Here is a 115,343-nt window from a genome sequence, read left to right as displayed (position 1 = left end):
CAACGAAATCAAGGCACAGATCATCCGTGCCGGAATGACTATGCAGGAAGTAGTTGACCTGCTCTCGGACGAGTACGGTTGGAGCGACAGCGTTTCCAACCTGTCCGCAAAATTACAGCGGGAAAGCATCCGATACAAGGAAGTATTGGAGCTTGCCGATGTGCTGGGATACGACATCGTATGGCAGCAAAGACGGGAGAAGTGATGCCCCGGCAACATCCCCTCGTAGTTCCCGTCCCCATAGGCACACCGCAGTGCTGTCTATGGATGGCAGTGAAAGATACGCTTTTCGCTGCCGCCGTCTGCAAAGAGAAGTTCACCGGAACAGCTTCATGCAGACGGGCTGACCATGGGAAAAGTTGCAGACATTTTCGCATTGGTCAGCAGAGGTTGCCGCAGCAACCGCACTCCCCCTCGGGAGAGCCCTCGGAGAGCCCACGGCACTTTGCAGCCAGTATGGATGAAAGTGTTATAGTGGGTTATTACACTTTGAAAAAGTGCCTCTCCGCAGCTCCCCGCTGTCTGCAAATTTTAAGGAAAGGACAAAAAATCTATGGCAAGAAATGATGGAATAGACCGCACCGTAGCCCGGAATCAGGACTTACCGACACCGGACGATGTGGCAAAAATACAGGAACACAATGAGCGAGAAAAGGACAGTTACAGCAATCAAGACATTGTGCCGGAACGCACTCCGCTGAATGTTCACTTCAAGACTCCCACCGATGATTATGTGAAAATGTTTGAGCAAATGGAACAGGATGGCGTGATCTCCACCAGAGGTCTGAAACCGGATGCCATCAAATACGGCGAGTTGGTTTTTGATGTGAACTCCGCTTATTTCTACAACCACGGCGGCTATGAATTTGCAAAACAGTTTTATGCTGATGCCTATAAAGCCGCGTGGAGATCGTAGGCGGTGAGCAGTATATCCTCTCTGCTGTGATGCACGCCGATGAGCACAACCGGGCAATGTCCGAAGCTCTTGGCGAGGATGTGTACCACTATCACCTCCATGTGGTTTATATTCCGGTAGTGGAAAAGCAGATCCTTTGGTCGAAGCGATGTAAGGATGAAGCTCTCCGGGGAACGGTAAAGGAAACGATCACACAAGTCAGCCGAAGTAAGAAATGGGACTCCAAACCGGTGCTTGACGAGGACGGAAATCCCAAGCTCAATGAAAAAGGAAAAAAGATTTTAAGGTCATCCTACAGCGTGTTGCAGGATGACTTTTTTAATTTCATGCGTGCTGCCGGATATACCGATGTGGAGCGTGGAGAGCGTGGCAGCACCGAGGAACATCTGACGGTGACACAGTTTAAGGTGCAGGCGGAACAGCAGCGTTTGGAAGCTGTGACAGGACAGGTGGCACAGGCAGAACAGAGTTTGGAGGATGCTAAAGCTGCTACGGAAAAGCAGAAAAAGAAACTGGAAGCTCTGCAAAAGGAAACCAAGGCAGCAAAGGCCATTGCACTTACGGTGCAGGATATTGAAGCGATGGGCAAGAAAGCCACGTTCGGAAACAATATCACGCTGACACCGGATGAATGCGACACGTTGAAACGCTATGCCACCAACGGCATTCTCTTTCATGCAGAGAATGAGCGATTGAAAGGGAAACTGGAATCTGCTCAAAAGTCTGCATCCATTTGGAAGCAGCGATGTGAAGAAGCGAATAAAAAATATCAAGAGTTGAAGCAAAAAGCCCAGCCTTTCCTGGATGCACTGGAAATTGCATCCGAAAAGGTTCGGGCTTTTATCAATTCCATCCTCGCCAGAGGAAAGGAAACACAGGAACACAAAGCACCTGCCCGTAAGCGTGGACAGGACATGGAAATTTGATGGAGGTAACTGCCTATTGAAGAAATATTATGAGGATGCAAAATATAATGCGGCATTTGTCCGCTGTGTGGATGTTATGAGCCAGATGCTCCAGAAATATGGACATCAGGTTTTGGATAAATTGGAACAGGATGCCCCTCAGAAAGTGGAGCATTCCAAGGAAAGTAATCAAGCACAGCCTTTGACGAATAAGGCTGCGTAAAAATTTACAATTTACACGTTGCGTATTCACTGCGGCTATGCTATAATGATTACGCAACGTGTATTTTTGTTTTTTATGGAGAAAAGACAGATGGATTGTAAGAACAGAATTATCAAGTTGCGGGAAAGCACAGGACTGAACCGGAAAGATTTTTGCAAGCTCGTCCATATCCCTTACCGGACTATGACCGAGTGGGAATTGGACAACCGCCATGCACCGGATTATGTGCTGTGGCTTTTGGAGTATTATATCCGCAACGAGGGACTTATGGTAAAGGAAATGAATGAGGGAGGTGGAGATTCTGAAAAAGAAACAACTTAAATGCTATATTTATACAAGAGTGTCCACCTCTATGCAGGTTGACGGGTACAGCTTGGATGCCCAGCGTGACAAGCTGAGGAAGTATGCGGCATACGAAGATATGGTTATTGCCGGGGAGTATTCTGACGAGGGATTTTCCGGAAAGAATATCCAAGGGCGGCAGGACTTCCAACGGATGCTGAATGACATCCAGGACTGCAAGGACGGCGTTTCCTATGTGCTGGTCTTTAAGCTGTCCCGATTCGGCAGAAATGCGGCGGATGTTCTGAACTCTTTGCAGCTCATGCAGGATTTCGGTGTCAATCTGATCTGCGTGGAGGATGGCATCGACAGTTCAAAGGATGCCGGAAAGCTGATGATTTCCGTGCTGTCTGCGGTGGCAGAAATAGAGCGAGAGAATATCCGCACCCAGACAATGGCAGGACGTGAGCAAAAGGCTCGTGAGGGCAAGTGGAACGGTGGTTTCGCTCCTTATGGCTACAAACTGGAAAACGGAGATTTGGTCATTGCGGAGGATGAAGTGGAAGTAATCCGTGTCATTTATGACCGCTACATTCACACCAACGAGGGCGTTGCCGGGGTTGCTAAATATCTGAACCGCAACGGCTTTATCAAGAAACTGCGGCAGAACAATACCATTCCCGGATTTTCAAGGAACTTCGTGCAGGATGTATTGGACAATCCCGTTTACATGGGAAAGATCGCCTATGGCAGACGCAGGACGGAAAAGAAGCAAGGCACAAGAAATGAGATGCACGTAGTTGAGCAGTCGGAGTTCCCGATTTATGAGGGACAGCACGAAGCCATCATTTCGGAAGAAGATTGGTATCTGGCACAGGAAAAGCGTAAGATCAATTCCTTTAAGCGGGAAAAGGTCAACAATCCAGATCATGCACACATCCTGTCCGGCATTCTGAAATGCCCATGCTGCGGAAAGAGTATGTACGGCAATATCGCCAGGGCTCACAGCAAGGACAAGAAAACGAGGTATTATTACTACTGCAAAAACACGGTAACACCTACCGGACATGAGTGCAGCTTCCGACTGAATATCGAGCAGACGGAGATCAACAAGTTTGTGGCTAAGATTATATCCGCTATGGTCAACAATCCCCGGTTTGTAGAAGCGATTCAGGCGAAAATCGGCTCGGCTGTTGATACAGAGGATATGGAAAAGCAGATCGCCGTCCTGCAAGGACAGTTGAAGCAAGCCTTTGGAACGAAAAGCCGCTTGGAGCGTCAGATGGACACCTTGGACATCAACGATGCCCACTATGACAGAAAGATTTTGGACTTGCAGCGCCGCTATGATGAGCAGTATGATACAATAGAGGATATCGAAGTTCAGATTGGCGAATTGCAAGGTCAAATCCGCAGCATTCAGCAGGAGAAAATCTCCGGTAACAATATCTATCGGCTCTTACTGGCATTTGATGAAGTCTACCATTCCGCAACAGAAGCGGAACAGAAAGAGTTTATGAAAGCCTTTATCGAGCGAATTGAGATGTTCCCGGAGAAAAGGAAAGACGGAAGCTGGATAAGAAAGATTGTGTTCAACTTCCCTGTGCCTGTTGATGGCGAGGAAGTGAAAGAACTTCCCTTGGAAACTGAAACAACTGTCGAGACGGTAGTACTGCTTTCCCACAAAAAGCCAGACGGACATATCAACGTAAATGTTGAGTTTGGTGATGGTGAGGGAAAAGTTCCACTTGATAATATTGCTAAAAGAGCGGAAAGCTATAAGCCCAAAGAACGAGTGACCTACAAAATGATAAAGGAGTACATAGAAGCTAAATACGGCTTCAAGGTACATACCGCATATATCGCAGAGGTAAAGAGAGATTTAGGCTTGCCGATGTATGATGCTCCTAATGCGGTAGAAGAATTGAAACAGCCAAGGAAGCATCCGACAGCAGAGAAAGTGGAAGCGATAAAGGATGCGTTGAAGCATTTTGAAGTGATTTAATAATGGTGAGCGTATCATTAAAAATAGTGGTACGCTTTTCTTTAAAATATTTGGGAAGTAATATATAAGTGCTGAATATGCTTGAAAGGAGGAAAATGGAGTGAACCGTATTACAGAAATAACAAAGCGAGATATTTTAGATTTATTTCAGAATGGATTAGAGATAGACGAATTTTTTCGAACCCGAACCGTTACTTATAATTATTATGGTCGCCTTGAAGAAATAGATTTTCTTAAAAGATTATATGATTTGGAGAGAATGCCAAGTTTTGATTCAAGATTTGCAAATGCAGAACAGGATATTTGGCAACATACAGTGAATAATGATGATTATCCATACTGCTGGGTTTTTGAAGAAAAAAGATTCAATTTACAAGATGGTAGCGATGAAGTATATTTAAAATTTCTTTGCGAAGTATTTCACCCTGCTGTTCGATATGATAAGGGATATTGGAAAGAATTTTTAGTGGCAACTAACAAGCTATTACAAAATGACGGTTATGAGATTTACCCTGCTGAGAAAATATCCAATCGTGATGTTTATGGATGGAGAATATATCGGCAAGAAGATAATACGTTGTTTATTCCATATTCTCAACGAAATGCAAAGGACATAAAAGCAAAAAAGATAGTATTGTCCATAAAGCGGAAAGCGAGAAATCAAATTTATCAGTTTCTGGAGCGATATAATATCGTATATCAAGCGACTGACGAAACGGGATGGAATTATAATACAACAGTAGCTGAGGATGTTTTCAATGAAATAAGGCAATTTTATGTGCCAAAGTGTTATAATGATAAAAAAGAATATGTTGAAACTGCTGATTTGCAAGCATTCATACTTTCTAATTCTCCATTTTGCGTGTTGGACGCAATAGAGTTTTTTGCGAAACATAGTATCTCAGATGACTTTGAACCACAGATTAATGCTATATTAAAACTGAATGAGATACCGTTTCAGCTTTCCAAGGGGAAGCTAATGAATACATTTGATACCCAGATAAATAAAAATTCATTAGTGTCTGTTCAAGAAGTAGGACTGAAAGAGTTATTACAAGAGGCTTCAAAATATTATGATGAAAACAATTTGCAAATTGCAGTGGAGAAACTTTGGGATGCATTTGAGAGACTAAAGACATATTACTGCTCATCGACTGTAGATAAGAAGAAATCGGTTAATAAGATTATAATGGATATGGGTAATAATCAACAGCCGTTTTTAGAATTATTTGAAAAGGAATTTCATGAGCTTACCATACTTGGCAATAATTTTAGAATTCGACACCATGAAACAACAAAAACGGATATTCAGGATAAAAGGCATTATGAATATTTTTATAAACGTTGCCTGTCTTTAATTTCAACCGCAATCCAGTATTTAGATGGAAGAAATTTATGATAGGAATGAGTTTTTATCAAAATCTCCCAGTTATAGATTTGTATATTATTTTTCCGAAACTTATAATGAAGCTAAAGAAGTGGAGGTGTGCTTATGAGAGAGAAATTTAATCATCTATATTTGGATAGCCACGAAAGAAAACTTTTGATACATAGCCTTGTATGTGGGGATAAAGGAAAAAGCGGAACAGGGATATTACTCTGATGAAAACTCTGTCACAGAATATGCTGCGGACAGGATTTCTTTTGCGGCAGACCGTGTAAAGGACGAAGGTATCCACCAGTTCAATAAGCAGGGGCAAAAGGCAGTCAATACAACGCAGGAGAATATCGGTAAGACAAAAGATAAAATAACCGATTTCAAGCAAAGTCGGGCTGTCAAAGCCGCAGAACAGAAAGCAGTACAGAATATGTCAGAACAACACGGCTTGCAGATCCGTCACGGGGCTGCAAGCCGTTCCGCTGCCCCCGATGTTTCCCAGACAGCAAAATCGCAGTTGATAAAGACCCGACAGCAGGGGCAAAAAATGATTAAGAGCACAGCACGAAATGCAGAAAAAGCGGTGAAAACAACTGCTAAGGGAACAGTCAAGACTACCGAAAAGGGAATTAAAACCGCACAGGCAACTTCTAAGGCGGCAATCAAAACGACGGAACCTCGGTAAAAACGGCACAGGCGGCAAAAGCTTCTGCGAAAACTGCCCAAAAGGCATCACAGGCGGCAAAAGCCACCGCAAAGGCAACCGCCGAAGCCACCAAAGCGACAGTCAGAGCAACCATAGCTGCGGTCAAGGCGATTATTGCAGGAACAAAAGCTCTGATTTCTGCTATAATTGCAGGCGGTTGGATTGCAGTTGTGATTATTCTCATTGTTGTTCTGCTCGGCTGTGCTGTTTCCCTGTTTGGCGGCGGAAGCGGGAGCAACGCTTATACCCCTGTCAGTGCGGAGGTGGAAGCCTATGAGCCTTTGATACAGAAATATGCCAAACAATACGGTATTCCTGAATATGTGGAGCTTATCAAGGCGGTTATGATGCAGGAGTCTGGCGGGCGTGGACTTGACCCCATGCAGGCGGCTGAAGGCAGCTTTAACACAAGGTATCCCCACGAGCCGAATGGGATTAAAGACCCAGAATATTCGATTGAGTGCGGTGTGCAGGAATTAAAGGCAGCCCTTATCTCTGCTGAGGTAGAAAAACCGATTGATATGGAGCATATCAAACTTGCCTTGCAGGGTGATAACTTCGGCAACTTATGAAGCTGACACTTGAGGAGCGAATTGCCCACGGTGGGCATAAGGTTCTCCGGTGGATGATGGATAATGTGTATGTCAGACAAGACCCTGCCGGAAATATCAAAATGGATAAGGAAAAATCTACGGAGAAAATCTACGGAGAAAATCGATGCAGCAGTAGCAACCGTTATGGCACTTGACCGTGCAATTCGTAATCAGGGCAGCGAGGGAAGTGTATATGATGGCAGGGGAATTCTTGTTTTTTAAGAAAGAAAACCTCTCCGGCAGATGGAGAGGTTTGAATGATCATGGTTTTGTTTATGTATCGGAATAAGAACTGCATTTTTCTTCCAGCATTTTAAAATTACAGCATCTTGCAGCAAGGGAAGAATCCGGCTTGGCAATGCACTTCTGGTATAATTTCAGGGCTTTGTTTTGCAGAGTGTCCTGAACATTGTCAATCAGGGCTTTTTCTTTCTGGAGAAGGTAAACATAGTCGGTTTTTTCCTTTTCGTTGCTGAAAGAACGGAAACTTTCTACCTGATTATATTTTAACTGAGTAAGGTAGTTATCAGGAACCGGAATCATATTATTGATATTCAATACAGCATAAAGATATCCGGTGGATTCATCCTGGAGTTTGTGGAAATCCAGACTGTTGGACATCTTCTGATGTTTCGGTTTTGCAGAGGAAATAGGAACATAGTAGTGGAAATCTCCGATAGTAAGAAGAATTCCCACATGGAGTTTCAAACGTTCCCCATACTCCACATATCCGACATGGGAATCAAACTGTGTCAGGTAATTTATATATTTTTTATCGACAACGTACCAATCCATAGAGCCTCCTGAAAAGTAAAAAAGCGGGTGGATTACTCCACCCACTGCTGTTAACCGATTGTTTTAATTGGACAATCTAACCGCTTTTAAACGAGCATTTTAACTGGACGCTCTAACCGCTGCACAGATATTTCTATCTGTGTTTTTATTATATGCAATTTACAGCAAAAAATCAATGCCTTTAATTGCTAAAATTTTATGAACTTTTTTCGATATCTATGGAATCAATTTTATCACAGACAGGAACAAAAAGAAAGAGAGGGATAGCAGATGGGTATAAAAAGTTTGCTTGGTTTCGGTCAGGCGAGGGATAAGCCTGTACGGAATTACAGTAATGGTGAGTATTTGTTCAATTTCGGACGAAGCACCAGCGGAAAGAGCGTCAATGAAATGACAGCCATGCAGACTACTGCAGTTTATGCATGTGTGAGGATTTTGTCAGAAGCAATTGCATCACTTCCGATTCATGTATATCGATACAAAGATGGTGGGAAGGAAAGGGTCTGTGACCACCCGCTTTATACGCTCATTTCAAAGCGGATATGGGAATGTGTACAGCTTGAAATAAAACGCAGGAAAAAGTATCTGGAGGAGCATGGGACAAACGCCTATTCCCACCGGCCGGAAAGCAATCCATTTGCATCCAAGATAATTTGCGGAGACTGTAATAAGGTATTTGCACGGAAAGGCTGGCGGAGCAGCACGGGCGTTGATCGTAAGGTATGGCAATGCAGTGAACGCTACAAGGTCAAAGGAGTTATGGGATGTGCCAACCGTCACGAAGAGGAAGAAACGCTGACAAAGGCTTATCTGATGACTTGGAACGCACTGGTGGAGAATAGAGAGGATTTCATGGATCAGTGGACGGAGCAGCTTCAGAGCGAGAACCTATTGGAAGGTTATCGAGCAGAGAAGTTCATAGAATACACCGATGGGGCAGAACCTTTGACGGAGATGGATACGGACTTCATGCTGAAAACGCTGGACCACATCAAGGTCTTTGAGGACGGAACATTGTTGGTAGTGTTCCTGGACGGAACGGAGATTGAATGTAAAAATGAAGAGAAGTAAGAAAAGATGCCGATTGGGAGTTGCGATTCCTGATCAGCTTTTTTGTTGCAGATTTATGTATTGGTTACTTGTAATAATCTATAATTAGTGATATAATCTGAATTAGCACTCAACAAACAAGAGTGCTAACAATAATAAGAGAGGATAGAACAATATGAGTAAACAAGTATATATAAGTGCAGATTATGCAGAATACGATGGTGATCGTGATGTTGTTGAAGAATTGAACAAATGGGGAAGCGATAATCTTCATAAGGTTGATTTTATCGATATGTCTAAAGTAGCATCAGGGAGCGTTTCAAAAGATCCTGATTGCCGCATATGTGATTTGAAACAAGAGTTTAACAGACAAATCAATGCTTCATCTGCAGTTATCTTTGTTGTTGGAGATAAGACTGCATTGCGTACAGCAGGGAGTGCTTGTAAGCGTTCAGGTAATGACCAAGGTTCTTGTAATTGTACACCTTATAAACAAAATACAAATGGTACGAAACCATGTAAGGTATTTTTTACTTCTACTCCTGGTGAAAACGATGATGTAGGATGCATTAATTCATATTCGTATCTGAAACATGAATTTAAACAGGCTGAGAAGAAAAATAAAACAATTATTGTGGTTTATAATTCTCTTCGAAAAGAATCAGGTTGGCTTCCTTCTTATATGAAGAATTACGAAGATAGTGCAAGACCTTTTTGGACAACAAATTGTCGAGGTGATAAAGTAGGAGATTATGCATACATAAAAGAGGTGCTTGGATTTTGATTGATTTATTAAAGAAAAGTGCGACATGTGCTTTTGCTATCATTTCAGCAGTTTTTACTTTCGTTCCGGAAGCTATATTTGGAAAGGTTATATTGATATCAGAAGATGTTCTTAAACAATTCACTTTAGAGGGCTATACTTTAGAAATCAATATTATCGTGAATCGCATACTTACTTTTGTAATTGTATGGTTTATCGCAGCGTTTGGATATAAAGCATATTTACTTTTGCGAAATAAAGTTAGTATAAAAGGGAACAATTATAAAATTACAGTGGAATATGGCGATTTGCTCAAAATAAAGAATTGTAAAAGAGTAATTAATTTTGATGAATGTTTTTCAACACATGTTGGCACTGCTCCTGCTGATATAAAATCGACTTCGATTTGTGGACAGTATTTAACTGCAAATCCTAATCTAAATATTCAATCACTGTTATCAAACTCACAGCTAAAGCCGCTTAAGACTAAATCGAAATATCAGAGCAAAGAACGGTATGAATCAGGGAGAATAGTACCGAATGGGGATGACCTGTTGCTGGCATTTGCTAAACTGGATAAAAATGGATTGGGTAGATTTTTTACACGTGATGAATATTTGGAGTGCTTATCGGTATTATGGGAAGAAATAGATAAGTATTATGGGCAGCAAGATGTATGTATACCGATTTTAGGAGCTGGATTAACTCGCTTTGACGGAGGCTCAGGTGCATCTATTCCTCAGCAAGAATTGCTTGATATGATAATTTGGTCTTATAAATTAAGCTCTCATAAAATAAAATTACCTCGTAAGTTGCGCATTATATGTAGAAGAGATGAAGATTTTTCATTGGATAAAATCGATTCACAAGTATGATGCAAGTTAAAAAAATGCCGATTGGGAGTTGCAGTATATCCGAATCGGCTTTTCATCGGCTTTTTCTTGCTCTTTGGCAGATGGTAAAATAACAGGTGATATGGTAAAATAAATAGTATATTTGAGAAGTTTATTTAATACATAGAGATAGAAAAGAGGGCGATTGGTAGTGATCGAACGAGAATTATATATAAAAGTCTTGGATTGTTTGCATGATGAACAGTATTTGGCAAAAAAAGTGCAGATGATTCAAGAAAGGGATTTTCAAGTAATTGGTGATGTTATAATAAATATGCTTCTGGAAGAAATTGCAGAAGTTGATATTACTCAGATAAAACAAATTATTTGCATATATTTATGCTATAGTCAGGAGCAATATTCAAGACTCACTTATGAAGAATTGTGTGTATTAGTTTGTGAGCATGTTATACGGTTTAAGACATATCCAGCAGACGAATATCAGAAGATTGAAAAAAACTATGATGGAATAAAAAATAAATATGATTCTATTATTGCGGAAATAGATAGTAAGATGCAGTGCATCGATGATCTGATAAAAATAGACAAGGAGCATCCTCAATGTTGTGGTAGCTTAATAAAAAAGCAAAATCAGTTACAAGCAAGGAATAATGGAAATAAAAGTATTCTAAAGGATTTGAAAAAAATAGAAAATGAATATAATGCTCTATTTGATTCAATTCAGGAGAACTATGTTTATCGAGAAATGCTTAAGTATGCAAAAGAAAAAATAGAAACATATTTTGAAGGAACTATTTTCTTAGATACTGAAGATCCATATTTTTCATTGAGAAAAATAGCAATCGAAGTGGCACAAGAAGATAATGGGGAATTGAAGAACTATAAAAGTAATTTTGAAAATTATGACACATGTTTGGAATCTTGGAAAAATGCGGTGCAATCAATAAATAAGCCTTTCTATATGATTAAGATGCGAAAGGTTATAGATGATATAGAAGAGTTTTATTTTCAGAATGGTAATGGTGCATATAGGAATAGATTAGAAGAATTGATTGAACTCTGTAAAGAAAAAAGAGCAAAGGTTTTAGATAGTGATCAATGGATAGACCTGAGAACACATGATTTGAATAAGTATGTACAGGAATTAAAACAACATGTTTCAGAATATCAAGTGTTAGAGTATTTGAGGCAGAAAATAGATAGTTTGTACTGTTTGCAGGACCGGAAAAACGTCTTAAATACGGTTATCGATTCATTTGAAAACCAAAATTATGTTGTTTTTATGAATTTGGTCGTCATCCAAATTGAAGGTTTGTTTTATGATATGTTTGTGGATGCCAATATTCAGAATCGTTTGGACGGACAATTTGATTTGTTTGAAAAAGATGATCTGAAAAGCAAAATGGAAAAGAATGATACAAGTATGGGATTAGAAGAGGCAGCACTATACTTTAAGTTTTACTTTAACAGCATGATTCGTAATAAAGTGGCCCATGGAAGAAATTGTTTTAATGAAGAAGAGTACGAAAGAATTTCTTTTGAGTTGTTATTGGACCTTCAGTATGTAATACATTTGTTGGAAAAACACTCAGACACAAATGAAGCGGTTGAGTATATTAAAAATACTGTACGCTGGCTCGAATTTTCCTTTAGTGGTCAATGTACAGAGAAACAAATTTATGAAAAATTATTAAATTCATTAAATGGTAATGTCCTAAAACGCAGGAATAATTTTATTGGGTATGTCGATTCTCATCAGGAGTTGTATTGGATATTCAATCCTTATTATGAAGCAGCATACGAATATGCCGGGGTAATTGAATTGCGTGACAAATTGAGAGAGTACTTGACGAATGAGAATTTTTGGGATTATGTTCTGAAATATATTCAATCGTATGATGAGCAGGAAATTCCGCATATTAAGATTAAGCAGGAGTTTAAATCCAGAGTAAAAGCAATGCAGGAATATATCGCAAAGAATAAAAGACAAACATTACCATTGGTAAGTGAAGTGAGCAAAACGATGGAGGCTATGCAACTACATGATGCGGGTTAATATATTGTTTGAAAAGGGGGAAAATCTATCCCCCTAAGTGGGGGATAAACCTTTTCGCAAAAGGCAACAGTTTTGCTATTTAGTATAAGAAATAACTTTCACCGCATGTCGAGACGGTAGTTCTTTTGTCCCAACAGAAGCCGGATGACACGATAGAGATCGACTTAGACTTGGACGAGTTGGATGCTACCAGTGCCGAGTTGAAAGCAACCTATCAGGAAATCAAAGATTATGTGCTGAAAGAATTTGGCTTGAAGGTTTCAAGTTTATATATTTCTCAGGTAAAACGCAAATGTGGAATTGAAGTGGGAGAAAACTATAATCTTCCAAAATCAGAAAATGCAAGAGTTCCACAATGCCCGAAAGAGAAAGAAGATGCTATCAAGGCTGCCCTGAAATATTTTGCGATGATCTAAGGACATCACTGATTTCAAGGAGGAATAACACATGAAAAGCACATTTGAAAAAATGGGTGGAACCTACACACTTGGCACAGACGGAATTTACTATCCGAATCTTGTCAGTACAGATGAAGAACTGCATTATGGGAAATATGGAATGATGCGGAAAACATATCTGAAAGAGCATCGTCCGGCAATGTATTCACTGTATATATTGGAAGACAGATTGACAGAACATCTGAATGCGGTGGACGATGAAGCGCAGGAGCGGATGGATATTCTGATGCGTCAGATGATGGAGAAGCAGGGCATTGCGGAAGAATTGAAAGCTCGTGATCAGATGGCATGGGTTGGAGCTGTAAATAACATCCGGAATGCAGCGGAAGAGATTGTGTTAAAAGAATTAGTGTATATTTAAGGTAATGGAAAGCTCCTTCGGGAGCTTTTCGCTGTTTGGAAGAGATTATATAGAAAATGGGTTAAGAAGATGGTATTATTAAAGCAACGGGATTTTTTTATTATAGTATCTAAAATGTTTTATTCATTACAAGGAAATGGAATTGATGAATGCCATTAAACTTCCTAATAGAAATAGAATCTTTCGATATTCTGAATTGGAAAATTTGATAAGTACAGATTAGAGCACGTGTAGATGTAATAAGAGAACGAAAGGAAAAATATGGGAAAAAGCACAAAGAAGAAAAACAAAAAGGTTACAGCTCCAAAAGCAAATATTCAGGAATTAAGTATTTCTAGGGATGGCGGACAAATTGCACTCAGGGGGTATTCATATCAATTTTTGTATTCGTGTTATTTAATTCTTTCGTCATCAAATCCAAGCAATTTTTTCCAGATTGAGGGGATTGAAGATATTGATTGTATCATGCAGAAAAATGGTAGTAATGATATTACTCATATACAGTTGAAATATTCTGTCAACAAACAGGATGCCAGCTTTTTAACTGATGTGCTCAAAAATTTTCTTGAAGCATATTTGCTGGATCAAAATAGATTTTTTAAGCTTGTTTACGATTTCCCTGTTGCAAAAGGCCATCTAAGTAAGATATTTGTATCTAAGTTAGACGAAAAATCACGCACCCATTGGGCTGGCGTGATTTCAAATATCAAGAAAAACAATCCTTCTTGGAATTGGTCCGTTTATGATTTCGATAAATTTATTTCACATCTGTCATTTGAGAAGATTGAAAAATCTATACTTGCTACTGAAATTGAAAAAACCTTAATTAGAATTTATGAGATTAACACAGACAATGTTTCATTATTTGCAAATAGCATAAAAATTCTTTGCTTTGAAAAAATGGAGCAGCGGGCCTATGTGACCAAAGCAGAATTAGATTCCAAAATCCAATCTGTCAAAATAGATATCAGTAAGGGTCCTCAAAATCCAGCTCATAGTTGGATTCGTAAACTGGACTACTCTAAGCCTAGCATTGATGAAGGGTGTAGTTTTTACGAAGGGAAAAAAGCAACACCAGCAGATATAGTAAGTGGGTTTCCAATCAAACGACCGAGTTTAGAAAAAGATGTTATTAATTCTATTTGCGAAAACATGGTTACTGTAATTAAAGCTTCTAGTGGGCAAGGAAAAACCACGCTGGCTTTGCGGGCAGCTTATATTCTCCAAAATGAATATATACCATATCAGTTACTATGGTGTGATGAGATAAAAGAAATTGGGAATATTGTCCAATATTTCAAAGCAAGAATTCAGCTTGGTGAAAAGATTCTTATCTTAATTGACAATCTGGATAACCATCTCAGCAAATGGAATTATCTTGTTCAGCTCTTACAATCCGAATTGCATTGTCATTATAAGTTGCTCATCACATCGCGAGAGATGGATTGGTATAATTATAGTGGTGACTTGAGCAATATCCAGTCTTTGAAAGTAATTAAGCCGGTTTTAGAAGAAAAGGAAGCAATAGAGATATTCAATCTATTCAGAGAGGCTAAGCAGCTTCACCCAAGCATAACAAGCTGGCAAAGAGCATGGAATAAGATTGCAGAAAGGCAACTACTTATAGAGTATGTCTACTTGCTTACTCATGGTGAGATGTTATCAGAAAGAATAGCCTCACAAATATCCGAAATAGGACAATCATCTTCTGGCAAAGCAAAATGTGAAATCTTACGCAAAGTATGTTTTGCAGATCTTTGCGGAGTCAGGCTTTCTGCTATCAAACTTTCTGCAAGTCAATCAGAAGACTCTGGCTCGGATTTTGGGGAGCTTTTAAAAGGTATGGAATCGGAGTTCCTTGTGCATGTAAATGAAGAGAGCGGGTATATTGAGGGGCTACATCCCATTCGGTCAAAGCACGTTGTTAAGAGGCTGCATGAATTCCTGCCAATTGACAATACCGCCATTTCAGTTATGAAAATGGCGGACAAAGCGGACCTATCGATACTGTTTTCTCATCTGCCGGAGTTTACCCTGAACAAAGAAACGTTTTTCCGCGATGCGGTCGAGAGTCTATGGGATGAAAAAGACCTTTCAAACTATACTTCTGCAATACAGGGGCTTTTTTCAGGGAGTGTGATGCAGTATTTCCTTTCTAACCGGGCTGCGTTTGACGATGCAGATGCCCACGGCGGTCTTTTTCTTCTATCGACCGAAATGTGCCCCTTTGCTGTATTCGAGGATTTCGGTGTGTCGATGGATACGCTGGACAAAATGCGGGAAACATTTCCGGATAATAAGAATATAGAATATCTTTGCCGATTACGGGAGCGTATTCCCACCTGCTGTTTGCAGGAAACGTATGTCTATGTTTTCTGCGATTGTTTATATAGGAAAATGCGCACCTTTCGTTTTGACGGAATAAAGGACATCACGTCCTATACCTCCATTTCTGAGTGGATCTATAACATCAATCCAGAGTGGAATGTATCGGCCGGATTTTCTCTGGACGATCTTTGGAGCAAGCCAGAAAAATTGACGCTGGAGTGCGTTTCTACGCTGATGTATCTCTCCTACTGCGGAAACAGAGAGAAATATATGGAATTTGTGGAACGAAATCTTAAGAGTATTCTTACGTACCTTAAACAGTGGACCAGATCACATAGGGTATTTATTGATTCCGAAAAAAAAGCGATTCACATTAAATATATCCTTCGATTGCACAATATTAAAACGGGAAATGAGCAGAGCGTCTCAAGGCTGAAATTCCTTTGTAAAGCCTTGCCTATTTTTGATTTGTATTGCGCGGATGCTCTCAAGCCGACAGTTGATTTGCTATCGGCTTATCCTGTTCCCGACGATGCACATAAAGAAATGCCCATTAAAAACATTGTAATCATGTTCCATCAGAATCTTACGTCGCTATGGAACAAGACCATTATGAGCAATTACGAATTTGATACCGCGACAGAATGGTTAAATTACTGGTTTGATGTGAGAGAACATATATGTTTGCTTGCAGATAAGTGCTGTGCCTGTATTTACAAACTCCTTGGCGGAAAACCATTAGGGAGTTTGGCCGGGGAGGTAGATCAACTTCGTGAAGAATTTGCCCTAATTACTACTGGTGAAAAGCGATATCCTAAAGAAGATCGTCCTTTTGAAGAAAAAGCTACAGTGCCCGAGAGGTTAGGAAAAATAAAGAGTAAATACTTTCAAAGCATACAAAACTTTATGAATCAATTTGCAGGGTTCCTCATTAAGAATGAACAAAAACAAAGATTGGCTATGGTTAACCTCACAATAGCCAAAAGTGCTCTTGTGACAATGCAGAATTACTTTGCAGAAATTGCAATTGATTTTAGCTTTCAGGAAAGACAGTTGACTCTTTGTGTTATGGAAACACAAAACATAGAGCGACTAATAATGTGCTGTAGCTACTACCAGACACATTCGCCAAATAAGTATTTTAATAAATATCAAATTAGCAATTGGTATGACGGGCATTGTCGGGATGAGAGAAAGATAGTAGAAGACGGATTGTCGGAATTAGAATCAAAGTATTCGATTCATTTTCCTGATCAGATTTACACCATTGACATGTTGAGCTATTATCCCATCATAGTTGGTAATTTTGATATGGCATCGGAAAGCAATTTAACCGAATGTCTTCTGGGCTGTATCGCATTTGCTGATGCTCCCTTTGATTACCTAGTCATATTATCTGCAAACGAGTCCGAAGAAATAGATTCTACTGCTTTACAGTTCCCTCGACGGATGCTCGTTGACGTCAAGAAGGCAATCGAATCAGAAAATCATTCATTGCTTGATAAACTGGTGCCTCCATATCCTGTGAATGTGACAGCACAAATGCTTGACTGCTTTAGTGAAAAATATGATTTGCCTGAAAAAAAAGTCACCGATGTCGATGAACTTCCAATAGGATATATTGCAGAAGAACTATGGATATATTCTAAATCTGTGGAGTTGTTGACGGAACCAGAAGATGCGTGTTATCTTGCAGCTCAAACGCAAGATATTCAGCTCAACATTACGGAAATGCTTTGTTTATTGAAGAACAAGCTTCCGTTCAAAGATGTCGATTGGTTAATAGAAATTTGTGATAACGTATTTTCAGGAGAAAAATTTGATGACATTATGTTCAATAATGTTATTGAACATTTCATACAGAAAAAGATTGAACAGTAAAATCGTTGTAGCTTGATTGTTTTAGCAGACAGTGTCTATTTAATCGAAGAAAAAGAATGTTGATAGTATAGGTATTGAAAATGCTAGACTATCGGTCATAATGATGTTGAATACAATTCAGTAGACCAGTTGATAACTTATATTCCTAATCCGAAAGATAGAACAAAAAAGAAAACAGAATATTTGCTTGAATTTGAAAATGAGGCAATGCGTATGTTTCAAGCTATATTGGGAGTCTCTGAATATTTGTATCGTCTGAGGGAACTTGAACTTATGCATGATGGAAAAATTCCTATTATGGTTCAGGAAAGAGCAAATTGGCCGAAGAAGATAGGCCGCAATGAATTGTGTCCATGTGGAAGTGGAAAGAAGTATAAGCGTTGTCATGGGCGATGAGAGTATACAGAAATTCGTTCATTGTTTATTATAGAGTGCTTTATCGAAGAAGGAGGCCGCTTATTTGAAAAAGAAAAAAGATGAAATAACCATCCGTTCCAGTGCAGCAGAATACTTAACCTATGTTGCCTCTGTGGGTGATCAGCAGGACAGCATTGAGATGCGCTATGAGGATGAGAATATATGGCTGACACAGAAGATGATGGCCACATTGTACGATGTCGGCACTAACACTATAAATTATCATATTAAGAAAATCTTTGAGGACAGTGAGTTACAAGAGGATTCAGTTATTCGAAAATTTCGAATAACTGCCGCCGACGGAAAAAGCTACAGCACAAATCACTATTCCTTAGAGATGATCATTGCAGTAGGATTTAAGGTAAATTCTGAGTGTGCGGTGCAGTTCCGTAAATGGGTCAATCAAATTGTAAAGGACTATACCATCAAAGGCTGGGTTATGGATGACGAGCGTCTCAAACGCGGAACTTATCTGACAGAAAAGTATTTTGATGAGCAGTTAGAACGAATTCGTGAAATTCGAGCAAGTGAAAGAAAGTTTTATCAGAAAATAACTGACCTGTATGCCACAGCCATTGATTACGATAAGAATTCTGTAACTACCAGGAGATTCTACGCAACAGTTCAGAATAAAATGCATTACGCAGTTCATGGTCATACGGCGGCTGAACTGATTGTAGAAAGAGCTGACCATACAAGAGAGCATATGGGATTAACTACTTGGGCAGATACTCCTGAAGGCAAAATTAAGAAGAGTGATGTTACGGTTGCCAAGAATTATTTGAGTCAGGATGAAATGAAACAGCTGAATCGTATGGTTACTGCATACTTGGATTTTGCTGAGAATATGACATTACGGCATATTCCACTCACGATGCAGGACTGGGAAAAACGGCTTAATAGCTTTATTGAAATGTTTGATTATGGTATTTTACAGGATGCAGGGAAAGTGTCAGCTGAAATTGCAAAGCTTCATGCTGAGACTGAATTTGAAAAATATCGTGTTATCCAGGACAGATTGTTTATGTCTGACTTTGATAAATACATGCTGGAATTGGAAGAGAATGCGAAGAAATAACAGGATTGTTTCTCCCTTTCAATGCCGGATTTTCAGAAATGCTAAGGTTGAGTGCATGGAAAACTGGCTATCAATTAGAACGAAAAATAGCCGTTGACCCGTTTTTGTAGGAAGAACGGACAAGGTTGAGACAATGGCAGTTCCTCGGAAGATTTGACTTTTATGTTGGAATCACTATAATAGTAGAAACGAATAAAAAAGTTGAACTTTTTCCGTGGACAAACAAGGTTCAGGCTGCGATATGGATAGCGGAATGTATCAAGATTTTCTTGCTACAGAATTTGTAGATATGTTTCCGCAAACAAACGGAGATATTTTGGTACAAACAATATTAGCCGGGACAGGTTCCAGATGCCTGACATCAATCCGGACCTATCGAGCCATGTTGAGACGGTAGTTCTTTTGTCCCAATTGAAACAGAAGCCGGATGATTATATTAATGTCACGATTGAACTTGATAATGTGGATATAACATCTGCAGAGACTAAGGCAACATATGATGAGATAAAGAAGTATGTGGCTGAACATAATGCCGGCATGAAGGTTTCCAATCTGTATATCTCACAGGTAAAGAGAAAATGCGGAATTGAGGTTGGAAAGAATTTGCGCGTTGCAACGAGGAGAATGGACTGCTTGCAGGGCAATTCGACGACTGCCGCGACAGACTTGGAACTTGTTCCAAGTCCTAATTTACCTAAAAATGAAGATAGCAGGCAACCGCAGTGTCCAGAAGATAAAGAGAGTGCAATTGTGGAGGCATTGAAGCATTTTAAGATGAATAGTTAATAAAGAGAGGTGCAGATGCTATGCCAGGTATACTCGTGGTTGAAGATGATGAAAATTTAAATCGTGGAATTACATTTTCACTGAAAAAATCCGGATATGAGGTTTTTTCAGCAGAATCAGTGAAAAAAGCGAAAAGAATTGCAAGTGATCATAATGTGGATGTTACCATTTGTGATGTGAATCTTCCGGATGGGAATGGACTGGAATTTGTAAGGTGGATGAGATGCAATTATAATACATACATTATTTGTCTTACAGCACTAGATCAGGAGATGGATCAGGTCATGGGATATGAAGCAGGGCAGATGATTATATTACAAAGCCGTTTAGTCTTTCGGTACTTCTTTTGAAAATAGAAGCACATTTCCGCCGCAGACAGGAGAAAACGGAAGCCGGAAAGATGATTTCGGGAGATATCGTATTTATCGCAGGAGAAATGAAAGTCCTGATAAAGAGTCGTGAAATCAGTCTGACAAAAACGGAGTTGAAAATGCTGACTTTTTTTCTTCAGAATCCGAAACAGATTCTTTCAAAAACACAAATATTGGAAAATGTGTTTGATCTGGAAGGGGATTTTGTGGATGAAAATACAATCGCTGTCAATATCAGAAGACTCCGTGAGAAAATCGAAGACAATCCGGCTGCACCGGTCTATATCAAGAATATCAGAGGTCTTGGGTATATATGGAATCAGGAGGTAAGGCAGTGACAAAGAGATATCGCAAGAAGATTACAGTAGTGTTCTCCTTGGTATTACCTGTCATATTATTGTTTGCAATATTAAATTGCTTTACCACGTATGTGTTTTATGAAGATTACAAATATAAAATGAATCTTATGACAGAGATTGCTGCAAAGGAAGAATTTTCCGGGCTGGATGCTGTTTCGGAATTGCTTAAGGATAAGGATATTGAAACCAACGAACAGGGAAAGCAATTATTGGAGCAATATGGATACTGGGGAAATAAAGGGAATGCATTTTATTCGCAATTCCAGCATCAGGTTATGGTGATCGGTGCTGTAAGCACTGTGATATGCGTGTTTTTTTTGACTTTTTTACTTTATTGGAAGAAAAAAGAAGATGCGTGTCATCAGAAAATATTAGACCAGTTGGAAGAAATTCTGATCAGATTCCGTGAAAATAAATTTGATGATTTACTGAAAACGGAAAATTACGCAGAACTGGAAAAATTGAATGACCAGCTTGAAGCAATCGGACATCATATTCAGTTGCTAAAGGAAGAAGCACGGACAGAAAAAGAGAGCACGAAAGAAATGGTTTCTGACATTTCACACCAGTTAAAGACACCGGTTGCAGCTTTGGATATATGTTTTAGTGTGCTGATGCAGAATGACTTAAGTGCCACAGAACAGGAGGAGTTTCGTATCCGTTGTCGGAGTGCTCTGGATGGACTGGAGACATTATTGCAGTCGCTTCTTGAAATATCCAAGATGGAAACTGGACTGATTCAGATGAATAAGAAAAAACTTCCACTTATAGATACTGTCATATCTGCTGTGAATCGTACATATCCAAAAGCGGATGAGAAAGAAATTGAATTCGTTTTTGACTATGAAAAAGAGCTGGAAACATGCACGATTATGCAGGATAAAAGGTGGCTTGGCGAAGCTGTGATCAACGTTCTGGATAATGCGGTCAAGTACAGTCCGGGTGGTTCAAAAATATTTATCCGGTTACAAAAAAGAAACGATCTTGTAAGAATGGAAATTGAGGATCAGGGAATTGGTATTCCGCAGAATGAGTATCACAAAATTTTTCAACGATTTTACAGAGGAAGTTCCAGGGAGGTCATGGAAAAGAGTGGTACAGGAATCGGACTTTTTCTATCGAGAGAAATTATCGAAAAGCACGCAGGTATGATTACGGTAACCTCCGGTAAAAAGAAAAAAGGAAGCACGTTTGTGATTCAATTACCATATGTTAGTTAAATTTTAAATGAGCAGAAATCTTACAATTCTGTAAGACTTCTGCTCGTTTTTGAAAGTGAAATGAAAGATTATCCTGATACAATTTGGATGTAGGTTGAAAAATGACCAAATATATAAACAGGCAAAGAAAGCGTGCTGAAAAGGTACGTTTTATAGAATTGAAAAGGAGGTAGCACATTGAGTGTGATATTAGAAACCAAGCAGCTTTGTAAGTTTTATGGCGCAGGTGAGAATCAGGTCAAAGCGGTCAATCAGGTGGACATTCAGATTGAGCAGGGAGAATTTGTCGCAATTGTTGGAAAGTCAGGTTCCGGTAAAAGTACATTACTTCATATGCTTGGAGGGCTAGACACCCCGACAAAAGGCAGTGTTACTTTAGCAGGGAAAGATTTATACAGGATGAAGGAAGATGCCCTTGCTGTTTTCCGCAGAAGAAAAATCGGATTTGTTTTTCAGGCATTTAATCTGGTTTCATCTGTTAATGTCTGGGAAAATATTGTACTGCCACTGGGGCTGGATGGAAGAAAAGTGGATGAAGCGTATGTAAATGATATTATTGCAACTCTGGGGATTGAAAAGAGGATTTACAATTTGCCAAATCAGTTATCCGGAGGACAGCAGCAGAGAGTAGCAATTGCAAGAGCACTGGTGAATCGTCCGGAAATTATATTTGCAGATGAGCCGACAGGAAATCTTGATTCCAAGACCAGTGATGAGGTGATCGCCCTACTTAAGATGACAGCAAAAAAATATGGACAGACAATTGTAATGATTACCCATGATGACGAAATTGCACAGGTCGCTGACCGTATTCTGGTGATTGAGGACGGACAGGTGGTGGATTTCAGATGAAGACAATAAGCAGGATTGCATATAGCAATGACAAAAAGAACAAGACAAGAAGTATACTGATTATGATGTCCATATGTCTGACTACGATGCTGCTTGTGATTATCAGTACTGTGGGAAATGGAATGATACGTTTGCAGAAAAGTCAGGCGGCAGGCTCATACGGAAGCAACTACGGCCTGTTTATCGTCGCAGATGGTACGCAATTAAAAGAAGTGGAACGCAGAGCTGAGATATCTGATATCGGCATCATGTGTACGGAGGGCATCCTGAAAGGAAATGAAAATGGCGGCTTTGTCAGTGCGGATGAAACGGTCAGGAAAATGCTTCCCTATAATCAGGAATATGTGTTGAAGGAAGGTACCTATCCGGAAAAGGCGCAGGAAATTGCCGCAGGACGCGCTTTCTTTGATGCAGTGGGATACCATGATGTAAAGGTCGGAGACACCGTAACATTGGAGTACCGTTCCGGCATGCAGTCGGAATACGCACCGGTGGAATTTACTGTCAGCGGGATTTTATATGACCGGGATGAATATACCATCAAGGCTTCCTATGTTGTATTCGGTTCGCAGGATTTTTATAATGAGCGTGTTGCGGAGGGTGACAGGCAATATAATATCTATTTTACCTTGAGCGATTCTGCAAATGTATCTATGAATAATGTTGCGCCTGTTATAAAAGAAATCGCGGATTCCTGCGGCATTGACCAGAAAAACGTGATCATCAATGACCTCTACCTGCAGTGGGTATTGCAGCCGAGCTATGAAATGATTGTGGTTTGTGGAACCCTGATCCTCGGAATCGTGCTGTTTTCCGTTGTGGTCATTTATAATATCTTCCAGGTCGGGATCGCCCAGAAGGTTCAGGAGTACGGAAAAATCAAGGCGCTGGGTGCAACCAGAAAGCAGATGAAGCAGTTGATTTTTCGTGAGGGCATTCTTCTGGCGGTTCCTTCGATACCGCTGGGGCTGCTGTTTGGTTTCCTGATTGCAAAAGTCAGCTTCAACTGGCTGGTGGAGCAGGGAAATCTGGTATCGTCCGGAATCAAGAACCATCAGGTGCCTCTGTTTTCACTGACAATTATGCTCATCTGCATTTTTGTATCGTTTCTTACGGTCGTTTTGGCTCTGCGCAAACCCATGAAAATTGTTTCCCGGATTTCACCCATCGAAGCGACACGGTATCTTGACGGCTCCAAAACGCAAAAACAGGGCAGACGAAAAGGCAGAAAAGATGTCACCGTTTTCTCCATGGCAATGGCAAATGTGACAGGCAATCCGAAAAGAACCATTGCTACGATTCTTACCATGGGGCTTTCCTGTGTATTGTTTGTAATTATCTCTAATTATGTTGGAAATATTGACACGGAGCACGAGGCGCGGATTGCAATCAACCATGGACAATTTGAGTTGCAGCTGGATTATTCCCAGAATTATGATGAAGCCTATTCGGAGAATAATCTGGACACAATCCTACAGAACAACCCACTGGATGATTCAATGATTGAAGAAATCAAAAGCATTCCAGGAGTGACAGATGTCATGACGAGAGAGATTGTCTCTGTAAATCTGAACGGAACAAGATTTCCGGCTGATATTGTGAGTAAAAATGATTTTGATTTTATGCGCCAAGACGGGGATATTGGCTCTATGGACTATGATCAGGCGGTAAAGAATGGTGATATTTTCTTTGGCTGGTCAACGTGGATGGAACAAGATGGATATGCTCCGGGTGAATCCATTGCATTTGACTTTGAGAATGGAAGTGGAACCTATACCTATCAGGGAAAGATTGCAGGCTCTTTTGTAAGTGCGGACACTTATCTTGTCATTCCGGAAGGTGTATACCGTTCCATGAATCCGAGAGGAACAGCCTATGGCTATCTGTGGGTGGACTGTGATAAAAAAGATGTGGCATCTGTAGAACAAAGTCTGAATACTTTGATTTCTAATACTTCGCATATAAAAATGGATACTTATCATGCGCAGTTACAATCTGCCGAATTTGCAAGCAGCATGATGAAGCTTGGCTGTTATCTGTTTATGGCTATTGTAGGACTCATCGGGTTTATGAATATGGCGAATACCATGATCATGAATATTACGACAAAAAAGCAGGAATATGGTATATTACAGGCTGTGGGTATGACAAATAAACAATTAAATTTATGCCTGCAGTTACAGGGACTGATGTTTACGGTGGGTACCATATGCGTAGCTTTGATCATTGGTCTGCCGCTCGGCTATGCACTTTTTTCCTATGCAAAACATAATGGAATATTTGGAATGAATATCTATCATGTTCCAATCGTACCAATTTTTATTATGATTTTTTTGGTCGGTCTGTTGCAGATTGTACTTTCCTGCGTTTTAAGCAGTAATCTGAAAAAGGAAACGCTGGTAGAAAGAATAAGATATCAGGGATAGCAAGTAATATGTAATGAATTAGGTCTTAATGAAGAGGAGAAATAGATAACTTCCATTTTGTATGTATGATAAATCTAAACAGTATTTTAGCAACATTTCCTGAGTGGGGACAGAAAGTGCCCCCACTTTCACGATTTGGGGGCGAAAAGCACCACCATATATCATAAATGATGGGTTCAAGGGAAAAATCCCTTATAAGTTTTTTGAAAACTGTCGTTTGGTAAAATCTATTCCATTTTTAAAAGCCTTGCGATAAAATATGTTCTGTGAGACGGTAGTTCTTTTGTCCCAACAAAAGCCAGATGACACGATAGAGATCGACTTAGATTTAGAAGTTGGATGCAACCAGTGCTGAGTTGAAAGCTCGTGATCAGATGGAATGGGTCAGATTGGTAAATGGTATTCGTAATATGGCAGAAGAACTTGTGTTAAAAGAATTGGTGTAGATCTAAAGCGTGGAAAACTCCTTCGGGAGCTTTTGGCTGTTTATAAGATAAATTCTGTCGGAGATTTATTATAAAACATTACTTTACAAGAAGAATAAAAAAGCATATAATTCTTTTATAATATATTTAATAAAAGAGGGTAAGAAAACGGAAAATAAAGATAAAAAAAATACAACAAGAAAAAAAATAAATTAATTATGTGCTAAACAAGCATGTTACATCCAAGGCGGAAATCGCAAAAGAGTTAAACTTGAGTATGCCGACTGTGTTAGCAAATGTGAATGACTTATTAGAAAAAATGGTGTTGGAAGAAACTGGGGAATATGCTTCGACCGGTGGACGAAAGGCAAAAAGTATAGGGATTAATAAGTCATACTGTCATGCAATGGGAATTTTGATTACAGCGAATCATATAGAAATGGTATTAGTAAATCTTGGAGATGAGATTATAAAAAAAGATCGCATCCGTTTAAAATTTACGGCAGAATTATTCTATTGTACAGAGGTGGCACAAAAGGTCAGAACTTTTCTTGAAGGCGAATTAGCGAAGGACACGCTACTTGGGATTGGAGTGGCGATTCCAGGAATTATTGATCAGAAAGAACGGATCGTTTTAAAATCCCATGCTTTAGGTATAGAGAATTATAGTCTGCGCTTTTTAGAGCAGGCTTTGGACATTCCAGTATATTTTGAAAACGATGCTAATGCTGCAATGCTTGCAGAAAAAAAGCAAAAGTATCCAAATGCGATATATCTGTCTTTGAACCACACCTTAGGAGGTGCATTCTGCATAGATGGAAAGCTGTTTCGAGGGCAGAACCAGAAAGCAGGGGAGTTTGGTCACATGATACTCGTTCCCGGTGGAAGAAAGTGTTATTGTGGTAAATCAGGATGTGCAGATGCATATTGTGCAGCAAGTGTACTGACACAAGATAACAGGCAGTCACTGGATGCATTTATGGAAAAAATTGAAAGTGGTGATGAAAAAAATTTGCAGACATGGAATGAGTATTTGGATCATCTTGCTGTTTTGATATCAAATCTGCGGATGGCATATGATATGGACATCATACTAGGAGGTGATGTGGGAGGCGTATTGTCAGATTATATGATACCACTGGGCGAAAAAGTGATGGCATATAATGGCTTTGAGCATGATGTTTCATACTTGAAAAATTGTTCGTATAAGAAAGAAGCGTCGGCTGTTGGAGCCGCGAAATACTTTTTTACAAAACATATGGTAGAATTGTAATTTTTCTGAACGCAGATAAGCAGTCCACCGCATCTGGTGCGTAGGGAATTAAGCGTTGGGTAAGGGGATGTTTAGTCTGTTGGAGTTAAAAACTCCCACTGACAAGTTGCAAAGCGAATGCGATGTCCGATTTATATGTGTGAAAAACGAGAAGTTGTGTAAAATTAGAAAAAGATATTATAGTAAAAAAACGGAAAGAAAACAGTAACTACGGTTTCCTTTCCGTTTTTTTGCATATTAATTGTGAAAAATATACAAAAAATATATTTTGAAATTATGAAATATATAAAAATATGAAAAAACATATTGACAAATTGTGTTTATAGGACAATAATGAAAAAACATATTGACAAATTGTGTTTATAGGACAATAATATAATTACTTTAATAAAACGTTTTATAAAACGTATAACAATATAAAAAAGGAGGAAACAACTATGTTACAGCAGGTAATGACAAATCCAGGAGAAATTATTTTCAGAGAGATTCCGGTTCCGGAGGTAAAGGAAAATCAGGTGTTGGTAAAGATTATGAATATTGGTGTTTGTGGATCAGATATTCATGTTTATCATGGAAAACATCCGTTTACAAAATATCCGGTAACACAGGGACATGAGGTTTCTGGTGAGATTACAGAACTTGGAAAAAATATCACCGAGTTTCATGTGGGACAGAAGGTGACGATAGAGCCGCAGGTATATTGTGGACATTGCTATCCATGTCGTCATGGAAAGTATAATCTCTGTGAGGAATTAAAAGTAATGGGATTTCAGACGACAGGAACAGCATCTGAGTATTTTGCAGTGGATGCATCTAAAGTAACACCTATTCCGGAAGATATGTCCTATGAAGAAGGAGCTATGATCGAACCTCTTGCTGTGGCAGTTCATGGTGTAAAACAGATGGGTGATGTGGCTGGCATGAATATTGCAGTCCTTGGAGCAGGACCGATCGGAAATCTCGTGGCACAGACAGCAAAAGGAATGGGAGCAGCGAAAGTGATGATCACAGATATCAGTGATCTTAGATTGGCGAAGGCAAAAGAATGTGGAATTGATGTGTGTGTGAATACCAAAAATAAAGACTTCGGTGAGGCGATGATCGAAGCATTTGGACCGGATAAGGCAGATGTGATCTACGACTGTGCCGGAAACAATATCACAATGGGACAGGCAATTAAATATGCAAGAAAAGGAAGCACGATCGTACTGGTGGCTGTTTTTGCAGGAATGGCAGAAGTAGATCTTGCAGTGGCAAATGACCACGAACTTGACATTAAGAGCACGATGATGTACCGCCATGATGATTACATAGATGGAATCAGACTGGTAAATGAGGGCAAAGTTCATTTGAAACCGCTCATCTCAAAGACATTTGCTTTTAAAGATTATCTGAAGGCATACCAGTATATTGATGATAACCGCGAGACAACGATGAAAGTAATTATCAACGTCAGTGAAAAGTAAGGAGTTCGTATGGAAAATAAATATGGAATTGTCGGAATTGCCCATGTCGGGCTTCCGACAAACGATTTACAGAAAACAGTTGAGTTTTATAAGAGTCTTGGATTTGAAGTAATTATGCAGTCTTATAATGAAAAAGCAGGGGAAAAAGTGGCATTTTTACAGATAAAAAATTACTGCATAGAGACTTTTGAAAATGGGAAGGCGGAAATGTCAGACGGTGCATACCAACATGTTGCACTTGATGTGGAAGACATTGAAAGTATGTATCAGAAAATCTGCAATGAAAAATACACAGTTATTACAGACGGAATCGAAGAACTGCCATTTTGGGAAAATGGTGTGAAGTTTTTTATGATTAAGGGACCAAATGAGGAAAAAATAGAGTTCTGTCAGAAACTCTGATAAAAATAGGAGGGACATATGGGAGGCGAAAGCAAAAATGGAAAAGTACCGCTGATCAGTAAGATTGCATATGGGTTTGGTGATGTTGGATGTAATTTCAGCTGGATGTTCGTCAGTAATTTTCTGATGATATTTTATACAGACGTGTTCGGAATCAGTATGGCGGCTGTTTCAGCACTTATGCTTTTTTCAAGATTCTGGGATGCAATCAATGATCCAATCGTCGGGGGACTTACGGATAAAACAAAATCGAGATGGGGACGGTACCGTCCATGGCTGTTAGTAGCGGCACCAATTACAGCAATTCTTCTTGTCATGACATTCTGGGCAAGACCCGACTGGCCGCAGAATGGAAAGATCATTTATATGGTAATTACATATTGTCTGCTGGTTTTGGGGTATACCTGTGTGAATATTCCATATGGAACCTTGTGTGGTGCTATGACACAGGATATTGATGAACGTGCAAAAATAAATACATCCCGTTCGGTTGCAGCGATGATTGCAATTGGTGTGTTAAATATTATCACAGTTCCGCTGCTCAGCAAATTCGGCAGTCACAGTGCAAAGACAGGATATCTGACGGTTGCGGTCATATATGGATGTATTTTTACAGCCTGTCATTTCTTCTGCTTTGCGAAGACGAAAGAGGCAGTGATTACTCCGGAAAAAGAAAAAATTTCTGTAAAGATACAGTTGAAAGCAGTTATGCAGAACAGACCATATCTTCTTGCATTGGCAGGACAGATATTATTTGGATTTACATTGTATGGTAGAAACGCAGATATTCTGTACTACTTTACATATGTGGAAGGAAATGCCTCCTACTACACAACTTATTCGATGTGCATCATTATTCCTTCTATCATCGGGGCAGCCTGTTTTCAACCATTATTCCGCAAGCTGAATAATAAAGGAAGAACAGCATCTCTCTTTGCTTTGTTTACAGGAATTTCCATGTTGTCTATGTTTTTCTTCAATGCCAAAGAATCATCAGCTATTTTTTATGCATTATCTGGTCTCACACAGTTTTTTTTTCTCTGGATTTAATACCGCAATCTATGCAATTATTCCAGACTGTGTGGAATATGGGGAGTGGAAAACCGGACTTAGAAATGACGGTTTTCAGTATGCATTTATTTCACTTGGAAATAAAATCGGAATGGCAGTTGGAACAGCACTTTTAGCAGGATTACTTGGAAAATATGGTTACATTGCAAATCAGACACAAAATGCAACTGTACTTTCAATTATGAAACATGCATTTACGACGATTCCAGGTGCACTTTGGATTGTGACTGCGGTTGTATTATTTTTCTACCGGTTAAATAAAAAACGTTATAACGAGATTGTGGAGGAACTGAAAAATGGAAGAAAAAGTTAACATCGTGGCATTGGAAGAATTGCTGATTGATTTTACGGAAGCAGGACACAGCCAGGATGGGAGGAAATTAAAATACCGATACCAATAGAAATTTTAAAATCGGATACAATCTGAATGGCGTTTGCTTTTCTTCCGCCGGTGGATGCAAAAAGCCGTTTTTTTCTATCAGACCTTCCTGCTCCAGAAGGTTGAGGTTCTGGCTGACTGTGGATAAACCCATCTGCAGTTCCTGAACGATCTGCTGCTTGGAGGTCTTTTTCTTTCTGTAAATATATTGGTAAACCTTTGATTTATTTATTTTTTTGAGACTAATGTTGGTCAATCCCTTTTCGCTCATGTTGTTCTCCTGATTACGTTGCAAGATAATGTTAAGTTTATTGTAGCATAGAACGAAAAAAAGCAATAAAAAGGATATGTATTACAGAAAGCTGACGGAAAAGCAACAACGATACACAAATATGTTGGAATGATTCCCGGAAAGGGTTTACATATCTTCAAAATGCCATTAATATAAGGAAGGGATCTTCCCATCCATAAAAAATAAGATACGGAGAATTAACATGAAAAAACAACTGAAGGATACTCAGATTCTGTTGGAAATCCTGATCCTGACAGCAGCTGTTGCTATTATTGCAGCGGCAGTCTATTTTTTTCTGGTACCAAGCCATACTTCTGTCAGCAGTATTTCGGGTCTTGGTATCGTACTTTCCAACTTTGTACCGTTGCCCCTTTCCGTCATCACCATGATTCTGAACGTAGTACTTCTGATCATCGGCTTTTTTACCTGCGGAAGAGAATTTGGTGTAAAAACCGTCTACACCAGTATCATGCTTCCTGTTTTTCTTGGACTTTTTGAAAAATCTTCCCGGATTTTGGTTCGATGACAAACAGTCAGGAGCTGGATGTTCTGTGCTATACACTTGTAGTCAGTGTAGGACTCAGTATTCTTTTTAACAGAAATGCTTCTTCCGGCGGACTTGATATTGTAGCAAAGATCATGAATAAATATCTTCATATGGAGCTTGGAAAAGCCATGTCTCTGTCTGGTATGTGTGTTGCTCTGTCTGCAGCACTCGTTTACGACAAGAAAACGGTAGTTTTGAGTATTCTTGGAACGTATTTTAACGGAATTGTTCTGGATCATTTTATTTTTGATCATAATATCAAACGCCGGGTATGTATCATCACTCCAAAGGAAGAAGAACTTCGGGAATTTATTCTTCATGAGCTGCACAGCGGTGCTACGATCTATGAAGCCTATGGTGCCTATAACATGCAGAAGCGCAAAGAAATCATCACGATCGTAGACAAGACCGAATACCAGAAGCTGATGAATTTTATCAACAAACTTGATCCGAAAGCGTTTATCACAGTTTATAATGTATCCAACATGAGATATCAGCCTAAAATGTAAAAAAGTTCCGCAGCACCTCAATCACAGAAGTGCTGCGGAATTTTTTTACCGTAATTTCCTGTGAAAACGTTTTTTGAATTATTCCATGGAGCAAAAACTCCGGCGCGGCGGAAGGAGAAGAAGAGCGGACGGATGCAGATGGATACGATCAATGACATTGCTATAGTGCAAATAAGGACACTTTTTTAGACAAAGCGTGTTCTTTTTTTACCACATAAAGTTATCTATAATTAGAGACAGAAAATGGAGGAAGGGTATGAAAAGATATTATTTAGCAATTGATATAGGAGCATCCAGCGGAAGACATATTCTCGGCCATATGGAAGATGGGAAAATGGTTCTTGAGGAAATTTACCGTTTCCCGAATGGAATGCAGAAACGGGACGGTGAGAAGGTATGGGATATCGAGGCGCTCTTCGAAGCTGTGCTGGCCGGAATGAAAAAATGCAGAGAACTTGGAAAAATCCCGGTGAGTGTCGGAATTGATACATGGGCGGTTGATTTTGTCCTTTTGGACAAAGATGATCAGCGGATCGGAAATGCCGTTGCCTATCGCGATGACCGCACGAAAGGGATGGACAAGGAGGTTTACCGTACGGTGCCGGAGGAAGAACTCTATGCATCGACCGGTATTCAGAAACAAATTTTTAACAGTATTTATCAGCTCATGGCGTGGAAGAAGAAAAAGCCGGAACAGCTGGAAAAAGCAGAGACTCTTCTGATGATTCCGGATTACCTGAATTTCCTGCTTTCCGGCGTGAAAGCGCAGGAATATACCAATGCAACAACGACCCAGCTTGTCAATCCGGAAACCGGGGACTGGAACAGGGAGATGATTCAAAAACTGGGATACCCGGAGAAAATCTTCCTGCCGATCCGTGAACCGGGGACTGTGATCGGTCGTCTGAAAAAAGAAATTCAGGAGCAGGTCGGCTTCGACTGTGAGATTGTTCTTCCCGCAACACACGACACAGGCTCCGCAGTAGTCGCTGTGCCAAGCAATGGGGAACATGTACTCTACATCAGCTCTGGAACCTGGTCTCTGATGGGAACAGAATTAAAAGAGGCCGATTGCGGGACAGAAGCCATGCAGCACAATTTTACCAATGAAGGCGGCTACAACAGAAGATACCGTTTTCTGAAAAACATTATGGGGCTGTGGATGATTCAGTCTGTACGAAAAGAAATCGCAGAGGAGGTAAGTTTTGGAACCATTTGCGAAATGGCATCGAAATGCAGGATTTCATCCATCGTGGATGCAAATGACGATCGTTTTCTGGCACCGGAACATATGACAGTAGAAGTGCAGAAGGCGTGTGAAGAAAGTGGCCAGCAGATACCGCAGGGAATTACAGAGATCGCAGCAGTGATCTATAACAGTCTGGCAGTATGCTATGCAAAGACATTAAAAGAACTGGAAGAACAAACGGGCTGTCAGTACCGGAAGATTCATGTCGTAGGCGGCGGCGCCAACGCCGATTATCTGAACCGGCTGACAGCAGAAAAGACCGGAAGGACCGTACTGGCGGGACCGACAGAGGCAACTGCCATCGGCAATCTGGCGGTGCAGATGATCACCGGAAAGGAATGCAGCAATTTGAAGGATGCGAGAAACTGTATTTTCCATTCCTTCGAAATCAAACAATATGAGCCATAAAAAATGAGATGAAAGGTTAAAATGGGCAAAGAACATGTTAGTTGAAACAAAAGCAAAAGTAGGTGTATTTGCAATCGCACTGGGTGCATATCTGCCGCAATTTCCGACGCTGGTTCCGGAATTTGAGGCACAGTATGATGCATTCAAAAAGACGATTCCGGATACCGTTGAAATGATCGATGGTGGAATCGTTACAACGAAAGAATTATCGATGGAAGCAGGAGATAAGTTTCGTGCAGCGGATGTAGATCTTGTTATTTTACAGCTTCTGACCTACGCGACCAGCTACAATATGCTCCCGGCAGTCCGTGACCTGAATGTGCCGGTTGTGCTTGTGAATGTACAGAAACGGAAAGCACCGGATTATGCGAATACCGATACGCCAAAATGGCTGGGTGAGCTGTATGCCTGTGGAGCAGTCGGTGAGATGGTAGCCGATCTGGAGCGTGCAGGAAAACGTCATGCCGTTATCACCGGTGTTGTAGAAGGCGGAGATGCTTACGTAGCTAAGGAAATCGACGAGTGGTGTCGGGCAGCCCAGGTACGCAGAAGATTCCGCTACACCAATATTGCCCAGATCGGAAGACCATATCCGGGAATGATGGACCTGTATATCGATGAAACAAACCTTTACAACCGGATGGGACTTTATACGAAACAGTTCGACTGGGAGAAAATATGGGCAATCGCGGATCCTGTTACAGATGAGGCCGCAATCCGCGCCAAGGCAGAGGAGATTCTGGATACCTTTGACATCGAGGGCGGTGCAACGGTAGAGACCGTATGGGATATGGCAAAATATGTCGTTGCATTTGAAGAGTGGGTGAAAAAAGAAGAGCTTGGCATGGTGGCATCCCATTATGACGGCTTTGCAAAAGGGGTTGCCGGAAAACTGGACAGCATGCTGATCCCGGCATTTTCCATGCTGATCAAACAGGGTACAGCCTGTGCCGTAGAGGGTGATATGAAAGTTGCAATGGCAATGAGCATTCTGAAAACAATCGCCGGAACCGGTCAGCTTTCTGAGATGTATTCGATCGATTTCAATGAGGATATCTGTATTATCGGCCACTCCGGATCGGGAGATGCTGATATTTCGCAGGCGAAAAAACCGTCCATGAAAATCGTTGATGTTTTTCATGGCAAGACGGGCGGCGGATATCTGACGCAGTTTTATCCGCCAGTTGGAGATGTTACATATCTTGGAATTACGCAGGATAAAGACGGTCACTTTAAATTTGTTGCTGCAGAGGGTGTCAATGAGGATGGTCCGATCTTTACCTTTGGCGATACAAACATGAGAACACGTTTCTCCATTGGGGCAAGAGAGTTCTGCAACAGATGGAGTGAGGCGGGACCAACACATCATATGGCAGCAGCTGTCGGACATCATATTGATACGATTCTGAAAGTGGCAAAAATCCTGGATGTGCCGGTAGAGGTTGTGTGCCGGTAAATATCGATAAAAGAAGAGGAAAAGAGAGAAAGAAGAGGGAAAAAACATGAAATTTTTAGACGCAGAATTTGTAAAAGGCTTTATCCGTATGGCAAATGACGGCTGGGAGCAGGGATGGCATGAGAGAAACGGCGGAAACCTTTCTTACCGTGTGAAACCGGAAGAGGTTGAAGAGGTAAAAGAAAATTTTGAGGCCAGAGAGTGGAATCCGATCGGAACCACCGTTCCAAATCTTGCGGGAGAGTATTTCCTGGTAACCGGAAGCGGAAAATATTTCCGAAATGTCACAATCAAACCGGAAGACAGCATCTGTATGATTGAGCTGGATGAAAAAGGTGAAAATTACCGCATCGTCTGGGGTCTCGTCAACGGAGGACGTCCGACCTCAGAGCTTCCGAGCCATCTGATGAACCTGGAGGTAAAAAAACTTCAGGACGAAAGATACCGCGTTGTGTACCATGCACATACCACCAACGTGATCGCGCTTACCTTTGTTCTGCCGCTGGAAGATAAAGTATTTACCCGCGAACTCTGGGAGATGGCAACCGAGTGCCCTGTTGTATTCCCGTCCGGAATCGGTGTCGTTCCGTGGATGGTTCCGGGAGGCAGAGAGATTGCGGTTGCCACGAGCGAGCTGATGAAAAAATATGATCTTGCTATCTGGGCACACCATGGTATGTTCGCCGCCGGATTTGATTTTGATCTGACCTTTGGGCTGATGCATACCGCAGAAAAATCTGCAGAAATTCTGGTAAAAACACTTTCCATGCAACCAACGAAACGCCAGACGATCACACCGGATGAATTCCGCCATCTGGCAAAGGATTTTGGTGTAACACTGCCGGAAGAATTTTTGTATGAGAAATAAAACTGGAAACTGATAGTGAAAAATGGCCGTCTGATCCTTGCACTGAGGAATGGGACGGCCATTTTTTTGCTGTGCAGAAGAAAAAGTCTATTAATTTCTTTTGGAATTTGATAAACTATAAGATAAGATTATCGATTAGAAAACAGTGGAACATTTCATTATCAGACAGAAAATGCTGGTGTGTCTGCGCTCAGAAAGGAAAGATGAAATATGACTTCAGCGATTAGTATAGGAAAGCAGGATTTTGCTTCCCTTCGAGAAAATCATTATTTTTATGTTGATAAAACCGATTTTATCAGACAATGGTGGGAAAGTGGAGATGACATTACGCTGATCACACGTCCGAGAAGATTTGGCAAAACATTGAATATGAGCATGCTGAATTGTTTCTTTTCCAGACAGTATGCAGAAAAAGGTACCATCTTTGAAGGGCTTTCCATCTGGAAACAGGAAAAATACCGCAGACTGCAGGGAACTTATCCGGTGATTTTTCTGAGCTTTGCGGACGTAAAACAGAATAACTATCAAGATGCAGTGCAGAAGATAAAAAATATTATTGTAGATGCTTATCGCCAACATCGGTATTTGGAGCAGGAAGAATGCTTTACGCAAAATGAGAAACAGCAGATGCTGGAAATTACAGAAAAAATGAGTGATGTGACAGCACAGGATGCATTAAAAAATCTTTCCAGTTATTTGAATCTTTTATATGGAAAAAAAGTTTTGATCTTTCTGGATGAATATGACACGCCCATGCAGGAAGCCTATATTCATGGATACTGGGATGAATTTGTAGGATTTATGAGAAGCCTTTTCAATGCGACATTCAAAACAAATCCATATCTGGAACGCGCTGTGATGACTGGAATTACCCGTATTTCCAAAGAATCTGTCTTTTCAGACCTCAATAATCTGACAGTTATTACAACAACATCGGATGCCTATGCAGACTGTTTTGGTTTTACAGAAGAAGAGGTATTTCAATCATTAGATCAATTTGGAATGCCGGAAAAGAAAGATCTGGTAAAGCAATGGTATGACGGATTTTGCTTTGGCACGCATCGTGATGTTTACAATCCGTGGTCTATTACAAATTATCTGAAAGAGAAAAAACTGCGGCCCTACTGGGCAGCTACAAGTTCCAATGGATTGATCAGCAAACTCCTGCAGTCAGCATCGGTAAATATGAAGGAAGAACTGGAAAAACTGATCAACAGACAACAAATTGTAGTTAATTTTGATGAGCAGATTATATTTGGACAATTAGAACAGGATGAAAGTGCGGTATGGAGTCTGTTGGTGGCAAGCGGTTATCTGAAAGTGGAGGAGATTGAATACAGAGGACTGACGCTGGAGCCGTGGTATTCTCTTTCCATCACAAATCTGGAGACTGTGAGCATGTTTTCGAATATGTTCAAAAGCTGGTTTGCAGCGGCATCTGCCAATTATAATGAATTTATCAAAGCATTGCTGAATGGGGATGTAAAAGCGATGAACCTCTATATGAATGATATTGCACTTGCTACATTTAGTAATTTTGATGCTGGAAAACATGCGTCCGAGCGGAGCCAGCCAGAGCGGTTTTATCATGGATTTGTACTTGGGCTGCTGGTGGAAGTGCGAGATCTTTATGAGGTGCGTTCCAATCGGGAAAGTGGGTATGGAAGATACGATGTGATTCTAATTCCCAGAAATTTGGATCGAGATGCTATGATTCTGGAATTTAAAGTAAAAGAAACGGAAGAAAAAACGCTGCAGGAAACGGTACAAAAAGCACTGGCGCAGATTGAAATAAAGAAATACGACGCGGAACTGAAAGAACGGGGAATCCCAAAAGAAAGAATCCGGCATTATGGATTTGCGTTTGAAGGGAAAAAGGTACTAATTGGGTAATAGAAAACGCTGTCAATGCTTCTCTGGAAGGGGAAGCGGGACAGCGTTTTTCTGTTAATTGTGATTAGAGTACCATCTGAAGCAGCATTACCATAAGCGGCATCGTCACAATAGAAGCCAGCGTAGTAACAACATTGATGGCACTGGCATAGCGTGAATCGTTTCCGTATACCTGACACATCTGTGTAACTGTAGAGGCAGATGGCGTGATGACGGCGAGAAAAACAATCAGAATCAGCGTCGGTCCGTCTGCAGAAAGATCGGCAAGATGGCTGATTTTCAGAAGAACAAGCGCCATCAGCGGAACGGCGATCAGGCGGAGAAAGGTCACGAAGTAAATCCGTTTATTCGCAAAAATCTGCCGGAAGTCCATGCCGGCAAAAAGCATACCCGTAACAATCATACTGGCAGGGCCAACCATGCTTCCGACAGAATGAAGCGTATTGTTGACCAGCGCAGGAAGCCGGATGCCCGTGAAAAAAAGAAGAATTCCGACGAAAATAGAAATAATATTGAGGTTCAGAACAATCTTCTTCCAGTCATAGGAAGCCTCACGGCTGATCACCTTTTTGCAGTGCGTCCAGAAAAAGACAAGCTGTACGCTCATATAAACACAGCTGTAAAGCACCCATTCCGCTCCTAAAACAGCCGTCACAAGCGGCACAATCAGATTGCCGGAATTGGAGTAGTAAACAGAAGTTATCTCAACCGCATCCAAATGAAACACCCGTCCAAGAGCTGAAACCGCAAAAAGAAGCACAACCTGCATCAGAAACGAAGCCGCAAACGCAACCAGCAGCCCCCGCACCGTTTCCGGCGTGTAATCGACCTGAAACGCATTCAGAATCACGCAGGGAATGATCAGGTACAGCACAATTTTCGACAGAACTTTGCTGTCCTCATCCTTTAAAAGTCCGGCTTTTACGATTAAAAAGCCCATAAAAATCATAAGAAAAAGCTGCGCGATCTGCTGCGCAAGAAGAATACTGATCGTCATAAAAATCTCCCCATATGTGTGCCTTATAGAAAATATTATAAGGTGGAGGAGAGGGGATTTCAATTTCTTTTTGAGAAATTTTGGACGAAGTTTCGGAAGGGGAGGGAAAGAGATCTGATCAGCTAAAAAGCGAGCGTTGACAAAGCGAAACCCTTGTAATATAATACACTTAACAAGAGAACCGTTGGTCAGTGCACACCTGACCGCCGGATAAAGCTTTTAACTAAAAATAGCGCCTAACTTTACCAGAGCAGGGGCGCTATTTTTTGTGCATAATATTGATAACAAGAGTTATAACAGCACAAAGCATAATTATGAAAGTAAATAAATCACTATATGTAACCATCAGCACCAGCCTCCTTTCAAAAAATGTCCGGCGGCTGACATAACACCCCAACGGTTCCCTGGATAAATGTATTAAATTGACAAAAAGAAAAAGAAATGCGCGTCATAAGCTCCATTTCTTGATGCTAATTATAACAAAAAAGAAAAATAAGTCAAGAATCATTTTCAGAGAAGAAGCCAGTGTTGACAAAATTATACGATTGCCATATAATATACTTAACAAGACAGCCGGAAGGTGAGTGCGATCACCCGATCTGGCGAAAATGTTGAATAGCTATAAGAAATAGCCGTCCTACCTTTACCAGAGAACAGGACGGCTATTTCTTATTTGCATAAGTCAAAATTGCAACAATAAGTAAAGCAACGCTGATTATAATCTGCAATTCTTCGTATGTACTCATAATAATCATCCTTTCTGCAAGACTCAGATCAGATGAAAGCACGTCCCCCGGCTGCCCGGTTAAATATATTAGATTGTCTAAGATTCCCAATAAAAAACGAACAAGGAAAACTCATTTCTTGAAATGTATTATAACAGAAAAGAGAAGTAAAAGAAAGTAATAAAAAATAGTCAGAAAATTTGAAGTTCCTGTAAATGTGCAGTGTATTGAATTTGAATATAATACAAAATAGAACAAAAGTTTGAAATTTACAAAGGTATATGAGATAATAAAGAAAAATGGAAGAAACGTCAGGAAAGGGGAGAAGCCTATGTCGCATATTTCAGAATACGAAGTCGAAAACATATTGATCGACCGCTTAGAGAGTATTGGATACAGCTTTATCAAATTGAATACCTATGAGGATGTCCTTGCCAATTTCCGCGCACAGCTTGCAGAATTCAACGCGAAAAAGCTGGAAGAAAAAGGCCATGCGGCATCCTTTTCTGATGCAGAATTTAATCGTATTATGATTCACATGGATAACCATTCCGTATATGAATCTGCGAAAATTTTGAGGGACAAATATATCCTGCAGCTTGACAATGGAGAGAACGTATATCTTGATTTCTTTTCCAACGATACAGACAGAAACATTTATCAGGTAACACATCAGGTCACTATGGATAAAGCACATAAAGAGGATGTTGTATATAAAAATCGATACGACGTAACCGTACTGATCAACGGACTTCCGATGATACAGATTGAGTTAAAGCGTCCTGGTGTGGAAATCAACGAAGCGATCAATCAGATCAATCGCTATAGAAAGTTTAGTTTTAAAGGTTTGTTCCGATATTTACAGCTGTTTGTAGTCAGCAACTCTGTGCAGACAAAATATTTCTGCAATGAAAATGAAATGGTAGATGGTCGCTATAACCCGATTTTGAAATCACTCGTATTTTTCTGGACCGATGATAAAAATACAAGAATCAACGATCTGAATACCTTTACCAGTGAATTTTTCTGCAAGCCGGCAATCACAGAAATGATAGACAAATACATGATCATCAAAACGACAGAACCAGTGCTGATGGTCATGCGGCCTTATCAGATTTATGCAGTAAAAGCAGCAAAGAAGCGGGTACTGGAAGTGAACCAGAATGGCTATGTATTTGCCTGCACTGGTTCCGGAAAAACACTGACATCTTTTAAATTGGCTCAGATTCTGAGGGACGAGGCAAGAGTAGATCTTGTGGTATTTCTGATTGACCGGAAAGATCTGGATGATCAGACCGTGGAAGAATATAATTCATTTGAAAAAGACTGCGTTGACAATACAGACAGCACCCGTGTGCTCATTCAGATGCTGAAATCATCTGAGAAAAAGATGATTGTTACGACCATTCAGAAAATGGCAAATGCTGTGAAAAATCCAAAATACGAAGAGGTTATGGATGGTTACCGAGATAAAAAAGTAGTATTTATCATTGATGAATGTCATCGTTCCCAATTCGGCAGTATGCATGCGCAGATTCAGAAACACTTTGAAAAAGCCAATTATATAGGATTTACAGGAACGCCTATTTTTGAGAAGAATAAAGGTGCTGACGGACGTACAACGGCAGATGTGTTCCATGCTGGGGATAAACTGGATGCATGTCTGCACCGATATATGATCAAAGATGCAATTGCAGACGGCAATGTGCTCCGATTTTCTGTAGAATATCAGCGGACAATTTTTGCAAAAATATTGCAGTAAAAGGAATTGACCCAGAACAGTTGGATGATTCAGAATACTGCAAACGCCATAATATCGACATGACACCGCTTTATCATGATGAGGAACGAATCACCAGAGTTGCAAAACACATTATGGAACATCATGAACAGCATGTGCATCCGCAGGGAAAGGATACGTACACAGCACTTTTTGCAGTAGATTCTATTCCAATACTTGGAAAATACTATGATGCATTTCAGAAACTGAATAAAACAGTTCCGGAGGAGAAACGGCTGAAAATTGCAGCTATTTTTTCCTATCAGGCAAATGAAGATATGGATGATGGAGCAGATGAACATTCGCAGGAACTGCTGGAGCGCTGTATAAAGGACTATAATGCTATGTACGGTACAGCGTTTGGCATTGATACGTTTGATCCGTACAGAAAAGATATTGCGAAGCGGTTAAAACAGAAAGTTCTTCCACAGGTGGATATCCTGATCGTAGTCAATATGTTTTTAACCGGATTCGACGCAAAACCATTGAATACACTGTATCTGGACAAAAATCTGGTCTGGCATTCACTTGTTCAGGCATACAGTCGTACGAACCGTATTGACAAAGTAACAAAACAGTTTGGACAGATTGTAACGTATCGAAATATCAAGCAGTGGCAGGATGATGCATTGACTCTGTTTTCGGGTGATGGAGATCCGAACGAATATCTGCTGGAAGACTATGCGTATTATTTGAACCAATGGATGAATCAGACTGTTATTTTAAGAAAAGTAACGCCTGATGTAGAAGCAGCGGGACAGTTACAATCAGAAGATGAAATCCGTATGTTTATTATGGCATTCCGTGCGCTTGCAAAGACGCTTGCTACGCTGAAAACATTTTTAAAATTTGACTGGTCAGATCTTGGAGCAGTTATGGATGAAAATGAATATGAAGGTTTCAAAAGCTGGTATCTGTACTATAAAGACCAGACCGTCAATCCAAATCCGAAAGTTCCGGTTCCAGTGGATGTGGATTTTGACATTGAGCTTGTCAGAACAGACCGAATCAACGTTGTGTATATTTTAAACTTATTAAAAAATGCAAAAACACATACCAAGACAGAGGAAGAAAAGCAGCAGGATGTCGATCTGATTCTGCGGGAAATCGAGCGTTCCGATAATGAATCCTTACGTTTGAAAAAAGAAGTGATGCGGCAATTTATCTTAACGAGATTTTACGATCTGCCGGAAAATGCAGATGTCATGGAGGCATTCAATCAATTTGAAAAAGAACAGATGCAGGCAGACATGGAAGAATTTGCATTTGACAACCAGATTGATTACAAGATAGTATCAGATCTGGTCTCGGCATATACATTCAGTGGTAATGTCTCGGAGGATAATATTCGCGAAAGATTGATGGCATATCCGCTGGGACTGCTGAAAATGACAAAATTGACTAAGAATGTGAAAAGATTTATACAGGATACTTATAAAAAATACAAGGCTGAAGGAGAAACAGAATGACAGATACAAATACATATCAGGCACAGGCGAATGAACTTTCACAGAAATTATGGGCAATCGCGAACGATCTGCGCGGTCAGATGGATGCAAGCGAGTTCAAAAATTATATCTTAGGAGTAATTTTCTATCGCTATCTTTCTGAACGAACGGAAATGTATATGATCGATCTTCTCAAAAATGACGATGGGATCACATATGAAGAAGCCTTTGCGGATGAAGAATACAGACCGGTTGTAGAAGAATGGTCGCTGTCAAAACTGGGCTATGTGATTAAGCCGGAAAATCTGTTTCGAAACCTGATTCGCAAGATTACAAAGTTTGAAAATGATGCGGATAAATTCAGCGTGGAAGATTTCGAAAAAGCGATCAATGATCTGGTAGGCTCTACTATGGGACACGAATCCAATAAGGCATTTGACGGGTTGTTTAATGATATGCGTCTGCAGGATTCACGGCTTGGCGAGACAGTGGCAGACCGTACGGAAATGATCGGGCGAGTTATGGTACGTGTATCGGATATTGATTTCGATTTACAGGATTCCCAGTTTGACGTACTTGGCACAGCGTATATGATTTTGATTGGTTTATTCGCATCGGATGCGGGAAAGAAAGGCGGAGAGTTCTTTACTCCGGCAGGTCCGTCGAAGCTCTGCGCAACACTTGCGGCACTGGGACTGGATGAGGCAAAGACGGTTGGTGACTGCACCTGCGGTTCTGCTTCTATGCTTCTGGAAGTACAGAAACATCTGACAACAGGAAAAGTCGGTCATTTCTATGGACAGGAGCTGAATGCGACAACGTACAACCTGAGTCGTATGAACATGATTATGCACGGCATTGACTGGCAAAACTTTGATATTTACAAGGGCGATACACTGAAAGACGATAAATACGGCGATATCAAAATGACAGTACAGGTTTGCAATCCGCCGTATTCTTTAAAATGGTCTGCGGATAAACAGTTTGAAGATGACCCGCGTTATTCCGGAGCAGGAAAACTGGCACCGAAAGGACAGGCGGATCTTGCATTCGTGGAACACATGATTTATCACATGGATGAAGACGACGGACGCGTTGCAGTGTTACTGCCGCACGGCGTACTGTTCCGTGGTGGAGCGGAGGAAACCATTCGAAAATACATCATCAAAGATCTGAATCGTCTGGATGCAGTCATTGGATTGCCAGCAAACTTGTTCCACGGAACAGGAATTCCGGTTTGTGTGCTGGTGCTGAAGTGCAAGAGAAATGGAAATGCGGGAAATATCTTGTTTATTGACGCATCAAAAGAATTTAAGGCAGGAAAGAACCAGAATGTGCTGGAGCAGAAGCATATTGATAAGATTGTCGAAGCGTATGAGAAGCGTGTAGATGTTGATAAGTTTGCTCATGTGGCGGAGATGAGTGAAATTGTTGAGAATGGATACAACTTGAATATTCCGAGATATGTTGATACGTTTGAAGAAGAAGAGCCAGTGGATTTAGAGGCTGCGAGAGCGGAAATTAAGAGACTGGACGATGAAACTAGGATTGCTATTGATAAAGTAAATAGTATATTAAAAGAATTAAAAATATAATAGGGAGAGGCGTATGAAGAAGCCAAAAATAAGATTTCCAGAGTTTACAGAAACTTATATAGAATATAGATTAGGAGATATTTATCAAGAGAGAAAAGAAGGAGGAAATATAGATCTTCCCATGTTATCAGTGTCAATTCATTCAGGAATATCGAATGGAGAATTAGATGAAAATGAGTTGGGTAAGCGAGTGAAAAGAAGTGAAGATAAATCGCTGTATAAGAGAGTTTGCCAAGGAGATCTGGTGTTTAATATGATGCGTGCATGGCAAGGAGCTATTGGAACTGCAAAAATAGATGGAATGGTAAGTCCTGCTTATATAGTAGCAAAGTCCGATGATAAGATAGACCCTTTATATATGAATTATTATATGAGAACGAATCATATGCTCAGAAAGATAAACAATCAATCTTATGGCGTTATGGAATTTAGAAAAAGATTGTATTGGAATTCTTTTAGTAATATTAGATGTAGTGTTCCTTCACTATCAGAACAAAAAAGAGTTGCAGAATTACTTAATATGGTTGAGACAGTGATTGAAAAGCAAAAAAAAACCATAACCGCATGGGAAGAACGTAAAAAAGGTGTCATGCAAAAAATTTTTAGCCAGAAAGTAAGATTCAAGGATGAGGATGGAAATGAGTTTCCTGAGTGGAAGAAAAAGAAGATAGACGATTTGTTTTACAAAGTAAATGAACGAAATAATGGTCAGTTTGGTAAGAATAAATGGATTTCTGTTGCAAGAATGTATTATCAAGATGAAGATAAAGTTACATCAAATAATATTGATACGCGTACATATGTTATGCGAATTGGTGACATGGCATTTGAAGGACATCCTAATAAAGAATTTAAATATGGTCGATTTGTGGTTAATGATATTGGTGATGGAGTGATTTCAGAATTATTTCCAATTTATCGACATAAAGAAAAATATATTTTAAAATATTGGAAGTATGCTATTCAGGTTGATGCTATTATGCAGAAAATTTATAGAAAAGCAATTATTTCGTCTGGAGCATCATCTAATAAGTTGGATGATAGTGATTTTAAAAAGCAAAGCATTTTAGTTCCTTGTCTTGCAGAACAGCAGAGAATAGCTGATTGTTTGTCAGCGATAGATGATGTCATTAATAATTATAAGGAAACATTAACAGCATGGAAAGAACTGAAAAAAGGACTGTTACAGCAGATGTTTGTATAATGCGTATGATTTAAAAATTTGAATGAGCAGGTGTTGTGTATGCATCTGTTCATTGTATTATAGAAATGAAATAGATGAGAGTGAGCATAGGTATATGAGGTGATAAAATGGGGTATTCAGAATATAAAGATTTAACGCCAATAAATAATATAAACAATGGGGAAGAATATTTAAATGCCTTGGAGTGGGCGTTGAACAATCCAAAGGTAAAGAATATTGCGCTTGCGGGTCCGTATGGAGCGGGTAAAAGCAGTATTATCGAAACATATTTGAATAGGGAAAAAGATAAGAAGAATATATATGAACAGCATAAATTTGCAAAAAAGTATTTAAAAATTTCTATGGCTACATTTATTGAAGCGCATAATAATGAAGGAAATGAAACGAAAATAGAGATAGATGCAGATGAAGTCGAAGAGGGAATTTTGAAACAGCTATTTTATAAAGTGGAGCATAAAAAAATCCCACAAAGTCGATATAGAAAACTTCAGCCAATTCATTCTATAAATGTATTGCTGGGAGTTATTGCATTTTCAGTGATTTTGATTATGTTTGGCGGAATTTTTGCTCCAGATATTTGTAAAAATATTTGGAACAAAATAGATGCATTTGCAATGAAATATAGTTGTTTGTCTGGGAAAACCGTGGGTGTTGCCATAGGTTTGGGAATTGTTGGAATAGGAATTACAAGCTATCTGGCGAAAATAATAATGTCTAGGTTTCATGTAAAAGAATTAAAATTGCCAGCAGATACAACGTTACAAGCGTCAGAGGATGCAGAAGAATCTGTTTTTAATAAAAATTTGGATGAGATCATGTATTTTTTCGAAGAGACACAGTATCAGTTAATCTTTTTTGAGGATTTAGATCGGTTAGAAAATAGAAAGATTTTTGTCCATTTGAGAGAATTAAATAATCTCTTAAATAATGACGATGTAATCAAGCATAAACCGATAGTGTTTGTGTATGCTGTGAGAGATGACATTTTTACTAGGGAAGATCGAACAAAATTTTTTGATTTTATTATCCCAGTCGTTCCGGTTGTGAATGCGACGAATTCTGGTGAGATATTGCTGGAAAAATTAGATGATGCAAGGCGGCATGGGATTTATCATGATATTTCGCAGGGGTTTGTATTGGATGTGGCACCGTTTATTTCTGATATGAGAGTGTTGCAAAATATATACAATGAATTCGTTGTATATAAGAAAACATTGCAGACAGAACAGCACTTGAAGTTGTCAGATGAACAAATGATGGCAATTATTGTATTTAAAAATTTATATCCAAGAGATTTTGCGGATATCCAAGGGGAAGAGGGAATAATTAAGAAAGCATTTCAAGATAAAAATTCCTATATTATAGAAAAACGGGAAAAATGGCAAGAAAAAATAGAATATAACAAAGAACTGATAGAAAAAGTATCAGAGGATACGTTGAAATCCATAAAAGAACTAAAATATGCTATGCTTATAGCAATTACAGAGGGGAAAGGAGTTACTAGGAATTTTACAGATAGTTCATACTTAAGAAGAGATCGTGGAACATTTGCAGTTAATGTACTTTCTGATGATTTTGATTTACGACGGTTGCAGGAAAAAGAATACCAATATACAGTATATATTTCTTTTTCTGGGAGTATAAATGATATGGAAACAGATGAAAAAGAATTGGAAAAATATATTGAACGATGGGAAAAACTAAAAGAATACAATGAAAAAAGTTTAGAAGTTTTGCAAGAAGAGATTGAACAAATAAAATATGAACAGAAAAAACTTTCAAGTCGTTCTCTTCGATGGTTAATAGAAAATGATTCATCTGAAAATGTATTATCAAAAGAAGTAAAAGATAACAAATTTCTTGTATTCCTTTTACGTCGAGGATATCTGGATGAAAAGTATGCGAACTATATTAATTATTTCAAGGGAAACAGCATTACGACTAATGACATGAATTTTATTCTTGCTGTAAAAAATCAAGAGTCACAGCCATTTGATTACCAGTTGACAAAAATAAAACAAGTTATTCAAAGATTGCAAGATTATGAGTTTGAACAAAAAGCAATTTATAATTTTCAAATTATAGAAGAACTTTTAGGAGAAGAGAAGATTTCTAAAAAGCTGGAAGTCTTTGTGCAACAATTAGCAGATGGAGAGGAAACAAGCTGGCAGTTTATTGATGAGTTTGTTGATAAGACAAAATATCAGGCAAAGTTTATACAGATACTTTCCACGAAATGGAATTCAATGTGGGAATATATTTCGCGGCAAAATACTATGACATATGGACGGCAAGCGCACTATTTAAAACTGATTATAGAATATGTAGATGAAAAGGAACTGTCACTTCTTAATGTGGAAAATTGTATTACAAGCTATTTCGAGAAGCATGAAGATATATTGCAGCAATTGAATGATGTGAGCAGTAATAAAATAATTGTAGCGATAAGTAATTGTGATGTATGCTTTGAAAAGCTGAATATTGCTAATGTCTCAGCTGATATTGTAGAATACATATTTGATAATTGCTGTTTTAAATTGAATGATTGTATGGTCCGAAATGTTATCTCGTACAAAAAGAAGAATCTATTAAATATGTTTGAAAATCAGCCATATAGTACGATTATCAAATTGGAATATCAACCCTTAACTGAGTATGTGCATGAAAATATGAAGGAGTATATTGAAGCAGTAGTTTTGAAAAAAACAATAATTGAAGATGAGAAAGAGGATATTATTGATCTGCTTCGAAGAAATTTAGAAGAGAGTGATCTGTGTGCTAGTGTAATTCGCTTGGAAAATTTTGAAATAGAAAAATTAGCGGATTGTCTGGAACAAGAGATACAGAACAAAAGAGATAAAGTGAAAGTGGTCTGGAATACACTCTTAGAGCAAAATAAGATAGGTATTAGCTGGGAAAATACGATGCTGTACTGGAAATATTATAGTATCAGCAATTATCTTAAAAAGTTTATTGAGGTAAATGTTGATAAGCTAAGCGTGGAAAAAAATAATTATGTTACGGATAATTTTGCAAAGGATATTATAAATGCTAAATTTGAAGATAGTGTATTAAAGAAACTTTTGCCTGTATTGCCTATGAAAACTTTTGATCTTGATGTCGAACAGCTTCCGGAAAATATTCTTGCGATAATGGTAGAGTGTAATTATTTTGGATATACAATAGAATATTATCAAAGTATTGCAGAACGGAATGAGGATATTGCTGTAGAGTATATTGTTAAAAATCAGGCAGAATTTTATAACAGCTTAGAGGATTTTCCAATGACAAAGAACGTATTGGAAAGATTGCTTTTTGAACAAAAAATTCCGATGGATAACAGGGAAGAACTATTTGAAAAATATGCTAAGACGTATATGACGGAAAGAATTGCTCTGAATATGAATGCTGAAGGGTTCAAAGTTACAAAAACATTATTTGATATTGCTTGGGAAATTTTATCGGAAAATCAGAAGGAAAGATTAATGATTGCTAATCTTGAACTGCTGAATGTAGATGATATGGAAAAATGTTTTGGAGAACTGAGTGGTCAATATTCAGTATTAAGCGAGCGAACAAAACGATGCAAAGTCAAATTAGATAACACAGAGAACAATAGAAAGCTGGTAAATTATTTGGAGAAAATTGGCTATATAACAAGTTCTTGGGAAGAAAAAACAGATTCGAATGGACAGGTGATAATCATTGGATGTAGAATTAAACAAAAAAGATAGAGAAGAGGAAGTAATGTAGATGGGAATAAAATTGTACAGATATAGGACGTTTAAAAAGAACTGGAAGGAAGAAGCCTTTGATGGAATAGTAGAACCTTCGTCTCCACTCTATTTTAATGATCCGTATGATTGCGATTTTTGTTTTCAAGAAGATATTTCAGACGAAATTCATGAAAGAAAAGATTACGTTGAAATGGTAAAAAAATATATTCCTTTGAGAAAAGAGGAACAAGACAGAATTCTTTATGCAGATGATCTTGAACGTGCACTGCGGATGGTATTTTGGGCGCATGGCAAAAGTATTCAAGGCTCAGTCAAGGCGTTTTTAAGAAATGATATGAGTGAAATGACAAATGAATTAAGAGATGCAGTGAGAGTTGTTTGCCTTTCAGAAACGTATGATTCTATGCTTATGTGGGGTCATTATGCAATGAATCATACAGGATATTGCATAGAATATGAATTTGAGAAAGATGATATATGTTATTCAAATTTGCATCCGGTTGAATATACGAAAGATCGGTATACTATTTCGAAAAACGATATTATAGACGGAAAAAGTGACATGGTTTATAAAATTACATGCAGAAAAGCAGAAGCTTGGTCGTATGAGAAGGAATGGCGTATTGTGACTGAAAATTATAGCAGAACAAGATCCTTAGAAGTAGATCCGAAGACGAGATATGTTTTGGATTTGAAGGAGAATATTAAAGCATTCTACTTGGGAGCAAAGATTAATGAAAAAGAAAAATCGGAAATAATACAATTTGCAAAGAAAAATAATAGAATTGTTTATCAGATGATTTTGTCTGCTAATACATATGAATTAAGAGCTGAACGAATTGATAATGTGTAATAGCGGTGAAAGAATAGTTTGAAGCGGGTATAGATGGAAAAAGAATAAAAAAGAAACGAGCAACCCGATTGAGCCCTAAGGCTGTACACGACAAAAAACCCATTTCTTAATTTCTATAATAAAGGAAGGCTGAATTATAGTCAAGAAATTTTTGCGATTTTAAAACAAAGTAATAAAAAGTGTGATATAATAACCTCATAATGAAAAGTAAAATTCCGCCTATTTTTCTACATTGTAGGCGGCAATTTTACACCTGCCAGTTAGTGGATCCTAATAAAAGTAAGATGAAGGTACCCGCCCATGATGGAATACACCAGCAAATATTGGAACATGCTGACTCCTTTAATAAAGAAAAGTCTGCTAAAACGCTACGGAAAAGAGGAGACCGCAGAGCTTCTCCGCAAGACCAACCAGATCTACCGCGACCTGCTTCGCCGCGCCGATGATATCGGAAAGGACAACCCGATGGCGTCGAATCTCTATGAAGGCTTATCTTCCTCGCCCTGTGGGATGCATCCGACCGGAAAATCTCTGTGGAGGAACTGCGTACAATCTCAGAGGAGATGATGTCCTTCCCGCTTCTGAAAGCCATGGGCTGATGATTAATGCGAATAAGAAGAGCGGCATGGCGCGGATTGCGGAGATGATGCATAAGGATGCCGCCTGGCTGGAAGCACATCCGCAGTATAAGGCGTATTCGTGGGATTTTCATTTTGATGAGACGAAGCATCAGGACGGTTTTTATTACCACTTCACCCAATGTCCCCTGAATACCTTCGCCCGAAAAGAGGGCTATCTGGAAGTGCTGCCGATTATGTGCGACATTGATTACAAGACAGCAGCCCTGATGCATGCAAAGCTCCATCGTGACCATACGCTGGCAGGCGGCGGTGAGGTCTGTGATTACTGGTTCGTGGGGGACAAGGTGGAAAATCCGAAATAAAATAAGACCGGGACGGAACCGGTGAAATGGAAGGGAGATCACCCAGAATGAGCAATGAAAAAATAAAACCAAAACTGAACGGAACTGCCGAGACGATGCTGCAGTGCTTCTACGCCCGTGCCATGCACAGCAGAAATCCGAAAAACAAGTTCCGCGACACCAAAGCAGAAGAGCTGATTGACCGCATCGACTATGATTTCAGCAATGCGAAAAAGGACACAGCAATGAGCGGCGGAATCGTAGCGCGGAGTGTTGTGTTTGATGAGCTGGTCAGCGACTTTATCCGAAAGAACCCGGATTGTACCGTTGTCAACATCGCCTGTGGTCTGGACACACGGTTTTACCGCATGGATAATGGAAAAATCACCTGGTATAATCTCGATCTGCCGGAGACGATTGAGGTACGCGATTCGATCTATCAGGAATCCGGCCGCGTTTCCACGATTGCGTGTTCCGTGCTCGATCCGGCATGGGCCGATCAGGTAAAAGTGCGGGGCAAAATGCTTTTCATTATCGAAGGTCTGACCATGTACATGAAAGCGGATGAGGTCAGAATGATGCTCGCCATCATCCGCGATCATTTCGACAATGCCTACGTCTGCATGGAAACGCTGTGCCCGTACTTTGTAAAGAAAGAAAACATCGAAAAATCTATTCAGGCGACGGGCGCGACGTTTACCTGGGGTGCGAACAGCTTTGCAGACCTGGGCGATATTGCCGCCGGTTTCCGAAAAGTAAAAGACGACAACATCGCCCGCGGTATGGAAACGCTGAATCCCATCTACAAGCTGGTGATGTGGATGCCGATCGTCCACAAATTCGCAGAGAAAATTCTGGTGTTTGAAAAAGCGTAAGAAAAGAAATGAAAAGAAACAGGCAGCCCGGCAGCGGAAAAGCCCAAAAAGCTTCCGTGCAGGGAACCTGTTTTTTGCTTGTACAGGAAATTAACAAATCATTCATCCGGCCACACAAAGTGTGCGTTTCCCGCCTCAAGTCCGTCGATCAGAATATTCTGTCCCGTGCAGAACCGGTTCGTCACGGTCATAAAATACGCCCAGTCCGCCGTTTCCTCGACGGTCATCCACCGTTTCAGCGGCGTCAGATCCATGATCTGATCCCAGAGCTTTTGGTCTTCTGTGACAGGCAGATTCAACTCGGTCAGTACGCCGCCGAAATCAAGGCTGTTGCACGTTCCGCCATACGGTGCAATGCGGAGTGCCACGTTTTTTGTGTAGGCGAGCACACCGCCCTTGCTTGCGGTGTATTCCGGAAATTCAGCTCCGGTATGGCCGCTGGCCGAGCCGATCATGAGGATGGCGCGGATGTTGTCATGAATTCCGTACGCCTCCGTGATTGCGATGGTTCCTTTTAAATTGATATCAATATCATCCTCGTTCTGCACACCGGCGTTGTTGATGACAATATCAAAAGGCGCAAGTGCCGGATACTGTTCCCTGTCGCGGATATCAAGGCAGAAATGAGTATACGACTCCTGTCTGATCGAAGCTTCCTTCCGGTCAAATCCGGTAACGTCAAAGCCTTCTTTTAAAAATTTCTCCGCAATCGCCTTTCCGATTCCGGAGCTGGTTCCTGTAATAAGTACACGCATACGATAACCTCCCGATGAAATATTACCCTCATTATACCGCAAACACAGCATGCGATCCAGAAGAAACGAAAAAGAATGCAGGAAAAGAAAAGGTTACGGGAAAAATCACTGCATAAAACAAAAGAGTCTCTCAAAACCACAACAAATAATTGACAGATTTTAGGAGAAGGAGTAGAGTTTTTGAAAGGGGGATTATCCCTGCAAAGAGTGAAAACAAAAGAGGTGCAAATATGCTGAAAGTAGACAATCTTACCTTTGAAGTAAACGAAGAGGGAAGAAAACGCTGCCTCGTCAACCACATCAGTTTTGAGGTAAAGGACGGGGAAATGCTGGTGATTACCGGACCGAACGGTGGCGGAAAATCAACGCTGGCCAAAGTGCTTGCAGGAATTGAGGACGCCAATGGCGGAGAAATCTTCCTGGATGAGGAAAATATTACCGGTTATGATATTGACCACCGTGCAAACGCCGGCATCGGCTATGCATTCCAGCAGCCGCCGCGTTTTAAAGGAATGACGGTGAAAAAAATGCTGTCGCTGGCAGCCGGAAAAGAGCTGACGGAAGCAGAGAGCTGTAAACTCCTCTCTGCCGTCGGACTCTGCTCCGCCGATTACCTGAACCGTCAGATGGACGGCACACTCTCGGGAGGAGAGATGAAGCGTCTGGAGATCGCAACGGTGCTTGCAAAACCGCATAAGGTCAGCATTTTCGATGAGCCGGAGGCCGGCATTGACCTGTGGAGCTTTTCCATGCTGATCAGGCGGTTTGAAGAAATCCACAAAGAGAAAAAAGAATGTCTGATTCTCATTTCTCATCAGGAACGCATTATCCAGATGGCAGACAAGATCATGGTGATCGAGGACGGCCAGGTGAAAGAATACGGTACAAAGGAAGACGTACTGCCGACCCTGTTCCAGCAGAAAACAGGCCGGATGTGCGGCCAGGAAGGAGGCACATGCTGATGGTACAGGTAGATGAGACAACCCAGGGGGTATTAAATCAGATCAGCGAAGGATTTGCGCAGAAAGGGGCGTATAATCTCCGCCAGAACGGCATTCCGCTCTGCCACGGTGACAGTGAGCATATCAAAATCCGCAAAAAAGAGGATAAGCCGGGCATTGATATTTTGATCGACGGCGAGACGAAGGGCGAAAAAGTATTTATCCCGGTTGTCGTCAGCGTTTCCGGTATGACGGATCTTGTTTACAATGATTTCTACGTTGCGGACGGCGCCGATGTTACGATTGTAGCGGGCTGCGGCATTCACAACGGCGGCTGCAACGACAGCCGGCACGATGGTATCCATACGTTCCATGTAGGAAAAAATACCAACGTGCGCTACGAAGAAAAACATTATGGTGAGGGAAACGGAACGGGACAGCGGATTCTGAATCCGGTGACAAATATTGAAATCGGAGAAAATTCCGTTTTTACGCTGGATACCGTACAGATTAAGGGCGTTGACTCAACAATTCGTACGACGAATGTTGTGATGGATGCAAACTCCAAACTGTTCGTGCTCGAACGTCTGATGACAGACGGTGACCAGAAGGCAGAGTCGGATATTGAAGTATGTATGAACGGAAGCGGTTCTTCCGCACAGATTATTTCACGTTCTGTCGGAAAGGGCAATTCCTCCCAGGTCTTCCATCCGAAGGCAGTCGGCAAAAACAAATGCCACGCCCATATCCAGTGCGATTCTATCATCATGGATCACGCCCAGGTCGGATCTATTCCGGAGATCCAGGCAAAGCATGTGGATGCGGCAATCATCCACGAGGCGGCGATCGGACGGATCAATGACGAGCAGCTGTTGAAACTCAGAACGCTCGGCATGACGGAAGCGGAGGCGGAAAACGTCATTATTGAAAACTTCCTGAGCTGAAGAAAAAAAGGAAACAAGAGAACAAAAAAGAGGCATTTCCAGTCTGCATAGATGGAGATGCCTCTTTTTGTGCATTTTTCACAAAAGCAGGTAGTAAATTTTACTAAAATAAAAAGTAAAATATTTTGACTTTTAACATATGATAAATTTGTACTGTTGAAAAAAGGAAAGATACAAGATAGAGAAATGGGGAAAGCGAAAATGGGTATTGTGATCAATCATTCCGAAAATATTTTCCTGCGGCAGACCAGATCCAACAGCTATGCGTTCGGCATTGACGATCAGGGACTGGTAAGACATACAGAGTTTCTTCCGTGATATGAAAAAATACGAAGAGGCGATGGAGGCTCCGGTGAAGAACGAGGTGGCGATCGTGTACGATTACGATTCCCTGGCATCGTTCCGTATCCAGCGCCAGAGCATTCTGCTCGATCCGGCGGAACCGTAATCGTGACGTACCGCCACGCCGTGAAAGATGCGGACAACAACGTTCCGTTCGGCGAGACACTGCCGGTGCACTACAATGCGCTTGCGGGGCTGACCGTAGAAGAGACGGAGAGCCTGCAGGACTATGATGCATTCCCGGTTGTGGGAAGCGGCGTGTTCGAGGGCGTGGAAGGCACAGGCGGAATTTTCTGTGATATAGGCCTTGTGGAGCTCGAGCTCATCCCGGGAACGCGGAACAAAAAGAGGATTCTGCTGACGGATGCCGGACGGGAACTGGAGAAAAATACGACGGACCGGCTGCGCGGGGCGGAGATCCGTGCATATGGAAAACTCTCGGCAGAAGAGCTGAACAGCTATCTTGAGATGACAAGAAAGCTGACGGCAGCGCTGCGCGAGGAGACGGAAAAACTTTAAAGAGAGAGCAGAAATGAATCAGAAAAAAGACAAAATTCAGTTATCCGATCATTTTACATACGGGGCGGTCTATTTCCCGACAGTCCCTTTTCTTTTTGTCCGGAAAAAACTTGTAAATAAGACGCGAGTGTGCAAAAATAGACATAAAACAGATGCGGAGGCATCCTGAAAAAAAGAGGAGAACAACATGGAAAAACAGAAAAAGATAGCGCTGATTAACGATCTGACAGGCTTTGGCCGGTGCTCGACGGCTGTGATGGCGCCAATCGTGTCGGCGATGAAGATTCAGGCGGTGGCAGTTCCGACCGCAATTCTCTCAGCACACACGCAGTTTCCGACGTATTACTTTGATGATTATACTGACCGGATGAAGGATTACATTCAGACCTATAAGGATCTGAAGCTCGATTTCGATGCGATCTCGACCGGCTTTTTAGGATCGGAACAGCAGGTGGATATTGTGCTTGATTTTATCCGCCATTTCAAGACGGACCGCAACTTTGTCATCGTCGATCCGGTCATGGGAGACTATGGGAAGCTGTATCGGACGTACACGAAAGAGATGTGCGACAAGATGAAAGAGCTGGTTCACTACGCGGATATCATCACGCCGAACCTGACGGAGCTCTGCACACTGCTCGATGCGCCGTATCCTGAGAACGGGGCTTCGATTGAGGAGCTGAAAGAGATGTGCGGAAAACTGGCGGAGCGGGGACCGAAACATATTGTTGTGACGGGCATCCACTTTAACCAGACGCAGATTGCCAACTTTATCTATAACAAAGGCGAAGACTTCCAGATTGTCATGGTAGACCGCATCGGCGGCGACCGGAGCGGTACGGGAGATGTCATTGCGGCAATTATCGCAGGCATGTATCTGAACGGCCACAGCCTGTACGAGTCGGTGAAAAAGGCGGCGGATTACGTATCGAAATGCATCCGCTACTGCGAAGAAAACGAAGTGCCGAGCTACTGGGGACTCTGCTTTGAAATGTTTATGAAGGACTTAACGGAGGAAGCGTAATGTATTTATATACTGTAACCGGAGCCGTCGGCGAGGAAGGGTATCTCGACCTTGCAAAGAGCGGCGATCTTACCGGAAAAAATGTCTATGTCAACATGACAAACAAATGCCCGTGCAGCTGTGTGTTCTGTCTGCGCCAGACGAAACAGCAGCAGGAGGGAAATACACTGTGGTTAAAAGAGGGCGAGCCATCCGTTGAGACGATGCTGGAGCTGTTCGCACAGTACGATCTGAACGTGATCAATGAACTGGTCTTCTGCGGCTTCGGAGAACCGCTTGAGCGGCTTGAGGATGTCTGTCGGGTGATCGATTCCTTAAAAGAAACGTATCCGAACCTGAAAGTGCGTCTGAATACGATCGGTCTTGCCAACCTGATCTATGGAAGAGATGTCACCCCGGAATTAAAGGGAAGATTTGATACCGTCTCGATCTCTTTAAACGCGCCGGATGAAAAAGAATTTCTGGAGCTCACACGGTCGAAATTCGGCATCCAGTCGTACGAGGCTATCAAGGAGTTTGCAGTGCTTGCAAAACAGTATGTGCCGAATGTTGTGATGACCGTTGTCGAGAAAGTTATGCCGGAAGAAAAGATTCAGAAATGCCGGGAAATCTGCGATGAATTAGGTGTTACCCTTCGTGTCCGCCCGTTTGAAAATTAAAGTGTGCGGAACGGAATCTTTCGCTTGTATTTCCAGAATATAACGCCTATAATGGGAAGGAAAAACAAAAGAGAGGGAGAGACGTATGAACGAGTCTAATGGAGTCATCCGCGATGCGAGAAAGCTCGGCATTCCTAAAATGCTGATTCTCGGATTGCAGCACATGTTTGCCATGTTCGGTGCAACCATTCTGGTGCCGATTCTGGTAAACAGCTACTTTGTAGACGCATGCGGCGAGGGGCCGTCCCGCGGTCTTACCGTATCTGTCACACTGTTCTGCGCCGGCTTTGGAACGCTGCTGTTCCATCTGTGCGCGAAATTTAAAGTACCGGCATTTCTTGGTTCTTCGTTTGCATTCTTAAGCGGTTTCGCCGCTGTTGCAAACCTGAATACCGGAAAATATGCCAGCATGAGTGTCAACGACAAGGCAGCCTATGCCTGCGGAGGTATTGTGGTAGCAGGCCTTCTGTACCTGATTTTTGCCTTGATCATCCGCATGGTCGGCGTCAAACGCGTGATGCGCTACCTGCCGCCGGTTGTCACAGGTCCGGTTATCATCTGCATTGGCCTCAGCCTTGCTGGTTCCGCCATTAATAATGCTTCGACGAACTGGTTCCTGGCACTGGTTGCGCTGGCAGTCATCATCATTTTCAACATCTGGGGAAAAGGAATGCTCAAAATCATTCCGATTCTGATGGGCGTTGTGATTGCCTACGCTGTGGCAGTTGTCCTGAATGCGCTCGGCATCAAAAATCCGGACGGATCCGTGATCATCAACTTTGCGCCGGTTGCACAGGCAGGCATCGTCGGACTTCCGCCGCTGCAGCTCTGCAAATTCGATCTGACCAGCATTATGATCATGGCACCGATCGCGATCGCGACCATGATGGAGCATGTCGGCGATATGTCGGCGATCTCTGCAACCGTAGGAGAGAACTTCCTTTCTGATCCGGGCCTGCACAGAACCCTGCTCGGCGATGGTCTTGCAACCGCAATGGCAGGTTTCATCGGCGGACCGGCCAACACGACGTACGGCGAGAACACCGGCGTTCTGGAATTGAGCCGCGTACATGACCCGAGAGTCATCCGTATTGCCGCAGTCTTTGCGATTATCGTCAGCTTCATTCCGAAGGTGTCGGCACTCATCAGCACCATGCCGTCCTCTATCATCGGAGGCGTCAGCTTCATGCTGTACGGTATGATTTCTGCCATCGGTGTGCGCAACGTGGTAGAGAATAAAGTAGACCTGACCAAATCGAGAAACCTGATCATCGCGGGCGTCATCTTTGTCTGCGGACTGGGCTTCAGCAACGGTCTCTCCTTTACGATCGGCGGAACGACCGTCACCCTGACTGCACTTGCCATTGCAGCCATCGCAGGAATCCTGCTGAACATGATTCTGCCGGGCAATGATTACGAATTCGGCGTAAACGAGTCCGGGGACGAGAACAGAGGAATCCACGCATAAAGAAAAATGCAAAAGAAAATCCGTTTTTTCTGCATCTGTATTCTGCACAAAGGAATGTGCAGAAACAGAGGGGAAAAAGCGGATTTTCTTTGCATTTCGGTACGGGCAAGTGTATACAGGAGAGTAAGAAGATGTAAGGTTGGTAAAAAAATGACACACGAAAGATCGAAAAAGGGGATGATGGGACAGGTCGTCGGATCCTTATATTACCTGGATCCAACGGTGATTCCGCGGCTGAAAAGCCTGCGAAGCGGTGACGATCCGGTGTTTTCGTTTGGTGTTTTATTTTACGCGCTCAAACGCAATCCGCGGAGAGTGGTTCAGCACGTAGATGATGCCGCGCCGTTCAAATCCGTTTTTCTGGATCAGATGCTGCATGATTTGATTGTCCGCATGCGTATCGACGCGCAGGTGCGGGATCTGTGCCCAGCAGTAATCGACGATCTGGGAGAAAAATCCGTGGATTGTTCCGTCTGAGGCAACCTGGTGGATCGTGCCATACGGCGCATCGGAGAGCCAGGAGCCATTGTCGATCTGCAGATACGTCGGATCCTCACCGATGATGAAGGCAAACGCGCCGTGCAGCGTGCCGTTTTCTTCCAGGACAAAAAGCTGTTTGTTACGGATTCTGTTGTGAATCAGCTCCTCCGGCGGAAAATGGTTTCCCCACTGATTCGGATTTCCGGTTTCCTGCATAAAAGAGCGGGCGTACGCATAGATTGACATGATCGAAGTAAAATCCTCCGGGACGGCAAGTCGTATCATGATAAAAATTCTCCTTTTAGTTCAAAATAAGCAGTTTTATTGTAGCACAGCGGACGATAAAGCACAAGAAAGAGAAAACAGGATTTGACTTTTTGAAAAATCCCATGTACAATGCAGTTAGTTACAACTAACTAAAGCAACCAAAACCACAACAAAATGATTTCTGCCGGTCCTGGATGGGCCGGTTCCGTATCAAATTGTCAGAAAGGAAAGAATATGAAACAAAATCGAAAACGAAAAGAGACGGCGGGCATGAATTTTCTCCGCTATCTCGGTCCGGGACTTTTTGTCACGGTCGGTTTTATCGACCCGGGAAACTGGGCATCCAACATTGCCGCCGGATCGGGTTACGGCTACGAGCTTCTGTGGATGGTTACCCTGTCCACGATCATGCTGATTTTTCTGCAGCACAATGCGGCGCATCTCGGCATTGCCACGGGAAAGTGCCTCTCGGAGGCGGCGAGCCTCTATCTGCCTGCGTGGCTGAAAAACACGATTCTTGCGACGGCGATGATGGCAGCGGTGGCGACCGCAATGGCGGAGATCCTCGGCGGTGCGATTGCGCTCCAGATGCTGTTCGGCATTCCGATCAAGCTCGGCAGCATGATGATTCTCGTGCTGGTTCTGATCTGTGAGTTTACAAGTGCTTACAAACGGATTGAAAAACTGATCATTGTGTTTGTCTCGCTGATCGGCTTTTCGTTCCTCTTTGAGGTCTGGATCGCCGATATCGACTGGGCGCAGGCGGCTGTCGGCTGGGTAAAACCGTCGTTTCCAGAGCACTCAATTCCGGTCATCTTAAGCGTCCTCGGTGCGGTCGTCATGCCGCACAACCTGTTTCTCCACTCGGAAATTATTCAGAGCCGCCAGTGGAATCTTGAGGATGATGAGGTGATTGCGCGCCAGTTAAAGTATGAGTTCAAAGACACCCTGTTTTCCATGATCATCGGATGGGCCATCAACAGTGCAATGATCCTGATGGCGGCCGCAACGTTTTTCCAGCCGCAGAATGCAAAGCAGGTGGATGATCTCGCAACGGCGGGAAAGATGCTGACACCGCTCCTTGGAAATGCCGCATCGGTGATTTTTGCAGCAGCGCTTCTGCTCGCCGGAATTTCATCGAGCATCACCGCGGGAATGGCGGGCGGAACGATTTTTTCGGGGATTTTTAACAAGCCGTATGAGATCAAGAGTAAGGAGACACGCTGGGGAATCCTTCTTACCATGATCCCGGCCGCAGCGGTCATTCTTCTGATTGATTCCCCGTTCCAGGGCCTTCTCTATTCACAGATGTTTCTTGGAATGCAGCTCCCGATTACGGTATTTACGCAGATTTATCTGACATCCTCGAAAAAAGTCATGGGAAAATACGCGAACAGTCTGCGGCTGAAAATTGCCCTGTTTGCGATTGCGGTGATTGTGACACTGCTGAATATCGCGCTGCTGTTTGTGCAGTAAAAAGAATGAGAAATAAAAAAAGGAAGTCCGCTGCGCTGATCCCTGAAAAAGAGACCGGCGCAGCGGACTTCTTCTATTATGATATGCTCTCCATGCAGGCATCGACAAAGTCCTGCAGAAGCGGAGAGAGTTTCCGCCCCTTTTTCCAGATCACGGCGATCTGCGTTTCCAGGTCGCTTTCTGCGAGCGGCTGGATGCGGAGTCCCTGGCAGAGAGAGCTCATGGACTGCGGGAAAATGGCAGTGGCAAGGCCTTCCTTTGCCCAGAGCATCGCGCCGCGGGGATCGTCGCAGACGCAGAAAAGATCGGGCTCCATGCCGCGCGAGTGGAACGCATCCATGATGAGCGCCTCATACCGGCGGTAGATGATGAGCGGAATATTCAAAAGATCCGAGAGCTTTAGCGATCCGTTCTTCTCGGGAAGCATATCTTTTGAAGAAACGGCAATCATAGGTTCAGAGCTTAAAATTTTATAGTCGACATCGTCGAGCCGCAGCGGCGTGCGGGCGATGGAAATGTCGATGATGCCGTCCATCAGATAGCGGTACAGCGTGTAGGTGATGCCGTCGTGCACCTCGAAGTTGACATCGGGATTGCGGCGGGAAAAAAGCGAGACGCACGGCATGATCGTCGCAACGGTGGTCGGTGTGATGCCGAGGCGCAGAACCCGCTTTTTGCCGACCTTTGCGACTTCAAGCTCCGTCGATTTCACGTACTCGAGCAGGTTGGCGGAGCGGTCGTACAGCAGTTTTCCGGCTTCGGTCAGGCGGACGCCTGGCGGGTGCGTTCAAATAAAGTGACGTTCAGTTCGGCTTCCAGCTGCTTTAACTGATAACTGAGCGGCGGCTGGGACATATTGAGGCGGCGGGCGGCCTCGTGAATACTTTCGGTTTCGGCGATGACGCGGAAATATTCAAGCTGGCGCAGTTCCATAAGAGACTTCCTTTCGTGAAATTATCTATGATATTAAAATTGTATCACTAAGCTATAAAAACAATACTATTCGTATTAATCATATGAGATTATACTGTCAATGTCAAGAAACAAAGAAATGGAGAGTGAAAAAGAAGATGAAAAGTCTTGGAGTCTACTTGAAGCACTACAAAAAAGAGAGCATCATCGCTCCTTTGTTCAAGCTTCTGGAAGTCGTATTCGACCTTCTGGTGCCGATGGTTGTTGCCAGATCATCGATGTGGGTATCGCAGGCAATAACCGTCCGTACATCGTCAGCCGTTTTGGAATCCTCGTTCTGATGGCGGCAGTCGGACTTTGCTGCAGCTTCACCGCGCAGTATTTCGCGGCAAAAGCGAGCGTCGGCTGTGCAACCGAGCTTCGCCAGGCGGTCTTTGATCACATCCAGGCTCTGTCCTTTACGGAGCTGGATACCATTGGAACCGATACGCTGATCACCCGTCTGATCAACGATATCAACCAGGTGCAGAACGGAATCAACATGGGTCTGCGTCTGCTGCTGCGGAGTCCGTTTATCGTATTCGGTTCCGTTGTGATGGCATTTACCGTCAACGTAAAATGTGCCATCGTATTCCTGGTTACTATTCCGATCCTGTTCGTTGCTGTATTCGGCATTATGCTGGTCAGCATCCCGCTGTTCAAAAAGGTACAGGCGGCACTCGACCGCGTCACCGGAATGACAAGAGAAAATCTGAACGGTGTCCGTGTCATCCGCGCGTTCTGCCGTGAGGAGCAGTCTGTTGCCGATTTCGAAAAGAGCAACGATGAGCTGACTTGTCTGAACGAGTTTGTCGGAAAAATTTCCGCACTGTTAAATCCGCTGACCTATGTCCTCATCAACATCGCAGCCGTTGTCCTGATCTGGCAGGCAGGCTTCAGGTCAACATCGGCAGTATGCAGCAGGGACAGGTTGTCGCACTTTACAACTACATGCTGCAGATCATCGTGGAGCTGATCAAACTGGCATCGCTCATCATTACCTTAAACAAATCCGTTGCCTGTGCAGAGCGTGTCTCCGGCGTATTGGCGGTTCCGACAACCATGAACTACCCGGCAAAAGGTGGCGCCGCAAAGAAAGTAACTGGCGATGCAGCTGTTACATTTAAAAATGTCAGCTTCACCTATGCAGGAGCCGGCGCAGAGAGCTTATCGGATATCAGCTTTACCGCAAAACGCGGCCAGACCATCGGAATCATCGGCGGTACCGGAAGCGGAAAATCGACGCTGGTCAGCCTGATTTCCCGTTTCTACGATGCGACCAGCGGTGACATCATGGTAGACGGCGAGAATGTAAAGAATTACACGAAAGAAGAGCTGTGCAATAAAGTCGGTGTTGTTCAGCAGAGAGCAGTGCTCTTTAAAGGCAGCATCCGCGACAATATGAAGTGGGGCAAAGAGGACGCCACCGATGCAGAAATCTGGGAGGCGCTCACCACAGCCCAGGCGAAAGAAGTCGTAGAAGGCAAACAGGATCAGCTCGATTTTATGCTGGAGCAGAACGGAAAGAACCTCTCCGGCGGACAGAAACAGCGTCTTTCTATTGCGCGTGCGCTGGTAAAAAAACCGGAAATCCTGATTCTGGACGACAGCTCGAGTGCGCTTGACTTTGCAACGGATGCAAAACTCCGCAAAGCCGTCCACAATCTCGAAGGAAACACGACAACCTTCCTCGTATCCCAGCGAATCGCCGGCATCCGTCAGGCAGACCAGATCCTCGTTCTTGGAAATGGTACGCTCGAAGGAAACGGCACACACGACGAGCTGATGAAAACCTGCGAGGTTTACCGCGAGATTTACTTCTCCCAGTTCCCGGAAGAGCGTGCAGCTTATAACAACGAAAGCGGGGTGATCGCATGAAAAAGACAGAAAACAAGTCCGGAAAAAGCGGCATGCAGGTCATGAAAAAGCTGATGGCGTTTATCGGAAATTATAAAATTTTCTTAGGCCTTAGTATTGTCCTGGCTGCGGTTACCGTTATTTTACAGCTTTATATTCCGATCCTGTTCGGCGATGCGATCGATGAGGTCGTTGCAGCCCACCAGGTCAATTTCCCGGAGATGTGGTTCTATCTGAAACGAATCGTATTCTTTGCCCTCGTTTCCGCACTTTCCGCATGGATCATGAACCTGATCAACAACCGTATGACGTACCGCATCGTGCGCGACCTTCGTTCCCAGGCGATCCGTCATATCCAGGTGCTGCCGCTGTCCTATCTGGATCAGCACAGCTCCGGAGACATCGTAAGCCGTGTTATCGCAGATACCGATATCTTATCGGACGGTCTTCTGCTTGGCTTTACGCAGCTGTTCTCCGGCATCGTAACCATTATTGTGACACTGTTTTTCATGTTCTCGAAGAACGTATGGATCACCCTTCTTGTGATCTGCCTGACACCTCTGAGCTTCTTCGTGGCAAAATTTATTTCCGGCCGCTCGTTCAAAATGTTCCAGAAACAGAGTGAGACGAGAGGAAAACAGACCGCACTCATCGATGAGATGATCGGAAACCAGAAAGTAGTCAAAGCGTTCGGCTATGAGGAAAAAGCTTCCGAGCGTTTTGCAGAGATCAACAAAGATCTGCAGAAATACAGCCAGCAGGCCGTGTTCTACAGTTCCTTAACGAACCCGTCCACCCGTTTTGTCAACAACGTGATCTATGCCGGTGTTGCCCTTGTGGGAGCTTTCATGATCCCGGGCGGCGCGCTGACCGTCGGCGGACTTTCCGTTCTGCTGTCGTACGCAAATCAGTATATGAAACCGTTCAATGATATCAGTTCCGTTATCACCGAGATGCAGAACGCGCTTGCTGCGCAGGCCGTATCTTTGCTCTTCTGGAAGAGAAAGAGGAGAGTGCAGACCCGGCCGGAACGATCGATACCGTGACGGGAAATGTGACGATCGATGATGTAGCATTCAGTTATGACAAAGAGAAAAAACTGATCGAGAACTTTAATCTTGACGTACAGCCGGGCATGCGTGTTGCCATTGTCGGCCCAACCGGATGCGGAAAGACGACGTTTATCAACCTGCTGATGCGCTTCTATGATGTCGATGCCGGAAAGATCTGCATCGACGGAAAGCCGATCGACGAACTGTCCCGCCATGCGCTCCGCAGCTGCTTTGGTATGGTGCTGCAGGATACCTGGATCAAACAGGGAACCGTGCGCGACAACATCAGCTTCGGAAAGCCGGATGCGACGGAAGAGGAGATCATCAATGCGGCCAAAGAGGCACATAGCTGGGAGTTTATCAAGCGTCTGCCGAAGGGACTTGACACGGTTCTCAGCGAAGACAGCATCAGCCAGGGGCAGAAACAGCTTCTCTGTATCACCCGTGTCATGCTCTGCCTGCCGCCGATGCTGATCCTCGACGAGGCGACCTCCAGCATCGATACCCGTACCGAACTGCAGGTTCAGGAGGCGTTTGACAAGCTGATGCAGGGCAGAACGAGTTTCGTCGTTGCCCACCGTCTGTCCACGATCCGCAACGCTTCGCTGATCCTCGTCATGAAAGACGGAAAGATCATCGAGCAGGGACGCCATGAGGAGCTTCTTGAGAAGAAAGGCTTCTACTACAATCTGTACAACAGCCAGTTCCAGGCGTCATAAAAGATATTTGGAAAAGAGAACAGCAGATCTGTGCCGCGCATGCGATTTTGAGGCGTGCGCGCTCAGATCTGCTGATTTTTTATATGTTTTTGCAATATTCTGAAAAAAATACGGCATGGGGTATTGACGAATCCTATCACAGGTGCTATAGTTTTACAAAAATAAAAAAAGACGTAGAAGTTTTTAGAAAATGTGCGGAGAGCCTTTGGAAATTTAATTTTCGAAAGGTGCACGACCGAAGAAGTAAAACTTTCAGGTGCTGGTTCTCTTCTTAAAACAAGAACGGACGGGAGACGGCGAGGACTAAAAACGGAGTGGTCTCTGGAGAAGCTCTTGAAAAGAGTGCCGAAGGTGCAATGCAGCGATGCAGAATCTCTCAGGCAAAAGGACAGAGTCAAAAAAGATACAGAAGAAAAACAGCCGCGGAACAAAAAAAGCGGTGCGCAGAAACGAAAAAATTCCGGAAGCGCGGTTTTTTGCTGTATTTTTCAATCAGAGCCATGTTCTGCAGGAAAAATTCCGCAGGAGATGGTATTTTTTTCTCAAAACGGTGCGGATGTGTGATCCACATCGTTCAGACCATACGTCGAATGGAAAGGGAGAAAAGAAAATGGATGCATTGAATCAGGCAATTGCGCAGATCAGTGATGTGCTCTGGAACAGCGTACTGCTGTTTCTGCTGGTAGGTACGGGAGTTTATTTCTCTGTTCGGACCCGCTTTGTACAGGTAAGAAAGTTTAAGACCGCGTGGAACCGCGTCTTCGGCGGTTTCTCGTTAAAGGGTAAGAAGGCCGGAAAAGACGGCATGACTTCCTTCCAGGCGCTTGCAACAGCGATCGCCGCACAGGTCGGAACCGGAAACATCGCAGGATGTGCGACCGCACTCGTATCCGGCGGCCCGGGAGCCATCTTCTGGATGTGGCTTGCTGCGTTCTTCGGCATGGCAACGATCTACGGCGAGGCGTATCTCGCGCAGATCTCCAAACGCCGCGATGAGAGCGGAGAAATCATCGGAGGACCGGTTTACTACATTACCCACGCATTCAAGGGAACGTTTGGAAAAGCACTGGCAGGCTTCTTTGCCGTAGCCGTTATTCTGGCGCTTGGCTTTATGGGAAATATGGTACAGTCGAACTCCATCAGTGATGCGTTCTACACCGCATTTTCCGTACCGAAATGGGTGATGGGTGTGATTGTAGCCGTTCTCGCCGCATTCATTTTCATCGGAGGTATTTCCCGTATCGCATCCTTCACCGAAAAAGTTGTTCCGGTGATGGCAGCACTGTATCTCGTCGGAGCCCTTGTTGTTATTCTGATCAACATCCAGCATGTGCCGTCAGCGATTGCTTCGATCTTTATCTGTGCATTCCGTCCGGACGCCGTATTTGGTGCAGCAGCCGGTATTACCGTGCGGAAAGCCATGCGTTACGGTGTTGCCCGAGGCCTCTTCTCTAATGAAGCCGGTATGGGTTCCACCCCGCATGCCCATGCGATTGCCGATGTCGAGAACCCGGAGGATCAGGGTGAAGTAGCGATGATCGGTGTCTTTATTGATACCTTCGTTGTCCTGACCATGACCGCTCTCGTTATTCTTTCTTCCGGCGTTCTGGAAGAGATGATGAGTACCGGTGTTGTAGGAACCCCGGTCGCACAGGCGGCATTCCGAACCGGCCTCAAAGGCTTCGGACCGGCGTTCGTAGCGATCTGTCTTCTGTTCTTTGCATTCTCGACCATCGTCGGATGGTACTTCTTCGCAAGACAGAACGTACAGTATCTGTTCGGAAAGAAAGCAGTCGTTCCGTTCTCGCTGATCGTCGTTGTGTTCGTTTTCCTCGGCTCTCTGCTGAAAGTAGATCTCGTATGGAACCTGTCAGACCTCTTTAACGGCCTGATGGTAATTCCAAACCTCATGGCGTTGATCGTCCTCGCAGGAACCGTAGCAAAAGCGGCAAAAGGTGAAAAAGTAGAATTCTAATCATATATACAGAACGGGAAAAAGGAGGAAAGTCTGCTGATGCAGACTTTCCTTTTGCAATTATTCAGAGCCACATCTCGATTCCGCTGCGCTGCATCTCGATGTGGCTTCTCGCCATATAAAATTTCAAGAAGAACTGTTCGTTCATGCGAGCATGACTCACAGTTCTTCTTGAAATTTTGCATGGCTCTGAATAATTGCAAAAAGAAAGACCGGCAGGGGAGCTACCGATCTTTCAAGGGGAGTATAAATAATTAATAAGGGGTTATTAATTGTAAAAAAATTTATGAAGGGTAAATTCTTTTACAAAATTGATTATAATACAGATAACGGGAAAAAGCAACATCGAAATTCAAAAGTTGGAAAAAATTACCACAATTTGGAAAGCAGTGGTCCGAAAGCAGGAAAAACACTGTATTTTTGGGCTTGCATTCCCCACTTTGGAACAGATACCGTGGAAAAACAGGGTTCTGGATGCATAATCTGCGCGGAAAAAGCGATACTAAAGGATGTCGCAGGACAAAAAACATTCAGGAGGAAACAAGATTATGACCAGAAACAGCAAAAATGAATACAGCAAAAACGAGTACAGCAAGAACGGATACGAGAAAAGCGAATACAGCAAAAACCAGAAGAACAGCAGAGACTGCAATCATGTGAAAGACCGTGAGATGTCATCCTACGGTCAGCAGAACCGGGAGCAGGACGAGAAGGATGAGTATGAAAAATACTAAGTAAACCTTGGGATTCCGGCAGAAAAAGCCGGCGGAGGGTCCCATACGGACTCTGCCGCCGGTTTCTGCATACATATAAAACAGGAGAGAAAGTCAGATCCGGAGAGGGGGACCAGGATATGGCAGGCATGACACTGCTGGCGGCAGACCAGCTGGACTGGTACGTGGGAAAACCGTGGGCGATGATCATCGATGTGCGGAACCGGCGGGAATACGAAAAAGGGCATGTGAAAGGAGCGGTGAATCTTCCCTATGACCATCTGCTCGAACGGGTCTGTCTGCCGCGGGACAAAATTCTTGTGATCTGCTGTGAGCGGGGTGCCGCGAGCATGGCGGAGGGAAAGCGGCTGGCGGAGAACGGATACGAGGTCAAAACGGTCATCGGCGGAATGCATGCATACCGCGGACGATATCTGGTGGCGGGAGAAGAGCTGTAAGGGGGCGGCAATCCAACATTTCTTCTTGTCAAGCGGGAAAAGATACGGTAAGATGAAACAGAAAACAATACAAAACCAAACCACAAAACGAAAGAGAGATCACGATATGAAATACATGTTTGCATCTGATATTCACGGTTCTGCCTATTACTGCAGAAAAATGCTGGAAGCCTTCGAGGCAGAGGGCGCAAGCCGCCTGTTTCTGTTAGGCGACCTTCTCTATCACGGCCCGAGAAACGATCTTCCAAAAGAATACGCACCGAAACAGGTCATCGCCATGCTGAATGAGAAAAAACAGTACCTCACCAACGTGCGCGGAAACTGCGACGCAGAAGTAGATCAGATGGTACTGGAGTTCCCGGTGCTGGCAGATTACGGCATCCTGATCGAGGGAGGCCATACCTTCTATATGAGCCATGGCCACATCTACAATGAGCAGAATCTGCCGCCGCTGATGGATGGAGATATCTTCCTGTACGGCCATACCCACGTCCTGCGTGCCGAGAAAAAAGGCGCACACACCTTTCTGAACCCGGGTTCTGTATCTCTGCCGAAAGAGGGCAATATCCCGACCTATGCAATCCTCGAGGACGGCGTATTTACGATCAAAGGCTTTGACGGCACCGTCGTAAAACAGCTCACATTATAAGAGGGGACGGGAGAGTATGGAATTATATGAATTGATCGCCCCGTGCCACTTCGGCCTGGAGGCGGTGATGAAACGTGAAATTCTCGACTTCGGCTACGAAATCGAGCGCGTGGAGGATGGAAAAGTAACGTTTCTTGCAGATGCAGAGGGAATCGCCTACGCCAACCTGTTCCTTCGCACGACCGAGCGTATCCTGCTCAAAGTAGGACAGGTCCACGCCGAAACGTACGATGAACTCTTTGAAGCGACAAAAGCGCTCCCGTGGGAGAAATTTATCCCGAAAAACGGAAAGTTCTGGGTAACGAAGGCAAACTCCATCAAGAGTAAGCTCTTCAGCCCGTCCGATATCCAGTCGATCATGAAAAAAGCGATTGTCGAGCGATTGAAACAGGTCTACCACATGGAGTGGTTCCCGGAGGACGGTGCACAGTACCCGATCCGTGTTTCGATTTTAAAAGACGAGGTTACGATCGGACTCGATACCTCCGGCGTTTCCCTTCATAAGAGAGGCTACCGCAAGCTGACCGCGAAAGCGCCGATCACCGAGACCCTTGCCGCAGCACTTATCATGCTGACTCCGTGGAAGGGTGACCGGATTCTTGTCGATCCGTTCTGCGGAAGCGGTACGTTCCCGATCGAGGCGGCCATGATGGCGGCCGATATTGCACCGGGTCTCAACCGTTCTTTCCTTGCGGAGCAGTGGACGCACCTCGTGCCGAAAAAATGCTGGATGGATGCGGCGGAGGATGCACGCTACCGGATCCGGAACGATATTGAGACAGATATTCAGGCTTTGATATCGACGGAGATGTCATCAAGAGTGCCAGAGAGAACGCAAAGCTGGCCGGTGTGGATCACCTGATCCATTTCCAGCAGCGTCCGGTTGCCGAGCTGTCGCACCCGAAAAAATACGGTTTTCTGATTACCAACCCGCCGTACGGTGAGCGCCTGGAGGACAAAAAAGATCTTCCAGCCCTGTATCAGACATTAGGAGAGCGGTACCGCGCTCTCGATTCCTGGTCGATGTATCTGATCACGAGCTACGAGGATGCCGAGCGGTATCTCGGCAAAAAGGCGGATAAAAACCGTAAAATTTACAATGGAATGCTGAAAACCTACTTTTACCAGTACGCGGGACCGAAGCCGCCGCGCCGGGAAAAAGAACAGAAATAATACAAATGGAGGAGCAATGCCGAATGATTTTTGGTGTTGCTCCTTTTTGATAACAAAAATTAAAAGAAAAATTTTAGAAAAGGTTAATATTTCCTTGAAATCACTGCACTACTGTGCTAAACTGTCCTCATGCGAAATTTTTTCATCAAGCGGAGGAAACCATGAACGGACAGGAGATCAGAGACAGGATGCTGCATTCCTACGAGAGGAGCTACGATATCGTAAAGCCGTCCGAAGTAAACGGCCATACATACGATGCCTGTGCAAGCTACCACGAGAGCGGCGCAAAATACGTGCTCTCAAAGAAAGCAGAGTTGTGGAGGATCAGCTGTCATGAGCATGCGTATTTTAAAGCGGTGGAAGAACTGAACGACCAGGACGTCGAAACATTTCTGACGGACCTGACAGAATGGATAGAGCCAAAGGTGGTTCGCGAGGGGAAGGAAGTACCGGATACCGACCACATGTACACGCTGGTCACCGGTATTTTTTTGCGGACAAACCGGTTGCGGACAGCGTAAAGAAGAAAATCCGAAAATATAAGTATTATAAAAATTACCGGTTTTCTTTGAGAGGCTACTGTCAGGTGCGGCTGCTCGTCTTTGATACGGCAGAACAGAAAGTGTTTGGAAACCGGGCGGCTTGGGAATTGGTAAAGGGATATGCTAAGATGTTCCGATCTTAGTTATCTATAAATTTATTCTACCAAAAAGAGGGAGGAAAAAACAAATGAATAGTATTCTTGTACTGGTTGTCGGAATCGGCATTCTGATCGCCGGATACGTATTCTACGGAAAATGGCTTGCCGGGCAGTGGGGCGTTGATCCGAAACGGAAAACCCCTGCATTCACCGAGGAGGACGGTGTGGACTACGTTCCTGCCAAAGCTCCTGTCTTAATGGGACATCACTTCTCATCCATCGCAGGCGCAGGCCCGATCAACGGACCGATTCAGGCCGCTGTCTTTGGATGGGTTCCGGTTCTTTTATGGGTACTCATCGGCGGTATCTTCTTTGGAGGCGTTCATGATTACGGCGCACTGTTTGCATCCCTGCGCCACAAAGGACAGTCCATCGGCGAGGTTATCGCAGACACTATGGGAAGTAAAGCGAAAAAACTCTTTATCGTCTTCGCTTACCTGACCTGATTCTTGTTGTTGCAGCCTTCGGTTCCATCGTTGCCAATACCTTCAAGGCAGCCTATACCGAGAGCGGCGCTGTCGATGTGGCAGCAAGTTCTGCAAATGCAACAACCGCTATGATTTCCATTCTGTTCATCGTACTCGCCGTTGTGTTCGGTTTCATGGTATACAGAAGAAATGTATCTCTTGGCGTTTCCACCATCGCAGGCGTTGTAGCCATTGTTGTCTGCGTTGTTGTTGGATTAAACTTCCATCCGATCTATCTCTCCGAGACAGTATGGATGGTAATCGTTGGTATCTATATCACCGTAGCTTCTGTTGCACCGGTCTGGATTCTGCTTCAGCCGCGTGACTACTTAAGCTCCTTCCTTCTGTACTTCATGATGATCGTAGCCGCTGTCGGTGTCATCGGAAGTGCTCTGATGGGCCATGCATCCCTGGATATCCCGGCATTCACCGGATTCAAAGATACGCTGGCTCCGACCGGAAGTTCTCTTGGATTTATGTTCCCGGCCCTGTTCGTAACCATCGCCTGCGGAGCAATTTCCGGATTCCATTCACTCGTTGGTTCAGGAACTACATCGAAACAGCTTGACAATGAGAAAAATGCCCGCCCGATCGCATACGGCGGTATGCTGATTGAGTGTGCACTTGCAATCGTATCTCTGTGTGCAGTCGGCTACATCTGGTCCAGATACGCAGACGGAACCACCGTTGTTCCGACCGCTGTATTTGCAACCGGTATCTCCGAGATGGTAGCAACCATTCCGGGACTTGGCGGATCGACCCACGTACTGTACTCTCTGCTGGTTCTGACTGTATCGGTATTCTGCCTGACTTCTCTGGATACCGCAACCCGTCTGGCAAGATACATGTTCCAGGAGTTCTGGCTTGAGCCGGGACAGACTTACAAAGAGGCAACCGGCTACAAAGCCGTTCTGACCAATCCGGTTGTATCAACCGTTATCACCGTAGTACTCGGCATCGGCCTTGGCCTGACTGGTTATTCCAAAATCTGGCCGCTGTTCGGTGCATCCAACCAGCTGCTGGCAGCCATCGGACTTCTTGCTGTTGCCACCTGGCTTGGAAAAGTCGGCAAAAACAACAAAATGTTCCTGTTCCCGATGGTATTCATGCTGATCGTAACCATCACATCCCTTGTACAGACCCTGATCGCAAACTTCAAGGGCCTTGGCGCAGGCGTTGGCATCGGCTGGTGCGTAGCACGTATCGTACTGGCAGGCCTGCTTGTCATCCTGGCGCTGATCCTGGCTGTCGATGGATTCAAGACTCTGGCAAATCAGAAAAAAGCAAAATAATGTGTGATTACAAAAAAAGGCTCCCGGATAAAAACGGGGGTCTTTTTTTGTGACAGGGTTCTTGTGTTTGCGTCACACATACGGTATAATGATCGCAAGTTATTTCAGCGTGAAAGAAGGAAAACGGTTATGAAAAAAATTGTATTTGCAACAGGAAACGCCGGCAAAATGAAAGAAATCCGTGAAATCCTTGCGGATCTGCCGGTGGAAATTTATTCGATGAAAGAAGCCGGCATTTCGGTTGAGATCGATGAGAACGGCAAAACCTTTGAGGAGAATGCAAAAATCAAAGCACAGACCGTTGCCGGATGCACAGACGGCGACACGATCGTGCTGGCGGATGACTCCGGTCTGGAAGTGGATGCCTTAAACGGCGAGCCTGGTGTCTATTCGGCAAGATATATGGGAGAGGATACGTCCTACCGCATCAAAAATCAGAGCCTCGTTGACCGCCTGGAGGGCGTGCCGGTGGAAAAAAGAACGGCACGATTCGTCTGTGTGATTGCAGCCGCCTTCCCGGATGGAACAGTCTGTACCACCAAAGGAACGATTGAGGGAAAAATCGGTTACGAGGAACGCGGGGAGAACGGTTTTGGCTATGACCCGATTTTCTATCTGCCGGATATGAGCCGCACGACCGCAGAACTTTCTCCGGAAGAGAAAAACGCAGTCAGCCACAGAGGAAAAGCACTGGCGGCGATGAAAGAACAGATTGCATCATATTTGAAATAAGAAGAGGGAAGAGAATGAGTATGAAATTTCTGATAGTGAGCGATACCCATGGACGGATGTATAACCTTGAGGAGGCCATGGAACGTGAGGAGTTCGACGGCATGATCCACTGCGGTGACGTGGAAGGGATGGATGACCTGATCAAATCCAAGGTAAACGGCCCGTGCTATATGGTCATGGGAAATAATGACTGGTTTTCAAACCTCCCGGCGGAGATTCAGGTGAACATTGATGATTACCGTGCCTTTATCACACACGGTCATAACTACGGCGTATCGCTCGGCCTGGAGGGAATCTATGCGGAGGCGCTTTCCAGGGGTGTGGATATCGTACTGTTCGGCCATACGCACCGGCCGGTCGCAGAAAAGCGTGGAAATCTCTGGATTGTCAATCCGGGCAGCCTCACGTATCCGCGTCAGATGGGAAGAAAACCAAGCTATGCCATGCTGACGATCAATGAAGAGCATGAGCTTTCGGTGGAAATCAAGTATCTGGATTAAAAAACGGGTCGAAAAAGGGCGGAAAACAGCCCAAAATCGAATGAATTATCGCAACTAACATGACTATTCCAAAGAAAACAGGGTAGTACCGGAGCAGGTTCTGACTAATCCTTAAAAAGTTTGTCAAAAAAATACAATTTAGGTGTTGACAGATGAGAAAAGATATGATAAGATCTTTTTGTTGTCCGGTGAGAACAAAACAACACAAAAAACATTTTGAAAAAAATGAAAAAAAGTGTTGACAAACCGAAAACAATGTAATATAATAAATCTTGCGTCGAGCGCGAAAGGGTTAAACGCAAATCGGGAAACCTTGTTTACGGGGTGTGGCTCAGCTTGGCTAGAGCGCCTGGTTTGGGACCAGGAAGTCGCAGGTTCGAATCCTGTCACCCCGATGTCGTGCGGGTGTAGTTCAATGGTAGAACACCAGCCTTCCAAGCTGGATACGTGGGTTCGATTCCCATCACCCGCTTGCTGCTACAATTTTGTAGAAGCTGTGTGCTTGTAGCTCAGTTGGATAGAGCAACGGCCTTCTAAGCCGTGGGTCGGGGGTTCGAATCCCTCCAAGCACGCTTCACTAAAATTAAATAGTGAAAAAGACTGTAAGTCGTAATTATGGTGGGTATAGCGCAGTTGGTTAGCGCGCCAGATTGTGGCTCTGGAGGCCAAGGGTTCGAATCCCTTTATCCACCCTGCCAGCAAGGCGAAACATTGGCTATCGCCAAGCGGTAAGGCACAGCACTTTGACTGCTGCATTCGCTGGTTCGAATCCAGCTAGCCCAGTTGGATGCAAAAGTATACGGAGCATTAGCTCAGTCGGTAGAGCACTTGACTTTTAATCAAGTTGTCCGGGGTTCGAATCCCCGATGCTTCACTAAATAACCCATAGAAAACGCCCATGGAGGTTTTCTATGGGGTTTTTCTTTTTTTGAAAAATAATATGCGGTTATGACGGAATTGGCAGACGTGCAGGATTTAGGTTCCTGTGCCTTTCGGCGTGTGGGTTCGAGTCCCACTAACCGCAGAAAAATCCACAGCAGTAAAATGACAAAAATCAGATTCTAAATAATTGCAGCAAAAATATTCGCGCATCAAATATCTTAAAAACTCCAAACAGAACCGAAAATCAAATAGAGAATAGATAGAGGAAAAATGGTATGACAAGAGAAAAGTATGAGTCATTGCCTTTGAGCATGCTGAAAGCGCTGGCAAAATCCAGAAACATGAAGGGGATTTCCACCCTGCGGAAAGAAGCGCTGATTGAGCGGATGCTGGAAGAAGATCAGAAAGAAAACCAGAAAAACATGGAAGAGCCGGCGGTTCTAAAAGAGGAAAAAAAGACGGAAACTGTACAGGATCAGAATCAGGAACCGCAGGAAAAGCGGGAGGACGGTATGGAGCGCCAGAATTGGGAAACCTCGGAAAACGGCACCGCGCGCCCGTACCAGAGACCGCGGTATGTCCGCCGGGAAGAGCGCAGTGAAAACGGAGAGCGCCAGGAGTACCGTCCAAGAGCGCCGCGTTTCAATGAGCGTAGATTTCAGGAACCACGGAATTATAATCAGAATAACCGTGAGGAAGAGCAAAGACAGGAGCCGCGTCAGGAAGCAGGGCAGGAAATGAGACAGGAGCCGCTGCGTCAGGAAGCAAGACCAGAGACGAGACAGGAACCGCGTCAGGAAACCAGCACGCTCGACAGCGGCCAGGAGGCCTGCGGCATCCTCGAGGTCATGCCGGACGGATTTGGATTTATCCGCTCCGACAACTATATGCCGGGCGACAGCGATGTCTACGTTTCTCCGTCCCAAATCCGCCGTTTCGGACTGAAAACGGGAGATATCATCCGCGGAAACACGAGAGTAAAGTCCGCAACCGAAAAATTCAGCGCCCTTTTATACTTAAAGAGCGTCAACAATCTGCCGCTCGACCAGATCATGCGCCGCGGCAATTTCGAAGATATGACACCGGTCTTCCCGGATGAGCGGCTGCGCCTTGAGCGCCCGGGCGGAAGCATGGCGATGCGGATCGTGGATCTTGTAAGTCCGATCGGAAAAGGCCAGCGAGGCATGATCGTCTCCCCGCCGAAAGCCGGAAAAACGACGCTTTTGAAGGATGCGGCAAAATCCATCCTGCGGAACAACCCGGAGATGTATCTGATCATCCTTCTGATCGACGAGCGTCCGGAGGAGGTCACCGACATTAAAGAAGCGATTCAGGGATCGAATGTGGAAGTCATCTATTCCACCTTCGATGAGCAGCCGGAGCACCACAAACGCGTGTCCGAGATGGTCATTGAGCGCGCGAAACGTCTTGTGGAGAGTAAAAAAGACGTTACGATCTTCATCGACAGCATCACACGTCTCGCCAGAGCTTACAACCTGACCGTTCCGCCGAGCGGCCGTACCCTTTCCGGCGGTCTCGATCCGGCAGCACTCTACATGCCGAAACGGTTCTTCGGCGCGGCCAGAAACATGCGCGAGGGCGGAAGCCTGACGATTCTTGCAACGGCGCTTGTGGACACCGGAAGCAAGATGGACGATGTCGTTTACGAGGAATTCAAAGGCACCGGAAACATGGAACTCGTGCTCGACCGGAAACTGCAGGAACGCCGCGTCTTCCCGGCCATCGACATAGCCAAATCGGGAACAAGAAGGGAAGATCTGCTTCTGACACCAGATGAGCAGGAGGCCGTTTACAATATGCGGAAAGCATTAAACGGCATGAAATCCGAGGAAGCCGTGGAAAATATTCTGAACATGTTTGCCCGCACCAGAAACAACGGCGAACTGATTCAAATTTTAAAGAAACAAAAAATAGTATAAGGCTTGCAATTTTCAAAATTGTGTGATACAATGAGAAAGCTGTGCAAGGTTGATGAGATTTTGTCAGCCTGAAATACGAAATCATCAGAGTAAATCTGAGAAGATAACAATATTAAGAAGAGGTGAATAAAATGAGAGAAGGAATCCATCCAGAATACCATCAGGCAACTGTTACCTGCAACTGCGGAAATACTTTCGTAACAGGTTCTACCAAGAAAGAGATCCACGTTGAGATCTGTTCTAAATGCCATCCGTTCTACACTGGCCAGCAGAAAGCTGCTGCAGCTCGTGGACGTATCGAGAAGTTCAACAAGAAATACGGCATGAAATAAGAATTGAATCAAGCAAGATGAAAAACGGGCTGAGGTTGGAAGATCTCAGCCCGTTCTTGCGTTACGGATGCAGAAAATCCCCTTTGAGGAGGTAAACGTAAATTATGAAATCATCCAATATTGGCGGCCAGGCCGTGATGGAAGGCGTCATGATGATGAACAAGGACCGCTATTCCGTCGCAGTACGCCGGCCGGACGGGGAGATTGAGGTTAAAGTAGAGCAGCACAAGCCGCTGACGAAGCACAAGGAGCTCTTAAAAGTTCCGATTCTGCGCGGTGTCTTCAGCTTTGCCGATTCGATGATCGTCGGCATGAGTTCCCTTATGTACTCCGCTTCGTTCTATGAGGACGAGGAGGAGGAAAAGAAAAAGCCGGCGACGAAAGAGGAAGAGGAGCAGCAGAAAGCGAAAAAAGAAAAGACAGACAAGCTGATGATGTACGGAACCGTCACATTTTCCGTTGTCATCGCCGTCGCTCTCTTTCTGATGGTGCCGTACTTCCTGTCCGAACTGCTGCACAAAGCGGGAGCCGGAACGACACTGACCGCGGTGGCAGAGGCCTTTGTGCGTGTGGCACTGTTCCTCGGCTATCTGGCAGCCATTTCCCGTATGGAAGACATTCAGCGCGTGTTCATGTACCACGGCGCCGAGCATAAATGCATCAACTGCGTCGAGCACGGTCTGGAACTGAACGTGGAAAACGTCTTAAAGAGTTCCCGGGAGCACAAGCGCTGCGGAACGAGCTTTCTTATGTACGTCATCGTCATCAGCATCATCTTTTTCATGTTCATCCGGGTCGATTCCCCGGTGCTGAAAATTGTGATCCGCCTGCTTCTCATTCCGGTGATCGCGGGCGTTTCGTATGAAATTATCCGCCTGGCGGGAAAAAGTGACAATAAACTGGTCAACCTGATCAGTAAACCGGGTCTGATGCTGCAGCACCTGACGACGCGCGAGCCGGATGCCGAGATGGCAGAGGTTGCGATCGCCGCTGTGGAGGCTGTGTTTGACTGGAGAGCGTACCTGAACGAAAACTTTGGTTATACGTACCCGGCCAAAACCGAAAAGAAAGAACATGAGGAGCCGTGACCGATGAGTGTGCACGATAGAAAAAACTTGAAATCTGCACTGGAATCCGCTATTCTGTACTTACAAAAGCAGGGGGTGGAGGAAGCCCGGCAGGACGCATGGCTTTTACTGGAGCATGTCTGCGGGATCAGCCACAGCACCTACTTTGTACACAGTGAAGATGAAATGCCAAAAGAACAGCAGGAGCAGTACGAAGCGCTGGTCAGAAAGCGCGGCGAACACATTCCGCTGCAGCAGCTGACCGGAGAGGCGTGGTTCTACGGAATCCCGTTTTTTGTGAATGAGCATGTACTGATTCCGCGGCAGGACACCGAGATTCTTGTGGAGGAAGCGCTCCGCGGCCTTCCAAAAGATGCACGGATTCTCGATCTCTGCACCGGTTCGGGATGCATCCTCATATCGCTTCTTGTGACGAGAGAGGACTGCACGGGAATCGGCGCGGATCTCTCCGAGAAAGCCTTACAGGTTGCGGAAAAGAACGGCGCACAGGCGGGCGGGCGGGCATCGTTCGTAAAGAGCAACTTATTTGAAAACATCGAGGGAACCTTCGATGTGATCGCAAGCAATCCGCCGTATATCCGCACGGATGTGATTGAAACGCTGATGCCGGAGGTGCGCGACCATGAGCCGCGGATGGCACTCGACGGCAGTGCGGACGGTCTTGTCTTTTACCGGAAGATTACAGAGCAGGCAGGAAGCTATTTAAAAGAGGGCGGAAAGCTCTGTTTTGAAATTGGATACGATCAGGGAGATGAAGTGCGGGAGCTGATGGAAACCAACGGCTTTGCCGATGTACAGGTTCTGAAAGATCTGGCAGGCCTGGACCGCGTGGTGACCGGTATCTGGCACAAAAAACCCTGACAGAAATGAATTTTAATTTTGACACCATAATGACATCATAAACAGACGAAAACAGCAAAAAGGAGCAGTCATTTTATGTTTGATAAACTTGATGATATCCTCATGCGTCTCGAGGAGGTACTGAATCAGTTAAGCGAGCCGGACGTCGCTGCCGATGCGGCGAAGTTCCAGAAGCTGATGAAGGAGCAGGCAGAACTCCAGCCGATCGCAGACGCATATAAGGACTATAAAACACAGAAACAGACCATCGAAGAGAGCCTGATGCTTCTCGAGGAGGAATCCGACGAAGAGATGCGCGAAATGCTGAAAGAAGAGCTCTCCGATGCGAAAAAACGCGTAGAGGAGCTGGAGCAGGAGCTCAAAGTCCTGCTTCTGCCGAAAGACCCGAACGATGACAAGAACGTTATCGTAGAGTTCCGCGCAGGTGCCGGCGGAGACGAGGCGGCACTCTTTACTGCAGAAATCTGCCGTATGTACATCAAATACGCAGAGAGCCGCGGCTGGAAAACAGAGCTGACCAGCGCCGATGAAAACGGAATCGGCGGCTTTAAAGACGCAACACTTCTGATCAACGGAGCAGGCGCGTACTCCCGGATGAAGTACGAGAGCGGCACGCACCGCGTACAGCGTGTGCCGGAAACCGAGTCCGGCGGAAGAATCCATACCTCAACCATGACCGTAGCGATCATGCCGGAGGTGGACGACGTCGAAGTGCAGATCGACCCGAAAGATTACAAATTCGATGTATTCCGTGCTTCCGGAAACGGCGGCCAGTGTGTCAATACGACCGACTCAGCAGTCCGTCTGACCCACTTCCCGAGCGGCATCGTCATTTCCTGCCAGGATGAGAAATCACAGTTAAAGAATAAGGACAAGGCACTGAAGATTCTGCGTGCCCGTCTGTACGACTTGGAGCAGCAGAAACAGCACGATGAGATGGCCGAGCTTCGAAAGAGCCAGGTCGGAACGGGAGACCGCTCCGAGAAGATCCGTACGTACAACTTCCCGCAGGGACGTGTGACGGATCACAGAATCAAACTGACCTTATACAAACTGGACGCCATTATGAACGGCGATCTGGATGAAATCATCGACAGTCTGATTGCAGCCGATCAGGCCGCAAAGCTGAGCAGCATGCAGGAAGAAGCATAATAATAAACGCTGCGAATCACGATTGGTCTACAGGATCGATTGTTGATAGAATAAACAGGAGAAAAAAGGGGAAAAGAGAAAGGGAAAACGCTATGAAGAAAACAGCACTTGTGATCATGGCAGCCGGAATCGGCAGCAGATTTGGAAAGGGAATCAAACAGCTTGAGCCAGTAGGACCAAACGGGGAGATCATCATGGATTATTCCATCCACGATGCACTGGAAGCCGGCTTCAACAAAGTAGTCTTCATCATCCGCAAGGATCTGGAGAAAGATTTCAAGGAAGTCATCGGCAACCGCATCAGCAAAATCACAGAGGTGGAATATGCATTCCAGGAGCTCGATGATCTGCCGGCAGGCTTTGCAAAACCGGAAGGCCGTACCAAACCGTGGGGAACCGGCCAGGCCGTTCTTGCCTGCAAAGGTCTTGTAAAAGAGCCGTTTGCTGTTATCAATGCTGATGACTATTACGGAAAAGAGCCGTTCGTAAAACTGCACGACTACCTCGTACAGGAGCATGATGTGGATGAAGTTATGCCGATCTCCATGGCAGGATTCGTGCTTGGAAACACCTTAAGTGACAACGGCGGTGTCACAAGAGGTGTCTGCGTCGTTGATGAAAACGGAAACCTGACCGGTGTCAACGAGACGAAAAACATCGTAAAGACCGCAGAGGGCGCAGGCGTTGAAAAAGAAGACGGAACGGTTGATCCGATCGACAAAAACTCCCTTGTTTCCATGAACATGTGGGGACTGCAGCCGGAGTTCATTGATCTTCTGGAGAAAGGCTTTGTTGAATTCCTTTCTGCACAGAAAGAGGGAGATGTAAAAGGCGAGTACCTCCTTCCGATCTACATCGACGAGCTGCTGCACGCAGGAAAAGCAGAAGTAAAAGTTCTTCCGACCGACGCAGAGTGGTTCGGCGTAACGTATCAGGAAGACAAAGCTTCCGTAACAGAAGCATTCCGCAAACTGATTGCGGACGGCGTATACAGCGAGAAGCTGTACGACTAATTACGATATTTTGTTATTTGAGTGAATAACCAGAAAAAGCGTGTTTGAATGATTGCAAAAAATTTCAGACACGCTTTCTGCCCGAAAGGGGAAAGGAGCATACCATGGGTAAATATTTTGGAACAGATGGATTTCGCGGAGAAGCAAACATTGATCTGACGGTTGAGCATGCATATAAAGTGGGAAGATTCCTCGGATGGTATTTCGGAAAAGACCACAAAGCACAGATCGTCATTGGAAAAGACACCAGACGCTCCAGCTACATGTTCGAATATTCGCTGGTAGCAGGACTGACCGCATCGGGAGCAGACGCTTATCTGCTGCACGTAACGACCACCCCGAGCGTTTCCTATGTTGTCCGTACCGAAAACTTTGACTGCGGAATTATGATCTCCGCCAGCCACAACCCGTTCTATGACAACGGAATTAAAGTCATCAACGGCCTGGGACAGAAACTGGAAGCCGACATCGAAGCGCAGATCGAAGCCTACATCGACGACGGAACACCGAAGATCCCGTTCGCAACGAGAGAAGACATCGGACGCACCGTGGATTTTGCAGCCGGAAGAAACCGCTACATTGGACACCTGATCTCGATTCCGACAAAATCCTTTAAAAACATGAGAGTCGGACTCGACTGCTCCAACGGAAGTGCCTCTTCCGTAGCCAAGAGCGTGTTTGATGCCATCGGCGCCAAGACATATGTGATCCACAACGAGCCGGACGGAACAAACATCAACTGCGGCTGTGGTTCCACCCACATCGAAGAGCTTCAGAAATATGTAAGAGAGAAACACCTCGATGTCGGATTTGCCTACGACGGAGACGCAGACCGCTGCATCGCTGTCGATGAGCTGGGAAATGTGGTAGACGGAGACCTGATCATGTATGTCTGCGGTAAATACTTAAAAGAAAAAGGCCAGTTAAACGGAGATACGATTGTGACCACGATCATGTCAAACCTCGGTCTTTACAAAGCGTGTGACCGCGCCGGTATCCGGTATGAGAAGACGGCAGTCGGCGACAAATACGTGTGCGAGAACATGATGGCAAACGGCTATTCTCTCGGCGGAGAGCAGTCCGGCCACATCATTTTCAGCAAGCACGCGACGACCGGTGACGGAATCCTGACCTCCCTGATGGTGATGGAAGTGCTGATAGATAAGAAACTCCCGCTCAGCACCCTGACAGCCGAGGTAGTGATTTACCCGCAGCTCTTAAAGAATGTCCGCGTGGCAAACAAAGCAGCTGCAAAGGCCAACCCGGCAGTACAGAAAGCAGTAGAAGACGTAGCAGAGGCCCTGGGCGATGACGGACGCATCCTCGTAAGAGAGAGCGGCACCGAGCCGGTGATCCGTGTCATGGTGGAAGCACCGGACGACGCAACGTGTGCAAAATACGTAGACCAGGTTGTTTCTGTGATGCATAAAGAAGGACTTGTGACAGAATGAAAAAAAGACTGGTAATCTTTTTTCTGGCGGCGGCAATGGTGCTTGGCGGCTGTGAAAATAAAAATTCAAAGCTTTATAAAAAGGGCATCGAGGCGCTCGAACAGAAGGACTACGTAACGTCGATTGCGATGCTGGAGGGAGCCGTAAAGGCAGGCGACCGACTGGCGGAGAGCTACCGGTCGCTCGGCATCGCTTATCTGAAAAGCCAGGAGTATGACAAGGCAAAAGAGGCTTTCAAGAGCAGTCTTTCGAGCATGAAGCACAAAGACGCGGAGTTTTCGCGCGATGTCATGTATTACGAGGCGGAAACCTGCGTACAGGCCGGAGATCTGGATGGAGCCATTGAGATCTGCACCAATATTCAGGAAGAAAAGGCCGATGCCGATGCGCTGTTCCTTAGGGGACGCGCGTACTTCCTGCAGAAGAATTACGAGCAGGCGAAGGTGGATTTTGATGCGGCAGTGGAGACGAAGGAGAGCTATCAGCTCTGCCTTGACATTTACGAGCTGTATCAGGAGAGCAGCATGAAGGCGGACGGAGACCGTTACCTCGAAGCGGCAGTGAAGATTGAGCCGAAAACGACCGAGGATTATTATAACATCGGCTGCGCATACTACTATCTGGAGGAGCAGGACGAGGCGGTCAAAGCGTTCTCGAAGGCAATGAAGGACGGCAGCAGCGCGGCGATGGAAATGCTCGGCGAGGTTTACCTTTCCAATGGTCAGAACGACGAGGCGAAAGCACTGTTTTCTTCGTATCTTTCGACAGATGGCTTTGCGGCGGCAGCAAACAACGGGCTGGCGCTCTGCGCACTTGCGGAAAACGACACGGACAGTGCACTCTCGTATATCGAGGAAGGACTCAAAACGGCAGAGGATTCCGACCGGGAAAATCTGCTGTTCAACCAGATTGTATCCTATGAAAAACGGGCGGATTTTGATACCGCGAAGTCGCTGATGGCGGATTTTCTGGCAGCATACCCGGAAAACACCGCGGCGCAGCGGGAAAATACGTTTCTCCAGAACCGATAACAGACGGAGGAAGTTGGATTGTTTGATTTAAGAGAAGAACAGGAGCGCGTGATTCTGGTCGGCGTACAGGAAAACGGCGGCGCAAACGCAGAAGAATCGCTCGACGAGCTGGCGGAACTGGCCAGCACCGCCGGTGCGAAGGTGGAGGGCCGCCTGGTGCAGGTGCGAGAGGCCATTCATCCGGGAACGTACATCGGAAAAGGAAAATTAGAGGAATTGAAAATTCTGGTGCGCGCCTGCGATGCGACGGGCATCATCTGCGACGATGAGCTCTCCTCGATCCAGTTAAAAGGGCTGGAGGAAGCACTGGAATGCAAGATCATGGACCGTACGCTTTTGATCCTGGATATCTTTGCGGCGCGCGCCGTGAGCAGCGAGGGTAAAATCCAGGTTGAGCTGGCCCAGTTAAAGTACCGTGCGTCCCGACTTTCCGGCCTTGGCACATCGCTTTCCCGTCTCGGCGGCGGAATCGGTACGAGAGGACCGGGAGAGAAAAAGCTGGAAACCGACCGGCGCCTGATCCGCACGCGTATTACGCAGTTAAAACGTGAGCTTGAGGAAGTACGCCAGCACAGAGAGCTCCTTCGTGAAGGCAGAAAACGTTCCAAAATCCCGGTAGCGGCGCTCGTAGGCTATACGTCAGCGGGAAAGAGCAGTCTTTTAAATGCACTGACAGGATCGGAAATTCTGGCAGATGCAATGCTGTTTTCCACGCTGGATACGACGACGCGGTCACTGACCCTTCCGGATGGACAGGAAATCCTGCTGACCGATACGGTTGGATTTATCAATAAGCTGCCACATCATCTGATCGATGCATTCCGCAGTACGCTGGAGGAAGCACGGTATGCCGACTATATTCTCCACGTTGTGGATACGTCAAATCCGCAGATGGAGCTGCAGATGCAGGTCGTGTACGATACGCTGCGGGAACTGAAAGTTGAGGACAAAAAGATCGTCACCCTGCTGAACAAGCAGGATAAGCTTCTCGCCCCGATGGTTGTAAAAGATTTCCGGGCAGACGCGAGCCTTGCGGTCTCTGCCAAAACAGGACAGGGACTCGAAGACCTCAAAAATTTACTCTCCTCGTGGATGATGGAGGGAAAAATCTATATCGAGCGCCTCTATCCGTACGATAAGGCGGGAACGATTTCACTGATCCGCGGATACGGAATTCTGCTCGAAGAAGAATATCTGCCGGAAGGCATCCGCGTAAAAGCCTATGTACCGAAGGATATCTATCCGAGGGTATAGAGGTATGGCAAGCGGGCTTAAAAACGGCAGTACATCCCTTTAAGCGCCGTACAGCGCCGAAAAATGGAAGGGACAGAACATAAGTAAAAGTACCATATCTAGTGATGTTAGAAAATTTCACACTAGATATGGTACTTTTTACTATTGACGGGAGAAACATGCTCTGCTATCATATGGTTCAGACACTGCAAAGAGTGGAACCTTAAAAAGGCCTTGCAGAAACGGTTGAATTAACAGGAGGGATTCCATGTTTCAGGTAGAAAAGAGAGACGGAACGATTGCAGAGTTCCAGATGAAAAAGATTACCGATGCGATTGGAAAAGCATTCGGCGCAAAAGATATGCAGTTCAGCGATGACATGCTTCAGATGCTGGCACTGCGCGTAACAGCGGACTTTCAGTCCAAGATCAAAGACGGAAAAATTTCAGTGGAGGCAATTCAGGACAGCGTGGAGAACGTGCTGATCCAGTGCGGCTACGCAGAAGTGGCAAAAGCTTACATTCTGTACCGCAAGCAGAGGGAAAAAATCCGCAACATGAAATCGACGATCGTAGACTACAAAGAGATCGTGGACAGCTACGTAAAAGTAGAGGACTGGCGTGTCAAAGAGAACTCGACTGTAACGTATTCTGTCGGCGGTCTGATCTTAAGCAATTCCGGCGCGATCACAGCCAACTACTGGTTATCAGAGATTTATGATGACGAGATCGCCGAGGCACACCGCAACGCGGATATTCACATCCACGACCTGTCGATGCTGACCGGCTACTGTGCAGGATGGTCGTTAAAACAGCTCATCAAAGAAGGACTTGGCGGCATCAACGGAAAGATTACTTCTTCTCCGGCAAGACATCTTTCGGTTCTGTGCAACCAGATGGTCAACTTCCTCGGCATTATGCAGAACGAGTGGGCAGGTGCGCAGGCATTTTCTTCATTTGATACGTATCTGGCGCCGTTCGTCAAAGTGGACAACTTAAGCTACGGCGAAGTGAAGAAGTGCATCGAGGCGTTTATCTACGGTGTCAACACACCGAGCCGCTGGGGAAGCCAGGCACCGTTCTCCAACATCACACTCGACTGGACCGTACCGGATGACCTCGCGGAGCTTCCGGCGATCGTCGGCGGTAAGGAGATGGACTTCAAGTACAAAGACTGTAAAAAAGAGATGGATATGGTCAACAAAGCGTTCATCGAGACGATGATCGAGGGAGATGCCAACGGAAGAGGCTTCCAGTACCCGATCCCGACCTACTCCATCACATCCGATTTTGACTGGTCCGATACGGAGAATAACCGTCTGCTGTTCGAAATGACTGCAAAATACGGTACCCCGTACTTCTCCAACTACATCAACAGCGATATGAAACCAAGCGACGTGCGCTCCATGTGCTGCCGTCTCCGCCTGGATCTGCGTGAGCTTCGAAAGAAAACAGGCGGATTCTTCGGTTCCGGCGAGAGCACCGGATCGGTCGGCGTTGTCACCATCAATATGCCGCGTATCGCATATCAGTCCAAAGATGAGAAAGAGTTCTACCGCCGTCTCGATCATATGATGGATATTGCCGCACGTTCGTTAAAGACGAAACGTGAGGTCATTACCCGCCTCCTGGACGAGGGACTGTATCCATATACGAAACGGTACCTTGGAACGTTTGAGAACCACTTCTCAACCATCGGTCTGATCGGTATGAACGAGGCCGGCTTAAATGCCGCATGGCTCGGAAAGGGTCTGGAGGATCCGAAGACACAGCAGTTTACGAAAGAAGTTCTGAACCATATGAGAGAGCGTCTTTCTGATTACCAGGAGGAGTATGGCGATCTGTACAACCTTGAGGCAACTCCGGCGGAGTCGACCGCATACCGTCTGGCAAAACATGACCGTGCAAAATGGCCGGATATCAAGACCGCAGGCCATGAGGGAGATACCCCGTACTATACCAACAGCTCCCATCTGCCGGTGGACTATACCGAGGATATTTTCTCTGCGCTTGATATTCAGGATGATCTGCAGACGCTGTACACCTCGGGAACTGTATTCCATGCGTTCCTTGGCGAAAAACTGCCGGACTGGAAAGCAGCAGCTTCCCTTGTGCGGAAGATTGCAGAGAACTACAAACTGCCGTACTACACGCTGTCCCCGACGTATTCTGTCTGTGCGAACGACGGATATCTCGCCGGCGAGCACTTTACATGTCCGATCTGTGGAAAAGAGGCAGAGGTTTACAGCCGCATCACGGGATATTATCGTCCGGTCAAGAACTGGAACGACGGAAAACGCCAGGAGTACAAGAACAGAACTGTATATGATATCATCCACTCCAAATCGCCGGAGCAGAAAATGAAATCGTACGGCGCAGCAGAGAAACTGGCAGAGCAGGCCGCTGGAAAAGAAGAGCCGAAAGCCGCTGCAGCAGATAAAATCGAGGAAGACGGCATGTACCTGTTCACGACAAGCACCTGCCCGAACTGCAAAATGGCAAAAGAAATGCTCGCCGAGGAGCAGTATGAGGTGATCGACGCAGAGCGTCACCCGGATCTTGCCGCACAGTACGGCATCATGCAGGCACCGACTCTTCTCGTTGTGGAGGACGGCCAGGCGCAGAAGATTGTGAATGCTTCCAATATCCAGAAATATGTGGATGAATATCTCTCCTAAATCTGTGCGCATATAGTTGCAGGAAAGAACAAACAGAGTTATAATAGGAAAAAGTGATACCCTCGCCCGGGCATCCCGGGTGGGGGTATTATTATGGCGCTGAGCACAGCAGAAATCGGCCCGGTGGACCGGTTTCACTTACAGAAGGGAGAAAAATTATGGGATACAGCCAGGACACAATTTGTGTACAGGGAGGATGGCAGCCGAAAAACGGTGAGCCGCGTGTACTTCCGATTTACCAGAGCACAACATTCAAATATGCAACCAGCGAGGAAATGGGAAAACTGTTCGATCTGGAGGAAGAGGGATATTTCTATTCCCGTCTGCAGAACCCGACGAACGACGTCGTAGCACAGAAAATCTGCGATCTGGAGGGCGGCGTGGCAGCCATGCTCACATCTTCCGGCCAGGCGGCAACGATGCTTGCCGTTACCAACATCTGTGAGGCAGGCGACCACGTTGTCTGCGCGGCAAAGGTTTACGGAGGAACCTCCAACCTGCTCGCCGTTACCTTAAAACGATTCGGCATCGAGACTACCCTCGTGGACCAGGATGCGCCGGCAGATGAGCTGGAAAAAGCATTCAAGCCGAACACCAAAGCTGTCTTTGCCGAGACGATTTCCAACCCGGCAGGTGTTGTACTTGACATTGACAAGTTTGTTAAACTTGCACATGAGCACGGCGTTCCGATGATCTGCGACAACACCTTTGCAACCCCGATCAACTGCCGTCCGTTCGAGTTCGGTGTAGATATTGTCACCCATTCCACCACAAAATACATGGACGGCCATGCAATGGCGCTCGGCGGAGCGATTGTCGATTCCGGAAACTTCGACTGGGATGCGCATGCAGACAAATTCCCGGGCCTTACTACACCGGACGAATCGTACCACGGCGTGATTTATACGCAGAAATTCGGTAAAAAAGCGTATATCACAAAAGCAACCGCACAGCTGATGCGTGATATGGGAGCGTGCCAGTCCCCGCAGAATGCATTCCTGACGAATGTCGGTCTGGAGACCCTGCACCTGCGCGTGGAGCGTCACTGCAGAAATGCCGAGAAAGTGGCAGAGTTCCTGAAAAACCACCCGAAGGTAGCATGGGTTGAGTACGCAGGCCTTGCAGACAGCAAATACCATGCGCTGGCAGAAAAATACATGCCGAACGGAACCTGCGGCGTTCTCTGCTTCGGACCAAAGGGCGGAAGAGACGGCGCGATGCGCTTCACGAACGGCCTGAAAATGGTAGCAATTGTGACACACGTTGCCGATGCAAGAAGCTGCGTTCTGCACCCGGCAAGCCATACCCATCGCCAGCTGAACGATCAGCAGCTCATCGAAGCCGGTGTTCTGCCGGATCTGATCCGTCTGTCGGTCGGCATCGAGGATGTGAACGATATCATTGCAGACCTTGATCAGGCGCTTGCGAACGTATAAAGATACAAAAAACAGGATGTGAAAAGGAGCGTATTGGTAAAATGGAAGAAATGGCAAAGAAACGCGTAAAAGATTCTGAGACAGAGCAGTCGTATCTTCTGATGCACCGCCATATCAACGGCTATGGCCGTCTGTTCGGCGGCCAGCTGGTCGCGTGGATCGATGAGCTTGCCGGTCTGGTGGGACGCCGCCACTGCGGCCACGAAATCACCACCGCGTGCATCGACAATCTGAACTTCAAGCATCCTGCTTTTCTGAACGACACCGTCGTACTGGTCGGAAGAGTGACGTATGTCGGACGCACCTCAATGGAGGTGCGCGTCGACACGTACGTGGAAGAGCTTGCGACCGGCATTCGGAAAATGATCAACCGTGCCTACGTGGTGATAGTGGCCATCGACGAGAACGGCCGCGCACTTCCCGTCCCGGGCCTGATTCTGGAATCCCCGGAGCAGGAGGCCGAGTGGGAGGGCGGAAAACGCCGCTATGAACTGCGAAAAGAGCGTCACAGAGAGGGGTTCTAAGTTGACGTTCACCCACACATTTGCAGAATCCACCGGGGCGTTTACCGGAGCTGTCTTCGTGCATTCTGAAAATTTCATTTAAAAAAATCCCGCCGTGTCCCTTGACAGGCGGGATTTTCCATGTTAAGGTAAAGGCAGTTATACGACTGACGGAAGTGGAAATGACCACAGGGAGTATAGCGTGAGAAGAGGCCGACCGTCTGGGCAGAAGAATGCTTGGGGGAGTGGGTCTGTTTTTTTATCCAAAAACAGAAAATCCCATTCCAGCCACCTTGAAAAGGAGAACAGAAGATGAAAAAAGTATCACTGGAACAGGAATTAAAAGGAAATGCATATCCAGGAAGAGGAATTGTGATCGGCAGATCCAAAGACGGCACAAAAGCCGTTGCCGGATACTTTATTATGGGCAGAAGCCAGAACAGCCGCAACCGTGTCTTTGTTGAGGAGGGTGAGGGAATCCGCACACAGGCGTTTGATCCGTCGAAGCTGGAAGATCCGAGCCTGATCATCTACGCACCGGTACGCGTTCTGGGAAATGATACGATCGTAACAAACGGAGACCAGACCGATACCGTATACGAAGGACTGGGGCAGGGAAAAACGTTTGAGGTATCCCTTCGAAGCAGAGAGTTTGAGCCGGATGCACCGAACTACACTCCTCGTATTTCCGGTGTGATGCACGTAGAGAACGGAACGTACGGCTACCAGATGTCGATCTTAAAGAGCAACAACGGCGATCCGTCCCAGTGCAACCGCTACACCTTCTCCTATGATAACTGTGTAGCAGGGGAAGGCCATTTCATCCACACCTACATGCACGACGGCAATCCGCTGCCAAGCTTTGAAGGTGAGCCAAAACTGGTCGAGATTCCGGATGACATCGATGCTTTCACCGAACTGCTCTGGAGCAGCTTAAACGAGGACAACAAGGTGTCCCTCTTCACACGCTATATCGACATTGCAACCGGCAAGTATGAGACAAGAATCGTGAATAAAAATAAATAAGAAATCGAGTGTTTTGCGAAAGGAGAAAATCATGAAAGAATTAGCGTTAAAATACGGATGCAACCCGAACCAGAAACCTTCCAGAATTTACATGGATGATGACAGAGATCTTCCGATCGAAGTATTAAGCGGCCGTCCGGGCTATATCAATTTTCTGGATGCCTTCAATGGCTGGCAGCTGGTACGTGAGCTGAAAGCAGCCACCGGTCTTCCGGCAGCAACTTCCTTCAAGCACGTTTCCCCGGCAGGTGCAGCCGTAGGTCTTCCGCTGGACGAGACCCTGCGTAAAATTTACTGGGTAGACGATATGGGAGAGCTTTCTCCGTTAGCATGCGCTTATGCAAGAGCCAGAGGCGCAGACCGCATGTCTTCTTTCGGCGACTTTATCGCACTTTCTGATGTCTGCGACAAAGACACCGCATCCCTGATCAAACGCGAGGTTTCTGACGGTGTCATCGCTCCGGGATTTACCGATGAAGCACTGGAAATCCTGAAAGCAAAGAAAAAAGGTAACTACTGCGTCATCAAAATCGACGAGAATTACCGTCCGGCTCCGCTCGAGCACAAACAGGTCTTCGGCATTACCTTTGAGCAGGGCCGCCAGGAGCTGCCGATCGACGATGAGCTGCTCTCCAACGTGGTAACCGAGAACAAAGAGATTCCGGAAGCGGCAAAACGCGATCTGAAGATTGCACTGATTACCTTAAAATATACCCAGTCCAACTCCGTATGCTTCGTCAAAGACGGTCAGGCCATCGGTGTCGGCGCAGGCCAGCAGTCCCGTGTGCACTGCACCCGTCTTGCCGGACAGAAAGCCGACAACTGGTTCCTGCGTCAGTGCCCGAAGGTGCTGGATCTGCAGTTCGTAGACGGCATCCGCCGTGCAGACCGTGACAATGCGATCGACGTTTACATCGGCGAGGAGTACATGGATGTTCTCGCAGACGGCGCATGGGAGAAGATCTTCAAAGTAAAACCGGAAGTCTTCACAAGAGAAGAGAAACGTGCATGGCTCGACCAGATGAAGGGCGTAACCTTAGGCTCCGATGCCTTCTTCCCGTTCAGCGACAACATCGAGCGCGCACACAAGAGCGGCGTCGAGTACATCGCAGAGCCGGGCGGATCGGTTCGTGACGACGCTGTCATCGAGTGCTGCAACAAGTACAACATGGCGATGGCATTTACAGGAATCCGTCTGTTCCATCACTAAAAAGAAATGCGTTTTATATTTATATAAGAAGAAAGAATCCGGTCTCTGGGCGGCCGGATTCTTTCTTTTTTCGCACATGCGGCAAAATATGCATAGTCGGAATCCGGGTTTTTGCGCTATACTGGACACGGAGAATTTGTGAATGAAAGCAAGAGAAAAGATCTGGAAAATGATCAAAACAAAAATTCTGGGGGCGAAGGTCCGGTACCGCCTTTTTCTGTCGAAAACCCCTGTTCTTTTTCGGAAAAGTGTGATAAAATACCCCATGGGCGTATCTTTTGCCCGCTGCAAAAAGGAGGATGAGGAATATGCGGCAGATGGAATTTAAAATGGAGCGACAGGGACTTCTCGAGGAAGGCCAGGAAGTCAACGTGACAGAAAGCGCACTGCCTACCTCCTATTATTATACGATTACCCCGGCAGTGGCCATGAGCAGGAATTATCAGGCGTATGAGAGGCTGCAGTCCCGGAAGGGAATCGTAAAAGAAGTAAAAGAGACACCGAGAGGATTCTATACGGTAGTGGAGTTTGATGAAGATGAGCCGACCTGACGAGAACAAAAATGAGCACCCGGTGGTGCATCCGATTCCGCCGGTTTACCGCGCCGATTCCCGGATTCTGATTCTCGGCAGTTTTCCGTCCGTAAAATCCAGGGAGACCGGATTTTTTTACGGCCATCCGCAGAACCGTTTCTGGAAAGTGACGGCAGCCGTGTGCGGGGAAGAGGTGCCGCAGACCGTGGAAGAGAAGAAGGCGTTTCTGCTCCGGAATCATATCGCTGTCTGGGATGTGATCGCGTCCTGCGTCATCACAGGCTCGAGCGATGCGAGCATCCGCGATGTTGTGCCGAATCCGCTGCAGGACATTCTGGAATGCGCCGATATTCGGCAGATTTACTGCAACGGGGCGACCGCGTGGAAGTATTACCGGAAGTACCAGGAGAAGCAGCTGGGACGGGAAGCGGTTCGCCTTCCGTCGACGAGTCCCGCGAACGCCGCATGGTCTGTGGAGCGGCTGCTTGGCGAGTGGAGCCAGTGCGGAGAAGTCTTACGAAACGGAGAGTGACAGGATGAAAAAAGAGTACGAGACCGTCTGGGAGATTTTTAATGAGTGTGCCAATAATCAGATGCGGGACGTCTTTTTCGACGAGATCGAGACGGATGACCCGGAGGCGTATATCCGTCAGAAATTTCCGGACAAAAACTTAAAATATGAAAAAACGGTGGAAGCGGACGGATCTCTGGTCTTTGACATTGAGACCTCCGGCATCCGCCAGCGGTTTACGTTTACAGAAATCTGAATCGCGCAGAAAATACCAGAAAAGCGGAGAAAAAAACGATGAGTGAAGAAAAACACACGCATGTGCATGTGCTGGAAGACGGCACCGTGATCGAGCATTCCCACGATCACGCCCACGGGCACCATCATACAAATACAAAAGCAGTCTTAAACCGCCTCTCCCGCGCGATCGGACACATGGAGTCGATCAAGCGGATGGTAGAGGAAGGCCGGGACTGCACTGAGGTTCTGATCCAGCTGTCTGCCGTGAAGGCGGCCATTAACAATACAGGAAAAATTATCCTGGAGGATCACATTGAACATTGCATCGTCGATGCAGTCGAGCATGGGGACACAAAAGCGATTCAGGAGCTGAATAAGGCGATCGACCGCTTTGTCAAATAAGCAAGAAAAACAAGAAAAGAGGAAAGAAACATGGCAAAAGAATGCAGCAATTCGAGCTGTTCCAAAGAAAGCTGCGAAGGATGTCCAAGCAAAGCAGGACAGGGCAAACCGGATTTTCATATTGATCTGAATGCCGATTCTTCGATCAAACATGTCATTGGCGTTGTCAGCGGCAAGGGCGGTGTTGGTAAATCCATGGTAACCGCATCTCTGGCAAACCAGAAAGCAAAAGAGGGCTACAAGGTTGGTATCCTCGATGCCGATATCACAGGACCGTCCATCCCGAAAATGTATGGCCTGAAAGGACCTGCAAACGTAGATGACAAGGGCGTTTACCCGGCAGTTGCAGCAAACGGCGTAAAGGTAATGTCCATCAACCTCCTGCTTCCGGGCGAGGAAGAGCCGGTCATCTGGAGAGGACCTGTCATCGCAGGAACCGTAAAACAGTTCTGGACCGACGTCATCTGGGGCGACCTGGACTATCTCTTCGTCGATATGCCGCCAGGAACCGGTGATGTTCCGCTGACCGTTTTCCAGTCTCTTCCGGTAGACGGCGTAGTGATCGTATCTTCCCCGCAGGATCTGGTGCGCATGATCGTCATGAAAGCCTACAAGATGGCACAGATGATGAGCGTTCCGGTGCTCGGTATCGTAGAGAACTACAGCTACCTCGTATGTCCGGACTGCGGCAAAAAGCTGTCCATTTTCGGCGAAAGCCACATCGACGAGATCGCAGCCGAGATCGGCGTGCCGGTTCTCGGCAAAATGCCGATTCATCCGGAGTTTGCCGAGCTGGTGGACGAAGGAAGATTTGCAGAAGTGGATAACACCGATATTGCAAAGATCAACATCTAATCATTAAATATAGAAGCAAGTAATGGCATGAAAAACTCGTTTTTCCTTGATTTTACAAGGAAAAGCGGGTTTTTTTGACAAGATTTTTACGTTTCTTTTGGCAAAAACTATTTTATTTTAAACGGATTTTGTGTAACCGGTTACACACGACTGCGCAAATGAGACAAAAAGCGACAAATATGAAGGGTTAATGAGAAAAACTTGCATAAAAAACATGCATAATATGGCAAAAACAAGGAAATAAATTCAATATTGACATTTAAAGAGAAAAAGTGCATAATCTACCTCAACGATAGGAAAACAAACAGCTATTGATTAAGAAAGAGGTGAATCGTATGTCACACTGCGTAGTAAGACTCAATGGAACTGAGGAAGTAGAGGAGTTTGTAAAAGCAGCTTCCAAATGTGATTTTGATATTGACATTTTTTACAACCGCGTTATTATTGATGCAAAATCCATTCTTGGCATCCTCAGCATGGATCTGAACCGTGATCTCACCGTACACTGCTATGGTGACAGTCCGGCATTCAATAAAACCCTGCAGAAATTTGCTGTAGCATAAATTTTATTAAGGGAAACGAAAAAAATTCAGCCTGCGCCGCCAGCGAGAGTAGAGACAGAATTTGCGCAGGGGACTTTCTGAAGAAAAACTAATCACACGAGACACATAACTTCAGAGAGAAAAAAGGAGACTGTTGCGGCAGTCTCCTTTTTTCTGTATAATGATAACTATTCAGAGCCATGCGAAATTCCAGAAAAGGACACGAATCATGCTTGCATGAATGAGCGTTCTTTTCTGGAATTTCATATGGCGAGAAGCCACATCGAGATGCAGCGCAGCGGAATCGAGATGGGGCTCTGAATAGTCTGGTTAGAAAAGGAGCGGGCTAGTGGAAGAGAAGAAGAAAGAGATCCGGATTTCCGTGCGGAATCTGGTGGAGTTTATTCTGCGCAGCGGGGATCTGGACAACTCGTCGGGAGGTTTTGGCGAGCGCGATGCCATGCAGGCGGGAACGCGGGTGCATCAGCAGATTCAGAAAAAACGGGGCGCCGATTACCGTGCGGAGGTTCCGATGGTTCACGAAAAAGAATATGAGCATTTCATCCTGCGCGTCGAGGGAAGAGCGGACGGCATGTACGAGGACGGAACCACGACCGTGATCGAGGAGATCAAGGGAACGTACCGTGACCTCGAAACGATGGAAGAGCCGGTTCCGGTACATCTGGCACAGGCGAAGTGCTACGCTTACATCTACGGCCTCAGAACCGCAAAGAGGAGATGGGCGTGCTGATGACGTACACCCTGCTCTCCTCCGAGGAGGAAGGCCTTCTGCGCCCGCTCACCAAAGAAGAGGTAAAGCCGGAGCACTCCAACTGGCGCATCCGCCATTTTCTGCAGACGTACAAGCTCCCGGAACTGGAGCAGTGGTTCGATGAGCTACTTGACGCCTGGTTTATCTGGGCGGAATTCCAGTACCAGTGGCAGAAAGCGCGAGATGCCTCAATGCAGCACCTCGAATTCCCCTTCCCGTACCGGAAAGGCCAGCGGGAACTGGTGAGCGGCGTCTACCGTACCATTCTGCGGAAAAAAGAACTCTTCGTCCAGGCGCCGACCGGCATCGGAAAAACAATGTCCACGGTCTTTCCGGCCATCCGCGCGATCGGAGAGGGCTGCGGCGACCGTCTTTTTTATCTGACTGCGAAAACCATCACCCGTACCGTGGCAGAGGAGGCGGTCTCCATTCTAAAAGAGAAGGGACTGCAGTTCAAAGCAATCACGCTGACCGCAAAAGAAAAAATGTGCATCCTCGATGAGCCCGAATGCGATCCAATCCACTGCCCGCGCGCGAAAGGTCATTTTGACCGGATCAACGCGGCGGTGTACGAGATGCTGACGGAATGCGATTCCTACACAAGAGAGGAAGTCCTGCGCCAGGCGGAAAAATGGAACGTCTGCCCGCACGAGTTCCAGTTTGATGTGGCTTCGTGGGTGGACGGCGTGATCTGCGATTACAACTATGCGTTTGATCCGACCTCGAAATTAAAACGCTTTTTCGCAGAAGGAACGAAGGGTGACTACATCTTTCTGATCGACGAGGCGCATAACCTGGTCGAGCGGGGCCGCGATATGTTCAGTGCCACGCTCGTCAAAGAGGAGATTTTAAAGGTCCGCCAGCTCCTCCGCCCGTATGCACCGGGCAAAAAGCTCGAGAAGGCGCTGAATCGCTGCAATCACCAGATGCTCGTCTACAAAAGAGAGTGCGATTCCTGCACGGAGCTGGAAAGCGTATCGACGTTTCTTATGATGGTCAATCAGCTGCTGGAAGAACTGGCGGGCTGGCTGGAAGCGCATAAGACAAGCGAAATCCGGAAGCAGGTTCTGGAATTTTACTTTAACTTGCGAAATTTTTCCGAGATTTACAATTTAGTGGATGAAAATTATCTGATCTACACGAGTTATCTCGATAACGGCGATTTTGCACTGCGCCTGTTCTGCGTCAACCCGGCGGAGAATCTGCAGCAGTGTATCAACCAGGGGCGGTCGGCCGTCTTCTTTTCCGCGACGCTGCTGCCGGTGCAGTATTATAAGAAGATGTTCAGCACGAATACGGACGATTACGCGATTTACGTGGAGTCCCCGTTTGATCCCACGAAGCGGTGTCTGGCGATCGGAAGCGAGGTCAGCACGAAGTATCAGCGGAGAAACCGCGCAGAGTTTGAGAAGATCGCCGCTTATCTGAACGAGATGATCCAGAGCCGGAAGGGCAACTATATGGCGTTCTTCCCGTCATACCGCCTGATGCAGGATGTCTATGCGGTCTATGAGGAACTGTATGCAGATGAAAACGTGACCTGCCTGATCCAGGAGTCGGCGATGCGGGAGCAGGAGAGAGAAGCGTTTCTGGAAGCGTTTGCGAAAGACAACGAGAAAACGCTGGTGGGATTCTGTATCATGGGAGGCATTTTCTCGGAGGGAATTGATCTGGACGGGGAAAAGCTGATCGGCGCGGCCGTTGTGGGAGCCGGAATCCCGCAGGTGGGGCCGGAGAGAGAACTTTTAAAGCAATATTTCGACCGCAGCGGAGAGAACGGTTTCGACTACGCGTACCGCTATCCCGGCATGAATAAAGTATTGCAGGCGGCAGGGCGCGTGATCCGTACGACGGAGGACACGGGTGTGATTCTGTTGCTCGACGAGCGGTTCCGAAACCGGGAGTACCGCGAGCTGTTCCCAAGAGAGTGGGAGGACTGCCGGATTGTGCAGCGCAGCAGCCTCCCGGAGGTAATCCATTCGTTTTGGGAGAGGGTGGATTGTGAGAGCGGATCAAAAGCCGGGCAGCAGGAAATGAAATCTCGGTACAGCGCTGAACGTTACGTGTGATCCGCGCGGTTCCGGTATTCGCTCGGCGAGCAGCCCATCTGATGCCGGAAAATTTTAGAAAAATAGGCAGGACTGGAAAATCCGGTCTGTTCCGCTACGGAAGTGATACTGGCCTGGCGCTCGAGAAGGAGCGGCAGGCTTTTTTCAATACGGTAATCGAGAAGATAGTCAAACAGGGATTCGTTCATGCATTTCTTGAAAAAACGGCAGCATTCACTGCGGCAGATGTGGATCTGTGCGGCGAGATCCTCGAGCGTCAGATGCTCCATATAATGGCGGTGGATGTAGTCGAGCAGAATGCGGAGCCGCTCAACATCACGCGCTGCCGCCGTGTTCTGGGATTCACCGGAAAACGATGCGTGGCGGTAAATCTCAATCCAGATCGACAGCAGAAGCTCCTGGATTTCCATCTCAAACGCGGACGGCTGTGAAAGCGAGAGGTCGTAGATGCGGTGCATACAGGCAAGTACCTGGTTCTGCCAGTCGATCTCCGGCGAAAAGACGATGGAGGCGAGCTGCATATCCGTCAGCACCGGTTCGACGTAGCGCGTCTGGATCACACTGTTTGAAAAACCATAGAGAAAGCGCGGGGCGAACGTGGTTGAAATATAGACGCAGTCCATCCCGTCGATCATGTGGCCGCTGTGAAGCGCATTCGTGTTGCAGAAAATGCCGTCCCCTTCTTTTAAGACATACGATTTGCCGTTGACCTGATATCCGATCTGCCCCGAGAGGACAAACGTCAGCTCAATTTCCGGGTGCCAGTGCCAGGAAAAGGAGCCGCGCTCGTAGCGGGAGAGCTGTTCGTAACTGATGTTGACAGGAAATTCATAGCTGCCGTGGGCCTTCAGCTCACGGTTTTCTTTATCCATGCGGATCTGCATGAAACGTACCTCCAATCCATAAAATCCATTAAAAATCATACGATAAGTAAAGTATGCGGCAAAAAGGGAAAAAAAACAAGAAAAAATCGAAGATCACCTCAATATAATTATCGCTTGCCCCAATATTGTTGTTGCAGATGGGCGTACGGCTCACTATAATGATACTTAAGAAGATAAGAAAAAACACACAAACACACAAACACACAAACACACAATACACACACAACACACAAAACGAAACCATGAAAACAACACACCAAAAAGAAAAGGAGACAACAAAATGAAACAGCAGGTACTGGATTGTTTTGCAAAACTGTTCGGGGGAGAGGGCGACATCCGCACCTACTTCGCACCTGGACGTGTGAACCTGATCGGTGAGCACACCGATTACAACGGAGGCCACGTATTTCCATGCGCACTGACCATCGGAACCTACATGGCAGCAAGAAAACGTGACGACAGAAAGCTTCGTTTTTACTCTATGAACTTTGAAAAACTTGGCGTGGTAGAATCTTCTCTCGATGAATTCCTGATGGGAAAAGAAGGCAACTGGACCGCATATCCGAAGGGAATGATGTGGGCATTTTGCCAGAAGGGCTTCCCGGTAGAGCAGGGCTTCGATATCGTGCTCTACGGAAACATTCCGAATGGCTCCGGCCTTTCCTCTTCCGCATCCGTTGAGACCGTAACCGGCGTAATGCTGCGTGACATGTTCGGCTACGACACCATCTCCATGATCGACATCGCTCTGTACGGCCAGTTCTCCGAGAACAATTACAACGGCGTCAACTGCGGTATCATGGATCAGTTCGCCATCGCCATGGGCAAAAAGGACTGTGCGATCTTTCTTGACACCAGCGATCTGAAATATGAGTACGCACCGGTTAAACTGGAAGGCGCAAGAATTGTCATCTCCTGCAGCAACAAGAAACGCGGCCTTGGCGACTCCAAATACAACGAGCGCCGCAGCGAGTGCGAGACTGCTCTGGCTGAGATTCAGAAAGTCAAAGACATCAAGAGCCTTGGCGAGCTGACCGAGGAAGAGTTTGAGGCAGTGAAAGATGCCATCAAAGATCCGGTCCGCCAGAAACGTGCAAAACATGCTGTTTACGAGAACCAGAGAACCGTTCAGGCCGTTGCAGCTTTAAAGGCAAACGACATCGCAAAATTCGGCGAGCTGATGAACGCATCCCACGTTTCCCTGCGTGATGACTATGAGGTAACCGGCATCGAGCTGGATACTCTTGTGGAAGAAGCATGGAACTGCCCGGGTGTCATCGGATCCCGTATGACAGGCGCAGGCTTCGGCGGATGCACCGTCAGCATCGTAAAAACAGAAGATATTGACAACTTCATCGCAAAAGTAGGCGCAGCTTACAAAGAAAAAATCGGCTATGCCGCAGACTTCTATGTCGTAGACATCGGAGACGGCGCAGGCGTATTAAAATAAGAAATAAAAAAGCTGGATCGGCAGCAGGGAGGAAGCTACAGTGATTAACGAGAGTATTGCAAAACTGGTAAAATATGGAGAAAATGCCGGTCTTGTTTCGGGACTGGATAAAATCTATGCGACAAACCGGATTCTGGAAGTCATGCAGATTTCCGATTACGAAGAGCCGGAGCAGATTCCGGAGACCCCGGATCTGGAAGAGACTTTAAATGAACTGCTTGATGATGCAGCTAAGCGCGGTCTTCTCGAACACAACAGCGTCGTTTACCGCGATCTGTTCGATACGAAACTGATGGACTGCCTGATGCCGCGCCCAGGAGAGGTGGTAAAGAAGTTTGAGGAACTCTATGCGAAGAGCCCGCAGGAGGCAACCGATTACTTCTACAAACTGAGCCAGGATTCCAACTACATCCGCAGATACCGCATCGCAAAGGATATCCGCTGGAGCGTACCGAGTGCCTACGGCGATATTGATATCTCGATCAACCTCTCCAAACCGGAGAAGGACCCGAAGGCGATCGCGGCTGCAAAACTGGCAAAACAGAGCGGTTATCCGAAATGCCTGCTCTGCAAGGAGAATGTGGGCTATGCGGGACGCGTCAACCACCCGGCGCGCCAGAACCACCGCATCATTCCGCTGACGATCAATCAGACGGAGTGGGGATTCCAGTACTCGCCATATGTGTATTACAATGAGCACTGCATCGTGTTCAATTTCCAGCATAACCCGATGAAGATCGAGCGCGCGACCTTTGTGAAGCTGTTTGACTTTATCAAGCTGTTTCCGCACTACTTCATCGGTTCCAATGCGGATCTGCCGATCGTGGGAGGCTCCATTTTAAGCCACGATCATTATCAGGGCGGCCACTATACCTTCGCAATGGCGAAAGCGCCGATCGAGCGCCATTTTACCATCAAAGGATACGAGGATGTGGAAACCGGCATCGTCAAATGGCCGCTGTCCGTCATCCGGATCCGCCACAAAGATGAGAAACGGCTGATCGATCTGGCAGAGCATATCCTGAACTGCTGGAGAGGTTACACGGATGAGGATGCGTTTGTATTCGCCGAGACTGACGGAGAGCCGCACAACACGATCACGCCGATCGCAAGAAAAGTGGGCGATACGTTCGAACTCGATCTGGCACTGCGCAACAACATCACGACGGACGAATGCCCGCTCGGTGTTTACCATCCGCATGCACAGTATCATCACATCAAAAAAGAGAACATCGGCCTTATTGAGGTTATGGGACTTGCGATTCTGCCGGCGCGCTTAAAAGATGAGCTGGAAGAGCTTTCCAAATGCCTTGTAGAGGGAAAAGATGTCCGCGCTGTCGCAGAGCTTGAGAAACATGCCGACTGGGTAGACGAATTCCTGCCGCGCCATCCGGAGCTGAACAGCGAAAATGTGATGGATATCCTGAAAGAGGAAGTCGGAAAAGTCTTTGTCGGCGTACTCGAGGATGCCGGCGTTTACAAGTGCACCGAGGAAGGCAGAAGTGCATTTGCAAAATTCATGGAAACGTTGTAGAATAAACTAAATGCTTCAATTAACCCGCTGCGGCAAAAAAAGCAGCAGCGAAGGAAAACATGGAGGATACCAAAATGAAAATCTTAGTTACTGGCGGTGCAGGCTATATTGGAAGCCACACCTGTGTGGAACTGCTGAACGCAGGCTATGACGTTGTTGTCATGGACAACCTTTACAATGCAAGCGAGAAAGCCATCGAGCGTGTAGAACAGATTACCGGAAAGAAAGTAACCTTCTACAAAACCGATATGCTGGACCGCGAAGGCGTAAAGAAAATTTTCGACAACGAGAAAATTGACGCTGTCATCCATTTCGCAGGCTTAAAAGCAGTCGGCGAGTCCGTACATAAACCGATTGAATATTATCACAACAACATGACCGGAACCCTGATTCTCTGCGATGAGATGAGAAACCATGGCGTAAAGAACATCATCTTCAGTTCTTCTGCAACCGTATACGGCAATCCGGCACAGATTCCGATCACCGAGGAGTGCCCGAAGGGAACCCCGACCAACCCATACGGCTGGACAAAAAGCATGCTCGAGCAGGTTCTGACCGACATCCACACCGCAGATCCGGAATGGAATGTTATCCTGCTTCGTTACTTCAACCCGATCGGAGCGCATAAGAGCGGCCTTATCGGAGAGGATCCGAAGGGCATCCCGAACAACCTGCTTCCGTATGTCGCACAGGTTGCCATCGGAAAACTCGAGTGCATCGGCGTTTTCGGTGATGACTACGATACTCCGGACGGAACTGGTGTCCGCGATTACATCCATGTTGTTGACCTGGCACGCGGCCATGTAAAAGCCATCCAGAAACTGGCTGACAACGAGGGCGTTTCCATTTACAACCTCGGAACCGGTAAAGGCTACAGCGTACTCGATGTGATCCACGCATTCGAGAAAGCATGCGGCCATCCGCTGAAATACGAAATCAAACCGCGCCGTGACGGTGATATCGCAACCTGCTACTCCAAATGCGACAAAGCAAAAGAGGAGCTTGGCTGGGAGGCTGAGTACGGCATCGAGGAGATGTGTGCCGATTCCTGGAACTGGCAGCAGAAGAATCCGAACGGATATAACGACTAATGTAATGTGAGTGTTATCTGGCGGTCCGCCGATACTTGAAAGAGTGTCGGCGGGCCGTTTTTGTATAGATAAATTCAGTCTTTTTTCACAAAGTCCGGCTTGCTAATTAAGAGGGAATCCGATATAATGTAAGAGTTAAAGTGTCCGTAAAAAAGAGGGGCGGTTTGACATACAAGGAGGAAAAGCATGGACGATAGAAAAAATCAGAACCGGGAACCAGAAAAAGGCTCCGGGGGAGGACCGAAAAACAGACAGACGATACTCATTATCCTGATCTGCCTCCTCGTCAGCCTGATGGTGATGGGACTTCTGAACAATGCCCTTGGGGGAATTACTTCCGAGGATCTTGACTATAGCAAATTCCTGGACATGGTAAACAACGATGAAGTGCAGGAAGTTGTCTTGAAATCGGGAACACTGACCGTAACGCCGAAAGACCAGAAATCGGAGGGAATCACCTATCAGGTAACGATGATGGGAGATGAGCAGGAACTGGTCGATCTGTTACAGGAGAAAGGCATTACGTACCACAAAGATCCGCCGGATTCTACCGGAACGATTATTTACACATTGCTGACCGTCATTCTGCCGGTTGTGATGCTTGTCGCTGTCATGGTATGGGTGATGCGCAGCATGAACAAAGGCGGCGGAGTCATGGGCGTAGGAAAGAGCAGAGCAAAGGCCTACGTACAGAAAGAAACCGGCGTGACATTCCGCGATGTTGCGGGACAGGACGAGGCAAAAGAATCGCTCCAGGAGGTTGTGGATTTCCTGCATAACCCTGGAAAATACACGACAATCGGTGCAAAACTTCCGAAAGGAGCGCTTCTTGTAGGCCCTCCTGGAACCGGAAAAACACTGCTTGCCAAAGCCGTAGCCGGTGAGGCGCACGTACCGTTTTTCTCGATGTCCGCTTCGGAATTTGTCGAGATGTTCGTCGGTGTCGGTGCATCGCGTGTGCGTGACCTGTTTGAGGAAGCAAAGAAAAACGCACCGTGCATCATCTTTATCGATGAGATCGATGCGATCGGAAAGAGCCGTGACAACAGCTACAACAGCAACGACGAGCGGGAGCAGACGTTAAACCAGCTCCTCGCCGAGATGGACGGATTCGACAGCTCCAAGGGTATTCTGATCCTTGCGGCCACAAACCGCCCGGAGGTTCTTGACCCGGCGCTGCTGCGTCCAGGCCGTTTTGACCGCCGGATTATCGTAGAAAGACCGGACCTGAAAGGCCGTGTGGAAATCCTGAAAGTACACGCCAAGAACGTATCGCTCGATGAGACGGTTGATCTCGACGGCATCGCACTTGCGACATCGGGAGCCGTTGGCTCTGATCTTGCAAATATGATCAACGAGGCAGCGATTCTTGCGGTCAAGAACGGAAGAAAAGCCGTTTCCCAGAAGGATCTTCTCGAGGCAGTCGAGGTTGTCCTCGTCGGAAAAGAGAAGAAGGACCGCATCTTAAGCCAGGAAGAGCGAAAGATCGTTTCCTACCACGAGGTAGGCCACGCACTTGTTACTGCACTGCAGAAGGATTCCGAGCCGGTACAGAAAATCACGATTGTGCCGCGTACGATGGGTGCGCTCGGCTACGTCATGCAGGTGCCGGAGGAGGAGAAATACCTCAACACGAAGAGCGAACTCGAGGCGATGATCGTCGAGTGCCTCGGTGGAAGAGCGGCAGAGGAGATCGTATTCGGCAACGTGACAACGGGAGCTTCGAATGATATCGAGAAAGCGACGAAGATTGTCCGCGCGATGATCACGCAGTACGGTATGTCGGAGAAATTCGGTTTGATCGGTCTTGCGACCCAGCAGAATCAGTACCTCGACGGAAGAATGGTCTTAAACTGCGGCGATGCCACAGCAACCGAAATCGACCACGAGGTCATGAAGATCTTGAAAGAGTCGTATGAGCAGGCAAAAGAACTTCTGGCAGCTAACCGCGATGCGATGGATGAAATCGCAGCTTACCTGATCCAGAAAGAGACGATCACCGGAAAAGAATTTATGGAGATTTTTCATCAGGTGATTGCAAAACGGAATGGAAACGCGGAAGAAGCGGTTGAAAATCCAGAAAATACAGAAACAGAAAATACAGCACTTCCGGAGGCGGATTTTACCGTAAACCCAGAAGTATAAAAAGAAAGCGAAAAGGCCCGGCGGGAGCAGAGAAAACGATCTCTGCACGCTGGGCATTTTCAACATTACAGTCCCAAAAAGAGGAGGGTCATATGGCGTTTGATATCCAGGAAGAACTGAAAAAACTGCCGGGGAAACCCGGCGTCTATCTGATGCACGACGCGGACGATACAATTATCTACGTAGGAAAGGCGATTTCGCTGAAAAACCGTGTCCGCCAGTATTTCCAGACGAGCCGCAACAAAGGGCCGAAGATTGAGCGGATGGTCACGCATATCGCCCGTTTTGAGTATATTGTGACGGATTCCGAACTGGAGGCGCTCGTGCTGGAGTGCAACCTTATCAAAGAGCACCGTCCGAAATACAATACGATGCTGAAAGATGACAAGGCGTACCCGTACATTAAGGTGACCGTGAACGAGGATTTTCCACGCATTCTGTTTTCCCATCAGATGAAGAAGGACAAGGCGAAATATTTCGGCCCGTACACGAGCGCCGGAGCTGTGAAAGATACGATCGAACTGTTGCGGAAGCTGTACGATATCCGTTCCTGCAATAAGAGCCTGCCAAAGGAGATCGGCAAGGACCGCCCGTGTCTTTACTATCACATCCACCAGTGTAAGGCGCCGTGCCAGGGATACATTTCCAAAGAAGAGTACGGCGAGCAGATCAAAAAGGCGATCAGTTTTCTGAATGGAAATTACAATGACATTATCAAAGAGCTGACTGGAAAAATGACGGAGGCGGCTGAGGAGATGCGGTTCGAGCAGGCGGCGGAGTACCGTGATCTGATCGACAGCGTGCGCAGGATCGGCGAGCGGCAGAAGATTACGAACAGTGACGGCGAGGACAAGGATGTCATTGCGCTTGCGATGGACAAAGAGGATGCGGTGGCGCAGGTCTTCTTTATCCGGAACGGAAAGCTGATCGGGCGGGAGCATTATTATCTGCGGATCGGCGAGGAGGAGCAGAAAAGCGAGGTGCTGCTCACGTTTATGAAACAGTTCTATTCCGGCACGCCGTTCATCCCGCGGGAAATCATGATTTCCGAGGAGATTGCCGAGCAGGAGCTGATGGAAGAGTATTTAAGCAGCAAACGGGGCCAGAAGGTCCGCATCCGCGTGCCGAAAAAGGGCAGCAAGGAAAAAATGGTGGAACTGGCAGAGCGGAACGCACAGATCGTTCTCGACCAGGACCGCGAGCGGATCAAGCGGGAAGAGGGTCGGACGGTCGGTGCCGTAAAAGAGATCGCCAGATGGCTGAACCTGCCGTCGATCGACCGCATCGAGGCGTACGATATCTCCAATATCAGCGGTTTCCAGTCGGTCGGCTCGATGATCGTCTACGAGAAAGGAAAGCCAAAGCGCGCCGATTACCGAAAATTCAAGATCAAGTCCGTCGAGGGACCGAACGATTACGCCAGTATGAAAGAGGTCTTAAGCCGCCGTTTTCTGCGCGGCATCCAGGAGGACAGCGGTTTCGAGCGGCTGCCGGACCTGATCATGATGGACGGTGGACGCGGCCAGGTTAACATTGCACTTGAGGTGCTTGAAGAAATGGATCTTGCGATTCCGGTCTGCGGTATGGTAAAGGACGACAAGCACCGCACGAGGGGTCTGTATTTCCGAAACGTGGAAATCCCGATCGACCGGAACAGCGAGGGCTTCAAACTGATCACACGCGTGCAGGACGAGGCGCACCGCTTTGCAATCGAATACCACCGCCTGCTGCGGAGTAAGGGCCAGGTCCACTCCATTCTCGACGACATCCCGGGCATCGGGCCGACAAGACGGAAAGAGCTGATGCGCCATTTTCAGGGAATTGATGATATCAAGGCGGCAACCGTGGAAGAACTTTCCGGACTTCCGGGCATGAATAAAAAGGCGGCGGAGCAGGTTTACACATTCTTTCACGCACCTGCACAGGAGGAAAATGAGGATTCGTCAAAATAGTTAAATTTCTAGGTTGCCCGTGATGCTTTATTGTGCTAAAATCATAGAAGAGACGGATTTAAAAAGACGTCGAATGAAGTCGGAGGACAGGAAAATGAAAGAAATTGAAATGACCAAAATGGTGGAGGAAATGGATCTCCGCAACCTGACACCAGAGGTTGATATGACAGATCTTGTCATTGCCACACCGGATATCAACCGTCCTGCACTGCAGCTGACCGGTTACTATGAGCATTTTGCCAATGAGCGTGTGCAGATCATCGGTTATGTAGAGTTCACGTATCTGCAGCATCTTGAAGAGAGCGAGCGCGTCCGCGCGTTTGAAGAGTTTGTAAGCCGCAAGATCCCATGTGTCATTTTCACCACGAAGATGATTCCGGGACCGGAAATTCTGGAGCTGTGCAATCGTTATCAGGTACCGGCCTTTGCGGTAGACAAATCGACTTCCGTTTTCATGGCTGAAATCATCCGCTGGCTGAATGTCCAGCTTGCCCCGATGATCTCCATCCACGGCGTGCTGGTCGATGTATTCGGCGAGGGCGTTCTGATCATGGGCGAGAGCGGAATCGGAAAGAGCGAGGCTGCACTGGAGCTGATCAAACGAGGCCATCGTCTCGTCAGCGATGATGTGGTTGAAATCAGCCGTGTCAGCGACATTACGCTGGTCGGAACGGCACCGGATATCACGCGTCATTTTATCGAGCTGCGCGGTATCGGTATCATCGACGTCAAGACGCTGTTTGGTGTCGAGAGCGTAAAGGATACCCAGTCTATCGACCTTGTTATCAAGCTTGAAGAGTGGGACAAAGAGAAAGAATACGACCGTCTGGGCCTGGAAGAAGAGTATATTGAGTTCCTTGGAAACAAGGTTGTCTGCCATTCCCTTCCGATCCGTCCGGGCCGTAACCTGGCGATCATCGTAGAAACCGCTGCTGTCAACCACAGACAGAAGAAGATGGGCTACAATGCCGCACAGGAGCTGTACCGCCGTGTACAGGCTAACTTAGTGAAAAAAAGAGAGGAGAAGTAAGAAAATGGCAAACTATGTATTTGGAATCGATGTTGGGGGTACTTCAGTAAAATGCGGACTGTTCCAGACAGACGGAACTCTGTTGGAAAAATGGGAAATCCCGACCCGCACCGAAAACGGCGGAAGCGAAATTCTGCCGGATATCGCAAAAAGCGTAAAAGCAAAAATGGCTGAGAAGGGTATCGTAGCAGATGATGTTGCCGGTGTCGGCATTGACGTACCTGGCCCGGTTAATGACAAAGGTGAGCTTTCCATCGCAGTCAACCTGAACTGGGGATATAAAAATATCGTAAAAGAGCTTTCCGACGAACTCGGCGGAATGGCAGTAAAAGCAGCAAACGACGCAAACGCAGCAGCTCTCGGTGAGATGTGGGCAGGCGGCGGAAAGGGAAGCAAGAACCTGGTTATGGTTACCCTTGGAACCGGTGTCGGCGGCGGAATCATCGTGGACGGCAAGATCGTAGCAGGTGCTCACGGCGCAGGCGGCGAGGTTGGTCATGCATGTGTTGAGCCGGAAGAAGAAGCGGTCTGCAACTGCGGAAACCACGGATGCCTCGAGCAGATGACATCTGCAACCGGTATCGTTCGTCTGGCAAAGAAATATCTGGCATCCCATGATACTCCGTCTTCTTTAAGAGAAAGAGGAGAGTCCATCAGTGCAAAAGCTGTCTTTGATGCATTAAAAGAAGGCGATGCAGCAGCAGAAGCAATCGTTCAGGAGTTCTCCGAGTACCTCGGAAGAGCACTTGCAGTATTCGCATGCGTTGTTGACCCGGAAGTTATCGTAGTCGGCGGCGGTGTATCCAAAGCAGGCCAGATCCTGATCGACGGCGTAGCTAAATACTACCGTGAAGCAGCATTCATTGCATGCAAAGATACCCCGATCGTACTCGCTTCCCTTGGAAACGATGCTGGTATCTACGGCGCAGCAAAAATGCTGATTGACTAATTGATTCAGATGGAAAAAGAAGTATAGAAAAACCGGTCCTGCTGGCATATGCCAGAGGGCCGGTTTTTTGTGTATAGACTGACTGAAAAAGTTATTCGGAAGAGCCGCTCTCTTCGGACTGCGGCTGTACTTCCGATATCTCCGCCGGGGTATCCGGTTCTGACGGTGCATCAGGGGTATCCGGTGTGTCAGGAGTCTCCGGTGTATTAGAAGGCGGATCGGCAGGTGTTTCGGGCGGAGCCGGAGTTTCCTGCGGTGTCTCCGTCGGTGTCGGGGTTGCCTGCGGAGTTGATGCTGCAGAAGGGGTTCTGGTCGGCGTCGGTGTTGAGGCCGGCGCGGTGTAGTGGCCCTTGCAACGCTCGGTCGGCAGATCGGATACCGCAAAGTATTCGGTGATGGACGGGCAGCTTGAGCGGGCGAGCAGGCCGGTCTTCGTACAGATCGTTGCCTCCTGTACTGTTGCGGAAGTTTCGAAATCCATATCGGCAAGGCCTCGTGGATTTCATTCATGACCTTTGCCCAGAGACGTTTGTGGAATTCACGGTCGCTCTCCGGAAACTCCGCGTGTGTATCATACGTTGCCCAGATGGCAGCGGTATAATATGGTGTAAAGCCTGCAAAGACGAGATCCTTGGCCTCGTTCGTCGTACCGGTTTTTCCGGCTGCGTGCATATTGTCGAGGCGGGCGGCAACACCGGTACCTTTTTCCAGAACATCCTCCATGGCATTGGTGAGGAGGGAGGCAGTGCTTGCCTTGAAGACCTGCGTTGCCTTGTTTTCTGTGTTGTCAATTAAAACATTTCCCTTGCTGTCGGTAACCTTTGTGTAGAACACCGGCTTGCGGTACTGGCCGCCGTCTGCGATTGCCGCGTAGGCTGCCGTCAGTTCGAGATCACTGACACCGTAGGTGATACCGCCGAGAGCCAGCGGCTGGATCACATCGTATTCCTCGGAGAGTTTGGAAAAACCAAGCTTCTTCAGATAATCAAAGCCGACCTTCGGCGTAAGCTCGGTCAGTACTTTGACGGCCGGGATATTGATGGAATTGATGATCGCCTGGCGGACGGTAACATCACCATGGTAGGTAAGATCCGAGTTCTGCAGCGGTGTGCCGTCACTGTAGTTGAACGGCTCATCCTTAATTACCGTAGCGAGTGTAATCTTTCCAAGGTCGAGCGCCGGTCCGTACGCGGAAAGAATCTTGAACGTGGAACCCGGCTGGGAATAATTATCGGTTGCGCGGTTGAAGGTAAGACTTGCTGTTTTTTCGCCGCGTCCGCCGACGATGGCTTTCACGTAACCGGTGCGCTGATCCATAACGGTCATGCACGCCTGCGGCTGCGGGGTGAAGCTGCTGCGCTCGGCAACAATCGTATCGCCTTCCTGCATGATAGCGGCTTTGTACTGGTCGATATAGCTCTGTGCCTCCTCCTGGGAGTCAAAGAGCAGATCGAAACTCGGATCGCTGTTGCGGAAGTAGAGCTGCAGCATCTCTTTGCTGTAGTTCTGTACCTCGCCGTCTGCCTGCTCTACGGTGAGCGCCCAGTCGAGACCGATCTGCGTGTTCGCCGGGAAGTTCTCCGGATTCTGGAATTCCGTATCGAGAATCGACTGCATGTAGGAATCCTGTGTGGTATAGATTTTGAGGCCGCCGCTGTAGACAACGTTCTTTGCCTGCACTTCGGTGTAGCCTTTCTGTACCATCAGATCGTTGATCAGGTTGGTGATGACTTCATCGATAAAGTAGGAGTACGGCGCGCTCTCCGCCTGGGACTGCGTGTGCATGGCGATGCGGTCGTAAACATTGTCGTTCATGGCAATGGTGTATTCTTCTTCGGTGATGTAGCCCTGCTCTTTCATGTTGTTCAGGATCTTGTCGCGGCGCTGCTGGTTTTTCTCCGGGTGGTTTTTCGGATTATATGCCGTCGGCGCCTTTGGAATTGCGGCAAGAACGGCGCATTCAGAGAGCGTCAGATCTTTTGCATCCTTTCCGAAATACGTCTGCGCTGCCGTCTGGACACCGTAGCAGCCGGAACCTAAGTTGATCGTATTCAGATAATTTTCCAGAATAACGTCTTTGGCGTTTTCACCCTCTGCAGTCAGTGTTTTTTCCAGCTTCAGCGCCAGGTACTGTTCCTGGATCTTCCGCTTGAAGCTCTGCATCCGCGTCTCTTCCATCCAGTCAGTGAAAACATTGTTTTTTAAGAGCTGCTGTGTGATCGTGCTGGCGCCCTCGGTAAAATGAAAGCCGTGGCTGACGCCGACAACGAAAGCACGGATGATACCGCTCGGATCGATGCCGTTGTGCTCATAAAAACGGGCATCCTCAACCGCGACGATCGCGTGCTGCATATCGAGCGGAATCTCCTCAATCGAAATCGAGACACGGTTTCCCTGAGCCCCGGTCAGCTTCTGTACCTGGTTGCCGTCAGCATCGTAGATAAACGACGCGTTGCCGAGCGGCATGATATTTGCCTCCGAGATATCAGGGGCACTGTCAATCACGCCGCGGACAGCGCCGATCACAAGCCCGGCACCGCAGACGAGAACGACAAGAAGAAGACAGAACGCGATGCGCAGCGCCGTCACGCCGGCCGTCTTTTCAATCTTTCCGTAATGGGACCGCAGATCTTCACGTTTGTCTTCCAGATGACTTTTTCCAAAGTGCATATAGAAAATCCTCCTTATGTCATGTTCCTGCAAAACTGATTTAGTTCAGTAATCAATGGTGTTCCTGCCCTGCAAAAAGCAGGGTATACTTATTTTTATTATACCAAATAAAGGGCTGGAATAAAAGTATTTCTGAAAAGAATGCTGATTTTTCAGAAATGATATGGTAAGATAGGTACATATTTGGGTGAAGGAGTAAGGACATATGATCGATCAGTTTCGGACGGTTTACCGGGGTGGAACCGGGGAAATCGTGGAGAAGAAATCACGTTTTATTGCGACGGTGCGTCTGGTGGAATCTGAGGAGGAGGCACTTTCCTGCCTGGAAGCTCTGCGGAAAAAATACTGGGATGCGCGGCATAACTGTTTTGTGTATATTATTGGAGAAAATCAGGAGACGGTGCGCTGCAGCGACGACGGGGAGCCTTCCGGCACGGCAGGGCGGCCGATGCTCGATGTGGTACAGGGAGCAGGCCTCCGCAATGTGCTTGTTGTGGTGACGCGGTATTTCGGCGGTACGCTGCTGGGAACGGGCGGCCTGGTGCGCGCGTACTCGCAGGCGGTGCAGGAGGGGCTGGCAAACAGTGTTCTGATTGACGAGATCTGCGGCGTGCGGCTGTTGATTGAGACGGATTACAACGGCATCGGTAAAATCCAGTATCTGCTCGGCCAGCGGGGGATTCCGATTCTGGAATCCGAGTACACCGATCAGGTGAAAATCCGCGTTCTCGTTCCGAAAACGGAGGTGGACCGTCTCTGCGCGGAGATTACCGAGGGGACGAACGGAAAGGCAAAACTGGAAAAAGAAGAGGAGCTGTACTTTGCGCAGAACGACGGAGAGCTGATCTTCGGGGATGAGCTGACGCAGTATAAGAATCTGGAGGCAGAAGAATTAGGATAAAGGAGGATGCGATATGAGGTTTCCGGAAAATCTGAAAAAGGGCGGAACGATCGGCTTTGTGGCACCATCGTTTGGATGCACAACAGAGCCATACAAGTCTGCATTTGCAAATGCACAGAAAAAATGGAAAGAGATGGGATATCAGCTGGATCTTGGGCCAAACTGCTATGCAGAGCACGGCATCGGAATCAGCGCGGCACCGGAGGAGTGCGGAAAAGAGCTGACGGAATATTATGTCAGTGAGAAGAATGACTGTCTGATTTCCTGCGGCGGCGGAGAGCTGATGTGCGAGGATCTCGATTACGTGGATTTTGAAAAGATCAGAAAGGCACCGGCGAAATGGTATCTCGGCTATTCTGACAATACGCATTTTACGTATCTTCTGCCGACCATCTGCGATACGGCGGCTGTTTACGGTCCGTGTGCGAGTGATTTCGGCATGGAGCCGTGGCATAAATCCGTAGCGGATGCGTTTGGCGTACTGACGGGAGAAGTGCGTACCGTCCGCGGCTATGAGGGATGGGAAAGAGACGATGCGAAGGGCAGAAGCGAGGAAAATCCGTATCTGCCGTACCAGATTACAGAACCGCGCGTTCTGCGCCGCTTCCCGGATGCGGACAGTGCATTTGAGGGACGACTCATCGGCGGCTGTCTCGACTGTCTCGTCAATATTCTTGGAACGAAGTACGACGGAACGGTTGATTTTGTGGAAAAATATAAAGAGGACGGTTTTGTCTGGTTTCTGGAAGCGTGCGATCTGAACGTCTTTGCGATCCGCCGCGCAATCTGGCAGATGGAGCACGCCGGCTGGTTCCAATATGTGAAAGGCTTTCTGATTGGCCGCCCGCTGCAGTTCGGACAGAAATTCGGGGAACTCGACCAGTACCGCGCCGTGACGGATCTGCTTGGAAAATACAACGTGCCGATCGTGATGGATCTCGACATCGGACACCTTCATCCGGCGATGCCGCTGATCGTCGGAAGTTATGCGAAGGTGGCCGTGGAAGGAAATGAGATTGAAATTAAGATGGAGTGCCGTTAGAACGCTTTTGAAAAATATTTTCTCGAGCGGCAGGGCAGAGCCTGTGGGAAAATGTCTGCGCGCGTAGAAGAACTATCGGCGCATCCGGCAGATGCCGCGGAGCTTTTTGACATCGAGAATCGTGACCGTGCCGCGGGAGAGTGCGACGATGCCGTCTTTCTCGAACGACTTTAAGGTGCGGGAAACGACCTCTCTGGCACTGCCGAGGTTCCGCGCGATCTGTTCGTGCGTGGTGGAGAGCACCGGGGAACCGGTGCGGATGCGTTCATCCTCGAGATATCCGGCAAGGCGCTGGTCAAGCCGCGTAAAGAGAAGCTGGCCCATCGCCCACATGACTTCGGAAAAATGCTCCGTTGTTTCCCGGTAAATGTAGTTTTCAACGTAAATATTCTGATTCAACAGTCTGCGGAACGTGCTGGCCGGAGTGATGAGAACTTTCGTCTCCTCCTCGGCCTCAATCAGAATATCAAAGCTGATTTCCTGCATCGCACAGGAGGCAGACAGCGTGCAGACTTCGCCGGGACCGGTGGTAAACAGGGTAATTTCCCGCTGCTCGCCGGACTGGATAAAGATGCGGAGCTTGCCGGAGAGGACAAGCAGAACGCCGAGACAGTCATCGTCACAGCTGTAGAGAAAATCGCCGCGCTGATACGTCGTCAGGACGGAAGAGAGCACGAGTGTCTGCTGTTCATCGGCGGTAAGCTTTGAATAAAATGGATAATGCTCCTGAAAACAGGATTCCAGAAAAGATGACATAAATAAAACTCCTTTCGGAAGAAGAACGTTCTTTTGTAAACTACGGCAGCAGCCGTTTCTTCCATGATAGAAAAGAACAGAAAGAAATGCAAGAAAAAACGTATCGGTTTTTGTGCCGATACGTTTTTTCTGCATTTCTAATATTACGCTGTTTATTTTACAGAGTTAATCAGTTCTTCCAGCTCCTCATAGGAAACGGCGCCGACGTTTTTCTTTACGAGCTCGCCGTTTTTGAAGAAAGCGAGGGTCGGAACGCTCATGACTTTAAAGGATCTTGCCAGCTCCGGTGCTTCGTCAACGTCTACTTTGTAGAACTGGATCTCCGGCATATCCTCAGCTGCCTCTTCGATGACCGGGGCGAGCATTTTGCACGGTCCGCACCAGGTAGCAAAGAAATCAACAACGGCAACGCCAGGTGCTGCCTGCAGAGCTTTTTCAAAGTTTTCGGATGTAACATGAATTAATGACATAATAGAAGTCCTCCTTTTTATTGTACGGGTAATTCCCGGTAAGTGTTTTCCTGTTATGTCTGTAGAATACCACAGCGGAACGGGAATTTCTGTGACTAAGTCACAAAACTATCTGGGTTCTTTTCCCTGGCGGAAACATTCGATCATTTCGCCGGTCAGGCTGATGAGATTTGGCGTTTCGGGCAGGGAACCGCGGTCAAACCATTCGGCAGTGGAGAGCTCGTCGCGGTCGAGGGTGATGGATGGATCGCCGTCTACATCGCAATAGAAGCCGGCAAGCAGCGAACCGCTGAAGGACCATGGCTGACTCTTATAGTATCTCAGATTTTTGACTTTCAATCCGACTTCCTCCATAACCTCGCGGTGCACCGTCTGTTCCAGTGTCTCGCCGACTTCTGTATAACCTGCGACGAGGGCATAGGAACGGTGGCTGCTGTGGGATGGCGCATACTTCGTGAGCAGCAGGCGGTCGCCATCAGTGATGGCGACAATGACGCTTGGGCAGATCACCGGATAGGAGAGTGCGCCGCAGGACGGGCACTGCATCGCACGTTCATTTCCGGGCGCGTGCATCTTGGTTCCGCAGCGGCCGCAGTAGGTGTGGTCTGTGTACCAGGTGTGGATCTGGTAGCCGGTGATGCCGGCGAATCCGAGCCATCCCGGAACGGCGCGGCGCAGAATCAGTGTGTTTTCATATTTCCAGATATCAAATTCCGAAAGCTGCGGGCGGCGCAGTTCATAGTAATTGGTTTCGTCGATACGGAACAGAAATTTTGCTTTTTCCCGGATTTCCGGGAAAACAGGTGCAATTTCTGCAATCGAAGGATAGCGGATCTGCGGATCTTCAAAATTGCACAGAATTGTGTGATGACCGTAGATGAAAACGAGATCGGTATCGTTCGGTGTGGAAGGGTGGTAATCTACATAATATTTATGCGGAGCGATATCCTGAATCATAAGAACTCCTTTCCTTGGTAAAAAAAGTTTTTGATAAAACAAAAAACCGAAATTCCTGTGAAGAAATTTCGGTAATAAAAAGAGCGCGAGACGGGATTCGAACCCGCGACCCCAACCTTGGCAAGGTTGTACTCCACCCCTGAGCCACTCGCGCATATACATCCTTTTGGATGAAGCGGGTGATGGGAATCGAACCCCACGTATCC

At 45.9% G+C, this 115,343-nt stretch carries 96 protein-coding genes, 8 tRNA genes, 13 pseudogenes and 2 riboswitches (1 of these 119 running past the window's edge); of the genes and pseudogenes, 103 read left to right on the top strand and 14 right to left on the bottom strand.

The annotated features are described in order from the left end of the window. From DXA55_RS05300 to DXA55_RS05260, 9 genes and pseudogenes are all read left to right on the top strand, one after another. A protein-coding gene (locus DXA55_RS05300) for a hypothetical protein (protein WP_031473406.1) crosses the window boundary here: on the top strand, positions 1-205 show its 3' portion. The gene continues 11 nt to the left of window position 1, outside the view; the window shows 205 of its 216 coding nt (coding positions 12-216); its start codon lies beyond the left edge, outside the window; the stop codon is at positions 203-205. A gap of 348 nt (positions 206-553) precedes the next feature. Next, on the top strand, positions 554-916 hold the full coding sequence (locus DXA55_RS19530) for a plasmid recombination protein (protein WP_330415125.1): 363 nt from the start codon (positions 554-556) through the stop codon (positions 914-916). Continuing rightward, positions 904-1,842, top strand: coding sequence for a plasmid recombination protein (locus DXA55_RS05290; protein WP_330415124.1), 939 nt, complete (start codon positions 904-906; stop codon positions 1,840-1,842). The genes DXA55_RS19530 and DXA55_RS05290 overlap by 13 nt, the downstream gene beginning before the upstream one ends. A gap of 16 nt (positions 1,843-1,858) precedes the next feature. Continuing rightward, positions 1,859-2,044 (top strand): hypothetical protein, encoded by a 186-nt coding sequence (locus tag DXA55_RS05285; protein ID WP_055303624.1) that lies wholly within the window; start codon positions 1,859-1,861, stop codon positions 2,042-2,044. A 90-nt stretch (positions 2,045-2,134) separates the two neighbouring features. Next, positions 2,135-2,365, top strand: a complete 231-nt coding sequence (locus DXA55_RS05280; protein ID WP_055303625.1) for a helix-turn-helix domain-containing protein — start codon at positions 2,135-2,137, stop codon at positions 2,363-2,365. Further along, a complete protein-coding gene (locus DXA55_RS05275) occupies positions 2,346-4,331 on the top strand; it encodes a recombinase family protein (RefSeq protein WP_117813307.1) in 1,986 nt (661 codons plus the stop codon). Before DXA55_RS05280 ends, DXA55_RS05275 begins: the two co-directional genes overlap by 20 nt. A gap of 100 nt (positions 4,332-4,431) precedes the next feature. Then, on the top strand, positions 4,432-5,730 hold the full coding sequence (locus DXA55_RS05270) for a hypothetical protein (protein WP_117813259.1): 1,299 nt from the start codon (positions 4,432-4,434) through the stop codon (positions 5,728-5,730). A 160-nt stretch (positions 5,731-5,890) separates the two neighbouring features. Next, positions 5,891-6,981, top strand: a pseudogene (locus DXA55_RS19190) (lysozyme family protein); the annotation flags it as partial. After that, positions 6,975-7,230: pseudogene (locus DXA55_RS05260) on the top strand (terminase TerL endonuclease subunit); the annotation flags it as partial. The pseudogenes DXA55_RS19190 and DXA55_RS05260, both read left to right, overlap by 7 nt. Before the next feature lie 51 nt (positions 7,231-7,281). Here the strand turns inward: DXA55_RS05260 and DXA55_RS05255 are convergent. Next, positions 7,282-7,803 carry a type III toxin-antitoxin system ToxN/AbiQ family toxin gene (locus DXA55_RS05255; RefSeq protein WP_117813257.1) on the bottom strand — a complete coding sequence of 174 codons (522 nt, stop codon included), beginning with the start codon at positions 7,801-7,803 and terminating at the stop codon, positions 7,282-7,284. Positions 7,804-8,073: 270 nt separating this feature from the next. On the opposite strand from DXA55_RS05255, the pseudogene DXA55_RS19185 reads away from it, so the two are divergent. The 20 genes and pseudogenes from DXA55_RS19185 to DXA55_RS05160 all read left to right on the top strand — a co-directional run. Beyond that, positions 8,074-8,334, top strand: a pseudogene (locus DXA55_RS19185) (phage portal protein); the annotation flags it as partial. After that, on the top strand, positions 8,332-8,874 hold the full coding sequence (locus tag DXA55_RS05250) for a recombinase zinc beta ribbon domain-containing protein (protein WP_334294851.1): 543 nt from the start codon (positions 8,332-8,334) through the stop codon (positions 8,872-8,874). The pseudogene DXA55_RS19185 and the gene DXA55_RS05250, both read left to right, overlap by 3 nt. Before the next feature lie 154 nt (positions 8,875-9,028). After that, positions 9,029-9,637 carry a hypothetical protein gene (locus DXA55_RS05245; RefSeq protein WP_117813253.1) on the top strand — a complete coding sequence of 203 codons (609 nt, stop codon included), beginning with the start codon at positions 9,029-9,031 and terminating at the stop codon, positions 9,635-9,637. Next, complete coding sequence (locus DXA55_RS05240; protein WP_117813251.1) at positions 9,634-10,491, top strand: macro domain-containing protein; 858 nt, start codon at positions 9,634-9,636, stop codon at positions 10,489-10,491. Before DXA55_RS05245 ends, DXA55_RS05240 begins: the two co-directional genes overlap by 4 nt. A 169-nt stretch (positions 10,492-10,660) precedes the next feature. Then, positions 10,661-12,526 (top strand): hypothetical protein, encoded by a 1,866-nt coding sequence (locus DXA55_RS05235; protein ID WP_117813249.1) that lies wholly within the window; start codon positions 10,661-10,663, stop codon positions 12,524-12,526. Positions 12,527-12,630: 104 nt separating this feature from the next. Then, positions 12,631-12,942, top strand: a pseudogene (locus DXA55_RS05230) (23S rRNA (uracil-5-)-methyltransferase RumA); the annotation flags it as partial. A 31-nt stretch (positions 12,943-12,973) separates the two neighbouring features. Beyond that, positions 12,974-13,345, top strand: a complete 372-nt coding sequence (locus DXA55_RS05225; RefSeq protein WP_117813247.1) for a TnpV protein — start codon at positions 12,974-12,976, stop codon at positions 13,343-13,345. A gap of 261 nt (positions 13,346-13,606) precedes the next feature. After that, positions 13,607-17,554 (top strand): P-loop NTPase, encoded by a 3,948-nt coding sequence (locus DXA55_RS05220; RefSeq protein WP_117813245.1) that lies wholly within the window; start codon positions 13,607-13,609, stop codon positions 17,552-17,554. A 207-nt stretch (positions 17,555-17,761) separates the two neighbouring features. After that, entirely contained in the window at positions 17,762-17,950 is a 189-nt protein-coding gene (locus DXA55_RS19525; protein WP_416388276.1) for an SEC-C metal-binding domain-containing protein, read from the top strand. Positions 17,951-18,014: 64 nt separating this feature from the next. After that, entirely contained in the window at positions 18,015-19,049 is a 1,035-nt protein-coding gene (locus tag DXA55_RS05210; RefSeq protein WP_117813243.1) for a virulence RhuM family protein, read from the top strand. A gap of 375 nt (positions 19,050-19,424) precedes the next feature. Further along, positions 19,425-19,835 (top strand): annotated as a pseudogene (locus tag DXA55_RS05205) (hypothetical protein); the annotation flags it as partial. Between the two features lie 20 nt (positions 19,836-19,855). Next, positions 19,856-20,544: pseudogene (locus DXA55_RS05200) on the top strand (response regulator transcription factor). Beyond that, the gene (locus tag DXA55_RS05195) at positions 20,520-21,785 is read left to right on the top strand and encodes a sensor histidine kinase (RefSeq protein WP_117813241.1); all 1,266 of its coding nucleotides are present in this window, start codon (positions 20,520-20,522) and stop codon (positions 21,783-21,785) included. Before DXA55_RS05200 ends, DXA55_RS05195 begins: the two are co-directional and overlap by 25 nt. Before the next feature lie 177 nt (positions 21,786-21,962). After that, entirely contained in the window at positions 21,963-22,637 is a 675-nt protein-coding gene (locus tag DXA55_RS05190; RefSeq protein ID WP_015520995.1) for an ABC transporter ATP-binding protein, read from the top strand. Next, on the top strand, positions 22,634-25,063 hold the full coding sequence (locus tag DXA55_RS05185; RefSeq protein WP_117813239.1) for an ABC transporter permease: 2,430 nt from the start codon (positions 22,634-22,636) through the stop codon (positions 25,061-25,063). Before DXA55_RS05190 ends, DXA55_RS05185 begins: the two co-directional genes overlap by 4 nt. A 347-nt stretch (positions 25,064-25,410) precedes the next feature. Further along, a pseudogene (locus tag DXA55_RS18470) lies at positions 25,411-25,509 on the top strand (TnpV protein); the annotation flags it as partial. Positions 25,510-25,765: 256 nt separating this feature from the next. Continuing rightward, on the top strand, positions 25,766-26,761 hold the full coding sequence (locus DXA55_RS05175; protein WP_199605748.1) for an ROK family protein: 996 nt from the start codon (positions 25,766-25,768) through the stop codon (positions 26,759-26,761). A 437-nt stretch (positions 26,762-27,198) separates the two neighbouring features. Continuing rightward, complete coding sequence (locus DXA55_RS05170) at positions 27,199-28,227, top strand: zinc-dependent alcohol dehydrogenase (protein WP_055268459.1); 1,029 nt, start codon at positions 27,199-27,201, stop codon at positions 28,225-28,227. A 9-nt stretch (positions 28,228-28,236) separates the two neighbouring features. Continuing rightward, positions 28,237-28,629: a VOC family protein gene (locus DXA55_RS05165; RefSeq protein WP_117813235.1), complete on the top strand. Its 393-nt coding sequence runs from the start codon at positions 28,237-28,239 to the stop codon at positions 28,627-28,629. Between the two features lie 18 nt (positions 28,630-28,647). Next, positions 28,648-30,013 (top strand): annotated as a pseudogene (locus DXA55_RS05160) (MFS transporter). A gap of 67 nt (positions 30,014-30,080) precedes the next feature. On the opposite strand, the gene DXA55_RS05155 reads toward DXA55_RS05160, so the two are convergent. Next, positions 30,081-30,350 carry a MarR family transcriptional regulator gene (locus DXA55_RS05155; protein WP_242998363.1) on the bottom strand — a complete coding sequence of 90 codons (270 nt, stop codon included), beginning with the start codon at positions 30,348-30,350 and terminating at the stop codon, positions 30,081-30,083. A 223-nt stretch (positions 30,351-30,573) separates the two neighbouring features. Here DXA55_RS05155 and DXA55_RS19180 point away from each other — a divergent pair. The 5 genes and pseudogenes from DXA55_RS19180 (at position 30,574) to DXA55_RS05130 (ending at position 37,301) form a co-directional block, all read left to right on the top strand. Further along, a pseudogene (locus DXA55_RS19180) lies at positions 30,574-31,427 on the top strand (YitT family protein). Between the two features lie 256 nt (positions 31,428-31,683). Then, positions 31,684-33,084, top strand: a complete 1,401-nt coding sequence (rhaB, locus tag DXA55_RS05145) for a rhamnulokinase (RefSeq protein ID WP_117813233.1) — start codon at positions 31,684-31,686, stop codon at positions 33,082-33,084. Between the two features lie 34 nt (positions 33,085-33,118). Beyond that, complete coding sequence (locus DXA55_RS05140) at positions 33,119-34,540, top strand: arabinose isomerase (RefSeq protein WP_117813231.1); 1,422 nt, start codon at positions 33,119-33,121, stop codon at positions 34,538-34,540. A 46-nt stretch (positions 34,541-34,586) separates the two neighbouring features. Beyond that, on the top strand, positions 34,587-35,408 hold the full coding sequence (gene rhaD, locus DXA55_RS05135; protein WP_117813229.1) for a rhamnulose-1-phosphate aldolase: 822 nt from the start codon (positions 34,587-34,589) through the stop codon (positions 35,406-35,408). A gap of 210 nt (positions 35,409-35,618) precedes the next feature. Beyond that, on the top strand, positions 35,619-37,301 hold the full coding sequence (locus DXA55_RS05130; RefSeq protein WP_117813228.1) for an AAA family ATPase: 1,683 nt from the start codon (positions 35,619-35,621) through the stop codon (positions 37,299-37,301). A gap of 64 nt (positions 37,302-37,365) precedes the next feature. Here the strand turns inward: DXA55_RS05130 and DXA55_RS05125 are convergent, their stop codons facing one another. Together DXA55_RS05125 and DXA55_RS19520 are read right to left on the bottom strand one after the other, a co-directional pair. Next, positions 37,366-38,298 carry an AEC family transporter gene (locus DXA55_RS05125; RefSeq protein ID WP_117813226.1) on the bottom strand — a complete coding sequence of 311 codons (933 nt, stop codon included), beginning with the start codon at positions 38,296-38,298 and terminating at the stop codon, positions 37,366-37,368. Positions 38,299-38,960: 662 nt separating this feature from the next. Continuing rightward, on the bottom strand, positions 38,961-39,044 hold the full coding sequence (locus tag DXA55_RS19520) for a putative holin-like toxin (RefSeq protein WP_415976438.1): 84 nt from the start codon (positions 39,042-39,044) through the stop codon (positions 38,961-38,963). Between the two features lie 310 nt (positions 39,045-39,354). Between DXA55_RS19520 and DXA55_RS17240 the strand changes: the two genes are divergently transcribed. The 9 genes from DXA55_RS17240 to DXA55_RS05080 all read left to right on the top strand — a co-directional run bounded on the left by DXA55_RS17240 (position 39,355) and on the right by DXA55_RS05080 (position 51,437). After that, positions 39,355-40,785, top strand: a complete 1,431-nt coding sequence (locus tag DXA55_RS17240) for an HsdR family type I site-specific deoxyribonuclease (protein ID WP_199605746.1) — start codon at positions 39,355-39,357, stop codon at positions 40,783-40,785. Positions 40,786-40,805: 20 nt separating this feature from the next. Beyond that, positions 40,806-42,272, top strand: coding sequence for a type I restriction endonuclease subunit R (locus tag DXA55_RS17235; RefSeq protein ID WP_199605745.1), 1,467 nt, complete (start codon positions 40,806-40,808; stop codon positions 42,270-42,272). Continuing rightward, entirely contained in the window at positions 42,269-43,846 is a 1,578-nt protein-coding gene (locus DXA55_RS05115; protein ID WP_117813224.1) for a type I restriction-modification system subunit M, read from the top strand. The genes DXA55_RS17235 and DXA55_RS05115 overlap by 4 nt, the downstream gene beginning before the upstream one ends. Before the next feature lie 13 nt (positions 43,847-43,859). After that, positions 43,860-45,050, top strand: coding sequence for a restriction endonuclease subunit S (locus tag DXA55_RS17230; protein WP_199605744.1), 1,191 nt, complete (start codon positions 43,860-43,862; stop codon positions 45,048-45,050). A 107-nt stretch (positions 45,051-45,157) separates the two neighbouring features. Further along, positions 45,158-48,784 (top strand): YobI family P-loop NTPase, encoded by a 3,627-nt coding sequence (locus tag DXA55_RS05100; protein WP_158565039.1) that lies wholly within the window; start codon positions 45,158-45,160, stop codon positions 48,782-48,784. Between the two features lie 19 nt (positions 48,785-48,803). Next, a complete protein-coding gene (locus DXA55_RS05095; protein WP_117813217.1) occupies positions 48,804-49,640 on the top strand; it encodes a DUF2971 domain-containing protein in 837 nt (278 codons plus the stop codon). A 300-nt stretch (positions 49,641-49,940) separates the two neighbouring features. After that, entirely contained in the window at positions 49,941-50,207 is a 267-nt protein-coding gene (locus DXA55_RS05090; RefSeq protein ID WP_117813215.1) for a hypothetical protein, read from the top strand. A gap of 31 nt (positions 50,208-50,238) precedes the next feature. Further along, positions 50,239-50,583, top strand: a complete 345-nt coding sequence (locus DXA55_RS05085; RefSeq protein WP_242998362.1) for an L-2-amino-thiazoline-4-carboxylic acid hydrolase — start codon at positions 50,239-50,241, stop codon at positions 50,581-50,583. 47 nt (positions 50,584-50,630) lie between these two features. Further along, on the top strand, positions 50,631-51,437 hold the full coding sequence (locus DXA55_RS05080; RefSeq protein WP_055265845.1) for a class I SAM-dependent methyltransferase: 807 nt from the start codon (positions 50,631-50,633) through the stop codon (positions 51,435-51,437). Between the two features lie 98 nt (positions 51,438-51,535). On the opposite strand, the gene DXA55_RS05075 is transcribed toward DXA55_RS05080, so the two are convergent. Then, a complete protein-coding gene (locus DXA55_RS05075; protein WP_117813213.1) occupies positions 51,536-52,192 on the bottom strand; it encodes an SDR family NAD(P)-dependent oxidoreductase in 657 nt (218 codons plus the stop codon). Positions 52,193-52,422: 230 nt separating this feature from the next. On the opposite strand from DXA55_RS05075, the gene DXA55_RS05070 reads away from it, so the two are divergent. From DXA55_RS05070 to DXA55_RS05045, 8 genes are all read left to right on the top strand, one after another. Further along, positions 52,423-53,154 carry an ABC transporter ATP-binding protein gene (locus DXA55_RS05070; RefSeq protein WP_055265841.1) on the top strand — a complete coding sequence of 244 codons (732 nt, stop codon included), beginning with the start codon at positions 52,423-52,425 and terminating at the stop codon, positions 53,152-53,154. Next, complete coding sequence (locus DXA55_RS05065; protein WP_117813211.1) at positions 53,154-54,077, top strand: SufB/SufD family protein; 924 nt, start codon at positions 53,154-53,156, stop codon at positions 54,075-54,077. Before DXA55_RS05070 ends, DXA55_RS05065 begins: the two co-directional genes overlap by 1 nt. Before the next feature lie 186 nt (positions 54,078-54,263). Continuing rightward, on the top strand, positions 54,264-54,395 hold the full coding sequence (locus DXA55_RS18065) for a hypothetical protein (protein ID WP_274601357.1): 132 nt from the start codon (positions 54,264-54,266) through the stop codon (positions 54,393-54,395). A 1-nt stretch (position 54,396) separates the two neighbouring features. After that, positions 54,397-54,525: a hypothetical protein gene (locus DXA55_RS18060; protein WP_256372840.1), complete on the top strand. Its 129-nt coding sequence runs from the start codon at positions 54,397-54,399 to the stop codon at positions 54,523-54,525. A 2-nt stretch (positions 54,526-54,527) separates the two neighbouring features. Next, positions 54,528-54,938 (top strand): hypothetical protein, encoded by a 411-nt coding sequence (locus DXA55_RS05060; RefSeq protein WP_158565038.1) that lies wholly within the window; start codon positions 54,528-54,530, stop codon positions 54,936-54,938. 187 nt (positions 54,939-55,125) lie between these two features. Continuing rightward, positions 55,126-55,962, top strand: a complete 837-nt coding sequence (locus tag DXA55_RS05055) for a pyridoxamine kinase (RefSeq protein WP_117813209.1) — start codon at positions 55,126-55,128, stop codon at positions 55,960-55,962. Beyond that, positions 55,962-56,621: a TatD family nuclease-associated radical SAM protein gene (locus DXA55_RS05050; protein WP_117760508.1), complete on the top strand. Its 660-nt coding sequence runs from the start codon at positions 55,962-55,964 to the stop codon at positions 56,619-56,621. Before DXA55_RS05055 ends, DXA55_RS05050 begins: the two co-directional genes overlap by 1 nt. Positions 56,622-56,706: 85 nt before the next feature. Next, positions 56,707-58,089 (top strand): uracil-xanthine permease family protein, encoded by a 1,383-nt coding sequence (locus tag DXA55_RS05045; protein ID WP_022462641.1) that lies wholly within the window; start codon positions 56,707-56,709, stop codon positions 58,087-58,089. A gap of 282 nt (positions 58,090-58,371) precedes the next feature. Here DXA55_RS05045 and DXA55_RS05040 read toward each other — a convergent pair whose 3' ends face one another. Further along, a complete protein-coding gene (locus tag DXA55_RS05040) occupies positions 58,372-58,854 on the bottom strand; it encodes an N-acetyltransferase (RefSeq protein WP_117813207.1) in 483 nt (160 codons plus the stop codon). Positions 58,855-59,070: 216 nt separating this feature from the next. Here DXA55_RS05040 and DXA55_RS05035 point away from each other — a divergent pair, with 216 nt between their 5' ends. Further along, positions 59,071-60,312, top strand: coding sequence for an Nramp family divalent metal transporter (locus tag DXA55_RS05035; RefSeq protein ID WP_117804218.1), 1,242 nt, complete (start codon positions 59,071-59,073; stop codon positions 60,310-60,312). Between the two features lie 76 nt (positions 60,313-60,388). Here the strand turns inward: DXA55_RS05035 and DXA55_RS05030 are convergent, their stop codons facing one another. Together DXA55_RS05030 and DXA55_RS17555 are read right to left on the bottom strand one after the other, a co-directional pair. Then, positions 60,389-61,024 (bottom strand): LysR family transcriptional regulator substrate-binding protein, encoded by a 636-nt coding sequence (locus DXA55_RS05030; protein WP_242998361.1) that lies wholly within the window; start codon positions 61,022-61,024, stop codon positions 60,389-60,391. A 50-nt stretch (positions 61,025-61,074) separates the two neighbouring features. Next, positions 61,075-61,245, bottom strand: coding sequence for a helix-turn-helix domain-containing protein (locus DXA55_RS17555; protein WP_242998360.1), 171 nt, complete (start codon positions 61,243-61,245; stop codon positions 61,075-61,077). Positions 61,246-61,382: 137 nt separating this feature from the next. On the opposite strand from DXA55_RS17555, the pseudogene DXA55_RS19175 reads away from it, so the two are divergent. From DXA55_RS19175 to DXA55_RS04820, 42 genes and pseudogenes are all read left to right on the top strand, one after another. Next, a pseudogene (locus DXA55_RS19175) lies at positions 61,383-63,141 on the top strand (ABC transporter ATP-binding protein). Next, positions 63,138-64,891, top strand: a pseudogene (locus DXA55_RS19170) (ABC transporter ATP-binding protein). The pseudogenes DXA55_RS19175 and DXA55_RS19170 overlap by 4 nt, the downstream one beginning before the upstream one ends. 311 nt (positions 64,892-65,202) lie before the next feature. Beyond that, positions 65,203-65,293, top strand: a riboswitch (glycine riboswitch). A 208-nt stretch (positions 65,294-65,501) separates the two neighbouring features. Further along, on the top strand, positions 65,502-66,866 hold the full coding sequence (locus tag DXA55_RS05015) for an alanine/glycine:cation symporter family protein (RefSeq protein ID WP_117760598.1): 1,365 nt from the start codon (positions 65,502-65,504) through the stop codon (positions 66,864-66,866). A 548-nt stretch (positions 66,867-67,414) separates the two neighbouring features. After that, positions 67,415-67,600 (top strand): hypothetical protein, encoded by a 186-nt coding sequence (locus DXA55_RS05005; protein ID WP_022462634.1) that lies wholly within the window; start codon positions 67,415-67,417, stop codon positions 67,598-67,600. 119 nt (positions 67,601-67,719) lie between these two features. Continuing rightward, the gene (locus tag DXA55_RS05000) at positions 67,720-68,037 is read left to right on the top strand and encodes a rhodanese-like domain-containing protein (protein ID WP_022462633.1); all 318 of its coding nucleotides are present in this window, start codon (positions 67,720-67,722) and stop codon (positions 68,035-68,037) included. 106 nt (positions 68,038-68,143) lie between these two features. Further along, on the top strand, positions 68,144-68,686 hold the full coding sequence (yfcE, locus tag DXA55_RS04995; RefSeq protein WP_022462632.1) for a phosphodiesterase: 543 nt from the start codon (positions 68,144-68,146) through the stop codon (positions 68,684-68,686). Positions 68,687-68,702: 16 nt separating this feature from the next. Then, positions 68,703-69,859 (top strand): annotated as a pseudogene (locus DXA55_RS04990) (THUMP domain-containing class I SAM-dependent RNA methyltransferase). Between the two features lie 161 nt (positions 69,860-70,020). Next, the gene (locus tag DXA55_RS04985) at positions 70,021-70,380 is read left to right on the top strand and encodes a hypothetical protein (RefSeq protein ID WP_117813205.1); all 360 of its coding nucleotides are present in this window, start codon (positions 70,021-70,023) and stop codon (positions 70,378-70,380) included. A 208-nt stretch (positions 70,381-70,588) separates the two neighbouring features. Next, on the top strand, positions 70,589-71,005 hold the full coding sequence (locus DXA55_RS18425) for a carbon starvation CstA family protein (RefSeq protein WP_330415109.1): 417 nt from the start codon (positions 70,589-70,591) through the stop codon (positions 71,003-71,005). Further along, positions 71,002-72,318 carry a carbon starvation CstA family protein gene (locus DXA55_RS04980; protein ID WP_330415131.1) on the top strand — a complete coding sequence of 439 codons (1,317 nt, stop codon included), beginning with the start codon at positions 71,002-71,004 and terminating at the stop codon, positions 72,316-72,318. The genes DXA55_RS18425 and DXA55_RS04980 overlap by 4 nt, the downstream gene beginning before the upstream one ends. Positions 72,319-72,447: 129 nt before the next feature. Further along, positions 72,448-73,050, top strand: coding sequence for an XTP/dITP diphosphatase (locus DXA55_RS04975; RefSeq protein WP_022462628.1), 603 nt, complete (start codon positions 72,448-72,450; stop codon positions 73,048-73,050). 14 nt (positions 73,051-73,064) lie between these two features. Continuing rightward, positions 73,065-73,550, top strand: coding sequence for a metallophosphoesterase family protein (locus tag DXA55_RS04970; protein ID WP_022462627.1), 486 nt, complete (start codon positions 73,065-73,067; stop codon positions 73,548-73,550). 320 nt (positions 73,551-73,870) lie between these two features. Continuing rightward, a tRNA-Pro gene (locus tag DXA55_RS04965) sits at positions 73,871-73,945 on the top strand. 6 nt (positions 73,946-73,951) lie between these two features. Then, positions 73,952-74,022 (top strand) — tRNA-Gly (locus DXA55_RS04960). A 26-nt stretch (positions 74,023-74,048) separates the two neighbouring features. Continuing rightward, positions 74,049-74,122, top strand: a tRNA-Arg gene (locus tag DXA55_RS04955). 46 nt (positions 74,123-74,168) lie between these two features. After that, positions 74,169-74,242, top strand: a tRNA-His gene (locus tag DXA55_RS04950). 19 nt (positions 74,243-74,261) lie between these two features. Continuing rightward, positions 74,262-74,333 (top strand) — tRNA-Gln (locus tag DXA55_RS04945). 18 nt (positions 74,334-74,351) lie between these two features. Continuing rightward, positions 74,352-74,424: transfer RNA gene (locus DXA55_RS04940), tRNA-Lys, on the top strand. Between the two features lie 68 nt (positions 74,425-74,492). Next, positions 74,493-74,574 (top strand) — tRNA-Leu (locus DXA55_RS04935). Between the two features lie 133 nt (positions 74,575-74,707). Then, positions 74,708-76,372 carry a transcription termination factor Rho gene (gene rho, locus DXA55_RS04930; RefSeq protein ID WP_117813203.1) on the top strand — a complete coding sequence of 555 codons (1,665 nt, stop codon included), beginning with the start codon at positions 74,708-74,710 and terminating at the stop codon, positions 76,370-76,372. 131 nt (positions 76,373-76,503) lie between these two features. Beyond that, positions 76,504-76,704, top strand: a complete 201-nt coding sequence (rpmE, locus tag DXA55_RS04925; RefSeq protein ID WP_022462139.1) for a 50S ribosomal protein L31 — start codon at positions 76,504-76,506, stop codon at positions 76,702-76,704. Between the two features lie 104 nt (positions 76,705-76,808). Further along, on the top strand, positions 76,809-77,792 hold the full coding sequence (locus DXA55_RS04920; protein ID WP_117813201.1) for a DUF1385 domain-containing protein: 984 nt from the start codon (positions 76,809-76,811) through the stop codon (positions 77,790-77,792). 3 nt (positions 77,793-77,795) lie between these two features. Continuing rightward, on the top strand, positions 77,796-78,653 hold the full coding sequence (gene prmC / locus DXA55_RS04915; protein ID WP_117813199.1) for a peptide chain release factor N(5)-glutamine methyltransferase: 858 nt from the start codon (positions 77,796-77,798) through the stop codon (positions 78,651-78,653). A 75-nt stretch (positions 78,654-78,728) separates the two neighbouring features. Next, the gene (gene prfA, locus DXA55_RS04910) at positions 78,729-79,805 is read left to right on the top strand and encodes a peptide chain release factor 1 (RefSeq protein ID WP_022462136.1); all 1,077 of its coding nucleotides are present in this window, start codon (positions 78,729-78,731) and stop codon (positions 79,803-79,805) included. Positions 79,806-79,897: 92 nt separating this feature from the next. Continuing rightward, positions 79,898-80,818: a nucleotidyltransferase family protein gene (locus DXA55_RS04905; RefSeq protein ID WP_117813198.1), complete on the top strand. Its 921-nt coding sequence runs from the start codon at positions 79,898-79,900 to the stop codon at positions 80,816-80,818. A gap of 104 nt (positions 80,819-80,922) precedes the next feature. Next, a complete protein-coding gene (gene glmM, locus DXA55_RS04900) occupies positions 80,923-82,269 on the top strand; it encodes a phosphoglucosamine mutase (RefSeq protein ID WP_022462134.1) in 1,347 nt (448 codons plus the stop codon). Beyond that, positions 82,266-83,300, top strand: a complete 1,035-nt coding sequence (locus DXA55_RS04895; protein ID WP_055219726.1) for a tetratricopeptide repeat protein — start codon at positions 82,266-82,268, stop codon at positions 83,298-83,300. Before glmM ends, DXA55_RS04895 begins: the two co-directional genes overlap by 4 nt. 18 nt (positions 83,301-83,318) lie before the next feature. Beyond that, a complete protein-coding gene (gene hflX / locus DXA55_RS04890; protein WP_055227015.1) occupies positions 83,319-84,554 on the top strand; it encodes a GTPase HflX in 1,236 nt (411 codons plus the stop codon). Positions 84,555-84,801: 247 nt separating this feature from the next. Further along, the gene (locus DXA55_RS04885) at positions 84,802-87,210 is read left to right on the top strand and encodes a ribonucleoside triphosphate reductase (RefSeq protein ID WP_117813196.1); all 2,409 of its coding nucleotides are present in this window, start codon (positions 84,802-84,804) and stop codon (positions 87,208-87,210) included. A gap of 158 nt (positions 87,211-87,368) precedes the next feature. Next, positions 87,369-88,646, top strand: a complete 1,278-nt coding sequence (locus tag DXA55_RS04880; RefSeq protein ID WP_117813194.1) for an O-acetylhomoserine aminocarboxypropyltransferase/cysteine synthase family protein — start codon at positions 87,369-87,371, stop codon at positions 88,644-88,646. A gap of 41 nt (positions 88,647-88,687) precedes the next feature. After that, a complete protein-coding gene (locus DXA55_RS04875; RefSeq protein ID WP_117813192.1) occupies positions 88,688-89,170 on the top strand; it encodes an acyl-CoA thioesterase in 483 nt (160 codons plus the stop codon). 132 nt (positions 89,171-89,302) lie between these two features. After that, positions 89,303-89,383, top strand: a riboswitch (ZMP/ZTP riboswitch). Positions 89,384-89,461: 78 nt separating this feature from the next. Further along, a complete protein-coding gene (locus DXA55_RS04870) occupies positions 89,462-90,175 on the top strand; it encodes an IMP cyclohydrolase (RefSeq protein WP_055219737.1) in 714 nt (237 codons plus the stop codon). A gap of 31 nt (positions 90,176-90,206) precedes the next feature. Continuing rightward, positions 90,207-91,385: a phosphoribosylaminoimidazolecarboxamide formyltransferase gene (locus DXA55_RS04865; protein WP_022463111.1), complete on the top strand. Its 1,179-nt coding sequence runs from the start codon at positions 90,207-90,209 to the stop codon at positions 91,383-91,385. A gap of 142 nt (positions 91,386-91,527) precedes the next feature. Beyond that, entirely contained in the window at positions 91,528-91,713 is a 186-nt protein-coding gene (locus DXA55_RS04860) for a hypothetical protein (RefSeq protein ID WP_117813190.1), read from the top strand. Beyond that, entirely contained in the window at positions 91,694-91,936 is a 243-nt protein-coding gene (locus DXA55_RS04855; RefSeq protein ID WP_022463113.1) for a hypothetical protein, read from the top strand. Before DXA55_RS04860 ends, DXA55_RS04855 begins: the two co-directional genes overlap by 20 nt. After that, positions 91,923-92,450, top strand: a complete 528-nt coding sequence (locus DXA55_RS04850; protein WP_022463114.1) for a DNA-deoxyinosine glycosylase — start codon at positions 91,923-91,925, stop codon at positions 92,448-92,450. Before DXA55_RS04855 ends, DXA55_RS04850 begins: the two co-directional genes overlap by 14 nt. A gap of 4 nt (positions 92,451-92,454) precedes the next feature. Then, on the top strand, positions 92,455-92,685 hold the full coding sequence (locus tag DXA55_RS04845) for a hypothetical protein (protein WP_022463115.1): 231 nt from the start codon (positions 92,455-92,457) through the stop codon (positions 92,683-92,685). 38 nt (positions 92,686-92,723) lie between these two features. Beyond that, positions 92,724-93,068 carry a metal-sensing transcriptional repressor gene (locus tag DXA55_RS04840; protein ID WP_055219739.1) on the top strand — a complete coding sequence of 115 codons (345 nt, stop codon included), beginning with the start codon at positions 92,724-92,726 and terminating at the stop codon, positions 93,066-93,068. Between the two features lie 30 nt (positions 93,069-93,098). Then, positions 93,099-93,923, top strand: a complete 825-nt coding sequence (locus tag DXA55_RS04835) for an Mrp/NBP35 family ATP-binding protein (protein WP_055219741.1) — start codon at positions 93,099-93,101, stop codon at positions 93,921-93,923. Positions 93,924-94,258: 335 nt separating this feature from the next. Then, complete coding sequence (locus DXA55_RS04830) at positions 94,259-94,486, top strand: HPr family phosphocarrier protein (protein ID WP_022463118.1); 228 nt, start codon at positions 94,259-94,261, stop codon at positions 94,484-94,486. A gap of 328 nt (positions 94,487-94,814) precedes the next feature. After that, positions 94,815-95,216 carry a hypothetical protein gene (locus DXA55_RS04825; protein ID WP_117813187.1) on the top strand — a complete coding sequence of 134 codons (402 nt, stop codon included), beginning with the start codon at positions 94,815-94,817 and terminating at the stop codon, positions 95,214-95,216. Then, the gene (locus DXA55_RS04820) at positions 95,216-97,306 is read left to right on the top strand and encodes an ATP-dependent DNA helicase (RefSeq protein ID WP_242998371.1); all 2,091 of its coding nucleotides are present in this window, start codon (positions 95,216-95,218) and stop codon (positions 97,304-97,306) included. The genes DXA55_RS04825 and DXA55_RS04820 overlap by 1 nt, the downstream gene beginning before the upstream one ends. Here the strand turns inward: DXA55_RS04820 and DXA55_RS04815 are convergent. Beyond that, positions 97,297-98,190 (bottom strand): AraC family transcriptional regulator, encoded by an 894-nt coding sequence (locus DXA55_RS04815; protein WP_158565036.1) that lies wholly within the window; start codon positions 98,188-98,190, stop codon positions 97,297-97,299. The two genes, DXA55_RS04820 and DXA55_RS04815, sit on opposite strands and share 10 nt — an antisense overlap. A 280-nt stretch (positions 98,191-98,470) precedes the next feature. On the opposite strand from DXA55_RS04815, the gene DXA55_RS04810 reads away from it, so the two are divergent. The 7 genes from DXA55_RS04810 to DXA55_RS04780 all read left to right on the top strand — a co-directional run bounded on the left by DXA55_RS04810 (position 98,471) and on the right by DXA55_RS04780 (position 108,341). Further along, positions 98,471-99,640 (top strand): galactokinase, encoded by a 1,170-nt coding sequence (locus DXA55_RS04810; RefSeq protein ID WP_022463121.1) that lies wholly within the window; start codon positions 98,471-98,473, stop codon positions 99,638-99,640. A 40-nt stretch (positions 99,641-99,680) separates the two neighbouring features. Continuing rightward, positions 99,681-101,174, top strand: a complete 1,494-nt coding sequence (galT, locus tag DXA55_RS04805) for a UDP-glucose--hexose-1-phosphate uridylyltransferase (RefSeq protein ID WP_055219747.1) — start codon at positions 99,681-99,683, stop codon at positions 101,172-101,174. A gap of 74 nt (positions 101,175-101,248) precedes the next feature. Further along, positions 101,249-102,265, top strand: coding sequence for a UDP-glucose 4-epimerase GalE (galE, locus tag DXA55_RS04800; RefSeq protein ID WP_022463123.1), 1,017 nt, complete (start codon positions 101,249-101,251; stop codon positions 102,263-102,265). A gap of 186 nt (positions 102,266-102,451) precedes the next feature. Then, a complete protein-coding gene (ftsH, locus tag DXA55_RS04795) occupies positions 102,452-104,410 on the top strand; it encodes an ATP-dependent zinc metalloprotease FtsH (RefSeq protein ID WP_117813181.1) in 1,959 nt (652 codons plus the stop codon). Between the two features lie 92 nt (positions 104,411-104,502). Beyond that, positions 104,503-106,362, top strand: a complete 1,860-nt coding sequence (uvrC, locus tag DXA55_RS04790) for an excinuclease ABC subunit UvrC (RefSeq protein WP_055219750.1) — start codon at positions 104,503-104,505, stop codon at positions 106,360-106,362. A 94-nt stretch (positions 106,363-106,456) separates the two neighbouring features. Further along, on the top strand, positions 106,457-107,392 hold the full coding sequence (gene hprK / locus DXA55_RS04785; RefSeq protein ID WP_022463126.1) for an HPr(Ser) kinase/phosphatase: 936 nt from the start codon (positions 106,457-106,459) through the stop codon (positions 107,390-107,392). 4 nt (positions 107,393-107,396) lie between these two features. Next, on the top strand, positions 107,397-108,341 hold the full coding sequence (locus DXA55_RS04780) for an ROK family glucokinase (protein WP_117813179.1): 945 nt from the start codon (positions 107,397-107,399) through the stop codon (positions 108,339-108,341). Between the two features lie 552 nt (positions 108,342-108,893). Here the strand turns inward: DXA55_RS04780 and DXA55_RS04775 are convergent. After that, positions 108,894-110,807 (bottom strand): annotated as a pseudogene (locus DXA55_RS04775) (transglycosylase domain-containing protein); the annotation flags it as partial. A 409-nt stretch (positions 110,808-111,216) separates the two neighbouring features. On the opposite strand from DXA55_RS04775, the gene DXA55_RS04770 reads away from it, so the two are divergent. Both DXA55_RS04770 and DXA55_RS04765 read left to right on the top strand, forming a co-directional pair. After that, entirely contained in the window at positions 111,217-111,912 is a 696-nt protein-coding gene (locus DXA55_RS04770) for a YigZ family protein (RefSeq protein ID WP_117760495.1), read from the top strand. A 13-nt stretch (positions 111,913-111,925) separates the two neighbouring features. Continuing rightward, positions 111,926-112,954: a S66 family peptidase gene (locus DXA55_RS04765; RefSeq protein WP_117509660.1), complete on the top strand. Its 1,029-nt coding sequence runs from the start codon at positions 111,926-111,928 to the stop codon at positions 112,952-112,954. 72 nt (positions 112,955-113,026) lie between these two features. Here DXA55_RS04765 and DXA55_RS04760 read toward each other — a convergent pair whose 3' ends face one another. From DXA55_RS04760 to DXA55_RS04745, 4 genes are all read right to left on the bottom strand, one after another. Further along, positions 113,027-113,710 carry a Crp/Fnr family transcriptional regulator gene (locus DXA55_RS04760; protein ID WP_117509659.1) on the bottom strand — a complete coding sequence of 228 codons (684 nt, stop codon included), beginning with the start codon at positions 113,708-113,710 and terminating at the stop codon, positions 113,027-113,029. 152 nt (positions 113,711-113,862) lie between these two features. After that, on the bottom strand, positions 113,863-114,180 hold the full coding sequence (trxA, locus tag DXA55_RS04755) for a thioredoxin (RefSeq protein WP_117509658.1): 318 nt from the start codon (positions 114,178-114,180) through the stop codon (positions 113,863-113,865). 108 nt (positions 114,181-114,288) lie between these two features. After that, positions 114,289-115,137, bottom strand: a complete 849-nt coding sequence (nudC, locus tag DXA55_RS04750; protein WP_055226996.1) for an NAD(+) diphosphatase — start codon at positions 115,135-115,137, stop codon at positions 114,289-114,291. Between the two features lie 82 nt (positions 115,138-115,219). Next, positions 115,220-115,291 (bottom strand) — tRNA-Gly (locus tag DXA55_RS04745). Between the last annotated feature and the right edge of the window lie 52 nt (positions 115,292-115,343).

This window comes from Blautia sp. OF03-13 (assembly GCF_003460685.1).
GTDB lineage: Bacteria > Bacillota > Clostridia > Lachnospirales > Lachnospiraceae > Fusicatenibacter > Fusicatenibacter saccharivorans.
The sequence above is the reverse complement of the archived record's forward strand: the minus strand, read 5'-3'. Positions and strand labels throughout refer to the sequence as shown.

What these genes read in the sequence shown, in the direction of transcription:
- DXA55_RS19530 (WP_330415125.1), top strand. Translation starts at nt 554, where the DNA reads ATGGCAAGAAATGATGGAATAGACCGCACCGTAGCCCGGAATCAGGAC.
- DXA55_RS05280 (WP_055303625.1), top strand. Translation starts at nt 2,135, where the DNA reads ATGGATTGTAAGAACAGAATTATCAAGTTGCGGGAAAGCACAGGACTG.
- DXA55_RS05255 (WP_117813257.1), bottom strand. Translation starts at nt 7,803, where the DNA reads ATGGATTGGTACGTTGTCGATAAAAAATATATAAATTACCTGACACAG.
- DXA55_RS05245 (WP_117813253.1), top strand. Translation starts at nt 9,029, where the DNA reads ATGAGTAAACAAGTATATATAAGTGCAGATTATGCAGAATACGATGGT.
- DXA55_RS05225 (WP_117813247.1), top strand. Translation starts at nt 12,974, where the DNA reads ATGAAAAGCACATTTGAAAAAATGGGTGGAACCTACACACTTGGCACA.
- DXA55_RS05220 (WP_117813245.1), top strand. Translation starts at nt 13,607, where the DNA reads ATGGGAAAAAGCACAAAGAAGAAAAACAAAAAGGTTACAGCTCCAAAA.
- DXA55_RS19525 (WP_416388276.1), top strand. Translation starts at nt 17,762, where the DNA reads ATGCGTATGTTTCAAGCTATATTGGGAGTCTCTGAATATTTGTATCGT.
- DXA55_RS05195 (WP_117813241.1), top strand. Translation starts at nt 20,520, where the DNA reads ATGGAATCAGGAGGTAAGGCAGTGACAAAGAGATATCGCAAGAAGATT.
- DXA55_RS05185 (WP_117813239.1), top strand. Translation starts at nt 22,634, where the DNA reads ATGAAGACAATAAGCAGGATTGCATATAGCAATGACAAAAAGAACAAG.
- DXA55_RS05175 (WP_199605748.1), top strand. Translation starts at nt 25,766, where the DNA reads ATGCCGACTGTGTTAGCAAATGTGAATGACTTATTAGAAAAAATGGTG.
- DXA55_RS05170 (WP_055268459.1), top strand. Translation starts at nt 27,199, where the DNA reads ATGTTACAGCAGGTAATGACAAATCCAGGAGAAATTATTTTCAGAGAG.
- DXA55_RS05165 (WP_117813235.1), top strand. Translation starts at nt 28,237, where the DNA reads ATGGAAAATAAATATGGAATTGTCGGAATTGCCCATGTCGGGCTTCCG.
- DXA55_RS05155 (WP_242998363.1), bottom strand. Translation starts at nt 30,350, where the DNA reads ATGAGCGAAAAGGGATTGACCAACATTAGTCTCAAAAAAATAAATAAA.
- rhaB (WP_117813233.1), top strand. Translation starts at nt 31,684, where the DNA reads ATGAAAAGATATTATTTAGCAATTGATATAGGAGCATCCAGCGGAAGA.
- DXA55_RS05140 (WP_117813231.1), top strand. Translation starts at nt 33,119, where the DNA reads ATGTTAGTTGAAACAAAAGCAAAAGTAGGTGTATTTGCAATCGCACTG.
- rhaD (WP_117813229.1), top strand. Translation starts at nt 34,587, where the DNA reads ATGAAATTTTTAGACGCAGAATTTGTAAAAGGCTTTATCCGTATGGCA.
- DXA55_RS05130 (WP_117813228.1), top strand. Translation starts at nt 35,619, where the DNA reads ATGACTTCAGCGATTAGTATAGGAAAGCAGGATTTTGCTTCCCTTCGA.
- DXA55_RS05125 (WP_117813226.1), bottom strand. Translation starts at nt 38,298, where the DNA reads ATGACGATCAGTATTCTTCTTGCGCAGCAGATCGCGCAGCTTTTTCTT.
- DXA55_RS19520 (WP_415976438.1), bottom strand. Translation starts at nt 39,044, where the DNA reads ATGAGTACATACGAAGAATTGCAGATTATAATCAGCGTTGCTTTACTT.
- DXA55_RS17240 (WP_199605746.1), top strand. Translation starts at nt 39,355, where the DNA reads ATGTCGCATATTTCAGAATACGAAGTCGAAAACATATTGATCGACCGC.
- DXA55_RS05115 (WP_117813224.1), top strand. Translation starts at nt 42,269, where the DNA reads ATGACAGATACAAATACATATCAGGCACAGGCGAATGAACTTTCACAG.
- DXA55_RS17230 (WP_199605744.1), top strand. Translation starts at nt 43,860, where the DNA reads ATGAAGAAGCCAAAAATAAGATTTCCAGAGTTTACAGAAACTTATATA.
- DXA55_RS05100 (WP_158565039.1), top strand. Translation starts at nt 45,158, where the DNA reads ATGGGGTATTCAGAATATAAAGATTTAACGCCAATAAATAATATAAAC.
- DXA55_RS05095 (WP_117813217.1), top strand. Translation starts at nt 48,804, where the DNA reads ATGGGAATAAAATTGTACAGATATAGGACGTTTAAAAAGAACTGGAAG.
- DXA55_RS05090 (WP_117813215.1), top strand. Translation starts at nt 49,941, where the DNA reads ATGATGGAATACACCAGCAAATATTGGAACATGCTGACTCCTTTAATA.
- DXA55_RS05085 (WP_242998362.1), top strand. Translation starts at nt 50,239, where the DNA reads ATGATTAATGCGAATAAGAAGAGCGGCATGGCGCGGATTGCGGAGATG.
- DXA55_RS05080 (WP_055265845.1), top strand. Translation starts at nt 50,631, where the DNA reads ATGAGCAATGAAAAAATAAAACCAAAACTGAACGGAACTGCCGAGACG.
- DXA55_RS05075 (WP_117813213.1), bottom strand. Translation starts at nt 52,192, where the DNA reads ATGCGTGTACTTATTACAGGAACCAGCTCCGGAATCGGAAAGGCGATT.
- DXA55_RS05070 (WP_055265841.1), top strand. Translation starts at nt 52,423, where the DNA reads ATGCTGAAAGTAGACAATCTTACCTTTGAAGTAAACGAAGAGGGAAGA.
- DXA55_RS05065 (WP_117813211.1), top strand. Translation starts at nt 53,154, where the DNA reads ATGGTACAGGTAGATGAGACAACCCAGGGGGTATTAAATCAGATCAGC.
- DXA55_RS18065 (WP_274601357.1), top strand. Translation starts at nt 54,264, where the DNA reads ATGGGGAAAGCGAAAATGGGTATTGTGATCAATCATTCCGAAAATATT.
- DXA55_RS18060 (WP_256372840.1), top strand. Translation starts at nt 54,397, where the DNA reads ATGAAAAAATACGAAGAGGCGATGGAGGCTCCGGTGAAGAACGAGGTG.
- DXA55_RS05055 (WP_117813209.1), top strand. Translation starts at nt 55,126, where the DNA reads ATGGAAAAACAGAAAAAGATAGCGCTGATTAACGATCTGACAGGCTTT.
- DXA55_RS05050 (WP_117760508.1), top strand. Translation starts at nt 55,962, where the DNA reads ATGTATTTATATACTGTAACCGGAGCCGTCGGCGAGGAAGGGTATCTC.
- DXA55_RS05045 (WP_022462641.1), top strand. Translation starts at nt 56,707, where the DNA reads ATGAACGAGTCTAATGGAGTCATCCGCGATGCGAGAAAGCTCGGCATT.
- DXA55_RS05040 (WP_117813207.1), bottom strand. Translation starts at nt 58,854, where the DNA reads ATGATACGACTTGCCGTCCCGGAGGATTTTACTTCGATCATGTCAATC.
- DXA55_RS05035 (WP_117804218.1), top strand. Translation starts at nt 59,071, where the DNA reads ATGAAACAAAATCGAAAACGAAAAGAGACGGCGGGCATGAATTTTCTC.
- DXA55_RS17555 (WP_242998360.1), bottom strand. Translation starts at nt 61,245, where the DNA reads ATGGAACTGCGCCAGCTTGAATATTTCCGCGTCATCGCCGAAACCGAA.
- DXA55_RS05015 (WP_117760598.1), top strand. Translation starts at nt 65,502, where the DNA reads ATGGATGCATTGAATCAGGCAATTGCGCAGATCAGTGATGTGCTCTGG.
- DXA55_RS05005 (WP_022462634.1), top strand. Translation starts at nt 67,415, where the DNA reads ATGACCAGAAACAGCAAAAATGAATACAGCAAAAACGAGTACAGCAAG.
- DXA55_RS05000 (WP_022462633.1), top strand. Translation starts at nt 67,720, where the DNA reads ATGGCAGGCATGACACTGCTGGCGGCAGACCAGCTGGACTGGTACGTG.
- yfcE (WP_022462632.1), top strand. Translation starts at nt 68,144, where the DNA reads ATGAAATACATGTTTGCATCTGATATTCACGGTTCTGCCTATTACTGC.
- DXA55_RS04985 (WP_117813205.1), top strand. Translation starts at nt 70,021, where the DNA reads ATGAACGGACAGGAGATCAGAGACAGGATGCTGCATTCCTACGAGAGG.
- DXA55_RS18425 (WP_330415109.1), top strand. Translation starts at nt 70,589, where the DNA reads ATGAATAGTATTCTTGTACTGGTTGTCGGAATCGGCATTCTGATCGCC.
- DXA55_RS04975 (WP_022462628.1), top strand. Translation starts at nt 72,448, where the DNA reads ATGAAAAAAATTGTATTTGCAACAGGAAACGCCGGCAAAATGAAAGAA.
- DXA55_RS04970 (WP_022462627.1), top strand. Translation starts at nt 73,065, where the DNA reads ATGAGTATGAAATTTCTGATAGTGAGCGATACCCATGGACGGATGTAT.
- rho (WP_117813203.1), top strand. Translation starts at nt 74,708, where the DNA reads ATGACAAGAGAAAAGTATGAGTCATTGCCTTTGAGCATGCTGAAAGCG.
- rpmE (WP_022462139.1), top strand. Translation starts at nt 76,504, where the DNA reads ATGAGAGAAGGAATCCATCCAGAATACCATCAGGCAACTGTTACCTGC.
- DXA55_RS04920 (WP_117813201.1), top strand. Translation starts at nt 76,809, where the DNA reads ATGAAATCATCCAATATTGGCGGCCAGGCCGTGATGGAAGGCGTCATG.
- prmC (WP_117813199.1), top strand. Translation starts at nt 77,796, where the DNA reads ATGAGTGTGCACGATAGAAAAAACTTGAAATCTGCACTGGAATCCGCT.
- prfA (WP_022462136.1), top strand. Translation starts at nt 78,729, where the DNA reads ATGTTTGATAAACTTGATGATATCCTCATGCGTCTCGAGGAGGTACTG.
- DXA55_RS04905 (WP_117813198.1), top strand. Translation starts at nt 79,898, where the DNA reads ATGAAGAAAACAGCACTTGTGATCATGGCAGCCGGAATCGGCAGCAGA.
- glmM (WP_022462134.1), top strand. Translation starts at nt 80,923, where the DNA reads ATGGGTAAATATTTTGGAACAGATGGATTTCGCGGAGAAGCAAACATT.
- DXA55_RS04895 (WP_055219726.1), top strand. Translation starts at nt 82,266, where the DNA reads ATGAAAAAAAGACTGGTAATCTTTTTTCTGGCGGCGGCAATGGTGCTT.
- DXA55_RS04885 (WP_117813196.1), top strand. Translation starts at nt 84,802, where the DNA reads ATGTTTCAGGTAGAAAAGAGAGACGGAACGATTGCAGAGTTCCAGATG.
- DXA55_RS04880 (WP_117813194.1), top strand. Translation starts at nt 87,369, where the DNA reads ATGGGATACAGCCAGGACACAATTTGTGTACAGGGAGGATGGCAGCCG.
- DXA55_RS04875 (WP_117813192.1), top strand. Translation starts at nt 88,688, where the DNA reads ATGGAAGAAATGGCAAAGAAACGCGTAAAAGATTCTGAGACAGAGCAG.
- DXA55_RS04870 (WP_055219737.1), top strand. Translation starts at nt 89,462, where the DNA reads ATGAAAAAAGTATCACTGGAACAGGAATTAAAAGGAAATGCATATCCA.
- DXA55_RS04865 (WP_022463111.1), top strand. Translation starts at nt 90,207, where the DNA reads ATGAAAGAATTAGCGTTAAAATACGGATGCAACCCGAACCAGAAACCT.
- DXA55_RS04860 (WP_117813190.1), top strand. Translation starts at nt 91,528, where the DNA reads ATGAAAGCAAGAGAAAAGATCTGGAAAATGATCAAAACAAAAATTCTG.
- DXA55_RS04855 (WP_022463113.1), top strand. Translation starts at nt 91,694, where the DNA reads ATGCGGCAGATGGAATTTAAAATGGAGCGACAGGGACTTCTCGAGGAA.
- DXA55_RS04850 (WP_022463114.1), top strand. Translation starts at nt 91,923, where the DNA reads ATGAGCCGACCTGACGAGAACAAAAATGAGCACCCGGTGGTGCATCCG.
- DXA55_RS04845 (WP_022463115.1), top strand. Translation starts at nt 92,455, where the DNA reads ATGAAAAAAGAGTACGAGACCGTCTGGGAGATTTTTAATGAGTGTGCC.
- DXA55_RS04840 (WP_055219739.1), top strand. Translation starts at nt 92,724, where the DNA reads ATGAGTGAAGAAAAACACACGCATGTGCATGTGCTGGAAGACGGCACC.
- DXA55_RS04835 (WP_055219741.1), top strand. Translation starts at nt 93,099, where the DNA reads ATGGCAAAAGAATGCAGCAATTCGAGCTGTTCCAAAGAAAGCTGCGAA.
- DXA55_RS04830 (WP_022463118.1), top strand. Translation starts at nt 94,259, where the DNA reads ATGTCACACTGCGTAGTAAGACTCAATGGAACTGAGGAAGTAGAGGAG.
- DXA55_RS04820 (WP_242998371.1), top strand. Translation starts at nt 95,216, where the DNA reads ATGACGTACACCCTGCTCTCCTCCGAGGAGGAAGGCCTTCTGCGCCCG.
- DXA55_RS04815 (WP_158565036.1), bottom strand. Translation starts at nt 98,190, where the DNA reads ATGCAGATCCGCATGGATAAAGAAAACCGTGAGCTGAAGGCCCACGGC.
- DXA55_RS04810 (WP_022463121.1), top strand. Translation starts at nt 98,471, where the DNA reads ATGAAACAGCAGGTACTGGATTGTTTTGCAAAACTGTTCGGGGGAGAG.
- galE (WP_022463123.1), top strand. Translation starts at nt 101,249, where the DNA reads ATGAAAATCTTAGTTACTGGCGGTGCAGGCTATATTGGAAGCCACACC.
- ftsH (WP_117813181.1), top strand. Translation starts at nt 102,452, where the DNA reads ATGGACGATAGAAAAAATCAGAACCGGGAACCAGAAAAAGGCTCCGGG.
- uvrC (WP_055219750.1), top strand. Translation starts at nt 104,503, where the DNA reads ATGGCGTTTGATATCCAGGAAGAACTGAAAAAACTGCCGGGGAAACCC.
- hprK (WP_022463126.1), top strand. Translation starts at nt 106,457, where the DNA reads ATGAAAGAAATTGAAATGACCAAAATGGTGGAGGAAATGGATCTCCGC.
- DXA55_RS04780 (WP_117813179.1), top strand. Translation starts at nt 107,397, where the DNA reads ATGGCAAACTATGTATTTGGAATCGATGTTGGGGGTACTTCAGTAAAA.
- DXA55_RS04770 (WP_117760495.1), top strand. Translation starts at nt 111,217, where the DNA reads ATGATCGATCAGTTTCGGACGGTTTACCGGGGTGGAACCGGGGAAATC.
- DXA55_RS04765 (WP_117509660.1), top strand. Translation starts at nt 111,926, where the DNA reads ATGAGGTTTCCGGAAAATCTGAAAAAGGGCGGAACGATCGGCTTTGTG.
- DXA55_RS04760 (WP_117509659.1), bottom strand. Translation starts at nt 113,710, where the DNA reads ATGTCATCTTTTCTGGAATCCTGTTTTCAGGAGCATTATCCATTTTAT.
- trxA (WP_117509658.1), bottom strand. Translation starts at nt 114,180, where the DNA reads ATGTCATTAATTCATGTTACATCCGAAAACTTTGAAAAAGCTCTGCAG.
- nudC (WP_055226996.1), bottom strand. Translation starts at nt 115,137, where the DNA reads ATGATTCAGGATATCGCTCCGCATAAATATTATGTAGATTACCACCCT.